Genomic DNA, 115,343 nt, shown 5'->3' on the forward strand with positions numbered 1-115,343 from the left:
TAAGTATGTGGAGGCAGTTGTCTTATAAATTTGTACTATAGAAAATGATAGCAACTTTAATTTTTTTGGCTACAAATTATATAGTTTTTGGCTTTGCTTAAACAGTCTATGCTATTCTGCTCGCCTGGAGCAGGACCAAAGTAGTTTTCATTTCAACGAAAGTAATAATTTAATGGATGATGATTCTTTTTTTTGGTAATCAAACAAATGAGGTTTTCGCGGTACAATCTCAAAATGAGGTGTCAACTGATGATGTTACAAAATTAAGCTGGCTTTTCGGCGGCGCTGATAAATTGGAAGAACATGCACTTAATGAGTGTTTTGTTGGACCACGCGTTAACATAGTTTCTCCATGGAGCACTAACGCCGTCGAAATTGCCCAAAATATGGGTGTCACTGGCATTGTCAGAATGGAAATGTTTTTTAAATCTGATAAAAACGACACTGATTTTGACGGTATGCTTTTTCAAAAGTATAACGGACTTGATCAAAGAATTTTTACTCTACACAGCGATCCAGAACTCATACTTGAAATTAGCGATATCGGTGCCTACAATAACCAAGAAGGCTTGGCTCTAAGCGACGAAGAAGTGGAGTACCTCAACAATCTTTCTTTAAGGATAAAAAGGAAACTAACTGACTCTGAAATATTTGGTTTTTCGCAAGTGAATTCTGAACATTGCCGCCATAAAATTTTTAATGGCACATTTGAAATAAATGGTGAAAAGAAGCCATCTTCTCTGTTCGGCTTGATCAGAAAGACATCAAAGGAAAGTCCTAACGGAATAATCTCTGCTTATGAAGATAATGTAGCATTTTTAAAAGGTCCAAGAATTCAGCAGTTTGCCCCTAAAACAGCAGATAAGCCAGATTTTTATCAGGTTTCGGAATTCGAATCAGTTATCTCCTTGAAGGCAGAAACACACAATTTCCCCACTACCGTAGAACCTTTTAATGGTGCTGGTACAGGATCTGGCGGTGAGATTCGCGACAGGCTTGCTGGTGGTCAGGGTTCGCTTCCCTTAGCTGGTACCGCCGTGTATATGACACCCTATTCAAGGCTTGAAGAAAACAGAGTATGGGAAACGGGTATGGTTGAAAGAAAATGGCTCTATCAAAGACCAATGGATATTTTAATAAAAGCTTCTAATGGTGCGGCCGACTTTAATAATAAATTTGGACAGCCGCTGATTACAGGGTCGGTACTCACTTTCGAACATGAAGAAGATGGGCGCAAACTTGGTTTTGACAAAGCGGTTATGCTTGCCGGCGGTATTGGATATGGTAAAAAAAGTCAGGCAAAGAAACTAAAACCCGAAGTCGGCGATCAAGTTGTTATTCTAGGTGGAGATAATTATCGCATAGGTATGGGTGGCGCTGCAGTTTCATCTGCCAATACGGGAGCAGTACGCTCGGCTATTGAACTCAATGCTATTCAACGTTCAAATCCCGAGATGCAAAAACGTGTTGCTAATGCTATTCGAGGACTTGTAGAAAGCGAAAGCAACCCTATTATATCTATTCATGATCATGGTGCGGGAGGACATATAAACTGTCTTTCCGAGCTTGTGGAAAGTTCGGGAGGTAATATTGACCTTGACAAATTACCTGTGGGTGATCCAACCCTTTCTGCCAAAGAAATAATAGGTAATGAATCACAGGAGCGGATGGGGATTGTGATTAGTAAAAACGGAATTGAAATACTCCAAAGAATTGCAGACCGTGAGCGCACACCAATGTATTGTGTGGGGGAAGTTACAGATGATCAAAGGTTTAAATTTGAATCGGGCATTACAGGTGCCAGACCAGTTGATTTTGCTCTTGAAGACTTATTTGGCTCTTCGCCTAGAACTATTATGGTAGACAAATCTATCGAGAGAAATTATTCAAATCTTGATTATAATCAGGACAAGGTATATGATTACCTCAATCAAGTACTTCAGTTAGAAGCGGTAGCATGTAAAGACTGGCTCACGAATAAAGTTGACCGCTGCGTAGGTGGGAAGGTTGCGAAGCAGCAAACTGCTGGGGAAATCCAGCTTCCGCTAAATAATGTAGGTGTCATTTCATTGGATTACACTGGTAAAGAAGGGGTGGCTACAGCTATAGGTCACTCGCCTATTGCTGCACTTATAGATCCTGCTGCAGGTAGTCGCACAGCAATTGCAGAGGCATTAAGTAATATCTTATGGGCTCCTCTCAGAGACGGACTTAAAAGTGTATCGCTTTCAGCTAATTGGATGTGGGCTTGCAAAAATGAGGGTGAAGACGCAAGGCTCTACCAGGCCGTTGAGGCTTGTTCTGATTTTGCTATTGAGTTAGGGATAAACATTCCCACAGGTAAGGACTCACTTGCAATGAAACAAAAATACCCGGATGGTGATGTAATCGCTCCAGGTACGGTAATCATATCGGCTGCTGGTCAATGTTCTGATATTTCTAAAATTATTGAGCCAGTAATTAAAAAGAATGGGGGCAACGTATACCATATCAACCTTTCAGGTGATACATACAAATTAGGCGGCTCTGCTTTTGCACAGATTTTAAATGCTGTGGGTAATGAAGCACCTAATATTACAGATGCCATTTCTTTCAAAAATACATTTAACGTTATTCAGAACCTCATTAAGGGCGGCAAAATTACTTCTGGGCACGACGTAGGCAGTGGGGGGTTAATTACCACACTTCTTGAAATGAGCTTCTCCAGCGTAAATCTTGGTGCTGAATATGATCTTACCAATTTAAAGGAGCTGGATAACATTAAAGTTTTATTTGCTGAGAACATCGCTATTGTGATCCAGGCTGATGCATCGGTTGAGGTCGAGCTTTCTCGGAATAATATTGCCTACACCCGAATAGGTAGACCGAAAGAAGGTAAGGTGGTAACCATTAAAAATGGGAATGCTAGCTTTAATTTTGACATACCTGAAATAAGGGATACGTGGTTCCGGACGTCATATCTTCTTGATCGAAAGCAATCAGGTAATCAAAAAGCAAAGGAACGTTTTGATAATTATAAAAATCAGCCTCTTAAGTTTACTTTCCCAGCTCATTTTAACGGTAAAAAAGTTCCAATTGACGAGTTGAAATTAAAACCAAAAGCCGCTATCATTCGTGAAAAGGGGTCAAACTCAGAACGTGAGATGGCCCATGCAATGTATCTTGCCGGCTTTGATGTGAAAGATGTTCATATGACCGACCTTATTTCAGGTCGTGAAACACTCGAAGACATACAATTCATTGGTGCTGTTGGAGGTTTTTCAAATTCTGACGTTCTTGGTTCGGCCAAAGGATGGGCTGGCGCTTTTCTTTACAACGAAAAGGCTAAAGCAGCACTAGAAAATTTTTTTAAACGTGAAGACACATTATCGGTAGGAATATGTAATGGGTGTCAGCTTTTTATTGAGCTCGGACTTATAAATCCTAACCACAATATAAAACCCAAAATGCTCCATAATGACAGTAAAAAACATGAATGTGGATTCACATCGGTAACTGTTCAAGAGAATAATTCGGTAATGCTATCGACATTAGCTGGTAGCACACTAGGAGTATGGATATCTCATGGAGAAGGTAAATTTAGTCTTCCCTATAATGAAGACCTTTACAATATTGTAGCCAAATACAGTTACAAGGATTACCCGGCAAATCCCAATGGTTCTAATTTCAATATTGCAATGATGGCAAGCGATAATGGCCGTCACCTAGCTGTGATGCCTCATATTGAGCGTTCAATTTTCCAATGGAACTGGCCTTACTATGTTGAAGGGAGAGTTGATGAGGTTTCGCCTTGGCATGAAGCGTTTGTTAATGCCCGCAAATGGATCGAAAATAATGTCTAATAAAACGCTAAAAGGGAAAACATCATTTGTCTTTTGAGAAATGGGATTAATAATTTAACACTGATCCATTTGTACGCTAGTTCTAAAATACAGGACTGGGAACGGGTAGTCATATATAGCCATTAAGGTAGAAATTCAAATGATTCGCTAAAAGGAAGAATTGCTACAACATCGGGCGAAAGCGATAAGAGAATGGATGTACTTGTGTATTAAATTTGTACTATATCAATAGCAGCAATTTTAAATATTGGAGCAATATCTAAACTTCAAAATCTTTAGCAATGTTAAACTGGAACGATATTATCAGATTGGTGAACCATGGCAACCCTGAACCACCTAAAAGAGTAGAAAAAACTGATGAGGAATGGAAAGCAATTTTAAATCCGGAATCCTATCTTATCACTAGAAAGAAAGGCACTGAGCGACCCCACAAATCTGAAATGTGCACGCTTTTTGAACCCGGGGAATATCAATGTATATGTTGTGAAACGCTGCTGTTTGATTCAGCAGAAAAATTCCATAGCAGTTCTGGCTGGCCATCTTTTACTCAACCCATTGCCACCGAAAATGTCGCTCACATCAAAGATAGTAGCCATGGTATGATAAGAGTGGAGGTCACATGCAATGTATGTGATGCTCACCTTGGACATGTATTTCCAGATGGTCCGGCTCCTAGTGGTTTACGGTATTGTATCAATGCTGCTTCACTGATAAAAACGGATATGTGAACAAGCAAAAAAAATCTATTTGTAAATAGAATCATCAATATAATTAACTTAAAACAAAGTATATGGAAAATTTAAAGAAAGCGTACGTAGCAGGCGGTTGTTTCTGGGGTATGGAAGATCTTTTTCGTGTTCGCCCTGGAGTAAAAAATACTGAGGTTGGCTATTTAGGCGGAATTAATGAAAATCCAACCTATCGCAACCATCCCAAGCATGCTGAAGGATTAGAAATTACCTATGACTCAAATGAAACATCTTACAAGGAATTATTGGATTATTTTTTCAGAATTCACGATCCAAGTACGGTAGACAGACAAGGTAACGACAGAGGTTCAAGTTATCGCTCGGCTTTATTCATTCAGGATGAACAAGAGGGAATTGAGGCTGAAGAAATTATTGGAATAGTGAATGAATCGGATCGATGGCCAGGAAAGGTAGTTACTACGCTAGAACCCTTCACTAAATTTTGGCCTGCCGAAGATTATCATCAAGACTATCTTGTAAAACATCCAAACGGATATACCTGCCATTTTGAAAGATTTGGCACTTTCTTGTAGAACCTTCTTATTGATAGATGGCATGCTCAAGTAGATATATTTGACATGCCATTTTTTTTGCAATAGTAAATAACGGCAACTCGTCTTATTCAGCATGTCATACTAGAGTACTGCATAGTTGCACATTCTTTAATTCTTTCAGTCAAAGCTTCACGATTAGCTAGCAATGGTATATGCAATAAAATATATTGTAAGGAATCAATGGCTCATCATACTAAAGTTAAAAAGAACTAGCCTACTCCAACTTAACAACAAAACGAAATGAATTATGGAAAATCTAGTAAAAGAAAATAAAGCATTTGATGCAGCAGAATTTTACGTAAAAGATTGGGTAGATGAAAATGGGAATACAACTAATCAAATAAAACTGTCTGATTTTAAAGGAAAGTTTAAAGTGGTTTATTGTTTTCAAAGCTGGTGCCCCGGATGCCACAGTATTGGCTTGCCCAATTTGAAAAAAATGATTCAAGCATTAAAGGGAAATGAGAACGTCGTGTTCATAGCAATCCAAACTGTATTCGAAGGTCATCATGAAAATACTTTTGATAAGATGCTTGAAACTCAAAAAAAATACGATTTAAAAATACCTTTTGGTCATGATGCCGGTGACGACGGTAAATCCCGTTCTAACTTTATGCAAAATTACCAAACTGGCGGGACGCCTTGGTTTGTCTTTATCGATCAAAATGATAGTGTGATTTTTGCAGATTTCCACCTGAATGTTGACGCTGCAATCACCTTTTTAAAAAGTATTGTGTAATAATTTCAGCTTAGGGTTACTATTCAATAATAAACAAATCGTGTTTGAAAGTCATATGATATGATCTTTCGTGTAATTAATTTATAAAGAAGCGGAATAATTATTAATAGAACATAATGGATACAAAAACGAATGTTAGAAACCAAAGTGTAGAATTAGGAAAAGTGACTTGGCTAAGAGATTACAACACGGCATTGAAGTTAAGTAAACTTCAAGAGAAACCTGTCTTACTTTTTTTTCAGGAAATCCCAGGTTGTAGTACTTGCCAGAATTTTGGAAGAGATGTTTTAAGTCACCCCCTTATGGTGGAATTTATTGAAAATGAATTCATTCCACTAGTAATCTACAACAATAAACCCGGGGCAGACCTAGACATACTAAACTTTTATAATGAGCCTTCTTGGAACAATCCAGTGGCACATTTTGTGAATGATAAAGGGCAGGATATCATTCCCAAGCTGACTAATAACTACCTTCCGTTAAGTATGTACAACAAATTGGTAGAAGTACTTGATAAATTGGAAAAGCCCATTCCTCAATATGCATTGCTTTTGGGCGACGACTTAAAAATGGAATATGGAAATTTTAAAACCACTTTTTATGAAACCCCCTGCTTTTGGTCTGGGGAGACTTTAATGGCTTTGCACTCAGCAGTTAAATATACCGAAGCCGGATGGATTGATAACGTGGAAGTAGTGAAGGTTTTTTTCGATGAATCTCAGGTTTCTTTAGTGGAATTGAATAACTATGCAAGTAAAGAAGGTTTTTTCGCACTTAACGTTTCTCAGGACTTTAAAACAGATGAAAGCCCACAGTACTATTTATCAAAATCCTCATTTAGATATTTGCCGTTGACCAAAGTTCAACGTTCACGAATTAATGTCGCCATTCTTTACAACAGCCAGCCAGAGAAGTATTTGAGCCCAAAACAAACAAGAATGTATGAAGATATTTTAAAAGGGATTAGCAACAATTTGAAAAGCAGCAATTACAAAGAAAATATATCAAATTCATGGAATTGGGCTTCGTGATAAAGTACTACCAGAGTATTGAAGCCGACAGTGGTTTAGGGTTTGTAAAGCTGATTGAATATAATGTCGTCGATGGATAATAGCCAAATAGCAATCATAAACAGTTTACCTGAAATTCTATTTAGTAATTTCTGCCATAGTTTCTTTGAAACGATAAGCTTTACCAAAATCGGATCAATTCAAATCATGGAGGATGGAATAATAACAGGTAGAGGATCCATTGAATTAGGAATCGTGATGTCATATCATTTTGTTTTCCTAGCTAAACAGCAGATGGGAATTGTGCCCGACACATTAATCCAAGATCTACTAAATAATATGGCTGATGAGACGCACAAAGGTATATTTGTGACAACCGGGCAATTTAGTAGAAAGACAAAAAAAGCATCAAAAACTAAAGGCTTGCCTCCAGTGGACCTAATAGACGGGAAGGGTCTAATCGAAAGATTGCGTGAGAATAATTTAGAGCTATCGATTGAGACTGGAAAGGTCTTTTTTAATGGTTAGAAAAAAGATGCCAACAGGAAATGTCTAACATACAAAGGATGATAAATGCGAAAGAGAAAATATGGATGAAGAAATATTTTGAAGGTAAATGGCTCTTCAAAAGAACTATTTACAATAATAATAAGGAGAGTACATATGGTATCGCAGATGGTGTGGCATATTTTACTTCAGCCGATAAAGAAAAACTAATTTACAATGAAGAAGGCAAACTATCACTAATATCAACGGGGCAACAATTCACCTTCTCTAGAAGCTTTATTTATGTTTTTGAGGGCGATCGAGTAGAAATTCTTTTTAATGACGGAGCCAATCTGGGTCAGCTGTATCAAAGTTATAAACTAGATGCAAATAGTAAGGTTCTGATCTCAAATGCTCAACACATATGCAAAGATGATGCTTACAATGGCATTTATTCTATGATTTCTTCAAATGAATATAAACTTGAGACATTTATAAAGGGGCTTAATAAAGAATTTAAAATAGAAACCTATGCTATGAGAGCCTAATGGTTTCGCGTTTATATGAAAGAATCATAACGGCACATGCTATGACTTACAAAGACAATAATTTAAAAATTTATAATTCTCTTTCCAATGAAAAAGAGACATTTACCCCTTTACAAGAGGGACACGTGGGCATGTACGTTTGCGGTCCTACTGTATATAGCAATGTACACTTAGGCAACGTTAGAACCTTTATATCTTTTGACATAATCTACCGTTATCTTTTACATTTAGGGTATAAGGTTCGGTATGTGAGAAATATAACCGATGTCGGTCATCTTGTTGATGATGTTGATGAAGGCGAAGATAAGATCGTCAAGAGGGCGCGTTTAGAACAACTTGAACCAATGGAGATTGTTCAGCGCTACACTGTCAATTTTCACGATACACTTAAGCAATTTAATTTATTGTCTCCAAGTATAGAGCCAACGGCAACAGGGCATATCATTGAACAAATAAATGTTATTCAGAAGGTTATTGATAATGGCTATGCTTATGAATCTAATGGCTCGGTTTATTTTGACGTAGCCAAGTATAACCAGGATCATGAATATGGAGTACTCAGTAACCGCAAGCTTGAAGATATGGTTAGTAATTCTCGAAAGCTTGACGGACAGTCAGACAAACGAAATGACCAGGATTTTGCGATGTGGAAACGGGCTGAGCCTGAACATATAATGCGGTGGCCAGCACCCTGGAGTAATGGTTTTCCAGGTTGGCATACGGAATGTACTACAATGAGCACCAAATATCTAGGTGAGAAATTTGATATACATGGTGGAGGGATGGATCTTAAATTTCCACATCATGAATGTGAAATTGCCCAAGGAATAGCATGCACCGGACATGCGCCGGTGAATTACTGGATCCACGCCAATCTACTAACCTTAAACGGGAAGAAAATGGCGAAGTCAAGTGGCAACAACATCTTGCCACATGAAATATTGAGTGGTGAGAATCCATTGCTTACTAAAGCTTATTCAGCCGAGGTCACACGGTTTTTAATAATGCAAACACATTACCGAAGCATTATGGATTTTTCTGACCAAGCGATTCTCGCCGCGGAGAAGGGCTATTATCGCCTAATAAAATCAATCGAGATTCTGCCTATGGTAGAAACAGGTAAAGAATCAACACTTGATATACTTGCCTGGAGAGATAAGTGTTACGAAGCTATGGATGATGATTTCAACACACCGATTTTAATCTCACATCTCTTCGAGGGGGTAAATTTTATCAATCAGTTGAAGGAAAAATCTGAGACCCTAACAGAAGGGGATTTAGACCTTTTCATTAAAGTTATGTCAGATTTTGTTTACGATGTTTTGGGTATAGGTAGAAATTTAGTACTGCATGGTTCACATGGAGACAAACTTGATGGCACAATTAAATTACTGATAGAGATGCGCAACACTGCAAGGTCGGATCGAAATTATTTGCTGTCGGATCAAATACGTAATAGACTGGCCTTACTCAACATTCATTTAGAAGACGGCAAAACTGGAACTAAATTTAAATATTGATATAAAAATAGCGACTTCAGGTGTAGCAAATGAAAGGTGTAATATTTAGTCTCAATGTCAATTCGTTTTCATTTTTTTTGCGTAAATTTAATGCCATATAAAATATGAAAAAGTTTGCAAGGTGCTGAAGGGATAGCCGACTAAACCTTGAAATAGGAGATAGAAATAACTCTAGGAATGCAGTAACTTATTCTTTTAGCAAAAGATGGCACTACTTTACCCAATTCATATTTTTTGATATATAAAAATAAATATGGAAATAATATGCCGACTAAAGCACAAGCTCCAGAACCAGTAGATGTTGGGCCAAATTCATGGGTAGTAAACTATGCAGATTATCTTTATAGTTACGCTTGTACACGTATTGATGATAACGATATTGCAAGAGATTTGGTACAAGAAACTTTTTTAGCTGCATTAGAGGGCTGGGAAAAATTTGATAGGCGTAGTTCAGAGAAGACCTGGCTTACGGCTATATTAAAAAATAAGATATTCGATGTTTATCGTAAGAAGTCATCTAACTCAAATAGACAGACCATATCGATTAATAGTTCTGCTAGCGATGAGTTTTTTGAGGAAAGCGGGCATTGGAAAGAGGGGCAGTATCCAGAAGCTTTTGGCATAGAAGAACCGATAGCGTTGGAAAATAAAGAATTTGACGGTGTATTAAAATCATGCATGAAAAAACTTCCCCCTTTATGGAAGTCTGTGTTTACGATGAAACATATTGATGAAGAATCAAGTGAAAATATTTGCGCTCAATTAGAGTTGACTTCTTCCAATTTTTGGGTAATTAGTCATCGCGCAAAAGTAAGCTTGAGAGATTGTCTTCAGAGGAATTGGATTTAGGGAAATTATAAAACAAATGGTAATGAAAAAATTAAGTGATCAAGAGATGGCTGACATGCTTGACAATTGCAGGAAAGCCACTTTTTTGATTGAAAAGCAGCAAACGGACGGTATCACAGATAAGGAAGAAGCAGAATTGGAGTATCACCTTAATATTTGTGAAATGTGCCGTGTTTTTGCAAAACAAAACGCCGTCATTAATCAGTTTGTGAAAAAACTGTTTGGTACTGAAAAATGCGAACTTAAACTGGATGACAGTTTTAAAGAAGAACTTCAAAGACGAATTAATAAAAAGCATGATGAATCTTCGAGGGTGTTTCTTGAACTGTGTCAATAGTGTAACTTTAAACTATTGACCTACATATGGCAACACAAAACGATTTTGATTTTGAGTCCTTTAAAAAGGAAGCTATAGCCGGATTATACTCTGGCAAAAAGATGACCGGCAGCGATGGCGTGCTGGCCCCCATGATGAAGCATTTTCTGGAATCCATGATGACCGGTGAACTGGAGCATCATATTTCCGAAAGTAAGCTTGCTGATCATCCTAACCGTAAGAATGGTAAGGGTAAAAAGACCGTGCGCAGCTTAAGTGCCGGGGAATTTGAACTTGAAACTGGCCGTGACCGTTTAGGTACCTTCGAACCTAAAGTAGTGCCTAAACGCCAGCTGATCATCACCGAGGAACTGGAAGGGAATATTCTCTCGATGTATGCCATGGGTATGAGCACCCGGGCCATGCGGGATTACATACAGGAAATGTATGCCATGGATATTTCTGCAGCTGAGATCTCACGGATTACAGACAGCGTGCTGCCAGCGGTGCAGGAGTGGCGGAACCGTCCGCTTGAAGCCGTATATCCCTTCGTGTTTCTGGACTGTATGTTTTTCAAAGTCAGGATAAACGGAGCGGTAGAAACCCGTGCCATTTACAATATCCTGGGCGTGGATATCGAGGGTAAAAAGGATGTCTTAGGTCTGTATACTTCTGAAAACGAGGGGGCCAAATTCTGGCTTTCGGTGCTTACCGATCTTAAAAGCCGTGGAGTGGAAGATATCCTGATTGCCTGTATTGACGGACTTAAAGGCTTTCCTGATGCGGTGGAGGCGATCTTTCCAAAGACCAGGGTGCAACTCTGCATTGTTCACCAGATTCGCTCCTCTATGCGCTATATTCCAGAAAAAGATAAAAAGACGGTGATGGCTGATATGAAGCCGATTTATCAGGCAGGCAATGAACAGCTGGGATATGAAAGACTGCTGGAGTTTGAAGAAAAATGGGGTAAAAAATATCCGCTGAGCTGCAAATCATGGCTGGACAACTGGACAAACCTATCTGCGTTTTTTGAATACGATCAGGTGATCCGAAAGATTATTTATACCACCAATCCGATCGAAGGCGTACATCGTCAGATTCGTAAGATCACAAAGACTAAAGGTGCATTTTCTTCGGAACAGGCACTGCTGAAGCTCATGTACCTGGTCATTAGAAATATCAGTAAAAAATGGACAATGCCAATCCATAACTGGGGACTGGCATTCTCACAATTATACATTAAATTTGGGGATAGAATCCTTCAGGAAAATAGAGGTTTCTGAGAGGCGTTAATTTTGAATGACACAGTTCACGTTACACTCCCGAATCTTCACGTTAAGATTTAATTTCCAATTTCTTCAGTAACAAAATTCCCTATTCTTTTGCTAATTAACCACTTATTGTTCACCCTCACGTAATCATCAGAATAAATCGCTCTTATGGTGGTTGTGGTTTTATCATTGTCCGCAAAACAGATCATAGTAATTAAGCAATAACTGGTTCCAGTCGCCTTCGACCCATCAATATTAATGATATGTTGACCGTTGAAATGGAAAAGTGTGCTTACATTTTGAAGATAGCTATCAAAAGCAACCTCCATTTCTTTTCTTCCTTTAAGCTGTAGAATGACTACTTCATTTGCTATGGTTTCGCTTACAGCGTCTTCGGTGAAAAGTTGTACCTGCGCTGCAAAATCTTTCTTATCTGCTAATGTTGAAACGCGGTCAACTAATTCTTTTAACGCTATTTTATCTTTTAATTCTTCGATATCCATGATTGAGTTGACTATGATTTCTTTTTGCTATGATTGACGTACACTGCCATACGTATATTCATTCGTTTATTATTTCCTCAGAATCTGTATTTTTTGTCTATAGTCATACTGTGAGAACTATTTTACCTTGGATATGTCCATGTGCTGCTCTTTCATGCGCTTTGCTGGCATCGGCGAGAGAAAAAGTACTGTCTATGACCGTACGTACTGTTCCTGTATTAAGCAAACCGGCTAATTCTTCTAGTTGCTTGCCACTTGATCGGACCTGAGTTGCGGACACAGTAACTCCTAATTTTTCCGACTCAGAATTATCTGAAAATCCCAATGGAAATATAGGAAATAAAGCACCCCCTGATTTGAGTGTTTTCAAAAAACGCCCTGTAGTTGCCCCCCCGACAGCATCAATTACCAAATCAATATCTCTCAAAACATCTTCAGCAGAGATCTTTGTATAGTCGATAAAATCATCAGCGCCTAATTCCCGCAAAAGCTCTTCCTGCCTTCCTGATGCTACTGCAATCACTCGAGCGTTTTTCCATTTAGCTAATTGAACCGCAAAGTGGCCAACACCGCCACCCGCTCCGTTAATTAATACTGTTTTACCATCAAGTGGAACCGGCCTGTGTGGATTGGGCTGAAGGGGATTCTGTTCATTATGGCCTAATTCTATCATAAACTGCCATGCTGTGAGTAAAGACATCGGTGCTCCAGCCGCTTCAATGTGGCTGATTCCTTTTGGTTTATGGGCAATGTCTGAAACAGATACAGCGACATACTCGGCGTACGCTCGACTCTCTCCATAACTTGGGAAGCGGACCATCGAATATACTTCATCGCCTACAGAAAAGTTAGTGACATCTTCTGCAACTGCTTCAATTACCCCTGAGATATCTGTTCCCAAAATTATAGGGAACGGAACCTGCGGCTGCCATTCGGGCGGCAACATTTTATATCCATCACGAAGATACCAATCTGGAGGATTAAGGCCAATAGCATGAACTTGAACAAGTACCTCTCCCAATTTGAGTTCAGGGATAGGGACACTTTCATATTTCAAAACATCCGGTTTACCAAATTGGTGTTGCACCACCGCCTTCATTATGGATTTGTGTTCAGATCTATTATCTATTTGCTTCATTTGAAAATGATTTAAGTTCTTGATGTTTTTTAGTTTAACTGTTGTTGCTTCTTTTTACCAAAGAATTAGACTGCTTGCCAATAGGGTTGCCATTTTAGATACAGACTGATCCGACATCTAAATTTCTATATGGAAGATTTCCCAATCCAACCAAGGTGAGTATTTTTAAAATTATCGGGATATTTCAAACCATAGCCTAGTAGACGATCCATTGTCGAGTGGCCGAATAAAATTAATCCAGCCAAGTGAATCGCCGAATTATCCAAGTATAATCCTAATGCTAAAACAGCTATTGCTAATAGCTTATGATGGAAAAAATTATAAATCCAAGCACCAACATTTGTATTGGCCAGATATCCAATCATGGATAAATCGGGGAGTAAAATAAGAGCAGGAAAAATCCACCACTGATAATCCAATTGAAAAAACAGAACAATCGATAATAAAAATTGGCCTAATTCTTCCAGTTTTATAAGTGTGGTCATTTTCTTAGTCATCGCTACTGAATTTATTTTTTGTTAACAAACAAATTTCAAAAACTTATTTCCAATAGCGCTTGACAAATGTCAAGAACTTTCTGCCTGCCGCTTTCTTATTCTGCTAAATGTTTCAGCAGTCATGCCTAGAACAGAAGCAATATATTGTAATGGGACTTGATTAAACAGTTCCTTATGTTGCTCAAAATATAGATCATATCGCTCTTCTGCCGTCATTGACAAATGCGAAAACACTCTGTCTTCCGTCATAGCAAAACATTTAATAATGAATCTTTTTTCTATCTCGTTCCATTTTGGGAATTCGTCACAAAGTTTACGATAGTCGGATTTTTTAACTGTAAACAACTCAACATCAGTGAGTGCCTGGACATTCCACCGATTTGGTTCGTCAAAAAAGAAGCCCATAACATCAGTAAATATGAAGTTTTCGGTACATAGCCAGTGTGTAATTTCCTTACCGTCCGATAGTGCAAAAACTCGCATAATTCCAGATTTTACCAAACTTAGCTTATCGCAAACCTTATCTGCTTTGGTAAAAAAGTCATTCTTTTTTAGTTCTTCACGCTTAAAATAGGAACGCACAATTTCCAATTCTTCCTCCGAAAGTCTTCCAAAGTGCTGTTGTATTAATTGATTAAAATATTCCATTATCGTCTATGGGATCGTATAGAACAAATATATGGAATGATCCGTTAGATTTATAAATTGCCAAATCTACTGCTAATAACAGATTATTATAATTGATCTATTATCTTTAACGACTAAATCAAACTGAGATGGATTGGAATAGCAATGTTATCAAAAGCCTTTGGCCTTCCACTATAAATAACCGCGAGAGCAAGGAAAAACTTGCAGTAGAGATTGCTGATAAAGTGAAAAATGGAGATATCATAGGTATAGGATCTGGCTCGACGTCATATGTAGCATTATTAGCTATTGCTCAAAAGATCAAGAGTGATAATCTTATCATAAAAGCTATACCAACTTCTATTGAAATGGCTCTTACATGCAAATATTTAGATATTCCCATCACCACTCTAAATGAACACTTCCCAAATTGGAGTTTTGATGGTGCTGATGAAGTTGACAATAACAAGCATTTGATTAAAGGCCGGGGTGGTGCTATGTTCCAAGAGAAACTGATAATGAGCGTAAGTAAAAGCAATTACATTATTGTTGATAACAGTAAATTTGTTGAAAGACTCGGTCATAAGTTCCCTGTGCCCGTGGAGATTTACCCACCCGCATTGATGTGTGTAGAATCAAAACTAGTAAAGCTTGGTGCAACTGAAATCTCCCTTAGACCCGCCCAAGGTAAGGACGGGCCGGTAATATCAGAAAATGGCAATCTCATACTTGACGTAAGGTTTGAAAATATAGGCGAGAATATGGAAAAAGAAATCAAGTCTATTACTGGTGTCATAGAAAGCGGACTTTTTCAAAACCATGAGGCAGATATAATCGTCGCTATATAATCAGCCGATATAAAATCACAAGCCTTACCAAGCACAGCCTATGCCTCTGGCCTGCACACTCTTTTCATCAAGGAAGATTCTATGCATTTTTCTTGTCCCAAGCAGTTTAACTTTCTCACCAAATTGGTCGAAGCCTTCGTACGGCTGGGTGGGGAATTTCTAGTTGATTTAATTTCGATATAAACTGTAAGGAATTTGTTCTTCGGTAGACTAAGCTGATATAACATAACAAAATGTAATTATGAAAGACCTACTTAGTTTGAAAACCTCCATGAATGAGGAAATCGAAAATGCGTTAAATCACCAAATAAAAACAGAAGCTCATGCTTCCTCTACTTATTTATCAATGTCCACATGGTGCGGAGAGAATGGCTACGATAATAGCGCAGGCTTCTTTGCTAACCAAGCTGAAGAAGAGAGGACACACATGTTGAAGTTATTCAAATATATAAATGATCGTGGCGGTCGCGCAGTATCTCCTGAGATTACGAATATCCCTACCGAATTTTACTCATTTCGGGATTTGTTCGAACAAACACTTCGGATGGAGATGCACGTAACACAACTGTTTAATGATATGGCAGAAAAATGCATCAGGCAAAAAGACTTTGTCACCTTTCAATTCATACAATGGTTTTTGGAAGAACAGATTCAAGAGGAATATGTAGCAAGGCGTATACTAGAGTTATTTGATATAATTGGTGAAGAAGGGATCGGCCGTTGGGAGATTGACAAACAGGTGCAACTGGTTAAATACGAAAGTTAGTCTCAAAAGTGTGGGTTATGAAAACAGCTACAGCGATACTTTCTATTTTTACTTTGACTTCCGTCGTCAGATATGGCCTTGTTTTAATCTTAATCAGTATAGGGCTGCTGAAATTTACTAAGCATGAAGCCGACGCCATTAGGCCTTTGGCAGAAAATAGCCCTTTTTTCTCGTGGACATTTACATTTTTAAGCACAAGGATGTTCTCAAATATTACTGGGATAATAGAGATAACTCTGGGCACCTTAATCGCTTTACGTCCATTATCACCAAACTTATCTGCCTTGGGCAGCGTTGGTTCTGTTATTACTTTTATAATAATCCTATCGTTTATAGTATCAAGTCCAATGCATACTGACAAAGGTCTATCAATACCGTTCATACCCTGTTCACTTGGCCATTTTTTTATGCTACATTTTTCACTTTTAGGGGCGTCTTTATGGACTGCGTATGAAGCATTAACAGTTGCTACGAAATAGTCACCTACTTTAGTTAGATCCTATATAAACAAATATTAATACGGAGATTATGAAAGAAAATACAAAAATTAAAACAAAAAATAATTCCGAAAATCAATTGGTCATTACATTAATCGTAGCGGGTGCACTTTTGATGTTTGCAACACCGTGGATTTTTTCTATAATGAGTGTTAACGATTTTAAAAACGTAGGGCAAGTTGGTTCTGCCTTTTGGGATGTTGCAGCGCCCATTGCACAATTGGTAGGTATTATTTTACTTTATCTGGCTTTGCGTGAAAGAAGGACCGCAAATAATATTGTGCAGATGCAAGTGGATGCTAAGAGTCGAAGAGAAATTCAGGAACGTAGCGTTAAGCACCTTCATGAATTATACACATTACTGGAAAATAATATTAGCAATTTCAGCTACGAAAGCAAGTTCGACACTGATAGTAAGATAAAAGTGTTACAGGGCAAAAGGGCTATTCGATGTTTTATTAATGATATTGAGGAGATGAATATTGATTTGCACGATAATGATTTGTTGTTGCAAAAAGATGGGGTACGAGAAATATTAAGTATATTAAGGATAGCCGAACATATATTTGAGAAGATTAAAGAAGCTGATATCGAAGAAGCTGATAAGAACTTTTATCTGAATATAATGAAACACGAGCTCACTTTCAGTATATTTCCGTATACGGATCTGGATGAATCTGCCAATTTAAAACTAGAGATTTGCGAAGAGTGTAATGAGCCACATGGCAATTATCCTCCCTTGATTTTTGATAAAATGCAACAGTTAAAAAGACATTTCCTTGCTGATTAATTAATGCCCGTCCCGCTTTGCTTTTCTGTAATGAAGCCAATATTATCTTCAAAAATACTTTATTGAATCTTTGGCTTTAAATTGTGAATAGTCATCTCCCTCAAGATGATCCTATTCTACACATAATGTTTTTTTAAGTGCTAGCCGCCCTTGGCATTCGCTAATGAATGCTAAGGGCGCTCATATTTAAGGATGTCACCCCTAAACATAAACTACCAAAATATACAGTTGTGATCGCTTTGCGAAATTTGTGTAAGACCTATTTATCTCCAACAGCTAAGCCATTGAAATACACTCCTTCACTAATTGATACTCGCTTGGATTACGTATAGGAATTAAACCTATTTAAATTGTAAGGAGTTTTAGACTTCGTCGACTAAACCAATAAAGATGTAATAGCTAACAAATGAATTTGTTATCAAGTTCATCATAACAGTCGTATAATTCAGCATCAAATAATTAGATAAAGATATGATCCGGACAGAAAAAACATTATCAGAGGTAATGACATTGCTAAACAGCCAAGGGTACACTGAGGACTATAATTTATTGCAAATAAGAGGCTCCAGAGATAATCAGAGCAACGAGATTGATTTTGCTAATCTCGTCATTGATAAGATCTATCGCTTTTCTGGTCAGAACGATGCGGCGGACGAAGCTATTCTTTATTCAATAAGTAATCTAAAAAATGGACTCAAGGGCCTTTTTGTTAACGGTTATGGAATCTACACAGATGAAGAAGCATCTACAATCATAGAAAAGATTTCATTGAATACTCTTGATTATGCGAATCACGAGTAGGCATTCAACAATATGCGTTTAGCATTTTTTTGTGGGTTAAAATAATTTGTAAGGAAACCTATACTAATTATACTAAGCATATAGAAAGGGATTAAAGCTCTCTTTAACGCAATATTTCGATAACAATTTAAAACAATGTATTATGAAAACGATTAGCAACAACACAGAATTCGAACAAATTATCTCTGGTGACAAACCAGTAATCCTTGACTTTTATGCAGAATGGTGTGGACCATGCAGAGCATTATTACCTATTTTGGAATCAGCTAGCAATGATTATGGTGAAGATATCGTAGTTGCAAAAATTAACGTTGATGAGAATCCGGAGCTGGCAACGAAGTTTAGCGTTAGAAGTATTCCAGCTGTATTCCTAATGAAAAATAACACCGTGGTTGATAAATTTACTGGTGTTCAAAGTAGAACTGAAATAGATAAGAGGATCGATAATTTGATTGCCGCAAAGGCTGAAACACTTAACTAGTATCATATTCAAAGCTGCAGAAGAAAAGTCGGCATTAAATTGTCTTTCGTTTTAGTGCTGACTTAATTCTTCAACATTGAATTAATCTTACATTAAAACACTTAAGAATAGGTGGTAAAAATGGAAAAGAAAAATATAACATTAGGCGGAGGCTGTTTTTGGTGTACCGAAGCCATTTTTAGAGACACGAAAGGAGTATTGGAGGTAAAAAGTGGTTTTAGTGGTGGATTTATTAAAAATCCGGCATACAGGGAAGTACGTACAGGAAGGACTGGTCATGCAGAAGTAATTCAAGTCAGTTATGACACAGAGAAAATTAGTTTGCATGAACTTTTAATTATTCATATGATGACTCATGACCCTACAACTGTAGAGCAACAGGGCGCTGACAAGGGTAATCAATATCGCAGTATTATTTTTTATGGAAATGAAGAAGAAAAAGTAATAGCTGAAAAAGTGATCGAAAACATAAGGAGTTGTTATGCCAACCCTATCGTTACAGAATTGAAGCCATTTGAGGTGTTTTACGCGGCCGAAGAAGCTCACCAAAATTATTATGAAGAAAATCAAGAGGCGCCATACTGTCAAATGGTTATCACTCCTAAATTAGCTAAATATCGTCAGGGACGAGCTAACTATCTATCTAATCTTTAACGCACGGTACTCGCCATTTCAATAGAATTGTTTCAATTTTCAGGCGTCAAAAAAAATTGTAAGGTTCATCAAATATCTTCGACTAAACTGTAAGTGATTGAGAAGAATAAAGGGAGTTAATAGTAAAGTATCATAAATCTTAAACAAATTAAAATGGACAAGGTAACCGCAGAAGAATATCAACAAGACCCAGAACGATATGAACTCGTTTCTGGTCACGAAGAAGGAGCTCCTACATGCCCTTACGGAAATATTCAACAATGGGTGGGATATGATAAAAAAACGCAAAAATTTACCCGGTTTACTAAATCAGTTTTTAAGCAGCTTGTTGCACAAAAAGAAAATGAATAAAGATAAATATATGAACACTATAAGGATCATCTTAGCTACATTGCTTTGCCAAATTGTTTTTACGAGTTGTAGTAATAGCTCAGGTCGGCAGGCTTCAATAGAAAAAAACACTGCCACGGAAACTTCTAGTGTTAGCGATAGTTTAAGCGTTATTTATTTTGCAGGCGGCTGTTTTTGGGGAACTGAGCATTTCTTTAAACAGGTAACCGGGGTAACGGCGACCGAGGTCGGGTTTGCCAATGGTCGTACTGAAAATCCAACTTACAAGGAAGTCATCCAAAAAAAGACCGGGTTTGCGGAGACTGTAAAAGTTATTTACGATCCTCAGAAGGTTGACCTGAAACTCCTGTTGGATCTGTATTTTTTAACAATTGATCCCACTAGCGTTAACAAGCAAGGGAACGATATTGGCGATCAGTATCGCACGGGCATCTACTACACGTCAGATAAACAATTACCTTTTATAAATGCTAGGTTAAAAACAGAGACAAAGAAACATGTTCGGCCTGTTGCGGTAGAAGTTACTCCTCTGAAAAAATATTATAAGGCGGAAGATTATCATCAAGATTACCTTGAAAATAATCCCGGCGGATATTGCCATATTAATCCTGAGTTATTTAAGGTGGCGAAAAATGCTAATAAAAAGAATGATCAATAAATTTTAACATAAAACATAAAACATAAAGTTATGCTTAATTGGAATAATGTAATCGCATTTGCCACTAATGGCAATCCCGCACCCGACAGAAGGGTAGAAAAATCTGAAGAAGAATGGAAAGCGCAACTTACCGCTGAACAATTCTACGTAACACGTAAACACGGAACAGAGGCATCCTTCAGTCATGACCTTTGCAGAAGCTATGACCCAGGATTATATTCCTGTGTTTGTTGTAACACTTTGTTATTTGATTCTACTGAAAAATTTGACTCTGGAACAGGGTGGCCAAGTTTTACTCAGCCTGTCAAAGAAAATGGTGTGAAATATATTAAAGATGGCTCATTTGGTATGGTTAGAATCGAAGCTCAATGCAATGTTTGTGATGCACATTTAGGCCACGTTTTTCCAGATGGTCCAGCTCCAAGCGGTCTTCGCTATTGCATGAATGGCGAGGCATTGACAAAAGAACTAACCAAAGAAAACGGCAATTAAACAGAACCTGTTTAGGTTAAAAGAAACTATCGGTTTAAATAATTGAGAAACTGGACGACTTGAAACTGAGAAACCTTTGGTTAAGATCGTTCAGTTTTTGTTGGTTTACATACAAACCCGATATAAAATTTGAAATAAATGAATAGTGTAAAATTTGAAAACATCCGTTTTAATCCTGACTCGACCCCATTCCATAAACTTGCAGAACAAATGGCTGACGCTTTTGGATACAAGGCAGTGTTGGATACTGATAAAAAACTTGCTCAACTTATTCGTTTACGTATAGCGCAAATAAATGAATGTGCGTATTGCATTATCTTACATGCCCAAGTTGCGCGAGATATTGGCATTCCATATCCTAAAATAGACAATATATCATCCTGGTGGAATAGCCAACTATTTACCGAAAAAGAGAAGGTTACATTAGCCTATAGTGATGTACTGACGATTGGCACTCACAAAAGGTTTCAAAAATATCACGACGCAATGTGTGAGCATTTCTCAGCAGAGGAGATAGCTGAAATAGCAGCTATCGTGATCAATATGAACGTTTGGACGCGTCTCAAACTTGCGCAAGGTCAATTACCTATCTACGATGAATAAAAAGATAGAAAGTATAGGGTTGGGAACGGCTGCGATAGGTAGGCCGCACTACATAAATCTCCGCCATGAAACTCCTACTGCAGATACATCACTGTCTGAGTTTAGAAGTAGCGGAATCAAAATTCTTGAGGATGCTTATAACAAAGGAGTCCGGTTTTTCGATGCTTCTCCTGGCTACGGTTTGATTGAATCACTCTTGGTAGAGTGGCTACAACAGAAGAGCGATCCGGAAATCACTATTGCAACAAAATGGGGACTTAGTTATTTGGCAAATTTTGATAAAAATGCGAAAGTGCATGAATTTAAAGAGCATTCATTTAAAAAACTAAATTCACAATGGGAGTTTTCTAAAAAATTATTGCCCTATTTAAAGATTTATCAAATACATTCAGCAACATTGGAAACTGGTGTGCTTAATAACCAAAACATATTGCGGCGCCTACATGATATTAAAAAAGAATACAATCTTGTCATTGGGCTAACGACCACCGGAGCAAACCAAGTTGAGGTGCTTGACAAGGCTTTAGGAATTGAGATAGAAAATGAGCCCTTATTTAATTCTTTTCAGTGCACTTACAACATCATGGAACAGTCTATCATACCTTTTAAAGCAGTCTTCCAGAGTAGAGATAGACAGTTGATAATCAAGGAGTCTTTGGCAAATGGGCGTTTAATACCCAATTCAGATTTTGTTAAACATAAATCCTTGTATAGGCAAATGACTTCCCTTTCGGCTAAATATAATGTCACGACAGATGCATTAGCTATGAGGTTTTGTATGGATAGTTTTCCAGAATCCATTTGTTTGAGTGGTGCCAGCAGCACTGAACAGCTTCACTCTAACCTTACAGCAAAAACTTTTAAACTCCAACAAGATGACCTGCAATTATTAAGCAGTTATTATGTAGATTCTACCGACTATTGGGACGAAAGGAAGCAATTGCCTTGGCAATAGCGCATCTATCCTCGTTAAAAAAAAAGTCAACTAAATAGCATCTCCTGAGTATAGTCCCAGCTATTTCTTAAGATAAACTTATTTCCAACAATCATCATATTGTTGTCTTTGGTCTTTTATTAGACTGATAATGTTCATGTATAAAATAGTTTCATGGGGTTGCAGAATCATAAGGAATGTATAGGCAATTGTGAAGAAACTAAAATCCTATCATGTTACTGTCCAACTAATACTGAAATATCACATTTTCTGTAAGGGTCTTGAATATGTTCCGACTAAGATGATAAAATGCAATCAATGCAAATTAATCTATAATAACTCGCCTAATATTATTAGTTATGGAACATAAATATGAACAAGTTAAATGTATGATTATCGGATCGGGTCCGGCAGGATATACCGCAGCCATTTATGCTGCCAGAGCAGATCTTAAACCAGTACTTTACACTGGATTAACCACCGGAGGACAGCTTACCCAAACGACAGATGTAGAAAACTATCCAGGTTATCCAGATGGAATTATGGGTACCGATATGATGGAAAATTTTCGCAAACAGGCCGTACGTTTTGGTACGGATATCAGAAATGGTATCATCACAGAAGTAGACTTATCAGCTATTCCCTACAAAGTAACTACTGAAGATAATGTAACTATTCTTTGTGATTCAGTGATAATATCAACTGGAGCAACAGCCAAGTGGTTGGGGTTAGAATCCGAACAGAAATATAGTGGTGGTGGCGTTTCGGCTTGCGCTACATGTGACGGCTTCTTTTTCAAAGGTCAAGATGTTGCCATAGTTGGCGCAGGAGATACTGCGGCTGAAGAAGCAACACACCTTGCGAAGCTGTGTAGGAAAGTTTATATGTTGGTGCGAAAAGGTGAACTTAAAGCGTCAAGAGCTATGGTTCATAAAATAAATGCCACACCTAATATCGAGATACTATATAATACAGAAACGAAAGAGATTTTAGGAAATGACTTAGTTGTTACCGGGGTCAGCTTGTTTAACAATCTTACCAATGCCACCAGGGTGTTGGATATTTCTGGTTTTTTTGTGGCAATTGGTCACCATCCAAATACAGAGGTATTTAAAAAGTGGATAAATATGGATCGCGAGGGCTATATCCAAACCGTTCCCGGATCTACCAGGACAAACATACCTGGAGTATTTTGCTGTGGTGATGCGCAAGATAGAATTTATAGGCAAGCTGTAACTGCTGCCGGCAGCGGATGTATGGCTGCACTAGATTGTGAAAGATTTCTTCTTGGAATTGTTCAAAAAGAAAGTATTTAAACATCACTTCCTGCATGCACATGCTTAAAAGTTGATGTGTTTAGCAGAAATCCATCAGCCAGTATGTAAAACTAGTTGTAAACCCAATCAAAAAAATAATGGAAATGAGTAAAATATTTTTAAGCTACCTGTTAGCGCTAATACCAATTGCAACATATGCCCAAAATTTGAAAACAAATAAGGGCCATGAGAACAATCCATATTATTCCACTACCGACACTAGAAAGTTGAATGTATCAAATGCTGAGTGGAAAAAAATTCTCAGTCCGGATTTATATGCGGTAGCTAGAGAAAAAGATACCGAAAGACCTTTCACGGGAAAATACTGGAAGAGTGATACAAAAGGTAATTATTACTGTGCAGCCTGTGGTAACAAACTTTTCAGATCTGATGCAAAATTTGCAAGTAGCTGTGGCTGGCCAAGCTTTTATGAGCCTCTTAGAAAAAATAGTGTGACATATAAAGTGGATCGTTCTTACGGAATGACCCGTACCGAAGTGCTATGTGGACGCTGTGATGCACATCTAGGCCATATTTTTAATGATGGGCCTGCGCCAACATATAAGCGATACTGCATGAACTCTATCAGTCTCGACTTTGAACCAGACAAATAGAAATCAAGATTGTTAAAAAGCGTTTTATAGACGGCTACATAGAGACAATGGTTAATCAAGCATTTGGTATTTTGACCTTAAACTTTCCATTATGGAATTAAGAAAAACAAATAACTTTAGCGGCGACAATGTAATATACTTTGCCGGAGGCTGCGACTGGGGTCCAGAACGCTTTTTCAGGTTCATCAAAGGAGTGACTTCTACTGAATTGGGATATGCGAATTGTAAGGTCAAGCATCCTGATTGCAGTCGGGTTATTGGCGATGGAAGAAACTTTATAGAAACTGTTAAAATAACATTTGATCCTTATAAAGTCAGTTTGAATAGTCTGCTCGATCTCTTTTTCAGGACGATTGATCCCCCGACTGAGAATTTGGGTGGTCAGCGCTCGGGCTTACATAATCATTCGGGAATATTTTATACAGACAAAGACCAACTGCAAATAATCAATGTAATATTAGATGACGTGGCAAGACGTAATGAAGACTCACTGGCTATCGAGGCAGTTCCACTACAAATCTTTTATACCGTGGCCGATTATAATCAAAAGTATACAGGTAAAAATTCACGTAGATATTGCCAATCGCATTAAAAACGAAATAGAACACATTCCCATATAATATGGAAAATGTAATGATTTTTAAGAGCATAGTGTTTGTGATTGTTTAGGATATACGGATATATTAAGCCATTGATCAATTGACAAATGTTATTTTCATTTGTAAGGTATGATAGACTTCCGCTACTAAGCTATAAAAAGCCCAGTAGTAACGATGAAAAAAACAATTATACAGTCAATTCCCATTGGTACGTTTTCAAATGTTCTCGGCGCCATTGAAGTTACGACGGGGCTTTTAATTTCTTTACTTACGCTGTCACCGAAATTGTCAGCTACAGGCAGTGTTTCAGCAGTCTTAACATTGTTGATAACAGTGACGCTTATCGTTTCTACTCCTGGAGTTATTCAGGAAGAACGGTCATTCCCATTTCTCTCTGGTTCACTAAATGAATTTCTGATTAAAGACTTAGTTCGTTCAGGAGCATTACTGTGGACAGCATGGGAAACGTTAGCTGTTACTCACAACCAAAGACCTGACAATTCCTTAATAATAGGTAACATAGTACCGACTTACAATAAAAACTAAATACATATAATATTATGAAAAGAATAGCAATCAACGGATTTGGCCGTATAGGTCGATCAGCACTAAAAGTAATTTTTGACAGCAGTGATCTCGAGGTCGTTGCCGTAAATGATTTGATGGACATAGAAAACGCCGTATACCTTCTTAAATACGATAGTAACTATGGAAAGTATGAAAAGAATATAAGATTTGAAGGGGATGCGATTTTTGTTGGTGAAAAAGCTATCAAGTATTCGAATATTCGTGAAATTGAGGGTTTGCCCTGGAAGCAACTTGATGTGGATGTAGTTATTGAAAGCACAGGAATATTTACAAGTAAGACTGACGCTGAAAAACATATCATGGCTGGTGCTAAATCAGTAGTAATTTCTGGCCCTACTAAAGATACACCAACTGTAGTGCATGGAGTAAACACCGAAAAGGGTAATGTTTCAGTTTTCTCATGCGCTAGCTGTACTACCAACAATATAAGCCCGATTATTGAAATTTTGGGAAGAAGGCTAGGGATAAAAAAAGCTATTCTCAACACTATTCACGGATACACAGCTTCGCAGGCTCTCGTAGATGCACCCTCCAAAAGGGAGCCAAGAATGGGTAGAGCAGCCGGATTTAATTTAGCTCCCGCAGCAACGGGAGCCGCTATAGCTACCACTAAAGTACTGCCAGAATACGCCGGGAAATTCGACGGGATTGCAGTAAGAGTTCCAGTGCCCGTAGGTTCGATTTCTGACATTACTTTTATTGCAAACAGACCCACAACCATAGATGAAATCAATCAAATTTTGACTGAAGAATGCTCAACAGACCGATATGAAAAAGTAATTGCCGTAACGAAGGAGCCCATCGTTTCAACAGACATAATTGGTAGCGCCTTCGCTGCAACAGTAGATTTAGAGATGACAAGGGTAGTTGATGGGGATTTGGTAAAAATAATGGCTTGGTATGATAATGAGTGGGGGTTTACCAATCAAATGATCAGACAAATACAGTCCTTATTTGCAGGTAACTAACACAATTGGCCATTCAGTTTTACCATTTGCGCTATCCAGTGGTAAATTGTAGTTGTACTCCTAATAAATCTTCTCACTAATTATGGTGGGAAAAACTTGAAATGAATATGGAAATTTTAAATAAAAGAATCCCACCGTGGGACATAGAAAGTTTGGGTAAAGAAAAAGTCCCCGACTACGAAGAATTTAAAGGGAAACCGTTATTGATCCTATTTTTCTATTTAGGTTGTCCAGGCTGTACAGGAAGAGCTATACCTTTTGCGAATAAGATGGCATATGAATATGCTGATAAAATCAATGTTATTGGCATTCATAGTAATTTTGAAGGCCCTGAATATAATGATGATGATATACTTGAGGAATTAAAGTCATTATATGTTAGATTTCCTGTTTTTAAAGATTCAGGTCTAGCAAGCACTTTCTACAAATATCAGGCGGCTGGAACACCTCATTGGATATTGGTCAATAGAGAAGGCAACGTCATTCGCACCATATTTGGTTCTGATCCAAACCGCGCATTACTTCGGTTAGATTATGCGTTGACAGAAGAAATAAGCACTATCGATTAGCACAAATGGTTCGATGAACCCAAGGCTTTCAGTTAGGTTTGTTTAGGGTTTGGATATATATATGATTTCAATTAGGGCATCCTAAAAAGTTGGGAAGAATTGATACATCATCGGGTAAAAGCGGTAAGAGAAACTGAAGTCATCCAAACTAAATTTGTTCTATAAATTAATATCAATTAACACAAGGAAAATGATAACTATTAAAAATATGCAAGAGTTCGACCAGTTAGTGGGCCAAGGAAATATTGTCATTGCAGATTTTTACGCAGATTGGTGCGGACCCTGTCAGTCACTGATACCTACATTAACTATCCTAGCTAGAGAACTTGAAGGACGGGCAGATATAGTTAAGGTTAATGTCGATGATCACCAAGAGCTTGCATCTCGATTTGGAATTCGCACTATACCAACAATAATTTATTTCCAGAATCAAAAAATTGTAGACAAAACGGTAGGAGTTCAGACCAAAGCAGAGTTAGATAGGAGAATAGTCGCCATGGAAGGCAATAAAAAATTAGCTGACTAATTTAAGTTCGATAAAAAGTCAGCACAGATCAATAAGAGGTAAAAATCGTTTAACTAAATAAAACAATTATGGAAAATTTAAAAAAAGCATACGTAGCAGGTGGATGTTTTTGGGGAATGGAAGATCTTTTTCGAGTACGGCCTGGAGTAAAAGATACAGAAGTTGGCTATCTGGGGGGATTGAATGAAAATCCCACCTATCGAAACCATCCCAATCATGCCGAGGGGCTTGAAATTACATATGACGCTAATGAAACGTCGTACAAAGAGTTACTGGATTATTTTTTCAGAGTTCATGACCCGAGCACAAAAGATAGGCAAGGTAATGATAGAGGTTCGAGTTATCGCTCTGCATTGTTCATTCAAAATGAACAAGAAGAACGTGATGCGGAGGAAGTCATAAGATTAGTTGATGAGTCAGGACGTTGGCCAGGTAAAGTTGTTACTACGCTCGAACCTTTTACTAAGTTCTGGCCTGCTGAAGATTACCACCAAGACTATCTAGTAGCTAATCCGAATGGATACACTTGCCATTTTGAGAGGTTTGGTACTTTTCTATGAAATTGCGGTCCATATCAAAGGTCATCTCAAAACTGCAATAGTCTTACAAATATATCACCCTAAGAAAGCAGCCAATGATTTATCAAGGAAAGCAAAATGAATATTTTGAAATACAAAGTGTAGATAATAATAACTACAGAAGCTTTAGGCCAATTGTCAGCGGAGCTTTACAGCTTCTGTGGTTTTTATCTGATGGCAATCAACTCATAATAGATGGGATACCCCATAGTTTCGATACCAATCAGATTATCAGCTTGTCACAACATCACCACGTGGAGTATGAAAACATTACCGCCATGAAGATGTTGCGATTTAATTCAGAATTTTATTGCGTACTCAATCATGACAGTGAAGTAGGATGCAAAGGAATATTATATTATACTCCTGCCAAAATTCCTATCGTGCAGATTGACGGGCCGGAACTTATGGTTATGGTTGATGCATGGGATGTTACCGATATGGAACTGGAAATGAAAGACAGCCTCCAGCTTGAAATGCTTCAAATGCAATTAAAGCGGATCTTAATCCTTTGTACACGAATGTATAAAAAGCAGGGTAATATGGCGTATATTGACGACAATCAGCATGATTTGGTACGGGAGTTCAATTTTCTGGTGGAAAAAAACTTTAGAGAATTTCATAGCGTTTCGCACTATGCAGACTTATTATATAAATCACCCAAGACGATCACAAATACTTTTAAAAAGATAGGAGAAAAATCTCCTTTGCAAGCTATTCATGATCGTATCATGTTAGAGTCAAAAAGGCTGCTGCATTACACAAAAAAAGATATTTCTGAAATTGCATACGAGCTTGGGTTTGAAAGTGTACAAGGGTTCAGTCGTTTTTTTAAGAAGCAAGCGGGCATCTCTCCGTCTGATTTTAGACATAGCTAGCGGATATCTGAGGCAGTATTTCCAGAAATGACAGTCACATTGAGGCGATTGTGACCAAATATGCGATAAAAAAGACAGTTGTTATTAAGATGGCAAAAGATGATAAAAGCTTTTATTAAGGTATAAAATTAAACCACATAGATAGATTAGTCCAATTTTCGATATTGAAGAAAATCCAGACATATCCAGCTATTGGATGGTGTCTGGATTTTTTTTAACAAAGAGACTCAGATGTTAATTAGGCAACTTATGGATAATTATTATAATGAGACAATTCAAATCTTGGAGGAAGAATTAAGTGCCTTAACACTTGAGGCTCAAGGTACGTTGGTATTTTATGAACAATGCATCGAACTAGTTGTAAAAAAATTGAATAAGTTAAAAGAATTTGTTCATGAAAACGGCTTTAAAAATTCATCTCAGGAAATTCTGTTTTTTAAGGTTCAGAAACCAAGTATTGTATCTAAGCTCATCTATTATAATGCTATCTATAAAATTGAAGCAAAAATGCCGTACGGTGGGAAGCAGATTAAAGAGAATTACTATAATGAACAAATATCTGACCTTAAAAGATATTACGACAAAAATGTAGAGTTATATAAATATTATAGAACAAACAGTACACATCTTGACGATAAGTATTTTTTACGGGGTGAATATAACATCAAACTGAGTTTAGATACTTACTATTTTGAAACTGATCATAGTTTTGCAACATCACATGATTATAAGATAGCTAAAATTATCGCAAATGATTTAATTCATCTATATATAGAAAAACAACTTTACAATTTAGCGAGTGCAGGCGACTTCATCAATCAAGGTCAAAATATGATGTCTCTAAATTGGACAGCTAATAAAACTGACTTGATTGAGCTAATTTACGCACTACATACCCGACTAGCTATCAATAACGGCAATATCGAAATAAAAACTATTTCAACTTGTTTTGAACAATTCTTCAATATTGAGCTAGGAGAATTTTACCATACCTATTTAGAATTAAAAAATAGAAAAAAGAACCCAACCAAGTTTCTCGATTCGTTGAAAGAAGGTTTAATAAACAAAATGGATGGAGAAGATTAGCATGTTGCTCAATTTTTAATAATTGTTTCGATTCAAAGTAACACGATCTTCAGATACCAAAATCTTCAAATCGGCTAAAAAATGGTTCGAAAATTGTCCCGACAGGACGACTAAAAAAAGCTCGACTTAGGTCGGGCTTTTTTTGTGTCCGGGTGTGGCAGGTTCGAACCGTGGTTCGATCCGAAGGAGCTTCAGGGGAGTGTTTGGGGTGTGAGGGGCTGAAGCCATCCTGCCACCCCGACAAAATCCACTGATAATCAGTGGTTTTTTCTTTTTTTTCGGACACATTTCGGACAAATTATATCTGAATATTGATTATTCAATAACCTAAGCAAAGTTAAGTTAAGCTAGAAGAATAACCCTTCTTAAAGAATGATTGGAGCATAATGCTTGTTTCTATAGAGCGTGAAAAGTTCATCTTATTCTTATAAAAAATCAAGAGGGCTAGGAGTCTTTTGCTTGTCTATGTCAGTGATATGAGTGTAGATCATAGTCGTTTTTATATTTTCATGACCCAATAACTCTTTTACAATTCGGATATCGATACCTGATTGTATTAAATGTGTGGCATAAGAATGTCGCAATGTATGTACAGAGCCTTCCGACTGAACATTTGCTTTGATCAATGCTTTTTTCAGAATCAACTGTACACTTCGTTCGCTATACTTGCCACCCCTCTCACCTTCGAAGAGGTACTCCTTTGGCTTGAATGCTTGATAATAATGTCTCAAAGTCGCCAGCAATTTGTCTGGTAATGATACAATCCGATCTTTATTACCTTTGCTTTGATGGATTCTGATAATTCCATCGGAAGATTTTATGTCTTTGATTTTGAGATTCAACAGTTCGCTAAGACGTAGTCCACAACTATAGATTGTCATCAGAATAGCCTTGTGTTTTAGATTTTGAGTGTTATCGAGAATATTTCTTACTTCTTCTTTTGAAAAGAATTTAGGTAATTTAGAAAATGAGCGTTTCGGGTATAAGTAATACAGTTGGATTTTTTTGTCCAATATCAGTTCGTACATCTTCTTGATTGCGCCCACTAATCCTTTTTGATAGGAAACACTAATTTTCCCATTTTGAACTTTTTCGTTTATAAACGCCTCAATATCTGACAGTGGAATTTCTTCAAGGGAGGGATATTTGCTAACATGTTTAAGAAATATACTAGCGTAATCCTTGTACGATCTAATGGTATTGCCAGCATATCTCTGCATCAGCAATCTCTTTTCGAAGGTTTCAAGTATGATTTCGCTATTCATATCAGGGAAATAGTATTTTATAATATTTTGTTTCGATATTTGTGCGGTTTTATTTTTTAAATACAAATATATCAATATCTTATGTAGAAAGAAAAGTCAAATAACGAAACACGTATATAGGGTTGGTTAAGCGAAGTTTTCCGTATATTCGTTTCGTTAAAACAGATGTTACAAGCAACCGTATGACGACAGACCAAGAACATAACTGTATTGACGACAAGAAATTTTCTACTGACATTGAAAAATTCGGCTGGACAGTTTTGTTAATAGAAGCGACTGACTATTTGCCTTCTTTTGCTTACACGGTTGGACTTTGGAAAAACTATAAGCATCCAGAAATTATATCTTTCGGCTTAACGACAAAGACTTTGCATTTAATACTCAATGATGCGGGAGAGATTGCAAAAGCAGGACGAAAAATTCAAGTCGGCAAAAATTATGACGACTTTTTTGAAAATAGCGAAACTCAATTTTTGAAAGTTGATAACCGAAATATTTCTGACTACTTCGGTCACGCAATAACTTATTATAACACGACTGACTTTCCTGCAATTCAACTTGTATGGACAGACAGAAATAACAAATTCCCTTGGGACAAAGATTACGAAGTAGAATTTGAAAATAGACAACCATTACTTGACCGAAATGCTGATTTCAAATACAGAGAAGCAAAAAATCTTGGCATTTTTACGACAAGACAATGGTTAGAACTTGGGAAACCTATTCTTCACGTCATACACGACAATGACGGAGATTGGCAGTTCCTGACAGGCGACCAAATGCCCGAAGACATTAAACTTGTTGCATTGGAGCAAATGACAATTAAGGACGAAACACTTAATGAAGTTTTCAATCTTGACTACGGAGAACATGCAATAAGAGAATTTATAGGCGGGAAATGGACACGAACAAAAATTGAAGATGATGACGAATAATAGAACGGCAGCTTGTAACAAGGTATTGCCAACAGCAGGACTAAAGTGCTTCGACTGAGCATTTGTACAAGGTTCAACTTTAGGATTTCTTTTGAACTTTTGTGCTAAAAATTCCACTTTCGCCAAGCCGTAAACCCTAATGTGAAAGCCATTCCACACACTCCAATGAAAATAATTTTAAAAACAGATCGTCTTTATTTGCGAGAACTTAATATTCAAGATTCCGAGGATTTCTATAACTTGAATCTAAATCCAAACGTTATAAGGTATACAGGAAATTCTGCATTTAAAAATATCGAAGAAGCAAAACAATTCTTATTAAATTATCAAGATTATGAATTGAATGGTTTTGGAAGATGGGCGGTAATTGAAAAGGAAAACGAAGAATTTTTAGGCTGGTGCGGTCTTAAATATGATAAGGGAAAAAACGAAACAGATATTGGCTTTAGATTTTTTGAAGAAAAGTGGAACAAAGGTTATGCTACAGAAAGTGCAAAAGCTTGTGTTGAATATGGAATTGAAAAACTGAATCTAAAAACAATTATAGGAAGAGCCATGAAAAATAATATTGCGTCAATAAAAGTATTAGAAAAAATAGGCCTACAATTCGTAAATGAATTTGATTTTGATGAATCCAATATTATACTAATCTACAAAATTGAAAATAATAAGGCATTCACATAACATCGGTTTTGCGAAATGGCGCGTTAAGGGAAATATAGAAGGTTTGTGCAAATTGAAAGTTCTCGCTTTTTATCTGCCACTCTCGCAAATCCGTGGCTCGTGATCTGATATAATAAAACAACGCACTGAAAACCCCTGGGAGGGGTGAAATATTTGTAGGAAAATTGGATTGCAAAACGGATAACCCAAAGCGTGGGTGAAATATTTTTCTATACCTTTTTTGTGTCACCCTGAGGGAAGCCCCGAAGGGTCTCAGAACTATCCACAAACATTTGAAATAGTTTCCTAATCTTACGATAGCTGAATGACAGCATATCCTAAATAATATCAAAAATAGATTCTTCGCTGTGCTCTGAATCCATCTCAAGAATATCCAATTCTGAACGATTAGTGAAGATTCTGTACGTAAATTTCTCAATACTTCCTTGTCATCCTTGATCGAAGATCAAGGACCTGTTCGCTAATGATGTTGTTTTATGTATGATTCTGATATCATTTTCTGAATAGCACCAAGATTCTTCGTTCCTAGCAATGACATTTTGTAGAACTGTGTTTCTAGGTATTTAGACCCATATTTATTTCCCTGATGAATCTCTCTTTTGGCGTCCTACTGCCCTAGAAGGGCAGAATTATTTTAGCATGGATGGTAAACAATATAGGGCTAATGCAAAAACGATGTTCGATTAATCGAACATCGTTTTTGCGCGACTTTTAGGCTAACGTGCCATGTCAGCTAAAATAATGGAACCCCAAATGGGGTTCTATATTTAAAAAATAAAAGAGTTAATTAATTTTCATTTCCAACATCCTGTCATCAGCATCCAATAAATTTTATCTAAATTTTTCATTCTCAGCATGAACAAAATATTCCATCTCTTAATTACATAACCTGTATAGGGGTTTCATGGATAAACTCGGCCCCAATACCGATAAAATAAACCTTAAACATATCGTATAATAGAACGAAAGGATTTTTTTTTAAAAACATTTAACCAATACTTCATATTGCACAATATGTTTTAATTAGATAAATTTTCTATTTTTGAGAAAAATATTTAAAATACTTTCTTAATGTTTACCCTAACTCCTTTTAAGCAAGAGATCCTCCCCGAGGAGGATCACCATGATCCCAATAGCAATAGAGCATTTTCTGTTGGGAAAGACAAGAAAATCCATTTCATAGACGGGGGCTGTGATAGATGCTCACATTAATGAACTTTTAATATATTTTTAATTGACTAACGATGAAAAATTTTTTTCCTATTTTAATTATCTTTCTTTTAACCTCCTGTATAATTATAGAAACACCTTTTCCAAATCGATTTTACCGATATTCGAATGACACTGATCTTGATTTAGAATTAATAAGGTATGACAGAAAGTATGGAAGAGATAAGGATAATAAATATATTTATCGCTACAAAATCAATAAAAAGGATTCTCTCTTAGTAGATGATAGCTTAGAAAAAGATCCTATAATTGATTCCATTAAAATTGTTTTTGAAGATGGTAAATTTCAAATGTTTAAACGTAGTGACCGTGACGTTTATCCAAAAAGATGGGAAAAAGGTCCTTTAAATAATGCCAGATATAGGCAAACTGAAAATATTGATATTAGAAAATATACAATAGATAATTCGATTTATAACTTATCTAATTAGATTATTTTATATGTTTATTTCCTAAAAATTGATTATATTCTGATTAGAAAATTCTGCAGAGCAAACAGTTTATAGAACCTTCATAATCTGTAAAAATGATTTATATAAAATTTACATACTCTAAAATAAATTTTATGAAAGCACTTATCACAGCACTAACCATGGTTTTCATGCTCCATTCACCTTCCTTTTCCCAAGAAAGCAATTCAGCCAAACAACTCATCAAAACTTTCTATAAGGAAATATTTGAAGGTCAAAAATGGTCAGATGAAATCGTCGATAAGTATGTGGTTTATGTAGATTCCAACTATGAGGATGCAGTCAATTCCGTGGAATATTTCCAAAAGGGAACTCATGAACCCTTTATTGCTGCATTTAAGGAAAACATGCTCAGTGATAATATTAAGTTGGTTGGATATGAAGAGTTCAAGGAAGAAGATAAGGCAAAGTTTTTGAGATTTAATCCGAAACGTTATCCAGATATCTATAAATTGTCCTTTGCGGATTATCCGCCGATCTATGTCCTGGTAAAGGACCATCAAATTGAATCATTCTTTGGCTTTCAGAAAGCGCAGGACGATAGTTATCTTTTTATCATCTATCACTAAAAACCTGGAAATAGGGCTGTCCTTATACATACCATTATCCTTAAACTTAGTCGTCCACTTCATTTGCATCCCTGCCATTAACAAAAAACTCCTTAGTTCAATTCCCAAGGAGTTTTAGAAAGCTTTAGATTTCCACTCAATATACCCACCTTAATTCCCTTAGCCCTTGATCATGGTCAGCATCATTTTGAATGCTGTTGTGGCATATACTTCGTGGGGGATGTTTGCTGGTAGGATGATCATTTCGCCTTCCTTGACCACATGGGGTTCACGGGCGATATGGATCAGGGCTTCGCCATCCAATACTTGTAGTGCAGCATCAAAGGGAGCGGAATGTTCGCTGAGTTGTTCGTCTTTGTCAAATGCGAATAGGGTAATATTGCCAGCCTTGCTTTTGATAACCTGTTGGCTTACCACACTGTTTTTTGAATATTCTATTCTTTCCTTTAGTGAAAAAACAAAACCTGTTTCTATTGTTGCCATATTATTTTATGTTTTTCTTTTTATAATAACCTTTCCAACAAAAGGATTCTTCTTGTTGGAAAGGCTGATAGATTGTATGATGCCTATACGCTTAGCATCTGTATTGTCTGTTGCATAAGGAGCACTTATTGATTTGTCCGATATAATTTAATGATCTTATCATTAAAAATCAATAAAATCATTAGGATCTTTACCTACAGGAGACTTGGTGGGTTTGGTTATGCTTTTATCCTGTACCCATACGGAAGCAATGACCATTATGACAGTTTCATTGGCCATGGCTTCTAATATTTGGATGGTTTTACCAGTTTTGACGTTATAGGTTGCAGACATTGAAAAACCCATACCTGTTGGCTTTGTTGTGGTGCCTTCCTGTGTAATCTGGAACATGTCCTCTAATTTGGCTGTTATGGTATAGAGATCGTTTTCTTTCTTCAGGCCGAAGTTTTCGAAGAAGTAGTAGCTTCCACCTACAGAAAAGTAGAGCTTGGCTTTTTTATCGATTACAAGGTTTGAAGCCATGTATTTATTCTCATTGTTGTCCCATTGAATTGATTTAAGGGATTCACTAAAGTCTTTTGCTGCTTTAAAATCAGGGTTTAAATTGGAACTATATTGTAGCTCTTTATAGCTACTATTATATTTCATGCTGGTCCGCAGTTCTTCTTTGAGCTCTGCTAGGATTTCTGCATCGGTTTTTGGTACCACTGGAGTTACTGTAACTTCATCTTTATTTTCGTTGCATGAAGCGATGCCCAAGGTCATCAGGGTAAAGGCTCCTACAAATAAACGGCTACTAAATTGTCTTCTGTTCATGATCATTTAATTTTTGTTAATAATATTTTTAAAAGCGGTATCCAATTCCAATTGTCATTTGTGTTGGGTCAGGTTTTAGCTGACCGTTGAGTTTCCAGCCTACCGATTTTGTGAAATCAGGGTTGACCTTTGCTCGGTTTGCCAAGAAATGTTTGAGATCCAGTTGCAGAAACCAACTTTCATGGAGGTGATAGTCGAGTCCCAGGCCGAGGTGCAATGCTGAACGGCTATGGTATTCCACAGCATCGGCTGCCCATCCTGGATCTTCTTGGTCAAATAATAAAAAGCTTCGTCCTGCGGCGAGGTATGGTTTTATTTTATTCCATCGATTGAAATGATAGCGAATGGAAAGGCTAATCGGTGCCAACCAAACCCTACCTAAGGTAATCTCATCTCGCAATACCTTCATGCTGGAGTAGTCGCCGTTTTTCATGGACATTCGGTAGTTGCCAGTAGAGGCGCTGACTTCGGTAGACCAAGAAGGTGTAAGGAACCAGGCAATGCCAAAGCCTGCGGAGGGAGAATTGTTCAACTCATAGATTCCGCCGACTTTTTGCAGATGACTGCTTTCATTGGTCCTGGCATATCCGCCAAAGAGCTTTACGGTAAACCTATTAAAACCATCATCCTGTGCATAAAGAGCGTTGCTGGTAAACAGATGCACTACTATAACAAGTAGGGGAAGGGTCATATTTCGATTATTTCTGAGCATACCTATTCCTCTATGATCTGTTTGAAATTTTTCCAGCCCGCTGCATTTTTATAGGCGATGGAAGTCCCTTTGGGGACGAAAAGTTTCACCTTTTCAAAATCAGGGCTTTTGTTGTATTCAGGTTTTCCCAATGGACTGATGAGGATATCGTTGAATAAGCTATTTGCTGCTGGCGGTATGGCCCAGGTAATATGCACTTCTTCAAGATTGCTCATTCCATTGATAAAGCCTAGACCCAGACTGGAAATGTTTTGATGGAACCATATTCGCTTGATGGTACTTTGGTAAAAGCAGCTTTCTCCGATTTTTGTGATCTGGTCGGGTATATGGAGTTCATCCAATTGACTTCCACGCATGGCTCGCACACTTAATTCGGTCAGGCTTTGGGACCATTTGATTTTCTTTAGTTTGATTCCGGAAAGGAACCCCTCTCCAACTTGGTTTACCCCATCAGGCATCAGCAATTCCTGTATTTTCGTGCCTTCAAACGCTGCGGATCCAATGGATATCAATCCTTCGGGCAGGTTTATGCTTTCCAGATCATTGCTTAGGAAAAAGCATTCATCGGGCACTGCCGTTATCTTTTTTGGGAAAGTAAAGCTGGTCAGTTTGCTGTTCGCAAAACAGCCTCGCTTTATTGTTTCAACGGATTCGGGTAGGGAAAGTTCCTGATAAGGATAGTATCTGTAGGCAAATTCCCCGATTTCTTTTACCGTTTTGGGTAATTGATATCTTTCCTTTGCCATGTACGGAATGTCTATGGGGAACACCTGTCCAGTTCCTTGAAAATCTATCCTGAAGCTAACGATTTCGAAGGTTCTATCCCCAATGATTTCTACATCCTGCGGAATAATAATCTCCCGGACCCAGAAGGATTCGGACATGACATTATCGCCGGTGCTTTTGATCTTTTTTGGATAAACGAAATATTCCAGGTTTTTCAGCTTGTGGAAAGGGGAATTGATGAATTGGCCTTCAAAAACTTCGGCGTCTCGAAAATCCAGTTCCCTTAGCTCGCCATCAAATGTCTCGGCTATGTAGCGCTTGATGATGCCTATATCTTTATTGTTGATATGTCCTTTTAGGATAAGTTTCTTGATGCCGGACCAGTCCATTTGATCAGCTGCATGCTCGAAATCGCCAGCCTTTTTACCCTCGTAAACAAGGGTTTTGCTGTCATTTTCTGCGATAGTGAAAAAGGAAGAGTTTATTGGGAATTCTTCCTTGTTACAGGAAGCCAATAAAAGCAGTGCGGTCAACAAAAAGCTTAGTATTCTGCGCATAGCCATTAGGAATTGGATTACTATGGAATTAGATTTTTGTCAATACGATTTGAAAAGGGATTTGGAAACCTAATTTTATCCGAATGGAAAAGGCCTGGGCAGAGTTGCCAGTAGTGGTAATAATTGCCGCAGAACCATCAGAATCCTGACTCGGATTGATAAAAGGAGGGATGCTGCTTCCAGGATTTCCGTTTCTTCTTGCCAATGCTTTCAGGGGATTTCCCTGGCTTATATTTCCTGTAGCTTGGTTGAACGTAAAGCTAACATCCTGCAAAGCTAAGGCCATGGGCATTTGATTTTTCCAATAATGCTTGGTTAAGGCATAGTCGAAATCGCCATAAGATGAAGGTGGATTTCCGGGGTTCAGACCACTAATATTACCGTTGGCATCGCAGAATTCTACTTTTGTTATTTCGGATGTTTTGGCGGAAAATTTAATAAAATGATACCCATCAGGGTTTAATAGCCCTTTTGCTAGGTTGGTGAATAAATCACCCATGGGGTCAAAGAATACTTTTACTTGGAATATGCCTGTTAGGGAGGTTGCTCCTGTAGATTGGTTTGCGCTCATAATGATGGATTTTTGAATGATAAATAAATATTTTTGATGTCGTATCAGCTAGTATGTGAGCTTGTTATATGGGTTTAATTCAGTTTTTGGACAGATTTGATGATCACCACTACTGGTAGTGACACCGCGGGATCCAGTTTAAGGTCATATTGCATTGCACCTGATCCGTTGGGGTTCTTATCGATTGTACCGGTCAGCTTGGACTTGCCATTGCTGTGCAAGCCTTTCTTTAGGGCTTCCTCAGGGATTTCAAATCCAGGATCTACATCGGGATCAGCCCCGCCAGCAGGAGGGTCTGCATCAAAGAAGCTTTTGCCCTCTACATTTTGTACCAACAGTCCTTTTGCAGTTTCTGAAATGGTAAAGCTGGCATCTACACTCATCTCAAAGGGCATGGGATTAGCGCGGAAGCCATTGAAACGGAGTCTCAATACTCCATTGCCTTCATCGGAAACTATGCCATCGACGGTGCCGGTTGCAATGGGAATGGTCCCCATCATAGTTGGAATAACTTGAAATCGGTATTGACCTGTCAGACCATATTGTTTGATCAGGGTACTGCCACCGGTATCTTCATCCTCCTTGCTACAAGAGAAGAGCATCAACCCGCTGAGCAAAAAGAATAAGAAGTAAGTTAGTTTTCTAATTATGCTAGTTGTAAACATGGATTTCTAATTTATTTAGAGCCCGTTATATGGGCTTTAATGGGAATGGGCAACATGAGGTCCAGCAGGGCACTAAGTTTCTTGTTGCTTCGGACGTAATAACCCTGTAGTTCGGCGTCATCACTTTGCGGCAGAGGCGTTCCGATAGCTTGGCCTGAAGCTTCTGCAGTTCGGATCTTTCCATCGGTTCCCCTCAGCCAGATCGTGTCTTTTGTGCTGTTCAGTTCCAGTAGGACATTGATGTTGGCCGTCATTTTAAGCGGCATCATTTCGGTCTGGAAATTCCTATAACCAAATTCTAAAGCTCCGTTGGCTAGCCAACGCATATTAATGGGCCATTTTTGTTCGGTAAAAGTCAGCAATGGCTGCTTGCGTGTAGCATCGTCGTACATGATCATTTTTATCAGTACGCTGTCGTTTTTATAGCCCGTATATGCCTCGAAGATTTCCTTTGCCAAGGCCTGCGTCCCATAGTCTTTGCTTAAGTAATCAGATCTATCGGGCATTAAGCTAGGGTCGTTCAGGTCAGGCGATAAATAATCGTCGCCTGAACACCCGCAAAGCAGCATCAACATCATCCCTATGAAACCAAATGCCTTCATTTCTAGATCTTTTTTCGAGCAACAATGGCAACGGCATTGATGTCATTCTTATGCTTCTTGAATGTTTGGCGCATCTGAAGGATTCGTTTTCTTAGGTCGCCATGCGTCAATACATTGAAGATGATTTTCATGGTCCGGAATAGGCCTTCATCGGCTAGTACCCGCTTTGGCTCCAAGAGCGCCATGGCATTGCTGTCTACTTTGACAATTTCAAAGCCTTCATCGACCAGCAATTGGCTCCATTCAGAGATGGTCAATGGGCGCGCATGCACACGGATATTGGAGCTGAGGTCTTTGTACACGCTCTGTTTTATTTCTTCACTGATATTTTCTGGTTGAAGGCCCAGTTCATGGATACCGTAGTAGCCACCGGGTTTCAAAAGGCGTGAAGCTTCTTTTATGATCGCTTTTTTATGTTCCAGCGGTTGCATGGTCAACATCGCCTCGCCGTAGACTTTTGATGCATATCCCGAAGGGATCGTCGTATCGGAAGCATCTGCGACAATGAACTTAACCTTATCGTATTTTACGTTCTTACGGGCTAATTCTGCAGCTTGTTGATTGTTGTCCACCCCGGTATAGCTGTTTGGTTTTTTTGCACATGCAATCGAAGCTGTAAAGCCGAGACCTGGAGCAAACTCCACGACATCGTCTGCGGAGTTGATGTCCATATTGTCCATCAGTTTTTTCGTAAGTTCACGACCACCGGGACGCAACACTTTCTTACCTACCTTGGCAAGTATCCAGTGTCCTTGTTTTTCATTTAATTTTTCTTCTATTGACATTTTTTGTATTGAGTTTGGAGAGCTTAGGGTTATGAATCCTGCCCTCTTTGTTTTACTTCTATCTTAAAATTTATAAGTGAGTCCTGCATAAAAAGCCCTAGTCTGCCCCGGCATGAAAAACGCCACATTGTCCACCGTAAATTCGGGGAACGGAATAGGGGGGAGCAAGATCTGGTCGCTGATGATGTAGCTCGAAGCATAATATCTGTTCAGGATGTTCTTGCCTTCTACGTAGAATGAAAAGTTTTTCCAGCTATCAATCCCTGCACGCATGCCAAGGATGGTAAACGGTTTTTGAAAGACTGTATTCGTATGGTCAATCGGACTTTTTAGGGGTTGGCTTTCGGCATTTAGCGATACAAAGAACTTGCCCGGATTTTTATATTCAATGGCGGCGGTGAGGTAATGGGGTGGAACGCCAGCCAGTTTTTTGCCTTCGTAATCTCCCGCAGAAAAGAAAAAGTCACTGTAGGTGTACATCCCTTTCACCGAAATTTGATCCTTTGGATAGAGGATTCCTTGGAAAGGAATGCCCATTGCTGCAAACTCAATCCCTTGGTGTATAGTCTGGGGATAGTTCTTGGTTTGCTTCACCCCAAGCACAAAATCCTTCACTTCCAGCAGTTCATTCTTTACCCAAGAACGGTATAGGGAGATATTCCAGCTGTAACGAGTGTTCTCATGCCTTGTGCCAATTTCTACAGTGGTAGAAGATTGTTTGTCCAATTTGATAGCAAAGAACTCTTTCGGACTGGTATTGATGTTGGCTGTTACTTTTGTCCCAACCAGTTCATCGAAGGTTGGGGGCTCGTAGCTTGTGCTGACATTGCCAAAAAACTGGATATCCATGTTCCGACCGGCATTGTAAATTGCGCCAATCCGTGGGTTGACAGATCTAAACTGTTGGTCTAGCGATTGGCTGTAGGAGTGGAAATAGCGATATTTGTGCGATGTATGGCTGTACCAAGGACGTAATTCGGGATCTGGGAATACATCTTCGCTGTTCCGTTCGTTATTGACCGCTTGAATATTAGCAATCAGCTGGAAGCGTTCATTAAAACGATGTTGATATTCCGTGTAAAACGTGAGGTTTACTGCATTCAGCTTGTCCTTGCTGAACATGTAGGAATCCAATCCATTGACATTGATATGCCCTCTGCGGTCGATATTGCCATGGCTTTCTAGGAAACCGACCATGAGTCTACCTTTATCCATCCTATGCTCAGCTTGAATGCTGATTCCTCCATCAGTTCCCGTTGATCTTTGGGTTGATAATACAATGGGAAAGACAAAACGATCTTTGATAAGCTGATAATAAGCCTAAACAGTAATATCGGTATTCGCTGAAATGCGGAAGGCAGTTCGGTTGGCAATCCGTAATACTTCAGCCTCACGTCCCGGCTTGTCGCGTTCGATATTGGGCCCCATAAAATAGGGCAAGGCAATTCCTTTGTTGATTTGTGAAGGGTCCTCCAAAAGCATTTGAATGGTAAGAGGACCCGGTACATCGAAATTGATATATGAATAATTGAGGAAAATACGACTGTCAATATTGTTGGAAAAACGATGGCCGAAATTGCCGGCTACATTCATCTTTCTATTGTTATTGTGCTGACGAAAACCATCTTGACGGCTTCCAGAGACTGAAAGGAAGGCGTCTGACTTTCCCCAATGGTTGCCTGCCATCAAATTGCCCTGCGTATATGCAAAAGATCCACCTTCGACTTTTGCCTGTAATCCCTTAGTAAATCGACCGGTATGGGAATTGAAATTAACGGCACCTCCAAGCGTTGCTGCTCCATAGCGGAGGGCATTGGCGCCTTTGAAAGTTTCAATCGATTCGGTAATAGCTGGATCCATTACACCGATGATAAAGGAACCATCAGCAAAATTAATGGGGATGCCATCTTGCAATAGATATACACCCCGGCGTTGGGGATTGCTTTGGATGCCCGACCCACGTATGCTCAAGCGAGGTTGGTCATTGGCTCCAAAAAACTCTTGTATGACCACTCCTGGCTCATATTTCAAGGCATCCTTAATGGTTTCCAGACGCTGCACCTCAGGAGTCATCACAGCCACTGAAGTTCCCCCTGCAATCTGCTTATGTTCCAGTTTGATGGTTTTGAGTGATGGGGCAGCGGATAATATCTTTTTTCCCTTAATGTCTACTTCTTGGATCTCTATCCGTTTTTCTTTCAAATAGATGTCGTAAGAATGCTTGTTACTTTCATTTCCAGCTATCCTAAAGATTCCTTCAAAAGATTGGTAGGATTGGTGGCTAAAAACGAGGGTATGGCTTCCTTCGGGCAGGCTGAGTTTGAAGGACCCTTGGGCGTCCGATCTGGTCGAGATCTTATGGTCGGTTTTTAAAATGATACTTACATTAGGAATGGGTTCTTTGTCATTGGTCAGTACTTTTCCTTCGATCAAGAATTGCTTTTGAGAGATGGATATGTTTCCATAAACTATTTGACATATTGTATTCATCATTACCAATAGAAAGCAGCACCTAAAAATTCCTAGCATATAAATTATTCCGACTCGTATCCTGATAATCTTCATTCAATTGTAATAAGCAACCGAACGCATGATGTTATTTAGATTTATACTAAATATAAATTATCTTTACAAAGATATCTAAAGTGAGATTTTTTGAGTGCCCAAAATGGAATTAAAAGTGCCCAAAATAGAAGTTTTTAGTAACCGCTATTGCTGATGGAATTGATATGGACCGATCGGAAAGGGGCTGAAAAAGCCAGCATCGTTGTTAATGATGTTTACGACCTAGGGTCTGAGCTGAAAGAACTGCTATTGGGCAATGAGGAGCTTTCAGACGGCCTATTTAGGCTCTTCCATACGGATGGACTGATCCTTATAGATGTCCATTCTCATCTTTCTCAGCGGGCTACTGCAAACTTGTCTTTCAAGGATAATGTGTTGCTCATTGTTTTTCATCTTGAGGGCGATGTAAGGATCATGGACATGGTGAGCAGTCATGACCCTGGTCTAAAGTTACAAAGAGGGGAACATAAATTCGAGATTTTTAATGCCAATAATTTAAAGATAATCTATGAACCTGCTTTAATGCTTAATTCCTTTATCGTCGTTCTTTCTCCGGAGTTCAGCCATCGCATTATCCCTCATAACTACAGCAATCAGGATGATCTGATAAAGGCCGTTATGGAGGGGGAGAGAATTAGTTTAGCTTTAGATTTTGCGCCATTGAGCCTTGATATGAAACAGATAATCGAGAAGGTTCGTAACTGTAGTCGAAAGGGTTCTTTCCATCGTCTATGTCTCGAAATAAAGATTGCTGAATTGCTGATGCTGCAATTGGAACAGCAAGCCAGTTTGCATTCAGAACAATTGGCAAGACCGGCCATGCATGATGCGGATTTTGAAAAAATAGAAGAAGCGAAAAACATTTTGGAGAATCAATATATCCAACCACCAACCATAAAGGACTTAGCAGGGATGGTTGGTCTGAACGAGACAAAGCTCAAAACTAATTTTAAGAAGACCTTTAACAGTACCATCCATGCCTATACACAACGGATAAGGATGCAAAAGGCGCATGAACTTCTTACCCAAAAGAATTTATTGTTGAAAGAAATTGCCATGCAAGTTGGCTATCAAAAGCCTTCCAATTTTACCAGTGCTTATAAGGAGTTTTTTGGAATACATCCGGGTGATGTTGCTCGAAATAGGAAAAGAAGGGAATATTAATGATCAACTGTTTTCTTATAGAAAACATAATATTGAGTGTTGCTTTTCTTTTGGGTTAAAGTTTTAAATTGCAACTCAAGCAAGGGATATGCAAGAAATCTAGTTGCTCTAATCATTATTTAGAACTAGGTCCTTACAAACGGCCCTGTTTGTCGGTTGTTCTTTGAAATTGACGAAATTTCACATTTTTTGCAGCTGAATGCGAAAGTTTAATCTTCGTTACTTTTGAAGCCCAAAAGTACCAAACCGACGAAGGAGCTCAGGGATACCAAATACAACTCGAATCCGTAAAACCTTTGGCTCATTTAAGGATTATCGATCTCATTGTTACTTTTGAAGCGCAAAAGTAACCAAAACGCTTCGGCCCATTTAAGGTGGCTTTTCGCACTGTCCTTCGCACATGGATAGAATGCCTTGTTGTCGGGAATATCTTCCTTCAAAATTCTCCCCTTAGATGGAGAATTTTTTGAAAGCATTCCAAGGCCAATCCCATCGCACGAGGCATCGGCATTCTTTCCATCTTTCCGCCAAGGAAATGAGCCGGAGGCTAAAGTGCTTCCTCCGGAAGAATGAATGTTCCTTGATTTACTAACAATGCAGAATCTTAGCAAGAAAAGAACCCTAGAGGGGTTCAATTATTTTAGCAATCCCATCGGACAGGGCATCGGCATTCTTTCCTTCTTTCCGCCAAGGAAATGAGCCGGAGGCTAAAGGACTTCCTGCGGAAGGATGAATGTTCCTTGATTTACTAAAAATGCAGAATCTTAGCAAGAAAAGAACCCTAGAGGGGTTCAATTATTTTAGCAATCCCATCGCGCAAGTCGACGGCATTCTATCCATTTTTCCGCCAAAGAAATGAGCCGGGGGCTAAAGGGCTTCCTGCGGAAGGTGAAATGTTTGTTTTGAGTAAGTCCCAGCGGGGGTGGAATCTTTATAGAAATTGAATCGCTTAACGGATAACTCACAGTGTGGGTGAAATATTTTTCTGAAAATCCCTACTGAATTCATTTCAATTTTGAATGATTAAGAAGACTCTGTACAGATGTCCAACCACAGACTATGTCATGCTGCACCGAAGGAGCAGGAACTGTACGCCAATACAATCATTATTTGTATAGTTCCGGGACCCTTCCGGTGTCAGGGTGACAGTGTGGGGTTAACCTTCGGTTAAGGGCTTGTACGCTAATACAATCATTATTTGTATAGTTCCGAGACCCTTTCTTCATCAGGGTAAAACAGGAAAGGGATTTTTCTCTATATTTAAATTATGAAACCATTGTTGCTAGCTATTCTATTTATTTTCATTTCTTGCCAAACTAATTATGTAGGAAAGAAAGAACCAAAATCTTTATACATAAATACTACCATTCCAGCTAAGAGCTCTTTGGAGATTTCAACTGAAGATAAAAAATCATTTTCTATAGATGGGCAAAACATCTCGAATGATCCAATTACTGTGTCAATAGCTGCAATGGATTCCACTATGACAAAAAACAACAAATACTCGTTTAAAGTAGAGGATAATGGAATTGTATTATTAATAAATTCTTCAAATCAGGAAGCTGCAATAAAGGTTAGGGTCTATAATCATTCCTCAAAAGTACTACAGAAAGCTAGTGCCTTATAATGGAATCTGATGCAGATTGTTGAGTATTGGTATAATTTTTTCCTTTACATCAACAAGCTGGCACAAGTATCGAATAATTCAAGTACAAATATTAATCAAATATATCTACCTAATGACAAAAAATAAAAAACTACCCGAACTAAGCTTAGAAGAACTTTATTTAGAGAAAAAGAAACGCAAGGGGATGCTAACGGTGCTTGGAATTACCATGCTAATCGTATGTTTCGCACTTGTGGTTCTTGCTATCAAAAGTGGAAATTACGCACTCATTGCAGTTGCCTGCGGTAGTTTCATTACTCTATTGCCAAGTTTCACCTATTTAAGTCAACTCGAGACTGAGATTAAAACCCGAGAGCAAAAGTAATTCAACAGTCTGCTGTCTGTAAGTGCTTAGGAAATGATAGTCATAAAAAGAAAAGAGCTGCCCATTACAGGCAGCCCTTCCTTATTAAACTCATAGGTAATCAACATTTTTCCGTTCCGCAGCACTCTATTTCCGATTTTATCCCCAATGCCTTCAAGATGTTGTTCAGTAGGCACCATTGGGTAATGGAAAATTGCAATAGGTTTGCACCTACAAATACGGCGAGCCATATCCAATTGATATTGATAAAATAGGCTCCTAAGCTGGATATTAAAACCATCGCACCAGCGATCATTTTAATGTAGCGTTCTCTAGTCATATTTGATGTTTAACTGGTTAATTTGATTTTTCAATAGAACTGATGGCGATATGCACTTTCGAGTGCAGGTCCATCGTCCGGTTTAACTCTTCCACGGCGGAGAAAATCTGATCAGATTGCTCATCCTGCACAAAGGCAAAGAACAGCAAGGATTCGGTCTTGTTCATTTCTGAAGCGAACCAATTATCCTTCACAGCATCCATTGTGCTATCCCTATAGCCCGTTACGGCGCTATAGGAATAGGTGATCACCTTATTTTCTGCCAGCAAATTTTTGACGCTGTATTGGTAGCTATTTGCAGCTGTAATGATTAATAGTTTCATAATAGTAGATCTTAAAAATTAATCCTTATTGTTAGCCCACTTCTTGCGTTCGACGATATAGTATACCAATGGCACGACGAACAAGGTCAGGATCGTGGATACGATGGCACCACCCACCAGGGAGATGGCCAGACCTTGGAAAATAGGGTCGAAAAGAATAACCGATGCTCCGATAACAACCGCTCCAGTCGTCAATAGGATAGGAGTGGTCCGAACAGCACCAGCATCAATGATGGCCTGTTTCAGTGGAATTCCATCCTTCAGCCTGATCTCGATAAAGTCGATCAGAAGCACGGAGTTCCTCACCATGACCCCAGCTAAAGCTATCATCCCAATAAATGAAGTAGCGGTGAAGAAGGCTCCCAGTAACCAGTGGCCGAGTACAATTCCGATCAGGGATAATGGAATGGCCACCATCATGACGATCGGTGTTTTGAAATCTTGGAACCAGCCTACGATCAGCATGTAGATAATGATGATCACGACCATGAAGGCAATTCCTAAGTCGCGGAACACCTCTAGGGTAATTTGCCATTCACCGTCCCATTTCACCGTAAAATTGCTGGTCTCCTCAGGTTGCCCCATGTACAGATCGGAGATTTCATATCCTGTAGGCAATTTCATTTCCTTCAAGGTTTTCTCCATACCCAAGATGGCATAGGCAGGGCTTTCCAGATCACCGGCCATATCCGCTAGGACATAGACCACGCGCTGCTGGTCCTTCCTGCTGATGGATTTTCTCAATGTATCCTGTTTTACTTGGACGATATCACGGACAGGGACCATATTGCCTTGCTGACCTTTGATCTTCAGGTTCTGTATATCCTCAATGTTCGTTTTGTCCTTATCGTCTAAGGCCATCACGATGCCCACCGGATTAACCGACTTTTCATCGTATAGATTAGAAATAGGGTATTCACGCAATAGGTAAGTCAGGTTGCCGACCACTTGTTGTGGTGCAATACCATTCAACATGGCTTTCTCCTTGTCTACCTCTAATTTATATTCGGTCTGCACATCTTCAACTCCCCAGTCCACATCGACTACATCGTTGGTCTTTTTTAGGATTTCCTTGACCTGATAGGCCACTTTGATCTGCTCCTGATAGTCAGGGCCATAGACTTCTGCAACAATGGTGGAGAGAACCGGAGGACCTGGAGGAACCTCGACAATCTTCACATTGGCATGGTGCTTTTGAGCTATGGCCTGAATCGCTGGTCTAATGCGCTTGGCTATAGCATGGCTCTGCTCATCACGATCTGTTTTGTTCAACAGGTTCACTTGGATATCTGCCATGTTACTTCCACCGCGCAGGTCATAATGGCGAACCAAGCCATTGAAGGTAATAGGAGCCGAAGTCCCAATGTAATTCTGATAGTTTACAACCTCAGGTACAGTAGTTAAATATTGCGATATCTCCTTGGCAACAGCCGATGTCCTTTCTAAGGTCGTGCCTTCTGGCATATCGATCACTACCTGGAATTCATTCTTGTTGTCAAACGGAAGCATCTTTACTGCGACAGATTTAGTGAAGAACATACCCACAGACCCTATCAGGAGAACTACGGTAAGACCAAGAACCACCCAACGTTTTTTGGAGTTGTCCAATAATGGTTTTTCAAACTTATTATAGATCTTGTAGATCCAACTGGTCTGGTGTCCCTGTTCTTCCTTTTCATGTTGCTTTTCCTTTTCATTCAATAAATGGTAGCCTAGGTAAGGCGTAATGGTCAAAGCAACAAATAGAGAAAGCAACATGGCAATGGATGCACCAATTGGCATAGGACTCATATAAGGGCCCATCATGCCTGAAACGAAGGCCATCGGTAGAATAGCCGCAATAACGGTGAAGGTTGCCAAGATGGTCGGGTTACCTACTTCATTGATCGCATAGATAGCGGCATCCTTGAATGGCAGTTTCCGCATCTTGAAATGCCTGTGCATATTTTCTGCAATGATAATACTATCATCCACCACGATACCGACGACAAAGACCAGAGCAAAAAGGGTAATCCGGTTCAAAGTGTAGCCCAGCATATAATAGCTAAAGAGTGTCAGAGCAAAGGTCAGCGGTACAGAAAGGAACACAACCAATCCACCTCGCCAGCCCATAGCCAACATCACCAATGCTGTAACTGCGACAATAGCTACTCCAAGGTGGAACAGCAATTCATTTACTTTATGTGAAGCTGTTTCGCCATAGTTTCTGGTTACTTCTACTTTAACATCCTTAGGGATCAAGTTGTCCTGCAATTTCTCCACACGCTGCAGGATCTGTTCTGAGATCTGCATCGCATCGGCACCTTGCACCTTTGCAATAGAAAGGGTGACTGCAGGGTATTCCGATGGATTGCTCTCGAAATTTTCATTGTTCTTGCTATATCCGAACGAAACATAGCTTTTGGCTGTTCCAGCGGCATCATTGATCTGTGCAACCTGTTTTAAGTAAACTGGCATCTGTTGGTGCACACCAACCACCAAGTTTTCCATATCTTCTTTGGTTGCCAAGAATTGACCAGTAGTCAATAAAAACTCCTGATCGTGCTGAACAAAGCTACCTGACTGCATACTGCCATTATTGGCCTGGATCATCTGCATGATGCTCAAGGCATCAACGCCATTTTCAGCCATCTTATCTTTGTCCAAGATTACCTTTAGCTCACGACTACGGCCACCAATCTCCTTAATGGTAGAGACGTCCTTGATCTTTTTGATTTCTGCGGATACCTCTTCGGCCATCTGACGGATCTGGAAGTCGTCATATCGATCGCTCCATAGGGTCAGTGCCAACATAGGCACATCGTTTATCGACCTTGTTTTTACTATAGGAGGATATACGCCCTGAGGGAATATATGCTGGTTTTTTATCAGCTCATCATAAAGTTTTACATAGGAACGTTCAATATCTTCGCCCACATAAAATTGGACGATGATCATCGCTTGGCCATTCATGGCCGTACTATGTAGGTGCTCTACACCTTTGATATTGGAAATGATTTTCTCCAAGGGTTCCAATACCCTTCTTTCAACCTCCTCTGGACTTGCACCAGGGTAACCGACCATAATGTCGGCCATTGGGACGTTGATTTGAGGTTCTTCCTCTCTAGGGATCAAGGAAGAACTATATACACCGATGATCATCAAACCGACCATCAACAGGATGGATAGTTTGGAGTTCAAGAACATCGAGGCTATTTTACCTGATATACCGCTTTGCATTGCTCTGAATTTAAATTTTAAAGAATTCTGTCTGTTCTGATGGTCTATTTAGCCTTGATTTGAACGCCATTGAATAGGCGACCATCTGCTTTTAGCACATACTTTTCATTCTCGGATAATCCGGATAGGACCTCAACATCATTTCCATAGGTCTTACCCAACCTTACCCATCTCAATAGTGCAATGTTCTGGTCATTTAGGACATAGATTCCTTTCAGTTGCCCTTCTTCAATGATTGCTTCCTTCGGGATAACGGTCATGGTAGTTGCAGCAGCAGCCGAAGCACTGCGTTCTATTGGGAATACCGCTTGGACAAACATGCCCGAAAGGATCTCTGCCGGTTCATCCAAGTTGATCTTAACGATGTATTGGCCGCCCGTATTCTGCGCAGAACTACTCATTTCGGCTACTCTACCTTTAATGGTTTTTTGAGTGGATTTTATGGTTACATCGGCCTGCATGCCATTATTAATATTCAAGATCTCACTCTCCGAGACCATGACTACGGCTTGGAGTTTGGATGCTCCTTCCATACTGATTATCGGCATGCCGGGATTCGCCATATCACCTTTCTTCATGAATGTCCCGGTAATAACTCCACTGAAGGGTGCCGTGATATTGGAATAGGAGAATTGAGCCATTACCTCATTACGCATTTGTTTGGCAGCTTCCAGTCCAGCCTTTGCCATTTCCATGCGGGTGCTCATATCATCCAGTTCCTTTTGGCTTGCACTTTTTTGTGCAAATAGGGCCTGAAATCGTTCGTAATCTTTTCTGGCATTGTTGTAGCCGGCATTCGCTTGCGCAATTCCTGCCTCTGCCTGTGCTTTTTTAGCGCTCAGGTCATTGCTGCTGATTCGAGCCAATAGTTGCCCTTGAGAAACCTTTTGTCCGGTTTTAACGGTGATATCAGTTACGAATCCCATTAAACGGGTGCTTATCATGGCGCTGTTCTCTGCTTCAATTTTACCGCTGGCGGTTACATATTTTCCTTGGTTTGTTCCTGCAGTGTGTCCTATAGTTGCAGCAATGGCAGGAAGTTCTACCTTCTTTGGCTCTGTTTGATTAGAGCAGGAAGAAAGGGAACCCAAAAGAGCTAAAAAGCTTATAGATGTTAATATTGTTTTCATTTTATGAGTTAATTTGATGGTTGAGTTAAAAACTTGATTTGTATGATGGAAAGGTTGTATTCTTTGATCGCTTCCAGCAATTCCACCTGTTTCTCGAAATCCTTTGCTTGGGCAACCAATAGGTCAGAGGTTTTTTCCAGACCTTGGCTGTAGCGGTTTTCCAAAATCCTTAAGGATTCGGAAGCCTGCTTTTGTGCAGTCTCCGTCAATCGGATCTTGGCTTGGTTGGCTACTAGATCACGTTTAGCTTTCTGCAATTCCAATTCATGTTTTTCAATATAGACCAGCATTTCAGATTCAGCTTTGGCATAGGAGATCTGACTTTGTTTGATTTTATTCTGGGTTTCATTTCCATTGAATACATCCCAAGAGAGCGAGATTCCAGCTAGGTAGCCATTTGCACCGAAGCCAACAATCTTCTTGTCGTTGAAATTATATTCTCCAAAGGCATTGATCCTAGGCAGAAGTTTTTTCCTGTTCATATCAATCATCTGTCCCTGCGCCGCAAGACCAGAAACCATGGCCCTGATATCTGCTCTTTCCTGTGAGAATGTCAATTGATCAGTAGCTAAGCTCATGCTAGCTAGAGGCGTGTCAGGTATGTAGATTTCATTGGCCGGCTTGCCCATTAACCAGTTGAGGTAATCGGAAAGATTAGAGATATGGTTATCGACTTCAATACCTTTCTTCTGAACCTCGGATAATCCTACCTGCACCAAATAGACATCTGAAGTCTTGGCATATCCTTGTTGTTCCATATTTTTGGTATTTCGCAATACCTCTTCGTAAGCAATCTGACCCTTTTCTACAGCCTTCTTAGCTTCATATAAGAACTGAAGGTTGCTATATGCTTTTTCGATTTCCACAATCAGCATCTCCTCCGCAAATTTCTTTTGGTATTGATTGGCAACAATTTTTTCTTTCAATGCTTTTCTTGCCGAATAGACATCGAAATTCAAAAGGGGTTGTTGAACGGCTAGTTTGGTATTGAAATGAGCCATATCATCAGGGTTATTCAACAGGTCTGGATTGAAGTCTGCTGCGGTCACCGTTTTTTGTTGAAGCTTGAACCCGAAAGAATTCAAGGGGTCATTGGTGAAAAACGCCGTGTGGCTCACAGAAACCTTCGGGAGAAATCCAGATTTCGTTCCTTCCAGTTCTGCATTTGAGAAATCAATATCTTTTTGTTGTACCCGAAGCTGCGAATTGTTCTGCTTCATTTGGCTGATCGCTTCTTCTAAGCTTAGTGGCTGCTGTGCCAATAAATATGAGCTCCATGAAGAAAGGATAATAATTAGTACTATAAATCTTTTATACATACCTGATCGTATTTAATTAATAATGCAAAATTCAGATATGGCAAAGTGATTCTAGGTTACAGTAGTTACACAAGGAAAAAAAATAATGATTATTTTTTAAAGGGATAAAATGTAGCTGAGTTTAAAGAAAATGGGCATTTTTGATTAATAGAGCGTCTTTTTGAAAGTTTAATTTGCAGACTTTTAAACAATTACATACTTTTGCCCATAATTCTTTGATTTAATCATCCATTAATCTAAAGAAATCATGACAGAGCACAACAACATATCATCCCTTTCGCTCATTGCCTAAAAAGGCAGTCAAATCCCTTATATTTTAAAATATAGTGAGTATTGTTTATCAACAATGCTGCTGCCTTAATATCCTGGGGTTTTCTGAGCACTTTCAAAAGGGTATATCCTGATCAAGGACGAACAGAATCAGAAAATCAAATTCAAAAACATGTAATTCATTGCGATGAGCAATTTGGATTGGTCGTGCGGTATGAAATCTGCACGACGCAAAAAGCAACTTGTCAGGAAAGACCGAGACAGAAGGTTGATTGCATTGTGGCGGCATTATAGCAAACTCAGTAAATACAAATGGAGCTTGCCTTTCGTCGAACTTGAACAGCCTTATCAACGTGGTTGGAAGCGATATTTTGTGTTGCAAGATGATTTAAGGTTTAATCCGAAAAAGGATTTCTACGAAGCATTATTGGAAAAGATCAACACTGTTGAATACCATCATGATAAGGACTTTAAGTATAAGAAACGAAAAAGAAAGCGTTCAGGTTATGAATATAGAAGACAATACCTTCGTGAGTTCGCTTCTTATGAATGGCTTGAAAATAAAATGAAGTTGACTGAAGAGGAGAAAGCCTATTTCATGGAAGTGGAAACCTACAATGTATATGCAAAACGGACGAGTATCAGCTATGTGTTTACCGAACCGTGGCGCTATAAGTTGAAAGTTTCTCCACATTTTGTGACGCATGCAAGAAAGCTCGATGTAGAAGTAGAGCGAGAGTTGGCATTAGTCAATAATCATATCAACAGGAATTTTCTATGGCCTAGGATCGATCGCTTGACTTCCGGTAAAGGCTATCGAGGTAATCGCTTTCTTGACGAGAAACCGAAGTATAAAAACAGGATTAAAAACATTCCCAGGTACAGTTCCAAAGAACGATTCCTGGAATTAGATATTTAGAGCCAATGGGCAATTTAAGAACAAAAGATTTAAGTAAAATAGGTTATCACAATGATCAGCTGAGAAGCTTGGTCATTAACATAGCCAGCAAAAATTTCAAGCATCACAGTAAACAAGAATTGCTTGATTTGCTTGTGGATATTAAAAATGATCCAGAGGCATTTTTAGAAAACGAAGAGACTCGTAAAATAGCAGAAAAGGTTATCGGAAAAGTGAAGGAGGTAAGTTTTAAAGCTTATGAACTAAGAGAAGAACCAAGCTCCTGCAAGGTTTATGGTAGTAAGGGGATAGAGTCATCTGCCAAACAGCAGATGGAGTTAGCCTGCATGTTGCCAGTAAGTGTACAGGCTGCATTAATGCCGGATGCCCACATGGGTTTTGGTTTACCGATAGGTGGGATTTTGGCAACAGATCAAGCCATTATTCCATACGCTGTGGGGATGGATATTGGATGCCGAATGGCACTCTCTATTTTAGATGCTGCAGAAGGATTTAGCAAAAGGAATGAGTTCCAGATCATCCAAGCCATGAAAAACCATACCCATTTTGGTATGGAAGGAGGCTTGGCAATCAGGCAGGATCATGAAATCCTCGACCATCCGCTATTCAATGAAATTCCTTTTCTCAAGCCTTTGCGAGGAAAGGCCGCCAGACAATTGGGGACTTCAGGCAATGGCAACCATTTTGTGGAGTTTGGAGAAATCGAGTTATTGGAAAATAATAGTCTTGGCCTGGAGCCCAAGGTCTACACCGCTTTGCTAACGCATTCTGGTAGCCGAGGGCTAGGAGCCGCAATTGCCAAACAGTAAACCCATATCGCTATGGAAACCTGTAAATTGCCTCGGCATGCACAGCAATTAGCTTGGTTGGATATAGATACTGAAGCAGGACAGGAATATTGGCTAGCCATGAATTTAGCCGGTGATTACGCCAAAGCTTGTCATGATCGAATCCATAAAAACCTGTTATCTGCCTTGGGACTGAAGGCGATGGCACTGGTGGAAAACCACCATAATTTTGCTTGGAAGGATAGTCTTTCTAATGGAAAGGAGATCATAGTACATCGAAAAGGTGCAACCCCTGCCCATCAAGGAGAATTAGGAATCATCCCTGGAAGTATGACAACCGCGGCATATTTAGTTTCGGGCAGAGGAAATGAGCATGCCTTAAATTCGGCTTCCCATGGCGCTGGTCGTGCAATGAGTCGCCAAAAAGCAAAGGATAATATGACAAATTCTGCTATGAAGAAGCTGATCTCCAATGCAAATGTTAAACTGATCGGGGGATCGGTGGAAGAGAATCCTTTGGCTTATAAGGATATTGAACAGGTTATGCTGGCACAAAAGGAACTAGTCGATATTCAAGGTAAGTTTATACCAAAGATTGTAAGAATGCACAAGGAGTAAAGTTTTAAAAAATAATTTAGGCGGCAAGAAATTGCCGTCTTTTTTATTTTCATTGGTTTCAAAGGAACTAGTCCTAAAATTAACTTATATTTAAGAAGTGAAAAACACATTAATATCTTTAGGATCCATCTTCATTGCTTTTTCAGTCGGTTTCTTACCAAGCTGTTCGGAATCGAAACAAAAGGATTTAATTGAAAAAAAACTAATCTCTTATCAAGGTAGAGATACCGTCACGATTGATTTGATGCTACATCAGAAGCGTTTTGTAGGGAAGTATACAGTTAATGGTCCTGGTGATTATCTCGTAACTGGGGAGGTCGAGGGCGAGATCAAAGCTGATACATTATTGGGAAGCCTCTATTATACCCCGTTTGGTTGGCGTGATAAAAAACGTAAAGCCTTTGCATTACTGGCCAAAAACGATCAATATCTTTCGGGTAAAGGCACTGAATTGATCTATATGGGCATTCCTTATTTTGTACCGAATACAGTTAGATTCGGTCCTGAAAAGGGAGTCTATCAAGTTGTTAAGTAAATTATAATTCTATTTGCAACTTATTTAAAATCAATATACTACCTCAAATTAATCTTAAATTTTAGTAACTTGGGTAAATAAACTCATTCAGCTTATTTTGCATTGCTATGTAATAAATTGCATTGCTATTCTGTCTTTGAATTATGACCAAGACTAACATTATTATCCTAATCAGCTTTATTATATTAAAGTTTATCCTGCAATATTCTTTGGTTCACCCAATCTATGACCTCCAACGTGACGAGTTTTTACATTTAGATCAAGCCAATCATCTGGCATGGGGTTTCCATTCTGTACCACCGATGACTTCTTGGATTTCCCTAATCATAAAGTTCTTTGGCAATGGAGTCTTTTGGGTTCGGTTCTTTCCTGTACTTTTTGGAGCATTGACGGTATTGGTAGTTTGGAAGGCCATAGAAGAATTAAAAGGAAATCTATTTGCATTGATATTGGGCGGTACTTGTGTCACCTTCTCCGTTTACCTGCGATTGAATAGCCTTTATCAGCCTAATTCATTGGATGTGCTTTGTTGGACCTTGATGTTCTATTTCTTGATCAAATACCTGAACAGATATGAAAGCAAATGGCTTTTTTACCTATGCCTATCCTTTGCTGCAGGATTCTTGAACAAATACAATATCCTATTTCTTGTGCTGGGATTGATACCAGCCTTTATGCTTGTGCCAGAAAGGAGAATCTTTGGGAACCGTATTTTATATTTCGGTATCCTTGTGGCATTCCTTTTGGTCCTTCCCAATATCATTTGGCAATACAGTAATGATCTCCCTGTCTTGCGCCATATGAAGGAATTGTCCGAAACCCAACTCGTTCATGTGGACAGATGGGGCTTTATCCGTTCTCAATTGATGTTCTTTCCAGGTACCTTTCTGTTGTTTTTTATTGGGCTTTATGGCTTGATGAAATATCCAGCGTTTAAAAAATACAAGGTTTTCTTTTGGACCTTTTTCTTTGTCCTCGCCATATTCCTGTTCTTAAAGGCCAAGGATTATTATGCATTAGGACTTTATCCTATTTATTTTGCCTTTGGAGCAGTATACTTATCGAATTTATTAGAAAAGAAAGTTTGGACAAAAGTGTTAAAGCCAGTCATCTTAGTTTTATGTCTTGTGCTATTCCTTCCTTTGTTTTTTATTGCCTTTCCGAATAAAACCCCTGAATATATAGTGAAACATCCAGAATATTACAGAAAGTTTGGAATGTTGCGATGGGAAGATGGACAAGAACATCAATTGCCACAGGATTTTGCCGATATGCTGGGCTGGTCTGAATTAGCTCGTAAGGTAGATTCTTTGTATAAAACAATGCCTGAAGCTCAGAATACCCTAGTATTATGTGATAATTATGTACAGGCCGGAGCAATAAATTATTATTCAAGGTTAGGCATCCAAGCCGTTTCTTTTAATGCCGACTATCTGAATTGGTTTGATTTGGATATCCCTTATAGAAACATCATACGTGTTAAGAATGCTTCCGAAGTTGAGAAAGAATTAGCCGAAACTGGGGCCTTCTTTGAGAGGTCACATTTAGCTGCTTCAATTGACAACCCCTATGCAAGGGAATATGGAACAGGCATCTTTTCTTTTATAGGTGCAAAGCTGAATGTAAATGAACGTATTAGGAACGAAATCGAAGAGGAAAATACTTATTGATCTCTTTGATATAAGTTTTGTAGAATTATGTTTACCTATTTATTAACAATGTAATAATAATTTAATTCTATTTCTATTGGGTTATATCTTTGTTGGTTGTATGATTTCATATCAAGCAGGCTTGATGGTTATTGGATTTTTATGGTTAAAAAAAGGGTATTAGAAAAGCTTTCAGACAAGGAGCTTGAAGGATTTATCCAACCTGGCTCGAGAAAGGTTCCTGAGGCAAAAAAGATGGCTTATGAAATTTTGGTTGAAAGAGGACGCATGTTTTCCGAGGAGGAGAAAATCAAGGTTGAAAGTTTAATCGAAGAGCAGATCCAAACCGAATACCAAGAAGATCTAACCAGAAGAAAAGCAATGGATAAGCAGTTGACAGATGATCAAAGTGCTGTGGCACTGTATACCAATTTTTTCATCTTCGTCATCAGTATAATATTTGGTGTTTTATATGGCTTTATCTTGGCCATGATAAATTATATAATCCTGAAAAAGTATGGTTTAGCTTTTTTGTTATTGGCAATCGGTATTACTGCATTTTCTATTTCTAGTTATTTTATTGGCTTTCTCATGATGAAGGTCTCTTTGTCAAATGATATTTTAGGTTTTATTGTTGGGGTTTTTGTTTCTGCCTTCGGTTTGGCTATCATTTCCTTGTTCAATAAGAACTTTATTCCGAAAGACCTCGAGTACAGGTCAAGATCAATCCTCATTCCAACAATTTTTTGTATTGGTCTTTATATTCTAATCAATTTCTATAAATAAGTAAGGCTTGGTTTATATGCAAAAAAGAGTGAACATGGGATATATCCTTAATGTTCACTCTTTTTTTATGCTTTTTATTTCTTTTTCAGCAAGATGGTGAAATGTCTCAAGATCTCTGACTCCCACACGATTTCTAGACCTGATTTAATATCTTCTCTTCTTTCAAAGATGTTTTTTAGGGCCACTGCGACGTAATCCAGATGTTTGTAGCTATAGGTCCTTCTTGGTATTGCCAATCGAAGTAATTCTAATTTTGGAAAACGATCCTTCCTTGTTTCCGGGTCTCGATCTGCAAGCAAGGTCCCAATTTCAACTCCGCGAACACCGGATTCCTTATAGAGCTCGATCGCTAGAGTTTGGGCAGGATATTCCTCGCGCGGTACATGGGTCAGGAAGTTTAAGGCATCCACAAATACAGCATGCCCTCCAATAGGTTTTTGGATCGGGATTCCGTATTCAATAAGTTTATTGCCTAGATACTCTACTTGGTCGATCCTAGCTTTTAAATAGGGGAGCTCGGTCGATTCCAAAAGCCCTTGCGCCAATGCTGCCAAGTCTCTTCCTGCAAGACCTCCGTAAGTAATAAATCCTTCGTAGATAATTCCCATATTTCCACAGGCACGGTAAAGCTGTTCGTTTCGCATCCCTAAAAGCCCACCTATATTCACCAAACCATCTTTTTTGGCAGACATCGTAAATCCATCCCCATAGGAGAACATTTCTTTCACGATTTCCTTGATAGTTCTGTCTTTGTATTCAGCTTCGCGCTCCTTGATGAAATATGCATTTTCGGCAAATCTAGCTGCATCAAAGAATACCGGGATTCCATATTGCTCAGATAGGGCCTTGACATCCTTAATGTTTTGCATAGATACCGGTTGACCCCCAGAAGAGTTACAGGTAACCGTAATCATGCAGAACGGAATGTTTTCTTTAGGATGGGTCTTATAGACTTCTTCAAGTTTTTTGAGGTCTATATTGCCTTTGAAAGGATGTAGATTATTGATGTCAAATGCTTCATCAATGGTGCAGTCTATTGCATGAGCCTTGCGGAATTCGATATGTCCTTTGGTCGTGTCGAAATGAGAGTTTCCAGGTACCACATTGTTTTCTTTCACGAGGATGCTGAAAAGTACATTCTCGGCAGCTCTTCCTTGGTGTGTTGGCAAGAAATAGGGAAATCCAAGTGTATGCCGTACGACTTCGCGGAGCTTCAGATAAGATTGAGATCCAGCGTAGCTTTCATCACCCATCATGATTTCTGCCCATTGTCGGTCAGACATTGCTCCCGTTCCGGAGTCCGTTAATAGATCAATAAAAACACGGTCGCTTGCTAAGTTAAATAGATTGTTTCCTTCCTCTTCGATCCACTGTTCACGTTGTTCTCGGCTAGACATAAAGATTTCTTCAACCATCTTTACTTTATAGGGCTCTGCCCATGGTAGTTCCATAAAATTTATATTTGGTTCACTGTTGTTAAAGTTAAAAAATTAATCTAGGATATTTTAAGATTGCCGCTCCCATGTTATGGAACAATTTTGTTATCAATGGATAAATATGAAATGGGTAGGGATTATTGTTGTTGATTTTATATAAATTAGATGGGAAATATTCGTCTCATAGACCATCACCTAAACTTTAGAAAACATGAAATCATTCTTGCTCAGCATTTTCATAATAGTTTGTACCACCCCATTATTTGCGCAAAAGCCATTAAAGTTGGCGGTAGCTGGCTTGAGCCATGGACATGTGGATTGGGTATTCAATCGAAAGGATAAGCAGGATATGCAGGTTGTTGGGATCTATGAAACCAATCCGGAATTGGTTGAGCGATATATCAAACGTTATAAATTGGATAGATCCTTGTTCTTTACGAATTTGGACGAGATGTTGGACAAGGTCAAACCGGATGCGGTTTCGGCTTTTGGAGCGATCTCAGAGCATATCACGGTAGTAAGGGTCTGTGCTCCCAAAAAAGTCCATGTTATGGTAGAGAAGCCTTTAGCGACCAACCTTGCCGATGCTAAAGAAATTGAAACCTTGGCAAAGGATAACAATATCCATGTCCTGACCAATTTTGAAACTTCTTGGTATGAAAGTAATCAAAGGATTAAAGGTCTTTTGGCTGAAGGAAAATTAGGAGAGATCAGGAAAGTCATGGTCAATGATGGTCATCAGGGACCTAAAGAGATAGGAGTAAGCAAGGAGTTCTTCGAGATATTGACTGACCCTGCGAAAAATGGGGCAGGAGCCCTGGTGGATTTTGGTTGTTATGGAGCCAATCTGATGACTTGGTTGATGAATGGCAAAAGACCTACCTCAGTGACTGCGGTAGTGCAACAGAATAAGCCCGAGATATATAGAGAGGTAGATGATGAGGCAACCATCATTCTGCAATATCCTGAAGCCCAATGTGTCATTCAAGGATCCTGGAACTGGACCTTTTCACGTAAGGATATGGAGGTTTACGGAAATAAAGGCTACGCTATAGCATCTGATGCGAAAACCTTAAAAACGCGCCTGCAAGAAAATCAGCCAGAAGAGACCGTAAAATTGGATGCTAGACCAGCACCATTCAATGACCCTTTTTCATTGCTTGCGGCGGTGGTTAATTGTTCGGTTGTTTTGGATCCATTGGATCAATATGGTCTGCAAGTCAATGTAACTGCTGTGGAGATCTTGGAAGCAGCAATGAAATCTGCGAAGGAGAAACGGACCATTGTTTTAGGGGATAAATAAGTGGGGAAGATATTGATGTTATTATTTTCAATTGCATTTGTAAACAGTTCTTTCAACTTGAGGAACGAAATATCTTCGAAGTATACATGCGTATCATTATTATTCAATGAAGATTGCATTGGCGTACAGTTCCTCTACCTTCGGTACAGAATGACAAGACCTGTTGGAGGAGAACCGTACAGATTCTTCACTAATCGTTCAGAATCACAATGTGCTAAGTGAATCTCGAATAAGGTTAATATGAAAATGTAAGATAAATCTCTAAGATTTTCCTGTCAGGTAAATGGACAGGAAAGGTGGTCGTAATTCTTCCAACCACCTTTATAGGAATCCATTTTTTTCTTCGCTATGGCTGAGTTGGCTGATCTGTTGGTGTCTCATCCTTGACTTCATCCTTACCGGAAAACCACCATATTGCAGCTCCTACGAGTACGAATGCTATTTTAATTAACCATGCTGTTCCTTCTCCCCAATTGTAGATCCAAAGCAGGATGCGAGGTACTGCATTGAAGAAATTCATAATGATGGCCAATATGCCATAAATAAATAAAATTGAACCGATATTTTTCATGCTATTTTGATTTTGTTTATGATTGAAATTTGAACCTTTTAAGGCATATTAACCCGTGTGATTAAATGTTAATCAAATGTAGGGATGTTTCATTTTTCGGGACATCCCTGAAATCAGGTATTTATCCAGTTGGGGTGGGGTCTGTCTGTTCTGTAACCTTTTCGTGTCACCCTGACCGTTTCCGGAAGGGGCTCGGAACTATACATACATCATTTGAAATGGGTTCCTCATCTTACGTTAGCAGAATGACAAACACCTCAAAAAAAAATCAAAAAATAAATTCTTTGTTTCACTCTGAATCCCTCTTTAGCGCTTTTTCTTCTGAACTATTTTGAGGAATCTGTACGGTTCTCCTCCAACAGGTCCTGCCACGCTGCACCTAAGGTGCAGGAACTGTACGCCATTGAAGTTCTTATTGATTTATTAAAACAAAATGTCTGTTAAGTTCCGAGATGTTTCGTGCCTCAACATGTCAGCAAGGCAAAAAGTGCACAAACCTTTCGCCAATGCAAACCTTTATGATTTAAATTTGGTTTTCGTATTATTCTGAGATCCTTTCTGCGTCAGGATTACATTGTGGTAGTAAGAGAAAATGCAGGATTCGTTCGCCCCACGATCCTTATTAAGCATGTGTTATTTTGATGTTTGTCAATTATTTCTTAACTTATTTATAGACGGCTTAGGCTTAAATCTGATCCAATCGAAGTATTTGGACTATTTACAGAGCATAAAAGAAAGGAGTTTGGCTTTGAGTTTAAAGATAAAAAGGATAGATAGCATTCTTGAGACTATTAAGAAAAGTGAGATAGAAATAGTGAAGGACTATTATAGCAACGTGGATATCAACAAGCCCGATCGATTCAACCGGACCTTGTTGATGAATTCTATTTTGTACGGTGAAATTGAATTAGCTAAATGGGCCATTAACCGACATGCCGATGTCAACCATCAGGATAAAAAGGGTTTAAGTGCTTTGCATATCGCAGTTGAAAGAAATCAATACCAGTTAGTTTCCTTCATGTTGCAAAAGGGGGTAGCGGTTGATCTTCAGGATCATTTTGGAAATACCGCACTTTGGCGTGCGATGATGGACAATGTTGATGTCAATATTATTTACATTTTATTCCAATATCAAGCTGACCCAGACCTTAAGAATAATTATGGGATTTCGGCACGCGATCTCCTCAGTGAAGAGAACCGGAATTGGGAAATCCTCCATAAGATTTTTAATGAAGTCAGTCCAGCTAATTAAGGATTTAAAGCGTTACCGATTTATAAAAAGATTACCCTTTACGTGATCATGCCATTTCTTGATCACGGCACAGGTCTCGTATGCCTCCTGACGGACAAATTGTTGCAGAAGGGTTTCTAGGGTTAGGATGAATTCCTCGAGATGGATAAAATTGCCTTCTTCATCGCGATAGTCGGTAAGGATATCCAGTAGAAAACAATGGGTTTCGAACTCACGGAACTTGTTCTGATAGTTCTGATCTGCCCTCAACCAAAGTTTTTCCAATTGAAATCCCGACTTGATATGCATATGACAGGCGTCCTCATATTCTGACCGGTGCGTCTTGAGTTCCTTTTTCATTTTTTCGACACTGATTTGCAAATTATCATACATGGATGATAAATGAATCTGTACCTCTCGTTGTTTTGAAATAAGTGGCATAATGATGGAATTTGGATGCTCGCAAAATTTTCAACAAGTGTAACCCCAATTTTGTTTTAATAATTTATTGATTTATTGTGAATTAAAAAATCAACAGCTAATTACAGCAGCAAAAAGAATATATTTGAATATATGAACGAAGCTAGGATAAATGGAATTCAATTGGAGATATGCTCCAATTCGATATACTCGGCAAAGCAGGCCCAGGCAGGTGGTGCAAGTAGGGTAGAGCTGTGCCAAAATCTGGAAAATGGCGGTACAACGCCTTCATATGGGCAGATCAAATTGACCAGGGAGTCCCTAAAAATTGGAGTCCATGTATTGATCAGGCCGCGGTCAGGTGATTTTCTCTATACCGAGGAAGAGTTTCAGGAAATTGTTGAGGACCTCCGTTACTGTAAGGAGGTCGGTTGTGATGGGGTTGTTATCGGGATATTAAGGGCAGATGGTTCTGTAGACATGGAAAGGATGAAGGTTTTAGTGGAGGAGGCCAAACCCATGTGTGTCGTGTTCCATAGGGCTTTCGACCGTTGCAAGGATCCTAAACAAGCATTGGAAGATATCATTGACTTGGGTTGTGACCGAATATTGACTTCTGGCCTGCAAAATACAGCATGGCAAGGACGGGAACTTTTAAAAGAGTTGATAGTACAGGCTGCTGGCCGGATAGAGATTATGCCGGGGTCGGGTGTTGATGCAGGCAATGTGAAGGAAATATTGAAATACACAAAGGCGAATAGCATACATTCTTCAGCAAAGGTCGTGGTAAGATCAAAGATGGAATATAGATCGGACTCGGTAACAGGGATGGACGAGGATGAAATCTATAGTTCGAAAGAGAAGGTCGAGCAGATCGTAGAGCAAATAAAAAGCCTGTAGAATGTCTACAGGCTTTTTAATATAATGTTTTCTAAACTTATTTAGCGTCTGCTGAAAGTTTATCTAAGATATCATTGTTCTTAGTGATTTGGCTGTTCTTCGGCATTTTGCTTTTTGAACCTGGTTCAATATTACGGCCAAGTTTTAAAAACTGTACTTCAACGCGTGCAACAGTTTTATTTCTTCTATCTTTTCTTTTTAAACGTGTAACTCCCATTGTGATCAAATATTTTTAATTGTTATTAACGAGGTCGGAAGCGGATTCGAACCGCTGTAGGAGGTTTTGCAGACCTCAGCCTAGCCACTCGGCCATCCGACCCTTTTACCTTTACAGGCATGCAAAAATAGGATTAAATTTTAAAATAAAAAAACCTTTTTCGCTTTTTGTTTTTCTAATTGCTTTTAGCCCCCTTAAAGCCTTGATTTTGAATTTAATGCTTAAAAATTAGCTTTGAAGGAAATGGATGTTTCATAAATTTTTTAAAATTAATACTTTGATTATTAATTATTTGCGTGAAATAAATTTGCTAAAATAGAGTTTGGTCTAAACTTTGCAAGACTTGGGTGTCTCTCGATAACATGTGTTAGGGGGAGCATAACAAAAAGATAAAATAATAAGACTATGAAAAAATTATTACTTTCATTTGGTGCTGCATTTTTATTAGCAGCTGGAGCTCAAGCTCAAACGAGTTATGGTTTAAAAGCTGGTGTGAACTTAGGTAAATTCTCTAATCAATCTGATCTAGCGAAAGACTACCAATCTAATAATGTTTCATTCTATGTAACTGGTTTTGCTGATCTACCTGTAGCTCCTCAGTTCTCCATTCAACCAGGAGTTTCCCTACAAGGAAAAGGAAATAAATACAAGTTTGATGGTGATGGACTGGATGGTTCTTCAACTACGAATTTAATGTCAGTTGAGATTCCAGTAAATGCAGTTTACTATATTCCTGCAGGTTCAGGTAATGTATTCTTAGGTGCTGGTCCTTATGTAGGATTCAACGTTTCTGGAAAAGCTAAAAACAAAGGTAATTTAGGTGATTTTGGTGCTGAAGGAGAACGTGATCTGAAATTCTCTGGTGATAACAAAGACATGAACCTAATTGATGCTGGTGCTAACTTTATGGCTGGTTACAAATTCAACAACGGTTTATTGGTTAACGCTGGATATGGTTTAGGATTAACTAATCTTAACCCTAATTCGAATGGAGATAAATTCTCTACTCGTACATTATCATTTGGATTAGGTTTCCAATTCTAGTCGAAATTGAAAAGGCTTAACAGCCTTAGTGAATAAATTATTGGGCAGTCCGGTTGGACTGCCTTTTTTTGTTACCTCTTAGGTAGATATTCTATTTAAGGATTCATGCTTATTCCTTGTATTTAATTTTTTCTTAGGGAAAAATATGTGACTGTGAAATTATGTTAATTAACTAAGTGTTAACAAATAAAATTCTCAATGCTGTTTAATTTTGGTTCATAAACTAAAAATATTAAGCATGAAAACATTTTTATCCTTACTTGGCATCGCTGGATTGTCCATCTTTGCAGCCAATGCCCAAACTTCCTATGGCCTTAAGGCTGGATTGAACCTTGGGAAAATCACGAGCTATGATTCCCAAAAATTTAATCCTTCCTATTTTGTAACAGGTTTCGCAGATATCCCATTAGCTGGTAGATTTTCGATCCAACCCGGGATTTCCCTGCAAAGCAAAGGGACTAAATTTGTAGACGCCATTCCCAATTGGGATCAAACCGCAACTGACCTCAATACCTCTAGTCTCAATGTGATGTCCATCGAAATCCCAGTCAATGCAGTTTATTACATTCCTGTTGGGACTGGCGATGTTTTCCTTTCTGCAGGTCCTTATTTAGGCTATAACCTCAGTGGAAAATTGAAAAATTCAACGCGTAATTCAAAAACAGCCAGTTCACGGGATGTAGAGTTCAGCGGAAATAATAAAATGATGAATCGTTGGGACGCTGGGGTAAATTTTGCAGTAGGGTATAAGCTTTCCAATGGATTCTTGATCCAAACTGGCTATGGACTAGGTTTAAGCAACCTGAATGCAGCAAGTAAATCTAAAGATTTCTCAAGCAGAACGTTGAACTTTGGTGTAGGATTTCAGTTTTAGCTTTCATAGTATTGAGATGTGAGATCTGAGATTTGAGATATTAAGGGGAACAAAGTACAGCTTAAGAGCAATGGGTTGGTTTTATGCTATGCTTCAGATTGGAGTCTAAAAATTCTTTCAAATTTCTCATGTCTCATATCTCATATCTCAAATCTTGAAAAAAACAAAAGCCCATTGAAAAATGGGCTTTCTTGTTTTTTTCAAAAGAAATCTATCACACTTTGATTTCAACTTCAACACCTGAAGGTAATTCTAATTTCATCAACGCATCAACTGTTTTTGAGTTAGATGAGTAGATGTCTAACAATCTCTTGTAAGAACATAATTGGAATTGCTCACGTGCTTTTTTGTTAACGTGTGGAGAACGTAAAACGGTATAGATTTTTTTCTCAGTAGGTAATGGAATAGGACCACTAACAACTGCACCTGTAGGTTTTACTGTTTTTACGATTTTCTCAGCTGACTTGTCAACCAAGTTGTAATCGTATGATTTCAATTTGATTCTGATTCTTTGGCTCATTATATGAATTTGTTTTTAAGATGACCCCTGGTTAGAGCTATTTGCAACCAGGGATCGGTTTGTTTTTATTCGTATGAATTAGTCTTCGATACCTTTAACTTTTCCTTTAGACTTCGCGATTACGTCATCTTGAACGTTACGAGGTGCATCAGAATAGTGATCGAATTCCATTGTAGAAGTAGCACGTCCTGAAGTGATGGTACGTAATTGCGTTACATATCCGAACATTTCAGAAAGAGGTACTAATGCTTTGATTACTTGAGCACCATTACGTGAATCCAAACCTTGCATTTGACCACGACGACGGTTCAAGTCACCCATTACATCACCCATGTTTTCTTCTGGAGTCAATACTTCCACTTTCATGATAGGCTCCATCAATACTGGAGAACATTTAGGAAGTGCTTGACGGTAGGCCATCTTCGCTGCTAATTCGAAAGATAGAGAGTCTGAATCGACTGCGTGGAATGAACCATCAATCAAACGAACTTTCATACCTGACAATTGGTAACCAGCTAAAACACCATTTTTCATGGAAACTTCAAATCCTTTTTGAACTGAAGGGATATATTCCTTAGGAATAGAACCACCAACGATCTCATTAACGAATTGAAGAGGGTTTTTAACTACATCCCAATCCTCATCTGCAGGAGAGATAACAACTTTGATATCCGCGAATTTACCACGACCACCTGATTGTTTTTTGTAAACTTCACGGTGCTCAGTAGTTCCGTTGATAGACTCTTTGTAAGCTACTTGAGGAGCACCTTGGTTAACCTCTACTTTGAACTCACGTCTCAAACGGTCGATCAAGATATCTAAGTGAAGCTCACCCATACCTGAAATAACTGTTTGACCAGTATCTTCATCAGTTTTAACTACGAAGGTTGGATCCTCTTCCGCTAATTTGTTAAGTCCGATACCTAATTTATCAACGTCAGCTTGAGTTTTAGGCTCGATCGCCAAACCAATAACTGGCTCAGGGAATACCATAGACTCAAGAACGATTGGGTTTTTCTCATCACAAAGGGTGTCACCAGTTTTGATATCTTTGAAACCAACAACAGCACCGATATCACCAGCTCCGATTCTTTCGATCGGGTTTTGTTTGTTCGCGTGCATCTGGAAGATACGAGAGATACGCTCTTTGTTTCCTGAACGAGTGTTCAATACATAAGAACCAGCATCTAAGAATCCTGAATATACACGAGTGAAACACAAACGACCTACGAATGGGTCAGTAGCGATTTTGAAACCTAATGCAGCGAATGGTTCAGCTTCAGAAGGTTTACGGGTAATCTCTTCACCAGTACGTGGGTCAGTACCTTTAACAGCTTCTTGATCCAATGGAGAAGGCAATAACTCCATAACGAAGTCAAGCATTGTTTGAACACCTTTGTTTTTGAAAGATGAACCACAAACCATAGGAACGATAGCGTTATCCAATACTGCTTTACGTAAAGCATTTAAGATTTCGCGTTCTGTTAATGAATCTGGATCATCGAAGAATTTCTCCATCAATGACTCATCATATCCAGCAACAGCTTCTAATAATTTTTCACGGTATTCAGCAACCTCTTCAAGCATATCGTCAGGGATTGGAACTTCAGTAAAGGTCATACCTTTATCTGCTTCATTCCAAACGATACCACGGTTGTTGATCAAGTCAACAACACCAGTGAAGTTGTCTTCAGCACCGATAGGCAATTGAAGCGCTACAGCTTCAGAACCTAACATATCTTTAACTTGCTTAACTACTTTTAAGAAGTCAGCACCAGAACGGTCCATTTTATTGACGAAACCAATACGAGGAACTTTGTATCCGTCAGCTAAACGCCAGTTAGTCTCTGATTGAGGCTCAACACCATCAACAGCAGAAAACAAGAATACTAATCCGTCTAATACACGTAATGAACGGTTTACTTCTACAGTAAAGTCAACGTGTCCCGGTGTATCAATTACGTTTACTTGGTATTTTTTGTTACGGTAGTTCCAGAATACTGTTACAGCAGCAGAGGTAATGGTGATACCACGCTCTTGCTCTTGTGCCATCCAGTCAGTTGTAGCAGAACCTTCGTGAGTTTCTCCTAACTTGTGGTTAACACCTGAGTAGAATAAAATACGCTCTGTAGTTGTAGTTTTACCAGCATCGATGTGTGCAGCGATACCAATATTTCTTACTAATTTTAAATCTTTTGCCATGTTTTTTATTGCAGTTTGCCTATTGGCTGATTGTTATTTCCTTTGAAATAAATACACCGACTTTGATAATTGAAAATTCCATTATCTAAAGTCGGTGTAAACATATTTGATTCTTTTTGTTCAAAATTAGAATCTGAAGTGTGAGAACGCTTTGTTAGCTTCCGCCATCTTGTGCGTATCTTCTTTCTTCTTAACAGCAGCACCTTCACCTTTAGAAGCTGAAATGATCTCTCCTGCCAATTTCTCAAACATAGTTTTTTCACCACGTTTGCGAGCATAAGAAATTAACCATTTCATACCTAAAGCGATCTTGCGCTCAGGACGAACTTCCATAGGTACTTGGAAGTTTGCACCACCAACACGACGAGATTTAACCTCTACGGCTGGCATTACATTGTTAAGAGCTTTTTTCCAAGTCTCAAGACCATTCTCTTGAGTCTTTTGCTCTACTAATTCAACTGCATCGTAAAAAATTGAATAGGCGATAGATTTCTTACCGTCTACCATCATGTTGTTTACGAAACGAGTTACCTGAACATCGTTAAACTTTGGATCAGGTAAAATGATTCTCTTTTTTGGTTTTGCTTTTCTCATTTTCTTTTCCTCCGTTTATTTTTTCTTACCTTTTGCTGGTGCAGCAGCTGCTTGTCCTGGTTTAGGACGTTTTGTTCCGTATTTAGAACGACGTTGGTTACGACCGGCAACACCTGAAGTATCTAATGCACCACGAATGATGTGGTAACGAACTCCTGGTAAATCTTTAACACGACCGCCACGAATTAATACGATCGAGTGCTCTTGTAAGTTGTGGCCTTCTCCTGGGATGTAAGCATTCACCTCTTTACCGTTTGTTAAACGAACACGAGCTACTTTACGCATTGCTGAGTTTGGTTTTTTAGGGGTAGTAGTGTATACACGTGTACACACACCTCTTCGCTGTGGACATGAGTCCAACGCTGGTGACTTACTCTTGTCTACCAGAGCTACTCTACCTTTTCTAACTAGTTGTTGAATAGTAGGCATTTACCTGTTTTTCTTTTTTGTTTTTGTTAAAAAATGTTTTTAAGTCCGCAAAGATATAAAGAATAATCTAAACTGTAAAGAGTTGTGTGCTAAGTTTTTTGAAATAAATGCCTATTTGTCAAAAATTTATTGTTAAATCTCCGTAACCCCGTCTGATCCAAATAAAAATGCCCTCTAGAAAACTAAAGGGCAAGTATTTTATTCTGATAGGATATTTCTAAGGTCTAGCTCAATAACGTGAAGTCAATCTGTCTTTTTTCAAGATCCACTTTCTTGACCTTGATCTGAACCTCATCCCCCAATTGGTAAACTTTTTTCTTTCGCTGACCAATGATGGCGAAATTCTTTTCGTCCAAGGTGTAAAAATCGTCAGTGATATCTCTCAAACGGACCATCCCTTCGCATTTGTTCTCTTCGATCTCTACATACATACCCCATTCGGTCACGCCAGAGACGATTCCGGTGTATTCTATGCCGATCTGATCCTGTAAGAACTCAGCTTGTTTGTACTTGATGGAAGCTCTCTCTGCCTCTGCAGCTTTCTTTTCCATTTGCGAGGAATGTTCAGACATTTTTTCATAATGTTCCGCATTCACGTTTTTACCACCGTCCAGATAGAATTGAAGCAGTCTGTGTACCATCACGTCTGGATATCGACGGATAGGGGAGGTAAAGTGCGTATAATAATCAAATGCCAGCCCGTAGTGAGAAGTCTTCTTGGTAGTATAGATGGCCTTTGCCATCGATCGGATCGCCAATGAGGTCAGAAGGTACTGTTCTTTGGAGCCTTCGATTTTTGTCAACAGCGCGTTTAAGGACTTTGCGGTCTCTTTGTCGGTCTTGATGCTCAGGCGGTGCCCAAACCTAGAGGCAAACAGAGAAAAGCTGGTCAGGGTCTCCGGATTGGGTACATCGTGGAATCTGTAAACGAAAGGAAGCTTGTTCTTTCCTTTTCCCATTCTCCCAATGAATTCAGCGACCTTGCGGTTGGCCAACAACATGAAGTCCTCGATCAACTTATGGGCTTCTTTTCTCACTTTGGTGTAAACGCCAAGAGGTTTTCCGTTTTCATCGAGATTGAATTTTACCTCTTCGGATTCAAAGCTGATCGCTCCAGCCTTAAATTTACGGTCGCGCAGGATAAAGGCGAGTTCGTTCAGCTTTAAGATTGCTTCTGATAATTCGTCTTCTTTTCCTTCGATGATCTCTTGCGCTTCTTCATAACTGAATCTTCTGTCTGAATGTATAACTGTTCTTCCGAACCATTGGTCGATCACATTTGCTTTCTCGTCCATTTCAAATACGGCTGAGAAACATAGCTTGTCCTCATTAGGGCGCAATGAACAAAGGTTGTTGGAAAGTCTCTCTGGAAGCATAGGGATTACGCGGTCAACCAAGTAAACCGAAGTTCCGCGTTCAAATGCTTCTTTGTCCAAAGTGGAGTCAGGAGTCACGTAGTGCGAAACGTCAGCGATGTGTATGCCGACCTCATAGTTTCCGTTTTCCAGTTTCTTGAATGAAATCGCATCGTCAAAATCTTTTGCATCCGCAGGGTCGATCGTAAAGGTGGTCGTCGACCTGAAGTCGTGACGCTTTGAAATTTCCTCTGCAGAGATGGAGTCCGAAATTGAATTCGCTGCGTCTTCTACTGCTTTAGGGAATTCGAGCGGGAATCCAAAGTCGGCTAAGATCGCGTTCATCTCGGTGTTGTTTTCGCCTTTTTTACCAAGGACGCTTTTTACAATACCGATAGGGTTTTTTGCATTCTTTGGCCACTCCAAAATAGACACCAAAACTTTCTCTCCGTTTTTCGCCCCGTTCAGGTTGTCCAGTGGGATGAAAATATCGTGCAGCATTTTCCGGTCGTCCGGTTGGAAGAAGGCATAGGATTTTGAAATGTCTATGGTACCGGTAAAGTCTGTCTTTGCACGTTGCAAGATTTCCACCACTTCGCCTTCTCGTTTTCTTCCTTTCTTCCTTTCGTAGACATGGACTTTCACGATGTCATTGTGCAGTGCTTGTCTCAGTTTTCGAGGGGCTACATAGATGTCGCTTTCACTGTCGTCATCAGGAACGATATAGGCTGATCCATCGGCAGTCATGTCAACCTTTCCAGTGACATAAACATGCAGTTGTTTAAGTTGGAATTTTCCTCTCTCAGGTTGGTGGAAAAGACCTAGTCTTGAACCATCCGAAAGGATGTCTGAAATGGTGGTTTTCGAGTCGCTGTCGGTTATGTTAAGTTTGGCAGCTACTTGCTTATAGTTAAGTGAGGTGTTTCCGGATTTTTCAAAAATGTCTACGATCAGTTGGGTTAAAACTTCTTTGTAAGGATTCTCTTTTTTTGATTTCATAGTCTGTCGTTTTGTCTGTTCCTTCCGTTGAAAATCTTTAAGGGAAGGAGAGGGGAGAGGGTGGAACTAAATGGTTTGCCAGTCAGTATTTTTTGTACTCCTCTGAAACCCGAATCTAATATACTGAAAACTGTCGGTTATTGGTTCATAGCGTTGAAAATGTCTGTTTGATTTTTGATCCCATTTGTAGATTAATTTAATGTGTATTTTAGCTTTCATAAATATCTGATAAATAACATGATAAATTTTTTTTGCTAAAACATTTTTGACGAGTTATATTCGTAAGTTGTTGTTTATTAGGTGTAAATGGGTTTTGATGGGTTAAACCTTACTTTGTGCTAAAATGAAATTATTAAACTATTATACCATATTCGAACACTTAAGTGCTTATAAAATAAACATCTATATAATTAAATACTAAATATTAGCAAGGTGTAAAAAAGTGATTTAGCTTATGGTTTTGGGGCAAAAAAAATACTCTTGAAATTTAATAGGGTCATGAAATTTCAAGAGCAATTTATAAAAAAAATATGAATATTTACGAGGATTTCTCGTTACAAATGTCGCAGATTCCTACAGCGTTTATGGCAATGGAGTGTAAAGAAAAATCAGTAGGAAGGTTGATTTTGGGTAAGGCAATCTCCTCCAGACAGTAGACAGAATTGCACACTGAGCAGATGAAATGAACGTGCTGATCATGGTGATGGTCCGCTGAGCACTTCGTCGAACAGAAGGCATAAGTCGCAGTTCCATTCAGGTCGAAAACCTTATGGAGGATACCCTTTTCTTCAAAGCTTGCCAAGATTCTATAGAGGGTTACACGGTCTATTTCTGAACCTAAAATCTTCTCCAATTCGGGTTGTGAAATTGCTGAAAGTTTGGTGGAAATAATATCCAAAACCCTTAGTCTCGGTTGGGTGATTTTAAGTTGATTTGCCTTTAATACCTGGCTGAATTCTTCTAGTTTTTCCGGATCCAATTCCGTGCTCATATCCGCTTTCATGGTATAAATTTACACAATTAAATTGGGTATAAAAAAAGCCCCCAATTTCACATTGGAGGCCTTATATTTTATCAGCAAATAGTAGACTATTTACCTGCTGCTTTTGCGTGGTCAGCTAAGAATTGAGCCAATCCGCTATCAGTTAATGGATGCTTCAATAAAGCTAAAATAGCTGATAAAGGACCAGTCATAACGTCTGCACCGATCTTAGCACAGCCTAAAATATGTGCACTATGGCGTACTGATGCCGCTAAAATCTGTGTTTCAAACCCGTAATTATCGTAGATTTCACGGATTTCTTCGATTAATCCTAAGCCATCAACAGAAATATCATCTAGACGACCAATGAATGGAGATACATAAGTAGCGCCTGCTTTAGCCGCCAATAGCGCCTGACCAGCAGAGAAAACTAACGTACAGTTGGTTTTGATGCCTTTTTTACTGAAATATTTAATCGCTTTAATACCGTCTTTGATCATCGGAACTTTAACAACAATCTTGCTGTCTAACGCTGCTAATGCCTCGCCTTCCTTGATCATGCCTTCGTAATCTGTAGAAATTACCTCTGCACTTACGTCTCCATCAACGATATCGCAAATAGCTTTGTAGTGATTGATTACATTTTCTTCCCCAGAAATACCTTCTTTAGCCATTAAGCTAGGGTTGGTGGTTACTCCGTCTAAAACGCCAAGATCTTGAGCTTCTTTGATTTGTTCAAGGTTTGCGGTATCAATAAAAAATTTCATGATAGTATTTGAATTAATTTGTTTTGTAGAACTTTTGATTATCCTTTAGGATAGGCAAAGGTAATTATATTGTTTCAAGATTTGAAGTTATTGGCTTCATATCCAAGATATTTATTACGTTTCAACGCATTTTTAATATCAAATGCAACAATTTCCAGCTTTCTCCTGTTAATATTGGAAAGCTATTGTAGTAATTCATTCACTTGCAATAGGTATTTCCGTTTTGGGTTTCAATCCTTTATCTTTAAAAAGCTGTAACAACAATACGCATTTCATGCAAATATTTAGATCTCTCCAATACCCCAACTATCGATTACATGTTATAGGGCAATCAATTTCCCTTTTAGGTACTTGGATGCAACGGATAGCCATCAGCTGGCTGGTCTATCAACTGACAAATTCCGTCTTTTGGCTAGGTTTTGTTTCCTTTATTTCCTTACTTCCATCGCTTGTTTTATCCCCCTTTATTGGTGCTTTCGTCGATAGACATAAGAAATATAAACTTGTTCTGATTACCCAGATCGGCCTGATGGTTCAAGCCGGCTTATTGGCCTTATTGGTCTATTTAAAGCTGGAATCCGTACTGTATTTGTCCATTTTAGGCTTTATTCAAGGCGTTGTGAATGCATTTGATGTATTGGGAAGACAGGCTTTGTTGGTGAATTTGGTCGATAACCGTAAGGATTTGCCCAATGCTATTGCCTTAAACAGTTCAATATTCAATGCCGCGAGGATGGTCGGGCCAGCAATAGGAGGGATTTTACTCTCCACTTATGGAGAATTGGCTTGTTTTACACTGAATTTTTTGAGTTTTATCCCGGTAATTATCTGTTTATTGCTGATGAAAGTAACGGAACACGTCATTGTAATTCCAAATGAAACTTCCTTCCAAGGCCTCGTACATGGTTTTAATTATCTCAAGAGATCGCCGCATATTGCTTCTTTGATCGTGATTTTAAGCATATCTAGCTTATTCGTTATTCCATATACCTCACTTTTACCTGCAGTGGCGAGGGAATTATTTCAGGGAAATGAACGTACTTTCTCCTGGTTTGAAAGTGCTGCTGGATTAGGAGCCATGATCGGAGCGATCAATATGGCAAGGTTAAAAACTGGGGAAAACCTCAGGTATAGGATTATGTTTGCAGCCTTTTTTATGGGTATTTCATTGGTCTTATTAGCTTTTGCCCATTATCTACCGTCTGCATTACTGTTCACAGGGGCGGTTTCATTTTCCATGATGATGCAGAATTCATCCATAAATACCTATATACAAACCCACGCAATGCCTGCATACAGAGCTAGGGCAATGTCTTATTATGTGATGGCATTTCAAGGGATCTTCCCTGTCGGAAGTTTATTGACAGGGGCTATAGCTGAAATTGTAGGTATTAAAAACACCCTTTATATTATGGGTGGATGTGGAATTCTATTGGCCATAGGGTTCTATATTTACCTAAGGCTTCATATTCAACGCCGGTTGTTTAAGTTCAATTTACGCTGATTTAAGGTCAATATATTCTTTTTGTAGTCTATTTTAGCTCCATATAATTTTAAGATATCGCCTCCTAAAACTCCGATTACCGGATCTAAACCTATCTGACTATAGGCATAATTTATGGAACTCAGGTCTAAAACAGCCGCTGTAAAGTTTTTGGTGGACCAATCTGCCATTTTTATTTGGGGAATGGTGATCATGAAACTCTGCATATTGTTGGTTCCAAGTCCAGTGGATAAGATATCGGTGTTAAGGAACTCCTCCTCGTTTATTCCTGAATTCAAAAGGGTTTCCTTGTCCAACACGGTTTTTGAAGCACCTGTGTCGATGACCATTTTAAAATTCTTGTCAAAAATCTCGATCTCTGTAATAATATGAAAGCCATCGGCTTGCAGGCCGATGACTTCAAATGGAATATTTTGCATTTAAATGAAATTCTGAAATAATATTGAGTTATTTTTTGAGTACCCCTTCGGCATAAAGAACATCGTTCATTTTGCGTACAGCCTCTGCACTTGCCTTGAACAGTTCTTCTTCCTCCGCGGATAAATTCATTGGCACTATTCTGTCCCAACCTTTATTATTGATGATAACGGGAACACCGATATTGATGTCTTCCTGTCCATATTCTCCCTCTAGGTAAACGGAAGCCGTGAATAATTTATTCTGGTTGTGGACTATACTTTCTACCATCGCTGCTGCTGCTGCGCCTGGTGCATACCAAGCAGAAGTACCGATTAAAGCGGTTAATGTTGCGCCTCCAACCATGGTTTTCTTCACGATTTCTTGCTCTTCTTCCTCAGTTAGGAAATCGGCAACCGGTACGCTGTTCCATGTCGCATGTTTGATCAGTGGAATCATCGTGGTATCGCCATGACCACCAATTACGATGGCATTCAGGTCATTGGCTGATGCATTTAATTTATCACTGATTTGATATTTAAAGCGTGCAGAATCCAATGCGCCGCCCATACCGATGATTCGGTTTTTAGGCAATCCACTAGATTTTAAAGCTAAATAAGTCATTGTATCCATCGGATTGGAAACAATCAGTATGATGATATCTGGAGAATGTTTGATTAGATTTTCAACTACAGTCTTTACGATATTTGCGTTCGTACCGATCAATTCCTCTCTGGTCATACCTGGTTTCCTAGGAATTCCAGAAGTAATCACGGCCACTGCTGAACCTGCTGTTGCTAAATAATCATTGGTAACACCTTTTATCTTTGAATCAAATCCTAAAAGGGCAGAAGTTTGCATCATGTCTTGGGCTTTCCCCTCTGCAAATCCTTCTTTAATGTCTAACAAGATGATTTCTTCTGCTACATTTTTTCTTACCAGATTATCAGCGGTCGTTGCTCCAACTGCCCCTGCTCCAACTACGGTTATTTTCATATAGTTAAGGGTTATGTTTATTTCCACTAAATCTAACAAAAATAATCGTCAATCGCAGGCTAAATAGCGTCAATTTAATGTAAATCAATAATTACAATGCAATTTACCCGAAAGGGAATCAGAAAAAATCAAAGGGATAAACCAGCCTAATTTTTATTAAAAGTGGATAATTCAGGCAAAATAAAAGAGCTGTTTATTAAACAGCTCTTTTTTCTAGAATGGATAACCTATCGCTAAGTTAAACACCAGATTATCTCTTCTCCAATCTCTGTCCCGTATGTCGATATATTTAAATACCCAACGGTCATCTTTAGGACGATATGGAACTCTAAATGGAATGGCAAAGTCTGTACGGATAATCAAGAAATCTAAATCTAACCTTAATCCTAAACCTCCGCCAACAGCTAACTCACTTAAGAAATCCTTACTGAAACGACCTCCAGGTTTGTTTTCATCTTTGTTTTGCAACCATACGTTACCCGCATCGATAAAAGCGGCCCAATGTAGCATTCCTGCAATCTTGGCTCTATATTCCGTGTTCAATTCTAGTTTATAGTCACCAGTTTGGTCAGCAAAAAAGTTTTCCTCTCCCAAGTTTTCCGGTAGGGATGAACCCGGTCCGACCGCACGTGCCCTGAAAGCCCTTAAACCATTGGGACCTCCAGTGAAATATTGCTTTAAATAAGGTAGAGAACGCGAGTTTCCGTAGGAATAACTCGTTCCGATCATTATCCTGGATGCCAAGGTTGAAGTAGGAGTAATCTTTAAATAATGCCTTAAATCAGCCTCTGCTTTAATAAATTGCGAATATGGAGTGCCAAATAGTTCCTTGATTTTTCCTTCATTATAGTTCGCCCCTTGAATCAGTCCCAGGATATTTCCTGAGGTGTTCAACCCTGCTTTGGCATAGAAAGTATGCTTTTTGTTCTCCATCGTATTCGTGAAAGTGTACACGTAATTTGGACCAAAGGAGAATTGCGGGTCAACAATATGACGTAGGGTAGGAACGGTGTCCATCTGTGCCCTATATTCATCTGAAATACCACGAGGTTGAACATAGATGATCTCGGCAAGCGTTAGATTATGGTCTTTCTGCTGGTTTTCCTTCCATGCATAACCATAGTTTAAGGTCATTGAATTCAAGGTATAGGCGGTCCTACGGTTCAGGAATTCATAACCCGCTTTTAAGAATGTCTTAGGTATATATTGTTTCCCTGGAGTCCATTTATAAGGAGATAGCAAGCGCGGCCAGGTAATCCCTACTTCGGCACCATAACGGATATAGGAAGAATTTAAGTTTACATTTCCACCTGTTTGGGTCTCATACCCTCCAAAAACAGATACGGTTAAGTTCTCAAATCCTTTAAAAGCATTCTTTAGGGTCCAGTTGGCAGTTACTTCCGTACCATTATAAACGGCGGCAGTTTTACCCACCAGCTCCAAACGAATGGATTTTTTCTCCATTGGTGTCAAATAATAGTACACATCCAAATGATCGGTAGAATCAGGGCTATCCACAAATTCGTTCTTTACGAATTTGAAGGTATTCAGGTTCACCAAGTGATTGATGGTCATATTATGGTTCCAACGGTTGTACATCTGTTCTGGTTCCAAGAAGAGGTGGTTGGCCAAAACTTTTTTACGGTATTTGTTCTGAGGGTCTATGATATAGAACTTATCATCATATTTCTCAACGCTTCTGGGAACCCTTCTTCTATTGGATCCAGCAGTTTCCTTATAATCTGCAAAAACATATACATTACCAATATGTTGCGGCTCCTTTGCTTGTCTAGGAGTTTCCGGTTTTACGGTCATGAACATGTCGACTTTATTGTCTCCAATTGTACTGTCCACTTCAACCAATAAATTATCGGGACTAAAATAATAATAACCCTGTTCCTTCAATTTATTGTCAATCCGGTCTCTTTCGTTCAAGATAACATCCAGGTTATAGTTGTTTCCAGGCTGCAACAAGGTCTGGTCCTTGGTCCCGATGATGGATTTTCCCAAACGGCTATTGCTATCCACATCAAATTTAACCTCATTGATCCTGTAGATCGGTCCTGGAAAGGCATCATATTGAATAGTGGCCATTTTACCATCGATAAGCGTGTCAGAGGTAACTCTCGCGGTAAAGAAACCCAGGTTTTCCATCTTATTCCTTAGCAGGTTTTCGTTGTATTCACGATTAACATCACTTAATAGGACAGGGGCTTCACCTTGTTTTTTCAACCAACGTCTCACGAAGTTATTGCTGGTATCTGGGCCTCCACCCATATTCCAGAGACCAACCTTAAAGTAAACCCCTAATAGTTTACTGTTTGGCTTGGGCAATAAAGAGTTTTCCAAGAAAGTCTCAAAACCTTCTTTTCGCTCTTTAGGAATGGTATCATTATGGATGACAACATCACCTTCTTTATAGAATTTGTCCCCTTCAGCAATGTATTTTGTAGGATTACAGCTTGCGACAAGCAATAGTCCAAAGGAGTATGCAAATAGGTGCTTAATTTTCATTATTACCCCCTTCCTCTTCTTCATTTTTAATGGCAGACTTATTTGGTTCAATGGTATTTGTTGAAGTATCTCTATGTGTGCTATCTATAGGAAGGCCAGTGCTATCCGGCTGTGTTTTCAACTCTTCCTGTTTTCTCTCTTTTTCCCGTTCTTCCATGCGTTTTCTGAATTCAGGGCTATGGATCATCAAACTATCACGGATGACCATGCGAACAGAATCACGGTACACCGAATCAGTTTCCATCCTTTCCACATCAAATCTTCTTCTGAACCCACGGCTATCGGTATTATAATATTCCTGTAGCGCTTTGGAATTCATAAACAATTCCCTGAATCTGTTGTAGCTCATATTAATGATAAAACCTATACCAGTCTCAACAAATTGCCCTTGTAGGGTGGCCTGATATTGATTTTTGCGGTAAACTCTCGCAAAGTAACGTCCATCTTTCGATAATTGATAATCTAGGGAAATATCACCTGCAATATTCGAAGCTTTTTCGCCTGGACGTGTATTTCCTTCTACCTCAAAGTTAGAACCTATCGTGATTTTCAAACGATCATCAAATAGCATCTTAGAGATACCAACATTGAGGTCGGTCCTTGTTTCCGCATTTCCGGTCAAGTAATCCTCTTCAGAATTCAAGTTGAAATCAAGCTCCACGCCCTTGATCAGGTCAGAGGCCAAATTGTTCAATTGACCCGTCAAGAATGAACTTACCGTACTTCTCACCATCGCTTCTGTACCTCCTCCAGACAAACTTTCAAATGGATTAGCCGACATAAATCGACCCAAAGCAATCAAGGAGAAAACCTGTTTGTTTAATTCTGCAGGATCCTCACGCATATTTGAAAGGGCAATATTTACCTTACTTACCACATCTTGGGAAACTATGGCATTCTTTTCATCCAAATCGATATCGAAATTGATCTGCGGTTTAAACAGTTCGCCGGTCAATTTCAATAATACATTGAATGGAACCCTTTGTTTATAAAGGTTTTGGCTCTCAGAACCAATTTGGTTCTGTACCAATTCCAGTGTAGCGAATTTACCGGAGTAAACAGCTGTAATGTCTAATCTGGCATCCAATGGATCTCCATTCCATGTAATGGTACTTCCTTTTTGGAAACTGAAATCCTTTGAAATAGGGCCGAAGGAGAAGGTATAGTCACCTTTTTCCACCGTAAAGGTTCCAGACATGGTGATTTTCTCATTGGCATCAATACTGGTATTGATTTCTGCAACCCCTTGAATATTTAATGCATCTTGAGTTCCTTCATCCAAGATTACCTTGAATTTTGCATCAGGGTCTGTGCTCAGGTTCAAGGCGATATCATATCCTGATAATTGACTTGATACCGTAGTCAAGGAATCAAGTTGAGCAAATACATTGGCTCTTGCGGTATCACTCTTATCCACGAATTTTACGACACCTTCGCGTTGAGCCACACCTGGATCGTCATTAGGCACAATAAAGTTGAAATCCGTCCGGTCATTGGCCTTGACATTACCGTCGATTCTTGGTTTATCCAAATCGCCTGTAATACGCAGGTTTGAAGTCACATACATCTTTCCAAAGAATAGATCATTGTCCAGACGTGTAGAGTTCATGACCTCGAAATCATCGGTAGTCAAGTTCAGGTTAAAGATAAAATCTGTATAGGTTGTCGTTTTGATAGTACCATTTAAGCGAGCAACATTGTTCTTGGAATCTACCAAATTAAACTGACGGAAAGAAATCCCTTGATCATTAAAATAGATCTTTTGGTTATCCGCGCGCATATTGGAGTTCAACATAGATGCATTGATTATGGCATCGTGGAAAGTCAGCTCACCATTGATCCTTGGCGCAGAAGTAGTTCCGGTTATTTTCAGCGCACCTGATAAATCCCCTTGAGCATCCCTCAGATTACCCAAACTGAAAGCTTGGATAGTTTGCATGCGCATTGGGTTAAGGTTCAGTGTAGCATCGATCTGCATATCTCCTTCTGGAGGAGAGATAACATCACCCACCAAATGAACGTCATTTCCGTTTTCCGTAATTCTGACATCGGCTGAATACGTATTTTCTTTGATGTTGTTCACCTTTAAGGCGACATTACCAATGGTATCTGTGCCAAAGAAGAATTTATCGATTGTCAAGTCGGAAACAAATACTGGAGAAGACTCAAACCTAGATACCGTTGCGTTTCCATTGATACCTCCACCAACTTTTAGCGTTTCAGATTGAAGCATCTCGGTGATGGTTTCAATTCTAAAATTGTTGAAGCTAAGGTCAATAGGGGCGTTGTAAGTGGAATCCTGCGATTGAATACGCAATTCCTGACCTTCATTGGACAGAACAAAGCCAGAAGCGCGAACACCTCTCTGTCCAAAACTGATAACATTGTTCGGTTCGATATCCCAGTCCTCATAGTTCAACATCAGTCCATCTTCTTTCAGGGAAAGATTATAGCTATTGTTGCCAACCAACATGGTCGCACCTAAATGATACTGTTCCTTATCTTCCTTGTCTTTGATCCACAGACCGAAATCAACATTGTTTTCAACCACACTACCACTGATAACCGTATTTCTAAGCTCAATATTGCTAACTAAGATATGGCCAATCAAGGCATTGTAATATAAAGTGCTGTCGGCTGTAATGATATCCACACCCACATTTTCTATCTCAGTACCGGCATAAGTGACCTTCGGTGCCAAGAGCTTGGCCATCAATGTCCGGTCTGTACTGTTGAAAGTTCCATCTAAGGTTACATCCTGTAGTTCTTCCAGTTCAGGAAGGAAATCCCTAACGATCCTAGAACGATATAAGCGTGCTGAAAATTCAAATTGCTGTGGTGAATATTCGTATTTCTGATGTATCCCCGAAGGATTATAGTAAGTCTGTATAATATCTGAAATGGAAGATCCCAGTTCAGTCAGTTTATAACTGCCCGTCAAATGGGCACTCATAAACTCTGAGTTTAATATCAAAGTATTTTTACCGGTATCAGCCTGGGCCGTTAGTGAAATCGTATCCAATGCATAGCGGTCCTTCTCATAGGCAATCGAAGAATTGGTTACCAATAAAGCCCCGTTCAGATTATCCAAATCTAGGCTTTCAAAATCGGCCACAATCTTTCCATGGTACCTGACATCTTGATCCATTAATTTCAAATTCTTGAAATTAATACTGTCAATCATCATTTCAGCATATAGTTTCGGGAATTGACCTCGCATATCTGCTTGTATATTGGCATCGAGATCAATGTTAGGGTCGGGACTGTTTATAGTACCTGCAATATCACCTGAGCGTGCCGTAAGGTCAAAATCAATATCCTTATAGCTATAGCCCATCGCATCAAATCGGTTCAGCGTACCTAATATATCGGCCTGCATGGTCTTTGGATCAAGGCCTGTTCCATTTACTTGGGCTTGTGCAGATACATAGCCTAAAACAGAATCCTGTTTCAGGAATTCGCCGAGGTTGAAATTGTCAACCGTCACAAAGGCATTATAGGTAGTATCTCTACCCATGTTCAACTTTCCATTAACCGTGGCATTTCCTTGCTCGGTAATCAATTTCATGTCGGTGTCAAAACCGTTCATGCCTCCTTTAAAGGTACCTGTCAAACTGATGTTCCTAGGTAATTGTATGCTATCAGGCAATAGGGAAGGAGCGATTAATTGATTGAGGTCGTTTCGGCCGGTAACCAATTTTTTCAGGTTCAGGTCAAGATACATTTTATCTACATCCGGAAGCCCCTTAATATGGGCGGTAGCTATTACATGGGTATTGTTCAAAGTTTTGAACTCAAAACGAGGAATGCGAAGGTCGTTCAATTTACCCATCACTTTACCATCAATATAAAAGCGCTTGTTCATTAAAGGCTTCATAACTTCCTCTTTTTCAAGGTCAGGAGCTAATAACCTAATGTCTTTCATATCAATATGACTCTTTTTGATATTGGCATTGATACTCATGGTCGCTGGATTGTTTGAAACAGCATCCAATGATGGATATGAAATGACAATTTCATCCTGAATCAGGGTATTTGGGGTTTCAAGCAATAGATCCTTGATGGTTGCTCCGGTATTGGTATAGACGAAATCACCCTTCAACATTTTTAGGTCAAAACCAGAATGGTCCTTTACCGTGAATCCTTTTAAATCACCTGAAATAGAGTCAGATGAATAATAGAGCCCATCTAATGCTCCGGCAATATCGGTAAGCTTAAGGTTAAAATAATCAATTCCCTTGGTCCTGGCTTCATTGTCATCCTTGAACCAGAAATTCGTCTTTTCAATGGCCAGTTTATCAACAGATACCTTCCAGTTGACTGAGGAGGTTGTGGTATCAGCCTTATCGTCAAAAGTGTGTTCTGTTGTTGTTTTTCCAAATAGAACCTCAGAATCGGATTGCGAAAGCTTGATTTCTTTCAGCTTTACGATTTCTTTGTTCAGGTCAATCTGATCAATATTACCAGCAAGGTTCTTAATGTCGAATTTGCTCTGCATATTGATCGCCTTATCATCATATCGGATAAAGATATTCTTCAGGTCTACCGTCTTGATATCTATATTTGGAAGTAGGGAGCTTTGTTCTACACTCTGATCGGTAATACCAAAATCTGATGCTTTAACGGAATCTTGCGAGCTGATTACTGCCCATTGCTTGATATCAGCAGATAAACCATCGATTTTTACATTTGGCATGCCAAATGCCATATTATTCGTCAGGTCAAATTTAGATACCCGAGTATCAAACTTATTTAAGTAAATATCTGCAGAAGTACCGATCACATCATCCTTATAGACAAATTTAATCCTTTCAAAAAGGACTTTGTCAATATCAAAGGTTAGGGCAGAAGAAGAGTCAGCGGTAGGTGTACTTTCCTTTTCTGAAGAAAACGCAGCTACAATATAATCAAAGTTAAAAGTACTATCAGGAAGCTTTCTGTTGATTTTGGCAGTAATCCCTTTTAACTGAAGTTCGTTGATTTCAACAGTGTTCTTTAATAATTTGAACATATTGATGTCGACCATCAGGGATTCTCCCGCGATGAGCGTGTCCTTCGATTCATCCGCAAAAAAGACATCGTTCAACTCCAGCTTTTTAGGGAAGTTGATATAGATATGGCCAATATCTACCTGAGTTCCAAGCTTGTTCTCTAAATAATTCGAAACCTTGCCAACCACATAGTTTTGAACTGAGGGAAGACGGATCAGAAAAATTAGAAGTAAAATTAAAGCTATTATGGACCCTATGATCCACAAGACCGTTTTTAATACAATTCGACCAAATCTATTCAAAGCCTGAAAAATATCCTTTTATAATTAATATTGTATCTCTTACTAACACCTATTAGCTGCATTTGTTTAATAATAAATCATTTTAATTGCAGCATAATTTTCCTGCAAATATATAGTTTGAAAAGGAAAATACCCTAGATTTCTTTATTGTCTTTCGGTGAATTAAAGCAAGGAATGTGCTGTATATTCTATTAATAATCAATTTGTTTACACTAAGTATTTTCATTTATGAATATTGAAATAATATTAAACTATTGTTTAAAAATTTTGAATTATTGATGTCTTATATTTCAGATTCCAAGTTCTATAATAAAAATAGCTTAGCCACTTTTGTAAAATTATAATATCGCTGTAGCGTTTCTCCTTCCATTTGTGAAACCTGTGCAATTTTTTCTTTTTACAGGGTTCATCAAGTGAATAAAAAGAAAGAATTCTTATATTTATATACCTACATCAATCTAAATTTTAAACATGAAAAGAAAAAACTTTATCACAACAATTCTAGTCGGAGCAAGTTCAGGAGCATTATTGAATTCTTGCGCAAATGAAGCATCTAATGCCAACAAAAGTTCAAATGCAGACTCTACTTCAGCGGCTACCACTTCAACGGCAGCAGCTACGCAACAGGATGAGCTGGGGTCGGGACTGATTGTACATAATGTGTATTTTTGGCTTAAAGAAGGGATCACTGCTGAGGAGGAGAAAGATTTCATGAACTTTTTTGAAGAACTAAAGAAAGTTCCAGGACCTAAAGCCTTGAGGTTCGGAAAACCTGCGCCTACAACAGCTCGCGATGTCGTAGACAACTCCTTTTCCTACTATTTATTGGTGACTTTCAATACCATGGATGATATCAATACGTACGAACATCACCCAATACATCTTGGAGCGGTTGATAAATTCAGTAAATATTGGACCAAAGTTCAGGTAAAGGATGCTATCCTGATGTAATCTTGACCGATAAAAATATAAAAGAGGCCGCTGGATTTCCCAACGGCCTCTTTCGTTCAGTAAAAAATCTAAGAAATTAGTGGACTTCAATATCCGTACTTTGTGTGTTTTCTTCTGTTTTTGCGGCCTCATTAGGGTCTTTATCTTCTGGTTTATCACTGCGTTCTACAGTAATTTTGCATTCAGTTAACAAAGCTGCTATCGCGCCTACTGCTGCAAAGATCGGAGCCAATACAACTCCAATTACACCTAAGGTTACTGGAAAGCTCATAATGTCTTTTCCGTGCTTATCAGCAATGCTGATCTTCGTAACGTTTCCTTCAGCGATTAAATCCTTGATTCTTTTTAATAAGTTCTCCCCAGTTACTGAGAATGTTTCTTTAATTGACATAGTTGTTCGTTTTTATTTGATATACAATTTGTTGCTAAGTTATTTTTGTTACTCAAAGATAAGACTTGTACAACTTTCTCTACTACGAGATTAGGTCAATCAATATATATTTTCGGTAATTGCCAATAAATAATCGGTGAAAATTCCATTCTTGGACTTACTTGCTTATTTCCTGGATGATGACCACAATCCCCATCAATAAAACAAACCATCCGAATGCAGGTTTCAATTTTTTTCCATCAATCTTTTGGCTCAGTTTTGAACCGATCAATATGCCTGCAATAGCAATTCCGGAAATGGTTAATAGGAAAGTCCAATTGATCAAATGGAAGTCTAATTTTCCAATGAAACCAAAAAGTGAATTCGCCGCAATGATCAATAGGGAAGTGCCTACAGCTTTTTTCATCGGCATTTGATTAAAGATGATCAATGCTGGAATAATCAAAAAACCTCCTCCAGCACCAACTAATCCGCTGATAAACCCTACAGCAGAACCTTGAAACAGCAATGGCAGGATACTTCGTCGACTTAATTTCTTAGACTCCTCTTCCTGGTTTCCTTTTATCATTTTCAACGCCGCAAACAACATCAGGACAGCAAATAGGAGCATGATTCCCATATTTTTGCTTACTGCAAAGCTGCCAACCTGAAACAAATGATTTGGGATAGACTCTATGACATATAACCGGGTCAAAAACACCGTAATAATGGAAGGTAGACCAAAATATAATGCCGTTTGAAAATCAACTAAATTATTTCGGAAATAGGGAATTGCTCCAACTGCAGAGGTAGATCCCACAATAAATAGGGAATAAGAAGTGGCCAATAATGGATCTATATGAAAAAGGTAAACCAAAACAGGTACAGTTAAAATACTGCCTCCACCACCAATCAATCCAAGGGAAATTCCAATTCCAATCGACGCAAAATATCCTAAATACTCCATAAATAAATTTTTCTTCCGCAAAGTTCAGGGAAAGATTTTTTGGAGTTAGTTACATTAGTTACATAGCTATGAAGCAGTTTTGCTCAGGATATGAGTAACTTTGGTTACTGAAAGACTTTTTTAAAGACCGTACTTTTGCACAAAATTTATTTAACGACTATGGATTTATTAATGGGGCCTTGGCCCTGGTACGTCGGCGGCTCATTGGTCGCCCTTATTATGCTGGCTTTAATTTTACTAGGTAGAACTTTTGGATTTTCATCCAATTTCAGAAACATCTGCGCCGTCTTAGGGGCAGGCAATTCCTGTAGCTTTTTTAAATTTGATTGGAAAAAACAGATCTGGAACCTGTTGTTCCTGCTAGGATCTGTGATTGGTGGCTTTCTTGCCGCACATTTTCTTTCCGACAATCAAATTCCTCAAATTTCCGAACAGACAGTTTCTGATCTGAAGGAATTAGGAATTGAAAGCGCCGGAAAAGCCTACTCCCCAACAGAAATCTTCGAAACCATAAACGCTAAAAACATTGCCATCCTTGCAATTGGTGGTTTGCTGATCGGTTTCGGAACTCGATATGCTGGTGGATGTACTTCTGGACATGCAATCTCTGGATTGAGTGACTTACAATGGCCTTCACTGATTGCTGTTGTCGGATTTTTTATCGGTGGACTTGCCATGGTTCATTTATTCTTCCCCCTTATTTTTTAAGACATGAAAAAATTGATTTATATATTATTAGGCGTGGCTTTTGGTATTGTCATGTATAAAGCTGAAGCGGCATCATGGTTTCGCATCTATGAAATGTTCAGCTTTCAATCCTTTCACATGTTTGGATTTATGGCAACTGCTTTATTGATTGGCGTTCCTGCAGTACAATATTTGAAACGCAAAAAAGTGAAAAATGTCAATGGCGATGCAGTTTGCATTTCTCCGAAGGCTAAATCAATCCCTAGGTACCTCATTGGAGGAATTCTGTTTGGACTTGGTTGGGCATTGGTGGGTGCATGTCCTGGGCCAGTTTTTGTGTTGATCGGTTCAGGTTTGTACAGCATGTTGATCGTTGCGGGTTTTGCAATCCTGGGAACCTATCTATATGGTCTTGTGAAAGATAAATTGCCTCATTAACAAATTGATGTGTAACAAAAGTAGCGGATACTGATTATTGATAGACCTAACTTTGTTGTATAAAATTTGTGATATGATAAAATTATTGACAGTACCAGAGTTTAAGGCTCAAATAAAAAATAATGACGTTCAACTCATCGATGTGAGAACTGAAATGGAATATTCATTAGGTAAGATTGATGGCTCTACGTTGATTAATGTCCAATCTTCTGATTTTATGGATCAGGCTAAAGAATACATTGATTTTAAAAAGCCAATCTTTATCTATTGCCGTTCTGGAGCTCGATCACATATGGCAGCCAAGATCTTGGAAAACATGGGGGCAAAAGAAATTTTCGATCTACAAGGAGGATTTTTATCTTGGAGCCAAAACAATAAGTAAGAAACATTAACTTAACAGAATTATAAATTTAATATTTTAAAGGAATACTATGTTTTTTCAACAAGTTTATGATAAAACCTTAGCTCAAGCCAGTTTTTTTATTGGCTGCCAAGCTAAAAATGAAGCAATTGTAATTGATGCAAAAAGGGATATAGATACCTATTTGGAAATTGCAAAGCAAAATAACATGAAGATTACGCACATTGCTGAAACACATATTCATGCTGATTTCCTTGCTGGTTCTCGCGAACTGGCAGAAGTAACCGGTGCTAAATTATATCTTTCTGATGAAGGTGGTGAGAATTGGCAATATGAATTCCCTCATGAAGGGCTGAAAGAAGGCGATGTCATCAAAGTGGGTAACCTAAGTTTAGAGGTTATGCATACCCCAGGTCATACACCTGAAAGCATCAGCTTTTTGTTAAGGGATCATCCTGCTTCCGAAGAGCCTGTAATGATTTTTACCGGAGACTTCGTCTTCGTAGGTGATATCGGTAGACCTGACCTGTTGGAGGAAGCTGCTGGTCTGGTTGGTACCAAGGAAATTGGCGCCCAGCAAATGTTTGAATCATTGAAAAAGTTTGCTGCTTTACCTGATTACGTGCAAGTATGGCCAGGCCATGGTGCCGGATCAGCTTGTGGTAAAGCCTTAGGTGCGGTTCCCAGCAGTACTGTGGGCTATGAAAAAATCAGAAACTGGGCTTTCCAATTCGGAGATGACTACGAAGGATTTAAGAACTACCTATTGAGTGACCAACCTGAAGCCCCTGTTTACTTTGCCATGATGAAGAAATTGAACAAGGTAGACAGACCTCTGTTGGTTGAAGTTCCTGAGCATCCTACCTTATCGGTAGAAGAAGTTGAAAAAATGGAAGATATCACCTTAATCGATACTCGCCATAAAACCGAATTTGCAAAAGGACACTTAAAGGACTCCATCAATATTCAAAACAATAATTCCTTGGCAAATTGGGCCGGATGGATGATTGACTATGATGAAAACATGGTCATGATAGCTGACGAAGGCAACCAAGAAGAGATTACAAGAAAATTGATGCGAATCGGTTTAGATAACATCAAAGGTTTTGTGACTGACTTGGAAACAGCAGAACTGGAAAAAACCAAGCTTGTCGATGCGGATACGGTTGAAGCGATGAAAGATAATGCCGACACGGTATTACTGGACGTACGCGGTTCCTCTGAATTCAAAGCTGAACATATCCCTGGAGCAGAACATCGTTTTGTGGGCTCTTTTAGAAAGAAATTGCCTACAGATATCAAAGATAAAAAGATCATTATTCAATGTCAATCTGGAGACAGAGCTACTATTGCAGCTTCTTACCTAGAAAAAAATGGTTTCGATCAAGTTTATAATTACGCCGGTAGTTTTATTGACTGGAAAAACCAAGGTAAAGAAACAACAAAATAGTATATTTGAGTATGAGTCTAATAGAAAACGCTTATACCGGAATATTAGAACCCGCCTTAATTGAAGAAATTGAGGCGGTTGCTACTTTAAAGACCTTTCAGTCTGGTGATATTATCATTGATATCGGTCAATATATCCGTTCCATGCCATTGCTGTTGACAGGTGCGATTAAGATCATGAGGGAGGATGAAAAGGAAGGGGAGCTGTTACTTTATTATTTAGCAAAGGGTGAAACTTGCACCATGTCGATTGCCTGTTGTTTAGGTAACAAAAAAAGTGAAATCAGGGCTCAAGCTGAAATGGAAACAGCGGTAGCCATGATCCCTAATCAATACCTCAATGAATGGCTTGTCAAATATAGTTCTTGGAGAAGCTTTATCCTCAATAGTTACTCCTCCAGAATGAATGAAATGCTTGGTGCTATCGATAACCTGGCATTTTCTAAAATGGAAGATCGCATCATGAACTATCTAAAAGAGAAAGTAAAACTTACTGAAGATAGAATTCTAACAGTTACTCACCAGGATATAGCTTTAGACCTAAATACTTCACGTGTGGTGGTCTCAAGGATCCTTAAGAAGCTGGAAAATGAAGATAAGATCGTGTTACTTCGGAATGAAATAAGGGTGTTAGTATAAAAGCTAGCGCTCTATTAAGAATAATAATAGGGACAAGTGATAATAGGAAATGTTTTTATGTTTGAATACCTTTTTCAACGTAGAGATTGCCTTAGATCTTGAAAAATAAACATTACTGGCAGTTGTCCCTAATTCCTCACAGATCTCTGCCGTTTCCTTACCCTCCAATACCGATAACTGAATTATTTTTCCCTGCTGTTTCGGTAATTTCTCAATCTCTTTTACAATCAATTCAATCAACTCGGTATAGATGATCTTGCTCAGGATGCTTTCCTCACCTGATTCTAAGTCAATCAACCATTCTTCATCATGCTGAAGTTGATTTCTTTTCAATTTCAAATGGTCCAAACATTCGTTCCTTGTAACAAGGTAGAGGAAGGATTTAATGCTTTCCTCGGCATGAAAGTTCTCCTTCTTTTCCCATAACTTAAAAAATGCCTCAGAAACAATCTCTCTAGCAATGTCCCTGTCCTTGATAATTTTGAAGGCATAGAAGTGCAAGGCATGGCTGTATTGATCCATGAAGTAGCATAAAGAAGATTCTTTACCCTGCTGTAAGCCATTGACTTCCTTGTCAAAATTATTCATGTTGTGATTTGATAGGCAATATTAAAATGGTCAATATAAATTTAATGTTAATTTGACAAATAAAAAAGTTTAAAGCAATTTTTTAAGCAATAAAATAGAAAGAAATTAGCCTATTTTAAATTATTTACAAAAACTATCCATAAACAGTAACGGGAATCACTGAGGTTTTAGGATAAAAAATCGAGATCTGCTTCCGCAGACCTCGATTCCTCAATTATAATATAATGACTCTAACAAAACTTACTCATTTTCAATTTTAGACAACCCAAAATTCTCAAGTCTGTCGTCTACTGTCTTATGTCTATTGTCTTTTGTCTTTAAATAGCTTTAAAGTTCCAGAACCATGCAGTTCCCCATGCACCTACGCCAGGTTCAGGATAGCTTAATACAATTTCTGAATCATTAATGATCAAGATGTCATATTCATAGACAGGTGCATTTCCCTCATTTGGGGATTTACCACAAAGGACAGTCACCCCTTTGGTGGTTAATTTTCCTTTGGCCCAAACGGTTCCATCGTCCAAGGTTACTTTCTTGCCCATGTCAAAAGAAAAACTTCCCACTTCTTGTTGCCCTGTAGATTTTACTTTGGTCAATTTCGCTCCACGAAGGGAAAAGATCATTTTTGCGCCTTTTCCCTCTCCAGGAGCCTGACCATCTATATCGGCCTCTTTCAAGGTCCACCATGCTGGACCATTGCTGCCCATATAACCTCCATTTCCCCAAACTGCAGGTTTGGTCGTATCCCATACCCAAGTCTTGTCCTTACCATCGGTTAGCATTCCCCATTCCAAAGGAACAGCAAATGACAACTCATCAACAGTGACTTTCAGGGACTTACTGATCTTACTGCCATCAGGGTTTAGACCTGTAAAGATGATTTCATTTTCTCCGGTAGAAACTAGAAGAACTGTATCCGTTTTCTTTTGTGTTACGCCGGTTCCATAATCCCAGGAGGATAGGACCGGACTATTGTTGTTGACTACTACCTTATTGCTCTTTTTACCATTTACGGTCAGAACAGTGGCAGAGATATCCAGTTGCTCAGCTGCAATGGCCGAACCCAATTCCATTCGATCTTCTATAGGTTCACAACCCAATAACAAGGCAAATGAAATCGAAAATATGATGATATTGATTAAATTTCTCATTTGTTTAAGTTTATTGATTACCAACCTGGGAACTCATTGCTTGAATCTCCCCAACCTTTATTTTGAACCAATACGCCTTCTGAAAGCGCAATCTGCGAACTTGGAATTGGCCAAAAACCGCCCGTAGCATCAAAACGCGCCTTATATCCACCGCCAAATCCCTTCATTTTCGTATCGATCCCTTTGTTTTTGATGTCCACACCTTCTTGTTTTGCCAAGGCAGTACTAGCATCATTCCAACGCATCAAATCAAAATAGCGTAAGCCTTCAAATGATAGCTCCCAACGACGTTCTTTTTTTAGGGCAGCCAATGAATAAGCAACTGGTGTCAATTTTGCCCTCGCTCTTACTCGGTTTAGGTTAGTTGCGGTCTCCGTCAACTCAGCATGCATTAGCAATACATCTGCAAACCTGATTAATGCCAGGTCCTGGGTATGCGCAAGTTGCATTTCAGATTGTGCGGCATTGGCCAAGATAGCATAGGATGGGAGTAGTGCGCCGCTTTCCTTGTCATAGGCTGTAATGGATATGTATTTCTTCTGCCAAAAACCCGTTTCTTCCATTTGGTTGTCGGCCCCAAAGATATAGGAGTCCACATCAGCTGTCGCATTGATGATGGAACCTTCACGTCTTACATCAGTTGGTTCGGCCTGTTTCCATTCGTTCCATAGGTTGCTGTTCACTGGTCCTGCTCCCCAGCCTTGGCCAAATGGGAATGTTCCAGCTAAACCGTTGTTAGAACGCAATCCAAAGTGTAAGTTGTATTGATTGGAATAACCCAAATTGTACTGATCTCCCCAATCAACCAAGGTGCCGAATTTCACTGCAAATACAGTTTCCTTATGGCCTTCGCCTTCATACTTAAGGTTGTTATCCTTTGCGTATTTATAGTCCAACTTGGTGAACTCATTGGAATACGGCCACAGATTCCTGAAATCACTTACCAGGTCATGACCGCTGTTTTTGATACAATCATCTAACCATTGAATGACCTGTGCTTTGGTTACCGATCCACCAGATGCTAAAGGAAGATCTGCTTTTTTATAATATCCAGTGTAAAAAAGGAAAACTCTAGCCATCAATGCTTCTGCTGCCCATTTGGTCGCATGACCCGAAGGGATTGAATTATAGGGCGTTGCTGGCATCAAGCTGATCGCGGTCTTCAAATCCTCAGCAATCAATGCATAAGTCTCTGCTGCTGGGTTTTTAGGGATATTGGTAACTTGAGTACTGGTTACCAAAGGAACCTCACCAAACATTTGGGAGAGTTCGAAATAATATAAGGCCCTTAAAAAATGAACCTCACCAAGAACTTGATTCTTCTGTCCTTCGTTGGTCCAACCTTGAACCTGATCCAATGTTTCCAATGCCGTATTGGCCCTGAAGATCCCTTGGTATCTTGCAGTCCAAAACGTCAAGAAACGGTCGGGCTGGGTATTCATCAGATGATCTAAACCTTGCATATCGCGGTCATTCTCACCACCACCGCCAAAACGGTCGTCTGAAGCCAGTTCAGCCATATAGAAATGTGTATTCGCTACATTCGAAATTGCTGCACTTAAACTGGAGTAAATGCCTGTAAGCATGGAGTTTGCGTCCGATACATTGACCGGAAAATTCGCTGTATTTTTCTTATCGTAACTCTCAGAATCTAGAAACTTTTCACAAGAACTAAGAAATCCTACAGCCATCAATAATAATATCGTCTTTTTCATGATTGCAATTAAAATTTAAGGTTTAAACCAAACATTATAGTTCTAGGCTGTGGATAGAATCCTAAATCAATTCCAGTAACCCATGATTTATCATATCCATAACCAATTTCTGGATCCATTCCGCTGTATTTGGTAAATGTATACAGGTTCTGAACCGTTCCATATAAACGGATCTGGCTGAATGGTGATTTATTCCATAATTTGGAGAAATCATAGCCTACAGTAATGTTTTGGATCTTCACAAAATCGGCATCTTCGATATAGATATCAGAAATATATTGGTTATTGGTATGGCTACCACTGGTTAAGCGTGGTAATTTGTTGGAGGTTCCTTCTCCATGCCATCTTTCAAAAATCTCAGTCGTATAGTTCTGTAATGGACTGTCAGCAAATGAACGGTAAGATTTTGCAATCTGATGTCCAAATGAACCATGAGCAGTAATGCCCAAATCAAATCCCTTGTAACCCAAGCTGATGTTCATACCACCACTAAAGTCAGGATGTGGGTTACCGATCATCATTTTATCCTCATCAGTAATTGCACCGTCCATGTTTGCATCAACAAAAGCCACATCGCCAGGTTGTGCGGTAGGTAATACGCCTTTTCCAGCAGCACGCCATGCATCAATCTGATCTTGGTTTTGGAAGATACCATCAGTCTTGAATCCATAGAAATAGCCTATTGGAAAACCGACTTGAGCACGGTACATCTCTTTTGTTCCTTGACTCAGTACATTTTCTTCACCGTGGATAATTCCTTCTGAATTGGCGATACGAACAACTTCATTTTTGTTATAGGCACCATTCAATCCGATGCTATAATTGAAATTATCATTTCTATCTGACCAGTTCAATCCAAGTTCAAATCCTTTGTTAACGATGTCACCACCATTGATAAATGGGGCAGAGGTTCCATAGATCGCTAGTACCGGAGCTTGAACTAACCAATCCACCGTTGATTTTTTATACCAATCGAAGACTACCGATAATTTGTTGTCTACAAACCTGGAATCTAAACCTACGTTGATCTGTTCGGAAGTTTCCCAACTCACATCTGGATTAGGAAGAATATCTGGATATGCTCCGCGAAGAAGCGTATTCATGTTATTGCCAAAGTAATAGCCGTTTTTATTGTTAATGGCAATGGTAGCCAAGTATTGAAACGGTGAAATGCTTGCATTACCATTTTGTCCCCAGCTTGCTCTCAATTTGAAGAAATTGATGCTTTCATTTCCTTTTAGGAAATCTTCATTGCTCACTACCCAACCCACAGATGCCGATGGGAAATATCCCCAACGCTTTCCAGGAGCGAAATTAGATGAACCATCCGCTCTTAGGGTTAAAGTAGCCATATAGGTCTCATTGTAGTTGTAGTTGATACGTCCAAAAACAGAGGCAATGGAACCCATTGGCCAATGAACACCATTCACAGTTGGAATAAATCCATCGTATCCTTGTCCATTGCTGACCCATGCTTTATCCCATTGGCCAGGGAATGAGGAGTTAGAGGTCGATACACTTAGGTCTTCCCCAATACCACTTTTCTCCATGGATTGACCGGCTACAACATCAAATTGATGACCTGTAATCGGTTCAAAATGGTAGCTTAAAGTGTTTTCTAAAACCCAATTATATCCTACAGATTGGTTCTGACTGATGTCATCTACCGCATTTTGAACCGTGGTAGATAGGTTATAAACATCCGTATATTGCCTGTAGGTCGATGCACTCATTCTATATCCAAAATTTGACTTGAATATCAGGTTCTTGATAGGCTGGACCTCTATATAGGCATTGGCAAATAAGCTATGGCTTTTTGCTTTATTCTGACCTCTACGGAAGACCATCTCCGCCATAGGGTTGGAAATAGCTCCATCCAATGCCCATTTATCTGCTACTTTGCTCGGTTGATCATAATATCCCCCATTTTCATTGAATGCAGGCAATAATGGATTGCCTACTAGCATGTTATGAACGTCATTCCAATAGATGTTACCAATACCGATTCCTGAGCGGTTGTTGTAACCGTAATTAATGTTCTCTCCAATTTTGATGATATTGAATTCATCATTTTTCAATAGGATATGGTCTGAATTAATCCGAACGGTATGTCTTTGGAAATCAGGTTGAACTGGTTTTCCAATGATCCCTTCACGATTGGTTATGGAATATCCCATAGAGAATTTTGACTGTTCATTTCCTCCCATGAGGTTTAAGGATGTATTCTGTAAAATAGCATTGTCATTATGGATCTCTTTCATCCAGTTGGTGCCATTCCAGGTTCCATCTTGAATTTGTTGATATTGTTTAGGAATAAGGTTTGCCCAGTCATAAGGAGCTCCACCCTCATTAAAGCGACGTTCATCTTGGATCGTCATATATTCTTTTGCTGTTAATAGGGAAGGCAGTTTATAGGCATTTTGGAAACCTAAATAGTTATCAATATGCAAGGACATTTTTCCATCCTTACCTTGCTTGGTAGTGACCAAAACAACCCCATTTGCAGCTCTTGCTCCATAAATGGCTGCAGAGGCAGCGTCTTTTAATACGTCGATACGCTCAATATCCGAAGGGTTCAGCATATTGATGTCTCCACCGGCAATTCCGTCAATGACATATAAAGGGCTTGAGTTACCAATGGTTCCTAGACCGCGGATCGTTACTTTGAAGCTTTCACCCGGCATCCCTGAACTTTGGGTAATCTGCACGCCCGGAGATTGACTTTGTAGGGCCTCCAAGATACTTGGGGTGCTTAATTTCTCAAGATCTTCTCCTTTTACCTCAATGGTTGCTCCTGTAGTCAATTTCTTCTTTTGGGTACCATATCCAACAACCACAATCTCATCTAAGTCACCTAATTCTTCTTTTAGGATGATATTGATGTTCTGTTGATTGCCAATACTAACTTCTGATTTCAAGAAACCTATGTAGCTCACGATCAAGGTTATATTGTTACCATTAACCTCTAAGGAGAAGTTTCCGTTTGCATCCGTCGATGTGCCGTTGTTGCTGCCTTTTACGACTACGGAGGCACCTTGAATAGCATTTCCAGACTCATCGCTTACCTTTCCGCTGATGCGTCTCTGTTGGGCGGATCTGTTTTCTGCCGTAGAAACTTGGTTTCCTAAGGTTGGATTTTCTGATCGACGTAGGATGATCGTGCCATCAACCAATTCCCAGGAAATAGGTTTCCCGGTAAATAGATTGGTCAAGGCCGTTTCAAGTTTTTCATCCTTGATGTCTGCATTGATCTTGGTATTTGCAATGTCTTTGCCGTTCAAGAAAAATGGAATGCCACTCTGTTTCTGAATGGATTGCATTACTTGAACCAATGGTGAGTTCTTTGCTTTTATGCTGACATGCTGTGCATAGCTGCTCGCATATACTTGAACTACACTTAGGACAGTCAATAAAAAGGTTAATTTCATGGTCAATACCCAGTGTTTTAATTTAGGTATGGCAGACCTACTGCCATAATCAAATTGTTGTATAAAAATCATATTTTTGTACAATTAGGATTTTAAATGATTAAGGTTTACTATCAGTTTACTGTATTCTTGAGATCCTCATTTATAGCCGAACATTGGTGTGAGAGACCATGTTCGGTTTTTTATGATGATCACCCTAAATGGGAATTGTGTAATGGTTTCTTTTCATAATTTGTTTAGTTTATTAAATGATGATTAGTTTATAAGTACTTCCTTTTTGTTTCAATTTGAATTTCACGCCACTCTTCTCAATCAAGCGAATGACCTCAGCCAAGTTTTTGTCCCGACCGATTTCTCCATAGAAATAGGTAGCAGGGATATTTCCTTGGTACTCCACCTGTATGTCATACCAGCGGCTCAAGCCTTTCATCACATCCCTCAACTCCGTTTCATAGAACATGAATTTATTGTTCTTCCAGGCAATAAAGCTCTCAACATCCACCGTTCTTTTGCTTAGACCACTTGCTGTATTGATCGCTTGTTGATTGGGCGTCAGGCTTACTTTGCCAGAGGCGGAATGGATATTGATGGAACCTTCTACCAAGGTAGAAATGGTTTGGGCCTCATCTGGGTATGCCGAAACATTGAATTGTGTTCCCGTTACTTCAATGGTCTGCGCACTACTGATTATCTCAAAGGGGACTCTTTTGTTGTTCTTGTTCAGCTTCGCAACTTCAAAATAACCTTCACCTTCAAGTTTTACCGTCCTTCGATTTGGCTCAAATGCCAAAGGATATTCCAATTTGGACATGGAGTTTAACCATACCTTGCTGCCATCTGGCAATACAATCTGATATTTACCTCCTTTAGGAACATTGATCGTCGCCATGATCTTGCTGAGGTCTTTTTTATCTACAGCAAGGAGTGGGGTGCCATCAGAATATTCCAAATCCTGGTCTATTACTATCCCATCTTTGTCACTTCGTAGGTTTATCGTCCTTCCATCAGATAACTTTAATTCTGCTTTATTGGAACCTGGTAATACGGACGATAGTTCTGCATCGATTTCTGTAAAATCAGGCGTACGATAATGATAAAAAGAATATCCTATTCCCAGCATCAGGACAATGGCGGCAGCATAATACAACCAGGTCCGTTTCTTATAACGGATAGGTTTTGCTTCGGCATTCCTGATTTTTTGTAAGGTATCGGACTTCATGTCTTCCAGCCATTCTGCATGGTCTGATTGGTTTAGGTTTACCCATACCAAAGCATCCTCAAACAATTCATCATCGGTCAATAGTTTTTTGAAGAATGCTTCATGTTCTGGCTTTTCCTTTATCCATTGGTCTAATCGGACACTCTCAAGCGAACTGATATTCCCCTCAATGTATTTTTTGATTAATGCAGCTACTTCTCTGGAAGTTTTCATTTTGTTTATAATGGTCGTTGGAGCTAAAACGAACATCTAGGTCAAACCTTAGTAACTTTTTTAAAATATTTTTTATTTCCTCCCAGAAGCCATAACTTTGCACCTATGCTTAACACAACAATCGGGTTCAATCAGCAATTCCCCCTTATCGCTAAGGTATTAGGGATAGTATTGCTGTTTGTATTAACCTCCTGTCCGATTAAGGCATCAATCAAGCAAAATCTGTATCAGGATACCAAAACTGAAACCAGAAGCAACAAATCAGCAAAGCCTGATTCTTGGATTGACTACGAAACGGTAGATTGTAGCGTTGCGAATGAGCAAATCAAAGCTCATGATCTCGTGGTTAAAGATTTTCAAGTACAGCCCGCTGTATTTGCTTTGTTTAGCCTTGCCTTAATCCTTTTTTCTTTCCTGCCTAGGAAAGAAGTAAAAAACTACCATTGGAATTCCCAAAAGACAAATTCCAATGACCTATTCCTTCAATTCCGTCGATTAAACTTATAGAATTGCTATCCTGACATCTGTTTGTCATTCTGACAAATGTATGTTGGCCTGGAAATGGACTGTCTTGTCCTTTCCTAAATTTTCTGTGCAGTGGCATGGCCAAGCCATTCAATCAATTCAAATTTTAATATTTAATATGGGTTTAAAATTAAATAGCCTATTGATCCTGCTGGGGATGTTTTTTGCCATGGATAGCCATGCCCAAAACCTGCAAGATCTCTGGGACAAAACAAGGAATTATTACAAAGGATTTGAAGTTCAGAAACAACAGATCCTATTGGCAAAACAGGATAGTATTGCCCAACAGATAAAATACAAACCGCAAGTTCAAGCGCAATTCCAACAAGGGTTTAGCTCCGTAGAAGGGACTTCAGGTGCTTTTCTTCCGCTACCCGGAATTATGAATATTTCCGGTCCTAATCAATTGGATGGAGCTTCCGCCACCTTTAATCATTTCCTTTCCGGTAGTATGAACTGGGATTTGATCAACTTCGGAAGAAAAGCGCTTGACAAGGACATATCCAGTACCAAGGTTGACTATTCCAAACTGAAAGAACAGGATTTCTCTTACAACGTCCAACAAAAGTTGAGCAGACGCTATATCGAATTCCTGTTTTTCCAGGTAATGGATGATTGGTACAAAAAACATAGCGAACGCTATCAGTCTATTTTGGAGATTACCAAAGGCCTTGCGCGTGCAGGAATTGTTCCTGGAGCAGATACCTTATTGGCTACCTCATCGCTAAAGAATGTAGAAAGTAACTTGCTTCAAATCCAAGGGAAATTAAATGGCGCCAAGATCTTGTTGAAAGAATTTACCAACGAAGAGGTAGTAAGTGTCGGAAATTCCAGTCCGGAAGCTTTTTTACAGGTAATAGGGAGTCAACAAACCAATGCGGTTGAACATCCATTGCTGATGATGAAAAAGAAAGAAGAGGAATCATTGACCCTCTTGGAAAAAAAACAGGGAAAAGAACTTTTTCCTCGAGTGATGTTATTGGGAGGATTGGCCAATAGGAGCTCAGGTATTACAGCCAATGGATATGTGAATGCCAACTACAGTGAAATCTATAATGATTTTGCCAATAATTATTTTGTAGGTGTTGGTGTAACCTGGAATCTTCAGGATATGTTTAGATCCAAATCGGATAAGAAGCAATTCAACATAAAACTTCAGAACAATCTATATGAACAGGAACTGCTACAGAATGAAATAAGCAGCAACCTCAATCAGCTGAATGCCGAAATATCAGCGGCTGCTGAGGGCATTGAAGAATCAAATATCAGTAGACAACAGGCAGAAGATGCCTATCAGCTCTATAAGGCACGCTATGAAGGTGGATTAATAAACCTTTCGGAGCTCTTGCAAGTTCAGGAAATCCTGCTTCAGACAGAAAGACAGAACCTGACGGCTTATTTGAATTACTGGAACCTGATGGTCAATAAAAGCTATCAACAAGCGGATTTCAGTCAGTTGTTTACTCACTTTTAAAGAATACTATGAATTTAATACGTTTTGCTTTAAGAAAACCGATCGCCATCATCATGGTCATCTTCGCGATTGCCTATTTTTCATGGCCGGTTATCAAAAAGATTAAAGTCGATATATTTCCGGAGATCGAATCTCCAGCCATGTACATTGCCATGCCTTACGGTGGACTTTCACCGGCCTATATGGATGGCTTTATGGCCAATGAATTCCAGAAAGTACTACTCTTTGTAAACGGTGTCAAAGAGCTGGATTTCAAAAGTGTACAGGGTCTTTCCTTAATGAAATTGACCTTCTATCCCGGAACGGATATGTCCCAGGCATCTGCAGAAATCAGTATGCAGGTTTCTAGGGCAATGGGTTTCCTGCCTTCCGGAGCGGTACCTCCCATGGTTGTACGCTTCGATGGTAGTTCACTGCCGGTTGGTCAATTGGTATTCGACTCAGATCAACATTCGGTCACCGAACTTCAGACCATGGCAGTTACGAAAGTACGGCCAATGTTCGTGAATATCCCGGGGATAACGGCTCCTGCACCTTTCGGTGGTAATATGCGAAGCTTGGTGGTCAATATTGATCCCCAGAAGATGAAAGCCCATGGCTTGAGTCCAGAGGAAGTGACCCTTGCTGTCACTAAAAACTCCATGCCTTCACCCGCAGGAAATGTACGGATCGGCGATAAGAACCTGATGGCGCCTATTAATTCTATTTCCAATGGAGTGGATGAGTTTTTACAGACGCCTATTAAATCTTTGAATGGACGAACCATATTGATCGGAGACGTGGCAACCGTCATGGATGCGGCGGATCAAACCGTAGGTTATGCCATCATCAATGGAAAACGATCGGTATACCTACCGATTATCAAAAAGCCCGATGCATCCACTTTAGATGCGGTAGATAACCTGAAGAAAGCTTTGCCCATGTTGGAAAGCCTTCTTCCTGAAGGGGTGAAGATTACCTATGCCTTCGACCAATCTGTTTATATCTCCCGGTCACTTTCCAATTTGATTTTTGAAGGTGCTTTGGGAGCCTTATTGACGGGCTTGATGGTATTTCTCTTCCTTCGAGATCCAAGGGGTGCCCTTATTGTAATCCTGACGATTCCGATTGCCATTATTACTGCTGTGATTACCCTGCATATGATGGGGCAGAGTATCAATATCATGACCCTTTCGGGATTGGCACTTTCTATCGGTATTCTCGTCGACGAGGCCACGGTGACCATTGAGAATATCCATCAGCACATGGAGCTAGGGAAGAAAAAATCACGGGCCATTCTGGATGCTCTGTTAGAAATATCAGCTCCAAAATTGCTGATCCTACTCAGTATTTTGGCAGTACTGACCCCAGCATTTATGATGGAAGGGATACCGCGAGATATGTTTATGCCATTGTCCATGGCCGTAGCCTTTGCCATGATCGCTTCTTTTATATCTTCCCAAACCTTCGTGCCCATCATGGCCAATTGGATCATGAAGACCAAGAAGCATCATGCTGGGAAATATAAACGTTCTTTTGTGGACAAAGTAGGGGTGAAATACGTATATAGATTGCGCTCGTATTTTGCGAAATCAAAATTGATTTCCGTTCTATATGTTGCGGTAGCTCTGTTGTTAGTTTTTGGAGCCGTGAATATCTTAGGTACGGATATCATGCCCAAATCAGAAGGCGGTGACTTTCAAGTCAGGCTGCGCATGCCAGATGGTACCAGATTGGAGCGTACGGAAGAGGCGGTAAAATCGATGACCAAAAGTATAGTTGCCGAGTTGCCTGAAAACAGTCTGAAGATTTCATCTTCTTTTGTCGGTATGCATCCATCAGCAAATCCAATCAACCCTATTTTCTTGTTTACGAGTTCAACTGGAGAGGCTGTCATGCAATTCTCCTTGGACAAGAAGAAATTAGGGATGAAAACAGATCAGTTCAAGGAGTTTGTTCGGAACCATGTCAAGGAGAAATATCCAGAAGCAAGGATAAATTTCGAACCGATCGAACTGATGGAAAAAATTATTGGACAGGGGTCCATGACTCCGGTGGAGGTGAAAGTAAGCTCTGCGCAATTGAAGAACGCCGAAGCTTTTGCCGAAAAAATTAAAAAGGAATTGGCAAACTATCCTTTCTTAAAGGATGTGCAGCTAGCCGAACCCTTACATTATCCAACCATTGATATCAAGATTGATCGCAGAAGGTTAGCGGAATTTGGTCTAACGGTTCAGGAAGTTTCCCGAAACTTGGCTGCAACAACTTCATCGACCCGATTTACGGATAAGAACCTATGGGTGGATCCTAAATCAGGTTTGGTTTTCCAAGTGCAGGTTCAGGTACCTGAAAATATGATCCAGACGCTTCAAGATTTGAGGTCTATTCCGGTTAAAGCTGGCTCATCAACGCCTTTATTGGAAGATATTGCAACTATTACCGCCAATGAGGTTCCCGCACAGGTAAACCGTAGAGGACCAAATAGGTATGTGAGCATTATTGCAGACATCCATGAAAAAGACCTTGGTGCTGCCAACAAAGCGGTCAATGAATCCTTGGAAAAGGTAGGAGAGGCTCCACGCGGTACCCGAATCTGGAAAGAAGGTAACCTAACTTTATTGGAGGACACCTTGGCTGGATTACTTTCAGGACTATCCATTGCCATTGTCGTCATCTTCTTTATGATGTCGGCTTATTACCAATCTGTTCGTGTAAGTCTGGTTATCCTTTCTGTAGTTCCTGCAGTGATTGCCGGGTCTTCCATTATGATCTGGATCTCTGGAAGTACCTTGAACCTACAATCCTATATGGGTATCATTATGTCCATCGGTGTGTCGGTTTCCAATGCGGTCTTGTTGATCAATCAAGCAGAATGGTATAGAAAGAAACTGAATCTAACAGCTTCTCGATCTGCATTATTAGCTGCCAAATCTAGGTTCCGTCCTATTCTGATGACCGCCCTGGCCATGCTTGCGGGAATGACGCCAATGGCATTGGGAATGGGAGATGGTGGTGAACAGGTTGCTCCATTAGGTCAAGCTGTTATTGGTGGGCTGCTTAGCTCTACCTTAACTATCTTATTGATTATTCCATTGATTTTCAGTCTTATCATGAACAAAGCATCTTATGGATCACCTTCATTGGATCCTGATGATTCAAACAGTAAATTTTATTTAGAGAAATAAACCATGAAAAAACTTAGCATATTCGGACTTGTCTTATTATTAGCTGGTTGCCAGGCAAACAGCAAAGAGGCAGATACTAAAAAGGAGGGTCCATCCAATAATACGGTTTCGGTTAAGGTTACCCAACCCATCGAACAACAACCTTCGTACAGCTTGAAGTTGCCAGCTGAATTGCATCCCTATGAATCGGTGGATGTCTTTGCAAAGATCAAAGGCTTTGTCCGAAAGATCAATGTTGATGTGGGCGATCAAGTGAGCAAAGGTCAGATCCTTGCGGTTTTGGAAGCTCCTGAAATGGATATCCAATCCACAGCGGACCGAGCTAAATCCCAGCAATTGAGTGCAAATTTCGAAGTCAGCAAAAGCCGGTTCGATCGCTTGAAAAAGGTAAAGAACCAAAGTTCAGGCGCTGTTTCAGACCTTGAATACGAGCAAGCCTATGGTTCGATGTTGAGGGATAGCGCCGCATTGGAAGAGAGTAACTTCTCTTACAAGAAATCAAACCAAATGCGTGAGTATTTGGTCGTAAGGGCTCCATTCTCCGGTGTGATTACCCAAAGGAACTTTTCCGTAGGTGCATTGATGGGCGATACGGGAATGCCATTCTTTAAATTGGTAGATAACAATAATTTAAAGTTAAAGGTGGTCGTGCCTGAATTACATGCGCAATCTATCTCAGACAGTACCGTGGCTAGATTCAAGGTGCTGAGCAAACCTGATACGGTTTTTACGGCCCAGTTGAAAAGGAACGCCTTGGTAATAGACCCAGTTTCTAGATCCTTGGCCTTAGAATTTGATGTGCCGAATAAGAGCAGGGCCTTGAATGGCGGTGATTATACGGATGTCCAATTAAACCTTAAGCGAAAAAGACCTACGGTATTTGTACCCCAATCTTCTGTGGTGAATTCCCAGTCAGGAATATTTGTCCTTAAACTTGCTGATGGAAACAAGGTAGAACGCGTTCCTGTGGTTTTAGGTCAAGCTCAAGATAAGATGATGGAAGTGTTTGGTGATCTAAAACCAACAGATCAGATCATTGAAAAGGGTTCAGAAGAAATTAATTCTGGACAAATAGTTCAAATAATAAAATAATCTAAGCAAATTTAAATATGAAAACGAAGCAAATGATTTTGGGAATCTCTATGTTGGCTCTATTGGCAGTTGGATGTAGTTCCGGGACTAAAAAGGAAGGTTCTGCTGATTCAACGGTTCAAGTTGATAACACAGAAGAAGTCCAAGAAGCGAAAATGGTCGGCAAACAAAATGACCTGAAAGCAAGTTTTACCAATATCAACGGTGAAACTGTTGCATTGAGCGATCTTAAGGGAAAGGTTGTTGTCATGAACTTCTGGGCAACATGGTGTCCGCCATGCATTGCAGAAATGCCTTCCCTGCAAAAATTGCATGAGGAATTGAAATCTGAAAAGGATATCGTCTTTATGGCCATTGAAGTGGATCAGGATATTGATAAGGCGGCCAAATTTATGGCCAAGAACAAATATACCTTACCCTTGTACACCGTTGGGTCGGAACTCCCAGAGGAGTTAATGTCCAATTCCATTCCAATGACTGTAATCCTAGCCAAAAATGGAGACATTATCGGCAAGCAGGTCGGTATGATGGATTTCAAGTCCGAGAAACTTAAACAAGGATTAATCGACCTTACAAAAGAAAACGAAAGATAATATCAATGAAATACATAATAATTATGGTGCTACTCGCTGGATTACATGCAGATGATGCCTTCGCGCAATCACGTGAAGAACTGATCGCAAAAAATCAACAATATACAGGTGCGGATACTCAAAAAGAGCAATATAAAGCCGTGTATCAATTGGATACCGATAATCCTGATATCGTAAAGAAAGCGTTCAGGAACATCAATAACCTTCTCAAAGATCCACGTTTAAGTGGCAAACTGGAAGTCGAACTGGTGACCTTTTCCGGAGGTACGGAAGTGATGCGCAAAGACAATCAATACGAAGAACAGCTTTTGGGACTTATTGAAAAAGGAGTACGGGTGGTTCAATGCCTGAATTCTCTTGAAGAAAGAGGGTATAAAAAGGACGAACTCTTTGACTTTATTGGATACACCCCAAGTGGCAATGGAGAACTCGTGATCTTAAATAATGAGGGCTGGACAGTGATCAAGCCTTAAGGATCATAGCAGATAATAAAAAAAAGCAACCCTTTCTGGGTTGCTTTTTTTGAATCAGGAAGGAAAGGATTGGAGGATAGACCAAGATTTACACTTCTAAAAGAATACTAGCTAACTTCCAATTCTGAACGAATAGTGAGGAATCTGTACGGTGGTCCTCCCAAACAGCTTGTCATCTTCAATCGAAGATTGAAGAACTGTACGCCATTGTTTCCCAGATCTTGGTCTATCCTTTCATCCCTTTCATCCTGGTTCAATATAGCTAACAGTTCCTGTACCGAAGGTGCAGGATGACATGATCTTCAAAAACAGTAAATAGATTCCTCACTGATCGTTCAGAATAGCAGTGTGCTAAAGAAATTTTCTTTTGGTGCTTTAATCTTGTTTCACCCTCTCATCCTTTTCATCCTGGTTCCTTACCAGTTCTTGGTCTATCCTCTTATCCTTTTAATCCTGGTTCAACCAATCCATCCCTTTAATCCCACTAAAATTCTACAAATTATGATGGATGTTTTTCGAACATTCTTTTGGTCTCATTCGAGACATATTCGGAAAATTCGGAATGTGTCTCGAATAAGGTCCATCCAAAACCCAACAAGAATTCTCAAACGAAATGCAGTTCGGGTCATTCAAATTTCCTTAAAAAAGTGATAGAAAAAAATGTAAAACACTTTTATTTTCTTAATTAATCGACAACACAATGTTAATATTCACTTAATAAAGCTTTGCTATTTTCGTGACCATAACTTAAGCTGATTAAACTATGAAAATCAAATCTACTCTTTTGGGAGCATTGCTTCTTTCAGTAGTTGTTACACAAGGCCAAACTGATAACGGCATTATGGAATTATCGGAGTTTGCATATCCAGTCAAACGCAAGAACTTAAATATTCCCAATGTCAATGGTTTCCAGGTTTTGAAATGTGATTTTCATATGCATACGGTCTTTACCGATGGTCATGTTTGGCCTAATGTCCGTGTTCAGGAAGCTTGGCGTGAAGGATTGGACGCTATTTCATATACCGAACACATGGAATATAACCCGAACAGTGCGGATGTGAAGGTAGACCATAACCGTTCCCATGATTTAGCCGTAGAACTAGCAAAAGAAAACAATATCCTTTTGGTGAAAGGTACTGAAATTACCCGTCAAACTCCTCCAGGCCATTTCAATGCGCTATTTATTCAAGATGCCAATATCTTAGTTTCCGATAATAATGCAAGCCTGGACCAAGAAGCGATAGATAAGGTTTATGCCCAGAAAGCCTTTATCTTCTGGAACCATCCTGGTTGGCAGGTAAATAACATACCTGGCTCTTATGAATGGATCGATTTTGTGGAAAAGATGTACCAAGAGAAAAAGCTACATGGCATCGAAGTGGTTAATGGACTTGGATTCCATAAAAAAGCGTTGGACTGGGCATTGGACCGAAATCTGACCATTATTGGAAATACAGATATCCATAACCTGATTGCCCATGATTATGATATGGAAAAACCAGGGGTTCATAGAACTATGACATTGGTCATGTCAAAAGACCGTTCAGCAGTTGGAATACGTGAAGCTTTGGAAGCAGGGCGTACCGTAGTTTGGTCAAGTAACTATCTTTTTGGAAAGGAAGAACATGTTAGGGAATTAGTGAATGCCTGTGTTTCGGTCTCAGCATCCTATCATGAAAAAATCAATGGCAAAACAAAAGTGAAGACCAGATATTATGAAATCAAGAACAATAGTGACCTATACTTTGAATTGGAACTAAAAGAAGGAAAGGGAACAAAGCGATTGGTCCTTTATCCAGAATCCACTCAAATCTTGACTGCCGAAGATGGCCAATCCAGACTGTCCTATGAAATTATTTCCACTTATATCAGAAGTGACAAACATTTGCAGTTTGAAGTCAATCTTAAATAAATAAGCATACAACCAACAAGTTAATATTAAAAAACCGCCCCAGAAATTCTGTGGGCGGTTTTTGTTAAAGATCGTATTTTGGATTAATGGATCAGCAGCAGAGAAATGCTTACCAAGATCATCAATAGGATTGAAAAAGCAAATGAATTGACAATGAATACTAATATTCCTATCAGAATACTCCTTCTTTTCCTAGTCGCATAGAAACGGTGATGTGCGATAAAGAAATACAGGCCTGCATATATCATGGCAATGCCGTAAATCCATGTGGAAAGATGGTTGAACCAGGCATAGGCGTGAAGGCTCGGTTCAATCAGGTTCATGATCAGGAATAAGGTAGCGATCATGAGCAAGAAAGAAAAATAATGTAGGGTAAATACGCCATGGTCGTAATACCACCATTTTTTCTTGTCATGGAAGAGGTACAGGATCATTGCAAATATTGGCAGGTAGAAGAATAAGGCTTTCGGGAAGGTATGCATAAAAACAGTCACAAAGCTCTGTACTATATCATTCAATGGAACCTGATGGTCCTTCAGTTCAAAATATTTATTCACATAAGGCCTGAAAATCTTTCTGATTATGGAAGGATTTACTTTGGAAATGGAGTCGTACTCAGCTAAGGAATTAAAACTGAACAGCTTTGTGTTGCTTAAATCGGCATCCACTTCATGCTGTAAGCTATCCAGATTAAATACTTGGTCTATTTTTGAATTTAATTCCGCAGAATCTAAAACCCCAATGCTTCCATTGGCCAAAAGATCCTGATTTAGTTCCTTCCGTAGGATTTCCTTTTGCAAGGAATCCAGGGAAACATTTCCTGAATTGTCAGCATGATTGTTAGTGCCTACGAAAGACGCAATAAAGAAGGTTACAAAGGAAATGAAGATATACAGTTTGACAGGGGGCACATATCCTTGCCTTTTACCGGAAAGGTAGATTTTGGTCAGCTTTCCTGGAAAGAACAAAAGATACTTCATAGTTTTCCAGAACTGACCATCATAGTGGGTGAAGTCTTCAAAAAAGTGGGTAAAGAGATAATGAAAAGGCTGTCTGTTTTCCGTGTTTTCCTGTCCGCAATGGGGGCAGAACCTTTCCTCGACGAAGTGACCGCAGTTTAAGCAGTTTTTTTCTTCACGTAGTTTTCCGTGGCTCATTAATTTGGTTAGTATTTTAATGCAAAATATTAAATATTATTAAAAAACTAAGGCTTTAATCCGACAAAAAATATTAACCATGTAGGCCTTGTTTGAACGCTAGGGTTCTTGTTTAATTTTTCTAATTAATAAAAAATAGAAAGTAATTGAATAAATATTTAACATTACACTGCGTACTGAAGCCATGTCTTAATGTATATTTTACAATTCCTTTACACAAAAACATCAATATGCATATTCGTTAATATTGGCTTAATAATTTGTTAATTCTTAATCTTCATTTTTGTGGGGATGAGAAATAGTATAATTCGCTTTTTTCCAATCCTAACTTTGTTAGGTACTACGTTTTTCTATTCATGTAGTAATAATTCCAATTCCATCAAGATGAAGGGGTCTGATACGGAAGTAAATTTGGCGGTCAATTTGGCTGAGAAATTCACCAAGTTGGACCCGACTTTCAGCATTGCCATTTCTGGTGGTGGATCGGGATTAGGGATCACTTCTTTGATGAATGGACAGGCAGACATTGCCAATTCCTCGAGGCCACTTTCCGAGGAGGAGGTTCAGCAATTCCAAGATAAGAACATCGATATCAAAACGGTTGTTTTTGCCGAGGATGCAACAGCCTTTATTGTTCATAAGGATTTGCCAATTGATTCCATTGATGTAGAAACCTTGGCGAAAATTATGGATGGAAGCATTAAAAATTGGTCGGAGGTTAATGCAATCAATTCTCCGGTCAACATTTATGGTCGTCAGAGCAGCTCTGGTACGCATTCCTTTGTAAAAAAGAAACTGAAGATTGAATTTGCCAACACGGCAAAGGAGATGACTGGGAATGCCCAGATTATCGAGGGCGTCAAGGCGGATAAGACTGGGATTGGTTATGTAGGAGCTGGTTATGTTTCTCCAGATCCGCAAGAAGCGCAAGGCATAAAAATACTAAAGATCAAAAAGGATAAAACCAGCCATTCAATTTCACCATTGGATCAGGATGCGATCAATAATGGTACATACTTCTTCCAAAGACCGCTGTACCAATTTATCCTGGCAAAATCTTGGGAAAAGGTTCGCCCATTTATCAATTTCGAACGCAGCCCTGCGGGAAGAATATTAATTGAAGACCATGGTTATTATATCTTAGAAAATCAAAAAAATGAAATATAGAGCAAGATTATCCTTGGACGTTTTTTTCAAATTCGTTTTCAAGGCCACAGGATTTTTGGTACTGGCTTTACTGGGCGGAATATTAGCCATGTTGATTTACAATTCCTTTTCATTTTTCTTGGATGTCAGACCCTTGGATTTTATTACAGGGATGGAGTGGAACCCTACCGGAAAGAATCCCAAATATGGGATGCTTCCATTAATCATTAGTACCACGATCGTCACCTTCGGGGCGATGTTGATCGCTATTCCCTTAGGGATTGGAACAGCTGCATTTATTGCAGAATATGCCAGTCCGAGGTTGAAGAATTTTTTGAAACCGGCGATTGAAATGCTTGCTGCAATTCCTTCCGTGGTGATCGGTTTCTTAGGTATTGTGGTGGTAAGCCCAGGGATTGCGAGCTTAGCTGATCTTTCAAATGGCTTAAATGCCTTGAATGGCGCCATATTGTTGGCTGTAATGGCTTTGCCAACCATCATTACGGTCGCTGAAGATGCCATCCATGCTGTTCCAAAGACATATAAGGAAGCAAGTTATGGAGTAGGGGCGACTAAATGGCAAACACTTTGTAAAGTTGTGATTCCAGCAGCGGCGCCGGGGATTATTGCTGCGGTGATGCTAGGGGTTGGCCGTGCAATCGGTGAAACCATGACCGTATTGATGGCGACCGGAAATGCATCCATCTTACCGACCAGTATGTTTGACTCCGTAAAAACCATGACAGCGACCATCGCTATTGAAATGGGGGAAGTTCCATATCAAACAACACATTATTTCGCACTATATGCCATTGCAACCGTATTGTTCATCATGACATTAGCGGCAAATATGTTGGGCGAGTATTTTATTAACCGATTCAGAAAATATCATGCAGCGTAGAACACATAGATTATCAAGTATCATTGAGTGGGGTACTTTATTGACCAGTACCTTATTGGTGTGTTTTTTTCTGGTGGTTGTGATTTGGGAAATTGTTTCCAAAGGTTCTAGTCAACTGTCTTGGGAATTTGTTTCTAAAGTTCCGTCCGATGGAATGACCAAAGGAGGGATCCTGACGCCTATCATTGGAACCGTTTTGCTTACTTTGATTACGGCATTGTTTTCCATTCCATTTGGCGTTGCCTGTGCAATCTATCTCCAAGAATATGCAGAGGATAGCTGGTTGACCAGGACCATTCGTGCTTCCATCCGTAACCTTTCTGGGGTACCTTCCATAATCTATGGCCTTTTTGGATTGGCATTATTTGTACAGGCCATGCATTTTGGAACATCATTAATTGCTGCCGGCTTAACCTTAGGGCTCCTGTCCTTACCGTATATCATTACCACAACAGAGGAAGCACTGATGCGAATCCCGAATTCAACCCGAGAAGCAGCGTTAGCGGTTGGAGCAACAAAATTTGAGACCATTAAAGATGTGATCATTCCATCAGCCATGTCAGGGATTTTGACAGGTGTGGTACTGACATTGTCACGGGCAGCCGGAGAAACAGCTCCCATACTATTTACAGGTGCCGCATTTTACATCAATGGTACCAGTGCATTTATCAATCAAGAATTTATGGCCTTGCCATATCACTTATATATGTTGTCAACACAGCATCAATCCATCGATGAAGTCCGTCCGATCGCTTATGGTACGGCTCTCGTATTAATCATTGTTGTGTTCTTACTAAACCTGACCGCATTTTATATTCGTTATAAGTACAGAAAAAATGAAAACTAAGTTATCCGCAGAAAATCTAAACATCAGTTTCGGTACCAAGCATGTGCTGAATAATGTGAACGTGGAGTTTGCAGAAAATGAAATTACAGCCTTGATTGGACCCTCAGGATGCGGAAAGAGTACTTTGTTGCGTTCTTTCAATAGAATGCATGACCTTTCAGCAGATGCCAAAATAACAGGCTCCTTGAAGTTGGAGGATCTCGATCTTTATTCCAAATCCGTTCCTGTTACGGAAATCAGAAAGCGAATTGGCATGGTTTTCCAAAAAGCCAATCCATTTCCGAAGAGTATCTATGAGAATATCGCTTATGGCTTAAAGATCAACAATTTGCCACATGATAAGGCTATCATTGAAAAGGCTTTGCGTGAGGCATTCCTATGGGAAGAGGTAAAGAACGATTTGAAAATGCCTGCTACCCGTTTATCTGGTGGTCAGCAACAGCGTTTATGTATAGCACGTGCGGTTGCCCTAAGACCTGAAGTTATTTTGATGGATGAGCCCTGTTCGGCTCTGGATCCTGTGAGTACCTTGAAAATCGAAGAGCTGATCATGCACCTGAAAGAGAAATACACGATCGTTATTGTTACCCATAATATGCAACAGGCGCAGCGTATTGCTGATAAAACGGTCTTTATGTACTTAGGAGAGGTAAAAGAAGAGGGCTTGACCCAGCAAATATTTGGAAATCCGCTGAACGAAGTTACCGCAAAATACATTACTGGCCAGTTTGGCTAATCAAAAGAGATATTTTTCCGTTCCGTTTATATATTATATTATCCTTGTGAGAACCTTGAGATTACTTCGGTAAACCAAGGTTCTCTTATTTTAGGATACCTCCCTCATCTTCAAATCCTTATTAATATGATGCTAAAAACATTTATGTTAGGTTTTTGTTAAACTATTAAAACTTTCTTTGAGTTATTAGAATTTAAACTATATTTAACCGTTAAAATAATTAAGTTATGAGAAAATTAATAGTTTTTTGTGGCCTTTGTGCTTTGTTCCTGAGCAGTTGCGGACTTAAGGGATCTGGTGAAGTCGTAAAAGGGCCTCAATTGTTGACCGTGGAGTTTGTAGGTCAACAAGATTCTGTCCTTCAGAATAGCAAAGGAAAAGTGAAATTATTTGCCGTACCAGCAAATGTAGCCGATGTATCAGCTACCATGATAGATGAAGTAGACTTTGAGGCAGCAGAAGTGCCCTTTACCGTGGATTTTGAAATCCCAATGGACCATTTAACATTGATCAAACCAGAAGTACAAGAAGGAGATTCCATTAAATATTATGTTTCAATGGATTGGGATTCCAATGGCGATGGCCAAATTGATTCGATGGATATGTCAATTGATTTTGATAGACAGTTCCCTGATATCGATATCAACCAATTACACCAACAAGTCTTCCTTAAATAAGGGTTGTTGCATTCAAGAATTTTAGTTGTTTTTTAAATTTTTTAGTTAAGGATTTCCGAAAGGGAATCCTTTTTTTTGAACCAGGATGGGAAGGATGGGAGGATTGACCAAGATCTGGGAATGAACCAGGATGGAAAGGATGGGAGGATTGACCAAGATCTAAGGTTCCGCAGGAAGTTTCTTTAGCACACTGCTATTCTGAACGATCAGTGAAGAATCTGTAGACTGTTTTTTTTAAAAGATGCTGTCATTCTGCACCGAAGGTGCAGGAACTGTAGGCTATGTTGACTCAGGATCCCCTTCGACGCAACTCAGGCTTCGGATGGGGGTTCGACAGGCTCACCCACCGGCTTGACCAAGATCTAAGGTTCCGCAGGAAGTTTCTTTAGCACACTGCTATTCTGAACGATCAGTGAAGAATCTGTAGGCTTTTTTTTAAAAGATGCTGTCATTCTGCACCGAAGGTGCAGGAACTGTAGGCTATGTTGACCCAGGATCCCCTTCGACGCAACTCACCCAACGAGGATTAGAGGATGGGCCAAAATGATCATGGATAATTTATGCTCTTTGCCCATATACCCTATAATATACCTTTTAAATGCGCCCAAACGTTTTCTGCTAAGATTTGTTGTCCTTCCTTAGTGGGATGTACGCCATCACCTTGGTTCAGGGTTTGGATTCCGGCAACTTTGTCCAATAGGAAAGGTACTAAGGTCATGTTCTGCTCTTTGGCCAGTTTCGGGAATATTGCTGCGAAATCCTTGAAATATTGATCACCCATGCTTGGCGGAACCATCATCCCTGCAAGAACAAGCTTGCAATCTGGATATGCTTTTTTGACTTTGTTAACAATTTCGTTTAGGTTTTGGTAAGTGGCATCTGGTGAGATCCCACGTAGTCCATCATTGGCACCTAATTCAAGGACGAATACATCAATCTTATCTTTCAATAACCAATCAACCCTATCTTTTCCACCGGCTGAAGTTTCGCCGCTCAGACCTGCATTTATACA

At 39.2% G+C, this 115,343-nt stretch carries 112 protein-coding genes, 1 tRNA gene and 1 pseudogene (1 of these 114 cut by a window edge); 69 read left to right on the top strand and 45 right to left on the bottom strand.

Translation table 11 applies throughout. From position 1 onward, the window contains the following. The first annotated feature begins 179 nt into the window (after positions 1-179). The 11 genes from purL to ACWICE_RS07420 all read left to right on the top strand — a co-directional run bounded on the left by purL (position 180) and on the right by ACWICE_RS07420 (position 11,896). Entirely contained in the window at positions 180-3,842 is a 3,663-nt protein-coding gene (purL, locus tag ACWICE_RS07370; RefSeq protein WP_454298159.1) for a phosphoribosylformylglycinamidine synthase, read from the top strand. A gap of 281 nt (positions 3,843-4,123) precedes the next feature. Continuing rightward, positions 4,124-4,570 (top strand): peptide-methionine (R)-S-oxide reductase MsrB, encoded by a 447-nt coding sequence (gene msrB, locus ACWICE_RS07375; protein ID WP_250686307.1) that lies wholly within the window; start codon positions 4,124-4,126, stop codon positions 4,568-4,570. Positions 4,571-4,632: 62 nt separating this feature from the next. Then, positions 4,633-5,124: a peptide-methionine (S)-S-oxide reductase MsrA gene (msrA, locus tag ACWICE_RS07380; protein ID WP_250686308.1), complete on the top strand. Its 492-nt coding sequence runs from the start codon at positions 4,633-4,635 to the stop codon at positions 5,122-5,124. A 268-nt stretch (positions 5,125-5,392) separates the two neighbouring features. Continuing rightward, a complete protein-coding gene (locus ACWICE_RS07385) occupies positions 5,393-5,884 on the top strand; it encodes a TlpA disulfide reductase family protein (protein WP_250686309.1) in 492 nt (163 codons plus the stop codon). A 116-nt stretch (positions 5,885-6,000) separates the two neighbouring features. Next, positions 6,001-6,915, top strand: a complete 915-nt coding sequence (locus ACWICE_RS07390) for a VPGUxxT family thioredoxin-like (seleno)protein, type 2 (RefSeq protein ID WP_250686310.1) — start codon at positions 6,001-6,003, stop codon at positions 6,913-6,915. Between the two features lie 72 nt (positions 6,916-6,987). Further along, a complete protein-coding gene (locus tag ACWICE_RS07395; RefSeq protein WP_250686311.1) occupies positions 6,988-7,422 on the top strand; it encodes a restriction endonuclease in 435 nt (144 codons plus the stop codon). Between the two features lie 38 nt (positions 7,423-7,460). After that, complete coding sequence (locus ACWICE_RS07400) at positions 7,461-7,928, top strand: DUF6314 family protein (protein WP_250686312.1); 468 nt, start codon at positions 7,461-7,463, stop codon at positions 7,926-7,928. 41 nt (positions 7,929-7,969) lie between these two features. Further along, positions 7,970-9,448, top strand: a complete 1,479-nt coding sequence (gene cysS, locus ACWICE_RS07405) for a cysteine--tRNA ligase (RefSeq protein WP_454297973.1) — start codon at positions 7,970-7,972, stop codon at positions 9,446-9,448. Between the two features lie 264 nt (positions 9,449-9,712). Continuing rightward, positions 9,713-10,297 (top strand): sigma-70 family RNA polymerase sigma factor, encoded by a 585-nt coding sequence (locus ACWICE_RS07410; protein ID WP_454297974.1) that lies wholly within the window; start codon positions 9,713-9,715, stop codon positions 10,295-10,297. 22 nt (positions 10,298-10,319) lie between these two features. After that, on the top strand, positions 10,320-10,634 hold the full coding sequence (locus ACWICE_RS07415; protein WP_454297975.1) for a hypothetical protein: 315 nt from the start codon (positions 10,320-10,322) through the stop codon (positions 10,632-10,634). Positions 10,635-10,660: 26 nt separating this feature from the next. Beyond that, positions 10,661-11,896, top strand: coding sequence for an IS256 family transposase (locus ACWICE_RS07420; RefSeq protein ID WP_454297976.1), 1,236 nt, complete (start codon positions 10,661-10,663; stop codon positions 11,894-11,896). A 59-nt stretch (positions 11,897-11,955) separates the two neighbouring features. On the opposite strand, the gene ACWICE_RS07425 is transcribed toward ACWICE_RS07420, so the two are convergent. The 4 genes from ACWICE_RS07425 to ACWICE_RS07440 form a co-directional block, all read right to left on the bottom strand. Next, the gene (locus tag ACWICE_RS07425; protein WP_454297977.1) at positions 11,956-12,387 is read right to left on the bottom strand and encodes a nuclear transport factor 2 family protein; all 432 of its coding nucleotides are present in this window, start codon (positions 12,385-12,387) and stop codon (positions 11,956-11,958) included. A gap of 103 nt (positions 12,388-12,490) precedes the next feature. Further along, positions 12,491-13,525 (bottom strand): NADP-dependent oxidoreductase, encoded by a 1,035-nt coding sequence (locus ACWICE_RS07430; protein ID WP_454297978.1) that lies wholly within the window; start codon positions 13,523-13,525, stop codon positions 12,491-12,493. Positions 13,526-13,650: 125 nt separating this feature from the next. Further along, positions 13,651-14,022: a DUF4260 domain-containing protein gene (locus ACWICE_RS07435; protein ID WP_454297979.1), complete on the bottom strand. Its 372-nt coding sequence runs from the start codon at positions 14,020-14,022 to the stop codon at positions 13,651-13,653. 69 nt (positions 14,023-14,091) lie between these two features. After that, the gene (locus tag ACWICE_RS07440) at positions 14,092-14,670 is read right to left on the bottom strand and encodes a Crp/Fnr family transcriptional regulator (protein ID WP_454297980.1); all 579 of its coding nucleotides are present in this window, start codon (positions 14,668-14,670) and stop codon (positions 14,092-14,094) included. A gap of 128 nt (positions 14,671-14,798) precedes the next feature. Here ACWICE_RS07440 and rpiA point away from each other — a divergent pair, with 128 nt between their 5' ends. From rpiA to ACWICE_RS07550, 22 genes are all read left to right on the top strand, one after another. Next, positions 14,799-15,497 carry a ribose 5-phosphate isomerase A gene (rpiA, locus tag ACWICE_RS07445; RefSeq protein WP_454297981.1) on the top strand — a complete coding sequence of 233 codons (699 nt, stop codon included), beginning with the start codon at positions 14,799-14,801 and terminating at the stop codon, positions 15,495-15,497. Positions 15,498-15,738: 241 nt separating this feature from the next. Further along, the gene (locus tag ACWICE_RS07450; protein ID WP_454297982.1) at positions 15,739-16,263 is read left to right on the top strand and encodes a ferritin; all 525 of its coding nucleotides are present in this window, start codon (positions 15,739-15,741) and stop codon (positions 16,261-16,263) included. Between the two features lie 17 nt (positions 16,264-16,280). After that, positions 16,281-16,742 (top strand): DUF417 family protein, encoded by a 462-nt coding sequence (locus ACWICE_RS07455; RefSeq protein WP_454297983.1) that lies wholly within the window; start codon positions 16,281-16,283, stop codon positions 16,740-16,742. A gap of 49 nt (positions 16,743-16,791) precedes the next feature. Further along, a complete protein-coding gene (locus ACWICE_RS07460) occupies positions 16,792-17,550 on the top strand; it encodes a hypothetical protein (protein ID WP_454297984.1) in 759 nt (252 codons plus the stop codon). A gap of 471 nt (positions 17,551-18,021) precedes the next feature. Beyond that, positions 18,022-18,351 carry a phosphoribosylpyrophosphate synthetase gene (locus tag ACWICE_RS07465; protein WP_454297985.1) on the top strand — a complete coding sequence of 110 codons (330 nt, stop codon included), beginning with the start codon at positions 18,022-18,024 and terminating at the stop codon, positions 18,349-18,351. Positions 18,352-18,493: 142 nt separating this feature from the next. Continuing rightward, positions 18,494-18,832 carry a thioredoxin gene (gene trxA / locus ACWICE_RS07470; protein ID WP_454297986.1) on the top strand — a complete coding sequence of 113 codons (339 nt, stop codon included), beginning with the start codon at positions 18,494-18,496 and terminating at the stop codon, positions 18,830-18,832. A gap of 120 nt (positions 18,833-18,952) precedes the next feature. Continuing rightward, positions 18,953-19,486, top strand: a complete 534-nt coding sequence (gene msrA, locus ACWICE_RS07475) for a peptide-methionine (S)-S-oxide reductase MsrA (protein ID WP_454297987.1) — start codon at positions 18,953-18,955, stop codon at positions 19,484-19,486. A gap of 153 nt (positions 19,487-19,639) precedes the next feature. Next, positions 19,640-19,837, top strand: a complete 198-nt coding sequence (locus ACWICE_RS07480) for a hypothetical protein (protein WP_454297988.1) — start codon at positions 19,640-19,642, stop codon at positions 19,835-19,837. Continuing rightward, positions 19,830-20,495, top strand: a complete 666-nt coding sequence (gene msrA / locus ACWICE_RS07485; RefSeq protein ID WP_454297989.1) for a peptide-methionine (S)-S-oxide reductase MsrA — start codon at positions 19,830-19,832, stop codon at positions 20,493-20,495. The genes ACWICE_RS07480 and msrA (ACWICE_RS07485) overlap by 8 nt, the downstream gene beginning before the upstream one ends. A 30-nt stretch (positions 20,496-20,525) precedes the next feature. Continuing rightward, positions 20,526-20,987 carry a peptide-methionine (R)-S-oxide reductase MsrB gene (gene msrB, locus ACWICE_RS07490; protein ID WP_454297990.1) on the top strand — a complete coding sequence of 154 codons (462 nt, stop codon included), beginning with the start codon at positions 20,526-20,528 and terminating at the stop codon, positions 20,985-20,987. Between the two features lie 138 nt (positions 20,988-21,125). Beyond that, complete coding sequence (locus ACWICE_RS07495; RefSeq protein ID WP_454297991.1) at positions 21,126-21,590, top strand: carboxymuconolactone decarboxylase family protein; 465 nt, start codon at positions 21,126-21,128, stop codon at positions 21,588-21,590. After that, positions 21,583-22,545 carry an aldo/keto reductase gene (locus tag ACWICE_RS07500; protein ID WP_454297992.1) on the top strand — a complete coding sequence of 321 codons (963 nt, stop codon included), beginning with the start codon at positions 21,583-21,585 and terminating at the stop codon, positions 22,543-22,545. Before ACWICE_RS07495 ends, ACWICE_RS07500 begins: the two co-directional genes overlap by 8 nt. A gap of 338 nt (positions 22,546-22,883) precedes the next feature. Continuing rightward, complete coding sequence (gene trxB, locus ACWICE_RS07505) at positions 22,884-23,840, top strand: thioredoxin-disulfide reductase (RefSeq protein WP_454297993.1); 957 nt, start codon at positions 22,884-22,886, stop codon at positions 23,838-23,840. A gap of 104 nt (positions 23,841-23,944) precedes the next feature. After that, a complete protein-coding gene (gene msrB, locus ACWICE_RS07510; protein ID WP_454297994.1) occupies positions 23,945-24,454 on the top strand; it encodes a peptide-methionine (R)-S-oxide reductase MsrB in 510 nt (169 codons plus the stop codon). 91 nt (positions 24,455-24,545) lie between these two features. Next, entirely contained in the window at positions 24,546-25,046 is a 501-nt protein-coding gene (msrA, locus tag ACWICE_RS07515) for a peptide-methionine (S)-S-oxide reductase MsrA (RefSeq protein ID WP_454297995.1), read from the top strand. A gap of 181 nt (positions 25,047-25,227) precedes the next feature. Next, entirely contained in the window at positions 25,228-25,599 is a 372-nt protein-coding gene (locus ACWICE_RS07520) for a DUF417 family protein (RefSeq protein ID WP_454297996.1), read from the top strand. 14 nt (positions 25,600-25,613) lie between these two features. Beyond that, entirely contained in the window at positions 25,614-26,609 is a 996-nt protein-coding gene (locus ACWICE_RS07525) for a type I glyceraldehyde-3-phosphate dehydrogenase (RefSeq protein ID WP_454297997.1), read from the top strand. Positions 26,610-26,716: 107 nt separating this feature from the next. Beyond that, positions 26,717-27,178 carry a TlpA family protein disulfide reductase gene (locus ACWICE_RS07530; RefSeq protein ID WP_454297998.1) on the top strand — a complete coding sequence of 154 codons (462 nt, stop codon included), beginning with the start codon at positions 26,717-26,719 and terminating at the stop codon, positions 27,176-27,178. Between the two features lie 190 nt (positions 27,179-27,368). After that, positions 27,369-27,704, top strand: a complete 336-nt coding sequence (gene trxA, locus ACWICE_RS07535) for a thioredoxin (protein WP_454297999.1) — start codon at positions 27,369-27,371, stop codon at positions 27,702-27,704. Positions 27,705-27,772: 68 nt separating this feature from the next. Then, entirely contained in the window at positions 27,773-28,264 is a 492-nt protein-coding gene (gene msrA, locus ACWICE_RS07540; RefSeq protein ID WP_454298000.1) for a peptide-methionine (S)-S-oxide reductase MsrA, read from the top strand. A 74-nt stretch (positions 28,265-28,338) separates the two neighbouring features. Next, positions 28,339-29,160 carry a helix-turn-helix domain-containing protein gene (locus tag ACWICE_RS07545; protein ID WP_454298001.1) on the top strand — a complete coding sequence of 274 codons (822 nt, stop codon included), beginning with the start codon at positions 28,339-28,341 and terminating at the stop codon, positions 29,158-29,160. Between the two features lie 249 nt (positions 29,161-29,409). Beyond that, positions 29,410-30,246 carry an RteC domain-containing protein gene (locus tag ACWICE_RS07550; RefSeq protein ID WP_454298002.1) on the top strand — a complete coding sequence of 279 codons (837 nt, stop codon included), beginning with the start codon at positions 29,410-29,412 and terminating at the stop codon, positions 30,244-30,246. 425 nt (positions 30,247-30,671) lie between these two features. On the opposite strand, the gene ACWICE_RS07555 is transcribed toward ACWICE_RS07550, so the two are convergent. Further along, entirely contained in the window at positions 30,672-31,511 is an 840-nt protein-coding gene (locus tag ACWICE_RS07555) for a tyrosine-type recombinase/integrase (RefSeq protein ID WP_185269625.1), read from the bottom strand. Between the two features lie 182 nt (positions 31,512-31,693). Here ACWICE_RS07555 and ACWICE_RS07560 point away from each other — a divergent pair, with 182 nt between their 5' ends. From ACWICE_RS07560 to ACWICE_RS07575, 4 genes are all read left to right on the top strand, one after another. Further along, the gene (locus ACWICE_RS07560; RefSeq protein ID WP_185213549.1) at positions 31,694-32,446 is read left to right on the top strand and encodes a DUF4262 domain-containing protein; all 753 of its coding nucleotides are present in this window, start codon (positions 31,694-31,696) and stop codon (positions 32,444-32,446) included. 141 nt (positions 32,447-32,587) lie between these two features. After that, on the top strand, positions 32,588-33,130 hold the full coding sequence (locus ACWICE_RS07565) for a GNAT family N-acetyltransferase (RefSeq protein WP_454298003.1): 543 nt from the start codon (positions 32,588-32,590) through the stop codon (positions 33,128-33,130). Positions 33,131-34,374: 1,244 nt separating this feature from the next. Continuing rightward, positions 34,375-34,791: a hypothetical protein gene (locus tag ACWICE_RS07570; RefSeq protein WP_454298004.1), complete on the top strand. Its 417-nt coding sequence runs from the start codon at positions 34,375-34,377 to the stop codon at positions 34,789-34,791. Positions 34,792-34,925: 134 nt separating this feature from the next. Then, a complete protein-coding gene (locus tag ACWICE_RS07575) occupies positions 34,926-35,399 on the top strand; it encodes a hypothetical protein (RefSeq protein ID WP_454298005.1) in 474 nt (157 codons plus the stop codon). Between the two features lie 159 nt (positions 35,400-35,558). On the opposite strand, the gene ACWICE_RS07580 is transcribed toward ACWICE_RS07575, so the two are convergent. The 10 genes from ACWICE_RS07580 to ACWICE_RS07625 form a co-directional block, all read right to left on the bottom strand. After that, positions 35,559-35,882 (bottom strand): cupin domain-containing protein, encoded by a 324-nt coding sequence (locus ACWICE_RS07580; RefSeq protein ID WP_093094949.1) that lies wholly within the window; start codon positions 35,880-35,882, stop codon positions 35,559-35,561. Between the two features lie 162 nt (positions 35,883-36,044). Continuing rightward, a complete protein-coding gene (locus tag ACWICE_RS07585) occupies positions 36,045-36,698 on the bottom strand; it encodes a hypothetical protein (RefSeq protein ID WP_454298006.1) in 654 nt (217 codons plus the stop codon). Positions 36,699-36,726: 28 nt separating this feature from the next. Further along, a complete protein-coding gene (locus ACWICE_RS07590; RefSeq protein ID WP_454298007.1) occupies positions 36,727-37,410 on the bottom strand; it encodes an OmpW/AlkL family protein in 684 nt (227 codons plus the stop codon). 2 nt (positions 37,411-37,412) lie between these two features. Further along, the gene (locus ACWICE_RS07595) at positions 37,413-38,693 is read right to left on the bottom strand and encodes a leucine-rich repeat domain-containing protein (RefSeq protein ID WP_454298008.1); all 1,281 of its coding nucleotides are present in this window, start codon (positions 38,691-38,693) and stop codon (positions 37,413-37,415) included. Positions 38,694-38,721: 28 nt separating this feature from the next. After that, positions 38,722-39,264 (bottom strand): hypothetical protein, encoded by a 543-nt coding sequence (locus ACWICE_RS07600; protein WP_454298009.1) that lies wholly within the window; start codon positions 39,262-39,264, stop codon positions 38,722-38,724. Positions 39,265-39,338: 74 nt separating this feature from the next. Continuing rightward, positions 39,339-39,929: a hypothetical protein gene (locus ACWICE_RS07605; protein WP_454298010.1), complete on the bottom strand. Its 591-nt coding sequence runs from the start codon at positions 39,927-39,929 to the stop codon at positions 39,339-39,341. An 11-nt stretch (positions 39,930-39,940) separates the two neighbouring features. Further along, positions 39,941-40,531: a hypothetical protein gene (locus tag ACWICE_RS07610; protein ID WP_454298011.1), complete on the bottom strand. Its 591-nt coding sequence runs from the start codon at positions 40,529-40,531 to the stop codon at positions 39,941-39,943. 2 nt (positions 40,532-40,533) lie between these two features. Beyond that, complete coding sequence (locus tag ACWICE_RS07615) at positions 40,534-41,316, bottom strand: class I SAM-dependent methyltransferase (protein WP_185218695.1); 783 nt, start codon at positions 41,314-41,316, stop codon at positions 40,534-40,536. A gap of 63 nt (positions 41,317-41,379) precedes the next feature. After that, a complete protein-coding gene (locus ACWICE_RS07620; protein WP_454298012.1) occupies positions 41,380-42,531 on the bottom strand; it encodes a TonB-dependent receptor domain-containing protein in 1,152 nt (383 codons plus the stop codon). A gap of 105 nt (positions 42,532-42,636) precedes the next feature. Next, positions 42,637-43,809, bottom strand: a complete 1,173-nt coding sequence (locus ACWICE_RS07625) for a carboxypeptidase-like regulatory domain-containing protein (RefSeq protein WP_454298013.1) — start codon at positions 43,807-43,809, stop codon at positions 42,637-42,639. A 225-nt stretch (positions 43,810-44,034) separates the two neighbouring features. Between ACWICE_RS07625 and ACWICE_RS07630 the strand changes: the two genes are divergently transcribed. The 3 genes from ACWICE_RS07630 to ACWICE_RS07640 all read left to right on the top strand — a co-directional run bounded on the left by ACWICE_RS07630 (position 44,035) and on the right by ACWICE_RS07640 (position 47,036). Then, positions 44,035-45,045 carry a helix-turn-helix transcriptional regulator gene (locus ACWICE_RS07630; RefSeq protein WP_454298014.1) on the top strand — a complete coding sequence of 337 codons (1,011 nt, stop codon included), beginning with the start codon at positions 44,035-44,037 and terminating at the stop codon, positions 45,043-45,045. 1,267 nt (positions 45,046-46,312) lie between these two features. Beyond that, positions 46,313-46,672, top strand: a complete 360-nt coding sequence (locus ACWICE_RS07635) for a hypothetical protein (protein WP_454298015.1) — start codon at positions 46,313-46,315, stop codon at positions 46,670-46,672. Positions 46,673-46,784: 112 nt separating this feature from the next. Continuing rightward, positions 46,785-47,036: a hypothetical protein gene (locus ACWICE_RS07640; protein WP_185217275.1), complete on the top strand. Its 252-nt coding sequence runs from the start codon at positions 46,785-46,787 to the stop codon at positions 47,034-47,036. Between the two features lie 100 nt (positions 47,037-47,136). Here ACWICE_RS07640 and ACWICE_RS07645 read toward each other — a convergent pair whose 3' ends face one another. From ACWICE_RS07645 to ACWICE_RS07665, 5 genes are read right to left on the bottom strand one after another with little or no spacing between them, the layout of a single operon-like run. Further along, positions 47,137-47,355, bottom strand: coding sequence for a YgaP family membrane protein (locus ACWICE_RS07645; protein WP_185213565.1), 219 nt, complete (start codon positions 47,353-47,355; stop codon positions 47,137-47,139). A gap of 17 nt (positions 47,356-47,372) precedes the next feature. Continuing rightward, on the bottom strand, positions 47,373-47,678 hold the full coding sequence (locus ACWICE_RS07650; RefSeq protein WP_454298016.1) for a hypothetical protein: 306 nt from the start codon (positions 47,676-47,678) through the stop codon (positions 47,373-47,375). 18 nt (positions 47,679-47,696) lie between these two features. Next, positions 47,697-50,897, bottom strand: coding sequence for an efflux RND transporter permease subunit (locus tag ACWICE_RS07655; RefSeq protein ID WP_454298017.1), 3,201 nt, complete (start codon positions 50,895-50,897; stop codon positions 47,697-47,699). A 44-nt stretch (positions 50,898-50,941) separates the two neighbouring features. Continuing rightward, entirely contained in the window at positions 50,942-52,027 is a 1,086-nt protein-coding gene (locus ACWICE_RS07660) for an efflux RND transporter periplasmic adaptor subunit (RefSeq protein ID WP_454298018.1), read from the bottom strand. Positions 52,028-52,035: 8 nt separating this feature from the next. Further along, positions 52,036-53,346 (bottom strand): TolC family protein, encoded by a 1,311-nt coding sequence (locus ACWICE_RS07665; protein WP_454298019.1) that lies wholly within the window; start codon positions 53,344-53,346, stop codon positions 52,036-52,038. Between the two features lie 457 nt (positions 53,347-53,803). Here ACWICE_RS07665 and ACWICE_RS07670 point away from each other — a divergent pair, with 457 nt between their 5' ends. The 5 genes and pseudogenes from ACWICE_RS07670 to ACWICE_RS07690 all read left to right on the top strand — a co-directional run bounded on the left by ACWICE_RS07670 (position 53,804) and on the right by ACWICE_RS07690 (position 58,911). Further along, positions 53,804-54,535: a hypothetical protein gene (locus tag ACWICE_RS07670; protein WP_454298020.1), complete on the top strand. Its 732-nt coding sequence runs from the start codon at positions 53,804-53,806 to the stop codon at positions 54,533-54,535. 311 nt (positions 54,536-54,846) lie between these two features. Next, positions 54,847-55,941 (top strand): annotated as a pseudogene (locus ACWICE_RS07675) (RtcB family protein). A 97-nt stretch (positions 55,942-56,038) separates the two neighbouring features. After that, complete coding sequence (locus tag ACWICE_RS07680) at positions 56,039-56,476, top strand: hypothetical protein (RefSeq protein ID WP_454298021.1); 438 nt, start codon at positions 56,039-56,041, stop codon at positions 56,474-56,476. 143 nt (positions 56,477-56,619) lie between these two features. After that, positions 56,620-58,146 carry a glycosyltransferase family 39 protein gene (locus tag ACWICE_RS07685; protein WP_454298022.1) on the top strand — a complete coding sequence of 509 codons (1,527 nt, stop codon included), beginning with the start codon at positions 56,620-56,622 and terminating at the stop codon, positions 58,144-58,146. Between the two features lie 141 nt (positions 58,147-58,287). Continuing rightward, on the top strand, positions 58,288-58,911 hold the full coding sequence (locus tag ACWICE_RS07690; protein ID WP_454298023.1) for a hypothetical protein: 624 nt from the start codon (positions 58,288-58,290) through the stop codon (positions 58,909-58,911). A 74-nt stretch (positions 58,912-58,985) separates the two neighbouring features. On the opposite strand, the gene ACWICE_RS07695 is transcribed toward ACWICE_RS07690, so the two are convergent. Next, positions 58,986-60,362 carry a tryptophanase gene (locus ACWICE_RS07695; RefSeq protein ID WP_454298024.1) on the bottom strand — a complete coding sequence of 459 codons (1,377 nt, stop codon included), beginning with the start codon at positions 60,360-60,362 and terminating at the stop codon, positions 58,986-58,988. A 196-nt stretch (positions 60,363-60,558) separates the two neighbouring features. Between ACWICE_RS07695 and ACWICE_RS07700 the strand changes: the two genes are divergently transcribed. Further along, positions 60,559-61,650, top strand: coding sequence for a Gfo/Idh/MocA family protein (locus ACWICE_RS07700; RefSeq protein ID WP_454298025.1), 1,092 nt, complete (start codon positions 60,559-60,561; stop codon positions 61,648-61,650). A 346-nt stretch (positions 61,651-61,996) separates the two neighbouring features. Here the strand turns inward: ACWICE_RS07700 and ACWICE_RS07705 are convergent, their stop codons facing one another. Continuing rightward, a complete protein-coding gene (locus ACWICE_RS07705) occupies positions 61,997-62,221 on the bottom strand; it encodes a hypothetical protein (RefSeq protein WP_185217264.1) in 225 nt (74 codons plus the stop codon). A 628-nt stretch (positions 62,222-62,849) separates the two neighbouring features. Between ACWICE_RS07705 and ACWICE_RS07710 the strand changes: the two genes are divergently transcribed. Next, positions 62,850-63,473, top strand: a complete 624-nt coding sequence (locus ACWICE_RS07710) for an ankyrin repeat domain-containing protein (RefSeq protein WP_454298026.1) — start codon at positions 62,850-62,852, stop codon at positions 63,471-63,473. A gap of 12 nt (positions 63,474-63,485) precedes the next feature. Here the strand turns inward: ACWICE_RS07710 and ACWICE_RS07715 are convergent, their stop codons facing one another. After that, a complete protein-coding gene (locus ACWICE_RS07715) occupies positions 63,486-63,893 on the bottom strand; it encodes a hypothetical protein (RefSeq protein WP_313258953.1) in 408 nt (135 codons plus the stop codon). Positions 63,894-64,025: 132 nt separating this feature from the next. Here ACWICE_RS07715 and ACWICE_RS07720 point away from each other — a divergent pair, with 132 nt between their 5' ends. Beyond that, positions 64,026-64,772, top strand: coding sequence for a copper homeostasis protein CutC (locus ACWICE_RS07720; RefSeq protein ID WP_454298027.1), 747 nt, complete (start codon positions 64,026-64,028; stop codon positions 64,770-64,772). A gap of 37 nt (positions 64,773-64,809) precedes the next feature. On the opposite strand, the gene ACWICE_RS07725 is transcribed toward ACWICE_RS07720, so the two are convergent. Together ACWICE_RS07725 and ACWICE_RS07730 are read right to left on the bottom strand one after the other, a co-directional pair. Beyond that, positions 64,810-64,989 carry a spore protein gene (locus tag ACWICE_RS07725; RefSeq protein WP_185213581.1) on the bottom strand — a complete coding sequence of 60 codons (180 nt, stop codon included), beginning with the start codon at positions 64,987-64,989 and terminating at the stop codon, positions 64,810-64,812. A gap of 31 nt (positions 64,990-65,020) precedes the next feature. After that, positions 65,021-65,091, bottom strand: a tRNA-Cys gene (locus ACWICE_RS07730). A gap of 303 nt (positions 65,092-65,394) precedes the next feature. On the opposite strand from ACWICE_RS07730, the gene ACWICE_RS07735 reads away from it, so the two are divergent. Together ACWICE_RS07735 and ACWICE_RS07740 are read left to right on the top strand one after the other, a co-directional pair. Further along, on the top strand, positions 65,395-66,033 hold the full coding sequence (locus ACWICE_RS07735) for a porin family protein (RefSeq protein WP_185213582.1): 639 nt from the start codon (positions 65,395-65,397) through the stop codon (positions 66,031-66,033). A 238-nt stretch (positions 66,034-66,271) separates the two neighbouring features. Continuing rightward, on the top strand, positions 66,272-66,907 hold the full coding sequence (locus ACWICE_RS07740) for a porin family protein (protein ID WP_454298028.1): 636 nt from the start codon (positions 66,272-66,274) through the stop codon (positions 66,905-66,907). A 214-nt stretch (positions 66,908-67,121) separates the two neighbouring features. Here the strand turns inward: ACWICE_RS07740 and rpsJ are convergent, their stop codons facing one another. From rpsJ to fsa, 7 genes are all read right to left on the bottom strand, one after another. After that, a complete protein-coding gene (gene rpsJ / locus ACWICE_RS07745; protein WP_013667229.1) occupies positions 67,122-67,427 on the bottom strand; it encodes a 30S ribosomal protein S10 in 306 nt (101 codons plus the stop codon). Positions 67,428-67,505: 78 nt separating this feature from the next. After that, the gene (fusA, locus tag ACWICE_RS07750; RefSeq protein ID WP_454298029.1) at positions 67,506-69,629 is read right to left on the bottom strand and encodes an elongation factor G; all 2,124 of its coding nucleotides are present in this window, start codon (positions 69,627-69,629) and stop codon (positions 67,506-67,508) included. A gap of 126 nt (positions 69,630-69,755) precedes the next feature. Further along, complete coding sequence (gene rpsG / locus ACWICE_RS07755) at positions 69,756-70,223, bottom strand: 30S ribosomal protein S7 (RefSeq protein ID WP_093095001.1); 468 nt, start codon at positions 70,221-70,223, stop codon at positions 69,756-69,758. Positions 70,224-70,238: 15 nt separating this feature from the next. Continuing rightward, positions 70,239-70,652 carry a 30S ribosomal protein S12 gene (gene rpsL, locus ACWICE_RS07760; protein ID WP_002993550.1) on the bottom strand — a complete coding sequence of 138 codons (414 nt, stop codon included), beginning with the start codon at positions 70,650-70,652 and terminating at the stop codon, positions 70,239-70,241. 224 nt (positions 70,653-70,876) lie between these two features. After that, positions 70,877-73,006, bottom strand: a complete 2,130-nt coding sequence (gene rnr / locus ACWICE_RS07765) for a ribonuclease R (RefSeq protein ID WP_454298030.1) — start codon at positions 73,004-73,006, stop codon at positions 70,877-70,879. Between the two features lie 538 nt (positions 73,007-73,544). Next, entirely contained in the window at positions 73,545-74,009 is a 465-nt protein-coding gene (locus ACWICE_RS07770) for a Fur family transcriptional regulator (RefSeq protein ID WP_185213585.1), read from the bottom strand. A gap of 86 nt (positions 74,010-74,095) precedes the next feature. Beyond that, positions 74,096-74,755: a fructose-6-phosphate aldolase gene (gene fsa / locus ACWICE_RS07775; protein WP_185213586.1), complete on the bottom strand. Its 660-nt coding sequence runs from the start codon at positions 74,753-74,755 to the stop codon at positions 74,096-74,098. Between the two features lie 274 nt (positions 74,756-75,029). Here fsa and ACWICE_RS07780 point away from each other — a divergent pair, with 274 nt between their 5' ends. Continuing rightward, positions 75,030-76,259 (top strand): MFS transporter, encoded by a 1,230-nt coding sequence (locus tag ACWICE_RS07780; RefSeq protein WP_454298031.1) that lies wholly within the window; start codon positions 75,030-75,032, stop codon positions 76,257-76,259. Here ACWICE_RS07780 and ACWICE_RS07785 read toward each other — a convergent pair. From ACWICE_RS07785 to ACWICE_RS07800, 4 genes are all read right to left on the bottom strand, one after another. Beyond that, on the bottom strand, positions 76,226-76,678 hold the full coding sequence (locus tag ACWICE_RS07785; protein ID WP_185213588.1) for a retropepsin-like aspartic protease: 453 nt from the start codon (positions 76,676-76,678) through the stop codon (positions 76,226-76,228). The two genes, ACWICE_RS07780 and ACWICE_RS07785, sit on opposite strands and share 34 nt — an antisense overlap. A gap of 28 nt (positions 76,679-76,706) precedes the next feature. Next, positions 76,707-77,651, bottom strand: coding sequence for a malate dehydrogenase (locus ACWICE_RS07790; RefSeq protein WP_185213589.1), 945 nt, complete (start codon positions 77,649-77,651; stop codon positions 76,707-76,709). Between the two features lie 213 nt (positions 77,652-77,864). Further along, positions 77,865-80,189 (bottom strand): translocation and assembly module lipoprotein TamL, encoded by a 2,325-nt coding sequence (gene tamL / locus ACWICE_RS07795; RefSeq protein WP_185217256.1) that lies wholly within the window; start codon positions 80,187-80,189, stop codon positions 77,865-77,867. Continuing rightward, on the bottom strand, positions 80,155-85,458 hold the full coding sequence (locus tag ACWICE_RS07800) for a translocation/assembly module TamB domain-containing protein (protein WP_454298032.1): 5,304 nt from the start codon (positions 85,456-85,458) through the stop codon (positions 80,155-80,157). Before ACWICE_RS07800 ends, tamL begins: the two co-directional genes overlap by 35 nt. Positions 85,459-85,929: 471 nt before the next feature. On the opposite strand from ACWICE_RS07800, the gene ACWICE_RS07805 reads away from it, so the two are divergent. Continuing rightward, entirely contained in the window at positions 85,930-86,409 is a 480-nt protein-coding gene (locus ACWICE_RS07805) for a Dabb family protein (protein WP_454291040.1), read from the top strand. A gap of 76 nt (positions 86,410-86,485) precedes the next feature. Here ACWICE_RS07805 and ACWICE_RS07810 read toward each other — a convergent pair whose 3' ends face one another. Continuing rightward, complete coding sequence (locus tag ACWICE_RS07810; protein ID WP_185213593.1) at positions 86,486-86,800, bottom strand: DUF4342 domain-containing protein; 315 nt, start codon at positions 86,798-86,800, stop codon at positions 86,486-86,488. A 157-nt stretch (positions 86,801-86,957) separates the two neighbouring features. Next, on the bottom strand, positions 86,958-87,746 hold the full coding sequence (locus ACWICE_RS07815) for a sulfite exporter TauE/SafE family protein (RefSeq protein WP_454291041.1): 789 nt from the start codon (positions 87,744-87,746) through the stop codon (positions 86,958-86,960). A 159-nt stretch (positions 87,747-87,905) separates the two neighbouring features. Between ACWICE_RS07815 and ACWICE_RS07820 the strand changes: the two genes are divergently transcribed. From ACWICE_RS07820 to ACWICE_RS07840, 5 genes are all read left to right on the top strand, one after another. Next, entirely contained in the window at positions 87,906-88,454 is a 549-nt protein-coding gene (locus ACWICE_RS07820; RefSeq protein WP_185213595.1) for a YeeE/YedE family protein, read from the top strand. Between the two features lie 3 nt (positions 88,455-88,457). Further along, positions 88,458-88,871, top strand: coding sequence for a DUF6691 family protein (locus ACWICE_RS07825; RefSeq protein WP_185213596.1), 414 nt, complete (start codon positions 88,458-88,460; stop codon positions 88,869-88,871). Between the two features lie 73 nt (positions 88,872-88,944). Next, positions 88,945-89,253, top strand: a complete 309-nt coding sequence (locus tag ACWICE_RS07830) for a rhodanese-like domain-containing protein (protein ID WP_185213597.1) — start codon at positions 88,945-88,947, stop codon at positions 89,251-89,253. 49 nt (positions 89,254-89,302) lie between these two features. Beyond that, entirely contained in the window at positions 89,303-90,682 is a 1,380-nt protein-coding gene (locus ACWICE_RS07835; protein WP_454291043.1) for an MBL fold metallo-hydrolase, read from the top strand. Between the two features lie 11 nt (positions 90,683-90,693). Beyond that, positions 90,694-91,320 carry a Crp/Fnr family transcriptional regulator gene (locus tag ACWICE_RS07840; RefSeq protein ID WP_185217252.1) on the top strand — a complete coding sequence of 209 codons (627 nt, stop codon included), beginning with the start codon at positions 90,694-90,696 and terminating at the stop codon, positions 91,318-91,320. A gap of 3 nt (positions 91,321-91,323) precedes the next feature. Here the strand turns inward: ACWICE_RS07840 and ACWICE_RS07845 are convergent, their stop codons facing one another. From ACWICE_RS07845 to ACWICE_RS07865, 5 genes are all read right to left on the bottom strand, one after another. Next, positions 91,324-91,908 carry an RNA polymerase sigma factor gene (locus tag ACWICE_RS07845; RefSeq protein WP_454291044.1) on the bottom strand — a complete coding sequence of 195 codons (585 nt, stop codon included), beginning with the start codon at positions 91,906-91,908 and terminating at the stop codon, positions 91,324-91,326. A 317-nt stretch (positions 91,909-92,225) separates the two neighbouring features. Further along, positions 92,226-93,059: a hypothetical protein gene (locus tag ACWICE_RS07850; RefSeq protein ID WP_185213601.1), complete on the bottom strand. Its 834-nt coding sequence runs from the start codon at positions 93,057-93,059 to the stop codon at positions 92,226-92,228. A gap of 17 nt (positions 93,060-93,076) precedes the next feature. Next, complete coding sequence (locus ACWICE_RS07855; protein WP_454291045.1) at positions 93,077-94,774, bottom strand: RagB/SusD family nutrient uptake outer membrane protein; 1,698 nt, start codon at positions 94,772-94,774, stop codon at positions 93,077-93,079. 8 nt (positions 94,775-94,782) lie between these two features. Continuing rightward, the gene (locus ACWICE_RS07860) at positions 94,783-98,274 is read right to left on the bottom strand and encodes a TonB-dependent receptor (RefSeq protein WP_254528290.1); all 3,492 of its coding nucleotides are present in this window, start codon (positions 98,272-98,274) and stop codon (positions 94,783-94,785) included. A gap of 172 nt (positions 98,275-98,446) precedes the next feature. Then, positions 98,447-99,634: a FecR family protein gene (locus tag ACWICE_RS07865; protein ID WP_454298033.1), complete on the bottom strand. Its 1,188-nt coding sequence runs from the start codon at positions 99,632-99,634 to the stop codon at positions 98,447-98,449. 105 nt (positions 99,635-99,739) lie between these two features. Between ACWICE_RS07865 and ACWICE_RS07870 the strand changes: the two genes are divergently transcribed. The 7 genes from ACWICE_RS07870 to ACWICE_RS07900 all read left to right on the top strand — a co-directional run bounded on the left by ACWICE_RS07870 (position 99,740) and on the right by ACWICE_RS07900 (position 108,867). Beyond that, a complete protein-coding gene (locus ACWICE_RS07870; protein ID WP_454298034.1) occupies positions 99,740-100,141 on the top strand; it encodes a hypothetical protein in 402 nt (133 codons plus the stop codon). A gap of 136 nt (positions 100,142-100,277) precedes the next feature. Next, positions 100,278-101,633, top strand: coding sequence for a TolC family protein (locus ACWICE_RS07875; RefSeq protein ID WP_185217248.1), 1,356 nt, complete (start codon positions 100,278-100,280; stop codon positions 101,631-101,633). Between the two features lie 8 nt (positions 101,634-101,641). Further along, positions 101,642-104,797 carry an efflux RND transporter permease subunit gene (locus tag ACWICE_RS07880; RefSeq protein ID WP_185213606.1) on the top strand — a complete coding sequence of 1,052 codons (3,156 nt, stop codon included), beginning with the start codon at positions 101,642-101,644 and terminating at the stop codon, positions 104,795-104,797. Between the two features lie 3 nt (positions 104,798-104,800). Then, a complete protein-coding gene (locus tag ACWICE_RS07885) occupies positions 104,801-105,889 on the top strand; it encodes an efflux RND transporter periplasmic adaptor subunit (protein ID WP_185213607.1) in 1,089 nt (362 codons plus the stop codon). Between the two features lie 17 nt (positions 105,890-105,906). Continuing rightward, on the top strand, positions 105,907-106,482 hold the full coding sequence (locus ACWICE_RS07890; RefSeq protein ID WP_185213608.1) for a TlpA family protein disulfide reductase: 576 nt from the start codon (positions 105,907-105,909) through the stop codon (positions 106,480-106,482). Positions 106,483-106,487: 5 nt separating this feature from the next. Continuing rightward, positions 106,488-106,955 carry a DsrE family protein gene (locus tag ACWICE_RS07895; RefSeq protein ID WP_185217245.1) on the top strand — a complete coding sequence of 156 codons (468 nt, stop codon included), beginning with the start codon at positions 106,488-106,490 and terminating at the stop codon, positions 106,953-106,955. A gap of 763 nt (positions 106,956-107,718) precedes the next feature. Continuing rightward, complete coding sequence (locus tag ACWICE_RS07900; protein ID WP_454298035.1) at positions 107,719-108,867, top strand: Sb-PDE family phosphodiesterase; 1,149 nt, start codon at positions 107,719-107,721, stop codon at positions 108,865-108,867. Between the two features lie 83 nt (positions 108,868-108,950). On the opposite strand, the gene ACWICE_RS07905 is transcribed toward ACWICE_RS07900, so the two are convergent. Beyond that, on the bottom strand, positions 108,951-110,024 hold the full coding sequence (locus ACWICE_RS07905; protein ID WP_454298036.1) for a DUF3667 domain-containing protein: 1,074 nt from the start codon (positions 110,022-110,024) through the stop codon (positions 108,951-108,953). A gap of 291 nt (positions 110,025-110,315) precedes the next feature. On the opposite strand from ACWICE_RS07905, the gene ACWICE_RS07910 reads away from it, so the two are divergent. The 5 genes from ACWICE_RS07910 to ACWICE_RS07930 all read left to right on the top strand — a co-directional run bounded on the left by ACWICE_RS07910 (position 110,316) and on the right by ACWICE_RS07930 (position 114,331). Next, positions 110,316-111,191, top strand: a complete 876-nt coding sequence (locus tag ACWICE_RS07910; protein ID WP_185213612.1) for a PstS family phosphate ABC transporter substrate-binding protein — start codon at positions 110,316-110,318, stop codon at positions 111,189-111,191. After that, on the top strand, positions 111,181-112,071 hold the full coding sequence (gene pstC, locus ACWICE_RS07915) for a phosphate ABC transporter permease subunit PstC (RefSeq protein WP_185213613.1): 891 nt from the start codon (positions 111,181-111,183) through the stop codon (positions 112,069-112,071). Before ACWICE_RS07910 ends, pstC begins: the two co-directional genes overlap by 11 nt. Further along, a complete protein-coding gene (gene pstA / locus ACWICE_RS07920) occupies positions 112,061-112,918 on the top strand; it encodes a phosphate ABC transporter permease PstA (RefSeq protein WP_185213614.1) in 858 nt (285 codons plus the stop codon). Before pstC ends, pstA begins: the two co-directional genes overlap by 11 nt. Further along, positions 112,908-113,654, top strand: a complete 747-nt coding sequence (pstB, locus tag ACWICE_RS07925) for a phosphate ABC transporter ATP-binding protein PstB (protein ID WP_454298037.1) — start codon at positions 112,908-112,910, stop codon at positions 113,652-113,654. The genes pstA and pstB overlap by 11 nt, the downstream gene beginning before the upstream one ends. A gap of 227 nt (positions 113,655-113,881) precedes the next feature. Continuing rightward, positions 113,882-114,331: a hypothetical protein gene (locus ACWICE_RS07930; RefSeq protein ID WP_454298038.1), complete on the top strand. Its 450-nt coding sequence runs from the start codon at positions 113,882-113,884 to the stop codon at positions 114,329-114,331. A gap of 580 nt (positions 114,332-114,911) precedes the next feature. Here ACWICE_RS07930 and ACWICE_RS07935 read toward each other — a convergent pair. After that, positions 114,912-115,343, bottom strand: partial view of an arylesterase gene (locus ACWICE_RS07935; protein WP_254528304.1) — the 3' portion only. 255 nt of this gene lie beyond the right edge of the window; the window shows 432 of its 687 coding nt (coding positions 256-687); its start codon lies beyond the right edge, outside the window; its stop codon occupies positions 114,912-114,914.

It is taken from the genome of Sphingobacterium sp. NPDC055346 (genome assembly GCF_053645235.1).

What these genes read in the sequence shown, in the direction of transcription:
- ACWICE_RS07500 (WP_454297992.1), top strand. Translation starts at nt 21,583, where the DNA reads ATGAATAAAAAGATAGAAAGTATAGGGTTGGGAACGGCTGCGATAGGT.
- ACWICE_RS07620 (WP_454298012.1), bottom strand. Translation starts at nt 42,531, where the DNA reads ATGGATAAAGGTAGACTCATGGTCGGTTTCCTAGAAAGCCATGGCAAT.
- ACWICE_RS07835 (WP_454291043.1), top strand. Translation starts at nt 89,303, where the DNA reads ATGTTTTTTCAACAAGTTTATGATAAAACCTTAGCTCAAGCCAGTTTT.
- ACWICE_RS07715 (WP_313258953.1), bottom strand. Translation starts at nt 63,893, where the DNA reads ATGCCACTTATTTCAAAACAACGAGAGGTACAGATTCATTTATCATCC.
- ACWICE_RS07415 (WP_454297975.1), top strand. Translation starts at nt 10,320, where the DNA reads ATGAAAAAATTAAGTGATCAAGAGATGGCTGACATGCTTGACAATTGC.
- msrB (WP_454297990.1), top strand. Translation starts at nt 20,526, where the DNA reads ATGCTTAATTGGAATAATGTAATCGCATTTGCCACTAATGGCAATCCC.
- ACWICE_RS07845 (WP_454291044.1), bottom strand. Translation starts at nt 91,908, where the DNA reads ATGAATAATTTTGACAAGGAAGTCAATGGCTTACAGCAGGGTAAAGAA.
- trxB (WP_454297993.1), top strand. Translation starts at nt 22,884, where the DNA reads ATGGAACATAAATATGAACAAGTTAAATGTATGATTATCGGATCGGGT.
- ACWICE_RS07880 (WP_185213606.1), top strand. Translation starts at nt 101,642, where the DNA reads ATGAATTTAATACGTTTTGCTTTAAGAAAACCGATCGCCATCATCATG.
- ACWICE_RS07875 (WP_185217248.1), top strand. Translation starts at nt 100,278, where the DNA reads ATGGGTTTAAAATTAAATAGCCTATTGATCCTGCTGGGGATGTTTTTT.
- msrA (WP_454297989.1), top strand. Translation starts at nt 19,830, where the DNA reads ATGAATAAAGATAAATATATGAACACTATAAGGATCATCTTAGCTACA.
- msrB (WP_454297994.1), top strand. Translation starts at nt 23,945, where the DNA reads ATGAGTAAAATATTTTTAAGCTACCTGTTAGCGCTAATACCAATTGCA.
- ACWICE_RS07580 (WP_093094949.1), bottom strand. Translation starts at nt 35,882, where the DNA reads ATGGCAACAATAGAAACAGGTTTTGTTTTTTCACTAAAGGAAAGAATA.
- ACWICE_RS07395 (WP_250686311.1), top strand. Translation starts at nt 6,988, where the DNA reads ATGGATAATAGCCAAATAGCAATCATAAACAGTTTACCTGAAATTCTA.
- ACWICE_RS07530 (WP_454297998.1), top strand. Translation starts at nt 26,717, where the DNA reads ATGGAAATTTTAAATAAAAGAATCCCACCGTGGGACATAGAAAGTTTG.
- ACWICE_RS07430 (WP_454297978.1), bottom strand. Translation starts at nt 13,525, where the DNA reads ATGAAGCAAATAGATAATAGATCTGAACACAAATCCATAATGAAGGCG.
- ACWICE_RS07850 (WP_185213601.1), bottom strand. Translation starts at nt 93,059, where the DNA reads ATGAGAAATTTAATCAATATCATCATATTTTCGATTTCATTTGCCTTG.
- trxA (WP_454297986.1), top strand. Translation starts at nt 18,494, where the DNA reads ATGAAAACGATTAGCAACAACACAGAATTCGAACAAATTATCTCTGGT.
- ACWICE_RS07825 (WP_185213596.1), top strand. Translation starts at nt 88,458, where the DNA reads ATGAAAAAATTGATTTATATATTATTAGGCGTGGCTTTTGGTATTGTC.
- pstC (WP_185213613.1), top strand. Translation starts at nt 111,181, where the DNA reads ATGAAATATAGAGCAAGATTATCCTTGGACGTTTTTTTCAAATTCGTT.
- ACWICE_RS07545 (WP_454298001.1), top strand. Translation starts at nt 28,339, where the DNA reads ATGATTTATCAAGGAAAGCAAAATGAATATTTTGAAATACAAAGTGTA.
- ACWICE_RS07665 (WP_454298019.1), bottom strand. Translation starts at nt 53,346, where the DNA reads ATGTATAAAAGATTTATAGTACTAATTATTATCCTTTCTTCATGGAGC.
- ACWICE_RS07590 (WP_454298007.1), bottom strand. Translation starts at nt 37,410, where the DNA reads ATGCTCAGAAATAATCGAAATATGACCCTTCCCCTACTTGTTATAGTA.
- ACWICE_RS07560 (WP_185213549.1), top strand. Translation starts at nt 31,694, where the DNA reads ATGACGACAGACCAAGAACATAACTGTATTGACGACAAGAAATTTTCT.
- ACWICE_RS07480 (WP_454297988.1), top strand. Translation starts at nt 19,640, where the DNA reads ATGGACAAGGTAACCGCAGAAGAATATCAACAAGACCCAGAACGATAT.
- ACWICE_RS07720 (WP_454298027.1), top strand. Translation starts at nt 64,026, where the DNA reads ATGAACGAAGCTAGGATAAATGGAATTCAATTGGAGATATGCTCCAAT.
- ACWICE_RS07585 (WP_454298006.1), bottom strand. Translation starts at nt 36,698, where the DNA reads ATGAACAGAAGACAATTTAGTAGCCGTTTATTTGTAGGAGCCTTTACC.
- msrA (WP_454297995.1), top strand. Translation starts at nt 24,546, where the DNA reads ATGGAATTAAGAAAAACAAATAACTTTAGCGGCGACAATGTAATATAC.
- ACWICE_RS07840 (WP_185217252.1), top strand. Translation starts at nt 90,694, where the DNA reads ATGAGTCTAATAGAAAACGCTTATACCGGAATATTAGAACCCGCCTTA.
- ACWICE_RS07410 (WP_454297974.1), top strand. Translation starts at nt 9,713, where the DNA reads ATGCCGACTAAAGCACAAGCTCCAGAACCAGTAGATGTTGGGCCAAAT.
- ACWICE_RS07625 (WP_454298013.1), bottom strand. Translation starts at nt 43,809, where the DNA reads ATGATGAATACAATATGTCAAATAGTTTATGGAAACATATCCATCTCT.
- rpiA (WP_454297981.1), top strand. Translation starts at nt 14,799, where the DNA reads ATGGATTGGAATAGCAATGTTATCAAAAGCCTTTGGCCTTCCACTATA.
- ACWICE_RS07615 (WP_185218695.1), bottom strand. Translation starts at nt 41,316, where the DNA reads ATGTCAATAGAAGAAAAATTAAATGAAAAACAAGGACACTGGATACTT.
- fsa (WP_185213586.1), bottom strand. Translation starts at nt 74,755, where the DNA reads ATGAAATTTTTTATTGATACCGCAAACCTTGAACAAATCAAAGAAGCT.
- cysS (WP_454297973.1), top strand. Translation starts at nt 7,970, where the DNA reads ATGACTTACAAAGACAATAATTTAAAAATTTATAATTCTCTTTCCAAT.
- ACWICE_RS07435 (WP_454297979.1), bottom strand. Translation starts at nt 14,022, where the DNA reads ATGACTAAGAAAATGACCACACTTATAAAACTGGAAGAATTAGGCCAA.
- ACWICE_RS07895 (WP_185217245.1), top strand. Translation starts at nt 106,488, where the DNA reads ATGAAATACATAATAATTATGGTGCTACTCGCTGGATTACATGCAGAT.
- ACWICE_RS07520 (WP_454297996.1), top strand. Translation starts at nt 25,228, where the DNA reads ATGAAAAAAACAATTATACAGTCAATTCCCATTGGTACGTTTTCAAAT.
- ACWICE_RS07725 (WP_185213581.1), bottom strand. Translation starts at nt 64,989, where the DNA reads ATGGGAGTTACACGTTTAAAAAGAAAAGATAGAAGAAATAAAACTGTT.
- purL (WP_454298159.1), top strand. Translation starts at nt 180, where the DNA reads ATGATTCTTTTTTTTGGTAATCAAACAAATGAGGTTTTCGCGGTACAA.
- ACWICE_RS07385 (WP_250686309.1), top strand. Translation starts at nt 5,393, where the DNA reads ATGGAAAATCTAGTAAAAGAAAATAAAGCATTTGATGCAGCAGAATTT.
- ACWICE_RS07575 (WP_454298005.1), top strand. Translation starts at nt 34,926, where the DNA reads ATGAAAGCACTTATCACAGCACTAACCATGGTTTTCATGCTCCATTCA.
- ACWICE_RS07610 (WP_454298011.1), bottom strand. Translation starts at nt 40,531, where the DNA reads ATGAAGGCATTTGGTTTCATAGGGATGATGTTGATGCTGCTTTGCGGG.
- pstA (WP_185213614.1), top strand. Translation starts at nt 112,061, where the DNA reads ATGCAGCGTAGAACACATAGATTATCAAGTATCATTGAGTGGGGTACT.
- ACWICE_RS07600 (WP_454298009.1), bottom strand. Translation starts at nt 39,264, where the DNA reads ATGAGCGCAAACCAATCTACAGGAGCAACCTCCCTAACAGGCATATTC.
- rnr (WP_454298030.1), bottom strand. Translation starts at nt 73,006, where the DNA reads ATGAAATCAAAAAAAGAGAATCCTTACAAAGAAGTTTTAACCCAACTG.
- msrA (WP_454297987.1), top strand. Translation starts at nt 18,953, where the DNA reads ATGGAAAAGAAAAATATAACATTAGGCGGAGGCTGTTTTTGGTGTACC.
- ACWICE_RS07740 (WP_454298028.1), top strand. Translation starts at nt 66,272, where the DNA reads ATGAAAACATTTTTATCCTTACTTGGCATCGCTGGATTGTCCATCTTT.
- ACWICE_RS07865 (WP_454298033.1), bottom strand. Translation starts at nt 99,634, where the DNA reads ATGAAAACTTCCAGAGAAGTAGCTGCATTAATCAAAAAATACATTGAG.
- ACWICE_RS07700 (WP_454298025.1), top strand. Translation starts at nt 60,559, where the DNA reads ATGAAATCATTCTTGCTCAGCATTTTCATAATAGTTTGTACCACCCCA.
- ACWICE_RS07805 (WP_454291040.1), top strand. Translation starts at nt 85,930, where the DNA reads ATGAAAAGAAAAAACTTTATCACAACAATTCTAGTCGGAGCAAGTTCA.
- ACWICE_RS07705 (WP_185217264.1), bottom strand. Translation starts at nt 62,221, where the DNA reads ATGAAAAATATCGGTTCAATTTTATTTATTTATGGCATATTGGCCATC.
- ACWICE_RS07650 (WP_454298016.1), bottom strand. Translation starts at nt 47,678, where the DNA reads ATGAAACTATTAATCATTACAGCTGCAAATAGCTACCAATACAGCGTC.
- ACWICE_RS07555 (WP_185269625.1), bottom strand. Translation starts at nt 31,511, where the DNA reads ATGAATAGCGAAATCATACTTGAAACCTTCGAAAAGAGATTGCTGATG.
- ACWICE_RS07550 (WP_454298002.1), top strand. Translation starts at nt 29,410, where the DNA reads ATGGATAATTATTATAATGAGACAATTCAAATCTTGGAGGAAGAATTA.
- ACWICE_RS07710 (WP_454298026.1), top strand. Translation starts at nt 62,850, where the DNA reads ATGTGTTATTTTGATGTTTGTCAATTATTTCTTAACTTATTTATAGAC.
- ACWICE_RS07785 (WP_185213588.1), bottom strand. Translation starts at nt 76,678, where the DNA reads ATGCAAAATATTCCATTTGAAGTCATCGGCCTGCAAGCCGATGGCTTT.
- ACWICE_RS07770 (WP_185213585.1), bottom strand. Translation starts at nt 74,009, where the DNA reads ATGAAAGCGGATATGAGCACGGAATTGGATCCGGAAAAACTAGAAGAA.
- ACWICE_RS07525 (WP_454297997.1), top strand. Translation starts at nt 25,614, where the DNA reads ATGAAAAGAATAGCAATCAACGGATTTGGCCGTATAGGTCGATCAGCA.
- ACWICE_RS07790 (WP_185213589.1), bottom strand. Translation starts at nt 77,651, where the DNA reads ATGAAAATAACCGTAGTTGGAGCAGGGGCAGTTGGAGCAACGACCGCT.
- ACWICE_RS07905 (WP_454298036.1), bottom strand. Translation starts at nt 110,024, where the DNA reads ATGAGCCACGGAAAACTACGTGAAGAAAAAAACTGCTTAAACTGCGGT.
- msrA (WP_454298000.1), top strand. Translation starts at nt 27,773, where the DNA reads ATGGAAAATTTAAAAAAAGCATACGTAGCAGGTGGATGTTTTTGGGGA.
- msrA (WP_250686308.1), top strand. Translation starts at nt 4,633, where the DNA reads ATGGAAAATTTAAAGAAAGCGTACGTAGCAGGCGGTTGTTTCTGGGGT.
- ACWICE_RS07930 (WP_454298038.1), top strand. Translation starts at nt 113,882, where the DNA reads ATGAGAAAATTAATAGTTTTTTGTGGCCTTTGTGCTTTGTTCCTGAGC.
- ACWICE_RS07420 (WP_454297976.1), top strand. Translation starts at nt 10,661, where the DNA reads ATGGCAACACAAAACGATTTTGATTTTGAGTCCTTTAAAAAGGAAGCT.
- ACWICE_RS07595 (WP_454298008.1), bottom strand. Translation starts at nt 38,693, where the DNA reads ATGCGCAGAATACTAAGCTTTTTGTTGACCGCACTGCTTTTATTGGCT.
- ACWICE_RS07645 (WP_185213565.1), bottom strand. Translation starts at nt 47,355, where the DNA reads ATGACTAGAGAACGCTACATTAAAATGATCGCTGGTGCGATGGTTTTA.
- ACWICE_RS07400 (WP_250686312.1), top strand. Translation starts at nt 7,461, where the DNA reads ATGATAAATGCGAAAGAGAAAATATGGATGAAGAAATATTTTGAAGGT.
- ACWICE_RS07870 (WP_454298034.1), top strand. Translation starts at nt 99,740, where the DNA reads ATGCTTAACACAACAATCGGGTTCAATCAGCAATTCCCCCTTATCGCT.
- ACWICE_RS07630 (WP_454298014.1), top strand. Translation starts at nt 44,035, where the DNA reads ATGGAATTGATATGGACCGATCGGAAAGGGGCTGAAAAAGCCAGCATC.
- rpsG (WP_093095001.1), bottom strand. Translation starts at nt 70,223, where the DNA reads ATGAGAAAAGCAAAACCAAAAAAGAGAATCATTTTACCTGATCCAAAG.
- ACWICE_RS07660 (WP_454298018.1), bottom strand. Translation starts at nt 52,027, where the DNA reads ATGAAAACAATATTAACATCTATAAGCTTTTTAGCTCTTTTGGGTTCC.
- ACWICE_RS07640 (WP_185217275.1), top strand. Translation starts at nt 46,785, where the DNA reads ATGACAAAAAATAAAAAACTACCCGAACTAAGCTTAGAAGAACTTTAT.
- ACWICE_RS07455 (WP_454297983.1), top strand. Translation starts at nt 16,281, where the DNA reads ATGAAAACAGCTACAGCGATACTTTCTATTTTTACTTTGACTTCCGTC.
- ACWICE_RS07860 (WP_254528290.1), bottom strand. Translation starts at nt 98,274, where the DNA reads ATGATTTTTATACAACAATTTGATTATGGCAGTAGGTCTGCCATACCT.
- ACWICE_RS07570 (WP_454298004.1), top strand. Translation starts at nt 34,375, where the DNA reads ATGAAAAATTTTTTTCCTATTTTAATTATCTTTCTTTTAACCTCCTGT.
- ACWICE_RS07460 (WP_454297984.1), top strand. Translation starts at nt 16,792, where the DNA reads ATGAAAGAAAATACAAAAATTAAAACAAAAAATAATTCCGAAAATCAA.
- ACWICE_RS07465 (WP_454297985.1), top strand. Translation starts at nt 18,022, where the DNA reads ATGATCCGGACAGAAAAAACATTATCAGAGGTAATGACATTGCTAAAC.
- ACWICE_RS07605 (WP_454298010.1), bottom strand. Translation starts at nt 39,929, where the DNA reads ATGTTTACAACTAGCATAATTAGAAAACTAACTTACTTCTTATTCTTT.
- ACWICE_RS07885 (WP_185213607.1), top strand. Translation starts at nt 104,801, where the DNA reads ATGAAAAAACTTAGCATATTCGGACTTGTCTTATTATTAGCTGGTTGC.
- ACWICE_RS07735 (WP_185213582.1), top strand. Translation starts at nt 65,395, where the DNA reads ATGAAAAAATTATTACTTTCATTTGGTGCTGCATTTTTATTAGCAGCT.
- ACWICE_RS07390 (WP_250686310.1), top strand. Translation starts at nt 6,001, where the DNA reads ATGGATACAAAAACGAATGTTAGAAACCAAAGTGTAGAATTAGGAAAA.
- tamL (WP_185217256.1), bottom strand. Translation starts at nt 80,189, where the DNA reads ATGAAGAAGAGGAAGGGGGTAATAATGAAAATTAAGCACCTATTTGCA.
- ACWICE_RS07440 (WP_454297980.1), bottom strand. Translation starts at nt 14,670, where the DNA reads ATGGAATATTTTAATCAATTAATACAACAGCACTTTGGAAGACTTTCG.
- ACWICE_RS07820 (WP_185213595.1), top strand. Translation starts at nt 87,906, where the DNA reads ATGGATTTATTAATGGGGCCTTGGCCCTGGTACGTCGGCGGCTCATTG.
- ACWICE_RS07635 (WP_454298015.1), top strand. Translation starts at nt 46,313, where the DNA reads ATGAAACCATTGTTGCTAGCTATTCTATTTATTTTCATTTCTTGCCAA.
- ACWICE_RS07830 (WP_185213597.1), top strand. Translation starts at nt 88,945, where the DNA reads ATGATAAAATTATTGACAGTACCAGAGTTTAAGGCTCAAATAAAAAAT.
- ACWICE_RS07890 (WP_185213608.1), top strand. Translation starts at nt 105,907, where the DNA reads ATGAAAACGAAGCAAATGATTTTGGGAATCTCTATGTTGGCTCTATTG.
- ACWICE_RS07780 (WP_454298031.1), top strand. Translation starts at nt 75,030, where the DNA reads ATGCAAATATTTAGATCTCTCCAATACCCCAACTATCGATTACATGTT.
- ACWICE_RS07450 (WP_454297982.1), top strand. Translation starts at nt 15,739, where the DNA reads ATGAAAGACCTACTTAGTTTGAAAACCTCCATGAATGAGGAAATCGAA.
- ACWICE_RS07655 (WP_454298017.1), bottom strand. Translation starts at nt 50,897, where the DNA reads ATGCAAAGCGGTATATCAGGTAAAATAGCCTCGATGTTCTTGAACTCC.
- trxA (WP_454297999.1), top strand. Translation starts at nt 27,369, where the DNA reads ATGATAACTATTAAAAATATGCAAGAGTTCGACCAGTTAGTGGGCCAA.
- ACWICE_RS07670 (WP_454298020.1), top strand. Translation starts at nt 53,804, where the DNA reads ATGAGCAATTTGGATTGGTCGTGCGGTATGAAATCTGCACGACGCAAA.
- pstB (WP_454298037.1), top strand. Translation starts at nt 112,908, where the DNA reads ATGAAAACTAAGTTATCCGCAGAAAATCTAAACATCAGTTTCGGTACC.
- ACWICE_RS07695 (WP_454298024.1), bottom strand. Translation starts at nt 60,362, where the DNA reads ATGGAACTACCATGGGCAGAGCCCTATAAAGTAAAGATGGTTGAAGAA.
- ACWICE_RS07815 (WP_454291041.1), bottom strand. Translation starts at nt 87,746, where the DNA reads ATGGAGTATTTAGGATATTTTGCGTCGATTGGAATTGGAATTTCCCTT.
- rpsJ (WP_013667229.1), bottom strand. Translation starts at nt 67,427, where the DNA reads ATGAGCCAAAGAATCAGAATCAAATTGAAATCATACGATTACAACTTG.
- ACWICE_RS07690 (WP_454298023.1), top strand. Translation starts at nt 58,288, where the DNA reads ATGGTTAAAAAAAGGGTATTAGAAAAGCTTTCAGACAAGGAGCTTGAA.
- msrB (WP_250686307.1), top strand. Translation starts at nt 4,124, where the DNA reads ATGTTAAACTGGAACGATATTATCAGATTGGTGAACCATGGCAACCCT.
- ACWICE_RS07855 (WP_454291045.1), bottom strand. Translation starts at nt 94,774, where the DNA reads ATGAAAAAGACGATATTATTATTGATGGCTGTAGGATTTCTTAGTTCT.
- ACWICE_RS07910 (WP_185213612.1), top strand. Translation starts at nt 110,316, where the DNA reads ATGAGAAATAGTATAATTCGCTTTTTTCCAATCCTAACTTTGTTAGGT.
- ACWICE_RS07425 (WP_454297977.1), bottom strand. Translation starts at nt 12,387, where the DNA reads ATGGATATCGAAGAATTAAAAGATAAAATAGCGTTAAAAGAATTAGTT.
- ACWICE_RS07495 (WP_454297991.1), top strand. Translation starts at nt 21,126, where the DNA reads ATGAATAGTGTAAAATTTGAAAACATCCGTTTTAATCCTGACTCGACC.
- ACWICE_RS07685 (WP_454298022.1), top strand. Translation starts at nt 56,620, where the DNA reads ATGACCAAGACTAACATTATTATCCTAATCAGCTTTATTATATTAAAG.
- fusA (WP_454298029.1), bottom strand. Translation starts at nt 69,629, where the DNA reads ATGGCAAAAGATTTAAAATTAGTAAGAAATATTGGTATCGCTGCACAC.
- ACWICE_RS07810 (WP_185213593.1), bottom strand. Translation starts at nt 86,800, where the DNA reads ATGTCAATTAAAGAAACATTCTCAGTAACTGGGGAGAACTTATTAAAA.
- rpsL (WP_002993550.1), bottom strand. Translation starts at nt 70,652, where the DNA reads ATGCCTACTATTCAACAACTAGTTAGAAAAGGTAGAGTAGCTCTGGTA.
- ACWICE_RS07900 (WP_454298035.1), top strand. Translation starts at nt 107,719, where the DNA reads ATGAAAATCAAATCTACTCTTTTGGGAGCATTGCTTCTTTCAGTAGTT.